99 protein-coding genes and 1 pseudogene are annotated in these 112,396 nt (G+C 29.4%); 42 read left to right on the forward strand and 58 right to left on the reverse strand.

All coding sequences use genetic code 11. The features are described 5' to 3' along the window. Positions 1–40: 40 nt before the first annotated feature. Positions 41–667: a hypothetical protein gene (locus tag ON24_RS01210; protein ID WP_040681648.1), complete on the reverse strand. Its 627-nt coding sequence runs from the start codon at positions 665–667 to the stop codon at positions 41–43. A 362-nt stretch (positions 668–1,029) separates the two neighbouring features. Further along, positions 1,030–1,599, reverse strand: a complete 570-nt coding sequence (locus ON24_RS01215) for a DNA-3-methyladenine glycosylase I (protein ID WP_040681649.1) — start codon at positions 1,597–1,599, stop codon at positions 1,030–1,032. Positions 1,600–1,907: 308 nt separating this feature from the next. On the opposite strand from ON24_RS01215, the gene ON24_RS01220 reads away from it, so the two are divergent. Both ON24_RS01220 and fdhD read left to right on the forward strand, forming a co-directional pair. After that, positions 1,908–2,558, forward strand: a complete 651-nt coding sequence (locus tag ON24_RS01220; protein WP_016358748.1) for a queuosine precursor transporter — start codon at positions 1,908–1,910, stop codon at positions 2,556–2,558. A gap of 475 nt (positions 2,559–3,033) precedes the next feature. After that, entirely contained in the window at positions 3,034–3,864 is an 831-nt protein-coding gene (gene fdhD, locus ON24_RS01225; RefSeq protein WP_040681650.1) for a formate dehydrogenase accessory sulfurtransferase FdhD, read from the forward strand. A 242-nt stretch (positions 3,865–4,106) separates the two neighbouring features. On the opposite strand, the gene ON24_RS01230 is transcribed toward fdhD, so the two are convergent. The 3 genes from ON24_RS01230 to ON24_RS01240 all read right to left on the reverse strand — a co-directional run bounded on the left by ON24_RS01230 (position 4,107) and on the right by ON24_RS01240 (position 6,302). Continuing rightward, a complete protein-coding gene (locus ON24_RS01230; RefSeq protein WP_040681651.1) occupies positions 4,107–4,442 on the reverse strand; it encodes an AzlD domain-containing protein in 336 nt (111 codons plus the stop codon). Next, on the reverse strand, positions 4,442–5,179 hold the full coding sequence (locus ON24_RS01235; protein WP_040681652.1) for an AzlC family ABC transporter permease: 738 nt from the start codon (positions 5,177–5,179) through the stop codon (positions 4,442–4,444). Before ON24_RS01235 ends, ON24_RS01230 begins: the two co-directional genes overlap by 1 nt. Before the next feature lie 178 nt (positions 5,180–5,357). After that, positions 5,358–6,302 (reverse strand): calcium/sodium antiporter, encoded by a 945-nt coding sequence (locus ON24_RS01240; protein ID WP_040681653.1) that lies wholly within the window; start codon positions 6,300–6,302, stop codon positions 5,358–5,360. Positions 6,303–6,763: 461 nt separating this feature from the next. Here ON24_RS01240 and ON24_RS01245 point away from each other — a divergent pair, with 461 nt between their 5' ends. Both ON24_RS01245 and ON24_RS01250 read left to right on the forward strand, forming a co-directional pair. Beyond that, positions 6,764–8,110: an NCS2 family permease gene (locus ON24_RS01245; protein ID WP_040681654.1), complete on the forward strand. Its 1,347-nt coding sequence runs from the start codon at positions 6,764–6,766 to the stop codon at positions 8,108–8,110. A 464-nt stretch (positions 8,111–8,574) separates the two neighbouring features. Further along, positions 8,575–9,510: a 3-hydroxyacyl-CoA dehydrogenase gene (locus ON24_RS01250; protein WP_040681655.1), complete on the forward strand. Its 936-nt coding sequence runs from the start codon at positions 8,575–8,577 to the stop codon at positions 9,508–9,510. Between the two features lie 253 nt (positions 9,511–9,763). Here the strand turns inward: ON24_RS01250 and ON24_RS01255 are convergent, their stop codons facing one another. Continuing rightward, entirely contained in the window at positions 9,764–10,360 is a 597-nt protein-coding gene (locus ON24_RS01255) for a TetR/AcrR family transcriptional regulator (protein ID WP_040681656.1), read from the reverse strand. Positions 10,361–10,559: 199 nt separating this feature from the next. Beyond that, complete coding sequence (locus tag ON24_RS01260) at positions 10,560–11,039, reverse strand: pyridoxamine 5'-phosphate oxidase family protein (RefSeq protein WP_040681657.1); 480 nt, start codon at positions 11,037–11,039, stop codon at positions 10,560–10,562. Positions 11,040–11,274: 235 nt separating this feature from the next. Here ON24_RS01260 and ON24_RS01265 point away from each other — a divergent pair, with 235 nt between their 5' ends. Beyond that, positions 11,275–11,802, forward strand: coding sequence for a nitroreductase (locus ON24_RS01265; RefSeq protein ID WP_016358739.1), 528 nt, complete (start codon positions 11,275–11,277; stop codon positions 11,800–11,802). Positions 11,803–12,022: 220 nt separating this feature from the next. After that, positions 12,023–12,943, forward strand: a complete 921-nt coding sequence (locus ON24_RS01270) for a manganese-dependent inorganic pyrophosphatase (protein ID WP_040681658.1) — start codon at positions 12,023–12,025, stop codon at positions 12,941–12,943. A 321-nt stretch (positions 12,944–13,264) separates the two neighbouring features. On the opposite strand, the gene ON24_RS01275 is transcribed toward ON24_RS01270, so the two are convergent. The 5 genes from ON24_RS01275 to pheS all read right to left on the reverse strand — a co-directional run bounded on the left by ON24_RS01275 (position 13,265) and on the right by pheS (position 18,240). After that, positions 13,265–14,092 (reverse strand): amino acid ABC transporter substrate-binding protein, encoded by an 828-nt coding sequence (locus tag ON24_RS01275; RefSeq protein WP_016358737.1) that lies wholly within the window; start codon positions 14,090–14,092, stop codon positions 13,265–13,267. A gap of 71 nt (positions 14,093–14,163) precedes the next feature. Next, on the reverse strand, positions 14,164–14,847 hold the full coding sequence (locus ON24_RS01280) for an amino acid ABC transporter ATP-binding protein (protein WP_016358736.1): 684 nt from the start codon (positions 14,845–14,847) through the stop codon (positions 14,164–14,166). Between the two features lie 10 nt (positions 14,848–14,857). Beyond that, positions 14,858–15,505 carry an amino acid ABC transporter permease gene (locus ON24_RS01285; RefSeq protein WP_040681717.1) on the reverse strand — a complete coding sequence of 216 codons (648 nt, stop codon included), beginning with the start codon at positions 15,503–15,505 and terminating at the stop codon, positions 14,858–14,860. A 5-nt stretch (positions 15,506–15,510) separates the two neighbouring features. Then, positions 15,511–16,356: an amino acid ABC transporter substrate-binding protein gene (locus ON24_RS01290; protein ID WP_016358734.1), complete on the reverse strand. Its 846-nt coding sequence runs from the start codon at positions 16,354–16,356 to the stop codon at positions 15,511–15,513. Positions 16,357–16,677: 321 nt separating this feature from the next. Beyond that, positions 16,678–18,240 (reverse strand): phenylalanine--tRNA ligase subunit alpha, encoded by a 1,563-nt coding sequence (pheS, locus tag ON24_RS01295; protein ID WP_040681659.1) that lies wholly within the window; start codon positions 18,238–18,240, stop codon positions 16,678–16,680. A 261-nt stretch (positions 18,241–18,501) separates the two neighbouring features. Between pheS and xth the strand changes: the two genes are divergently transcribed. Next, positions 18,502–19,275, forward strand: coding sequence for an exodeoxyribonuclease III (gene xth / locus ON24_RS01300; RefSeq protein ID WP_016358732.1), 774 nt, complete (start codon positions 18,502–18,504; stop codon positions 19,273–19,275). A 407-nt stretch (positions 19,276–19,682) separates the two neighbouring features. Here the strand turns inward: xth and ON24_RS01305 are convergent, their stop codons facing one another. Further along, the gene (locus ON24_RS01305) at positions 19,683–20,360 is read right to left on the reverse strand and encodes a TIGR02253 family HAD-type hydrolase (RefSeq protein WP_040681660.1); all 678 of its coding nucleotides are present in this window, start codon (positions 20,358–20,360) and stop codon (positions 19,683–19,685) included. A gap of 237 nt (positions 20,361–20,597) precedes the next feature. On the opposite strand from ON24_RS01305, the gene ON24_RS01310 reads away from it, so the two are divergent. The 9 genes from ON24_RS01310 (at position 20,598) to ON24_RS01350 (ending at position 37,286) form a co-directional block, all read left to right on the forward strand. Beyond that, entirely contained in the window at positions 20,598–21,308 is a 711-nt protein-coding gene (locus ON24_RS01310; protein ID WP_040681661.1) for a DNA polymerase domain-containing protein, read from the forward strand. Between the two features lie 294 nt (positions 21,309–21,602). After that, complete coding sequence (locus ON24_RS01315; protein WP_040681662.1) at positions 21,603–21,980, forward strand: 30S ribosomal protein S8e; 378 nt, start codon at positions 21,603–21,605, stop codon at positions 21,978–21,980. A 985-nt stretch (positions 21,981–22,965) separates the two neighbouring features. Then, positions 22,966–24,201, forward strand: a complete 1,236-nt coding sequence (locus tag ON24_RS01320) for a hypothetical protein (protein ID WP_040681663.1) — start codon at positions 22,966–22,968, stop codon at positions 24,199–24,201. A 97-nt stretch (positions 24,202–24,298) separates the two neighbouring features. Next, positions 24,299–24,604 carry a hypothetical protein gene (locus ON24_RS01325; protein WP_040681664.1) on the forward strand — a complete coding sequence of 102 codons (306 nt, stop codon included), beginning with the start codon at positions 24,299–24,301 and terminating at the stop codon, positions 24,602–24,604. Positions 24,605–24,708: 104 nt separating this feature from the next. Further along, a complete protein-coding gene (locus ON24_RS01330; RefSeq protein ID WP_040681665.1) occupies positions 24,709–25,824 on the forward strand; it encodes a hypothetical protein in 1,116 nt (371 codons plus the stop codon). 322 nt (positions 25,825–26,146) lie between these two features. After that, positions 26,147–30,976: a cobaltochelatase subunit CobN gene (locus ON24_RS01335; protein WP_040681666.1), complete on the forward strand. Its 4,830-nt coding sequence runs from the start codon at positions 26,147–26,149 to the stop codon at positions 30,974–30,976. Positions 30,977–31,484: 508 nt separating this feature from the next. Continuing rightward, on the forward strand, positions 31,485–35,231 hold the full coding sequence (locus tag ON24_RS01340; RefSeq protein WP_040681667.1) for a right-handed parallel beta-helix repeat-containing protein: 3,747 nt from the start codon (positions 31,485–31,487) through the stop codon (positions 35,229–35,231). 587 nt (positions 35,232–35,818) lie between these two features. Beyond that, a complete protein-coding gene (gene hypE, locus ON24_RS01345; RefSeq protein WP_016358726.1) occupies positions 35,819–36,829 on the forward strand; it encodes a hydrogenase expression/formation protein HypE in 1,011 nt (336 codons plus the stop codon). Between the two features lie 34 nt (positions 36,830–36,863). Beyond that, entirely contained in the window at positions 36,864–37,286 is a 423-nt protein-coding gene (locus ON24_RS01350; protein ID WP_016358725.1) for an RDD family protein, read from the forward strand. 554 nt (positions 37,287–37,840) lie between these two features. Here the strand turns inward: ON24_RS01350 and ON24_RS01355 are convergent. Then, on the reverse strand, positions 37,841–38,110 hold the full coding sequence (locus ON24_RS01355; protein ID WP_040681668.1) for a hypothetical protein: 270 nt from the start codon (positions 38,108–38,110) through the stop codon (positions 37,841–37,843). Positions 38,111–38,233: 123 nt separating this feature from the next. Beyond that, positions 38,234–39,046, reverse strand: coding sequence for a thermonuclease family protein (locus ON24_RS08895; RefSeq protein ID WP_236254909.1), 813 nt, complete (start codon positions 39,044–39,046; stop codon positions 38,234–38,236). 228 nt (positions 39,047–39,274) lie between these two features. On the opposite strand from ON24_RS08895, the gene ON24_RS01365 reads away from it, so the two are divergent. Further along, positions 39,275–39,976: a CRISPR-associated protein Cas4 gene (locus tag ON24_RS01365; RefSeq protein WP_040681669.1), complete on the forward strand. Its 702-nt coding sequence runs from the start codon at positions 39,275–39,277 to the stop codon at positions 39,974–39,976. A gap of 38 nt (positions 39,977–40,014) precedes the next feature. Then, on the forward strand, positions 40,015–41,313 hold the full coding sequence (locus ON24_RS01370) for a DEAD/DEAH box helicase (RefSeq protein ID WP_050553510.1): 1,299 nt from the start codon (positions 40,015–40,017) through the stop codon (positions 41,311–41,313). A gap of 131 nt (positions 41,314–41,444) precedes the next feature. On the opposite strand, the gene ON24_RS01375 is transcribed toward ON24_RS01370, so the two are convergent. The 5 genes from ON24_RS01375 to ON24_RS01395 all read right to left on the reverse strand — a co-directional run bounded on the left by ON24_RS01375 (position 41,445) and on the right by ON24_RS01395 (position 46,770). After that, the gene (locus ON24_RS01375; protein ID WP_016358720.1) at positions 41,445–42,257 is read right to left on the reverse strand and encodes a DUF7839 domain-containing protein; all 813 of its coding nucleotides are present in this window, start codon (positions 42,255–42,257) and stop codon (positions 41,445–41,447) included. A 376-nt stretch (positions 42,258–42,633) separates the two neighbouring features. Then, positions 42,634–44,040, reverse strand: coding sequence for a single-stranded-DNA-specific exonuclease RecJ (recJ, locus tag ON24_RS01380; protein WP_040681720.1), 1,407 nt, complete (start codon positions 44,038–44,040; stop codon positions 42,634–42,636). Positions 44,041–44,078: 38 nt separating this feature from the next. Beyond that, positions 44,079–44,366: a signal recognition particle subunit SRP19/SEC65 family protein gene (locus tag ON24_RS01385; RefSeq protein WP_040681670.1), complete on the reverse strand. Its 288-nt coding sequence runs from the start codon at positions 44,364–44,366 to the stop codon at positions 44,079–44,081. A 375-nt stretch (positions 44,367–44,741) separates the two neighbouring features. Then, positions 44,742–45,959: a glycosyltransferase family 2 protein gene (locus ON24_RS01390; RefSeq protein WP_050553511.1), complete on the reverse strand. Its 1,218-nt coding sequence runs from the start codon at positions 45,957–45,959 to the stop codon at positions 44,742–44,744. A 25-nt stretch (positions 45,960–45,984) separates the two neighbouring features. Next, complete coding sequence (locus ON24_RS01395; RefSeq protein WP_040681671.1) at positions 45,985–46,770, reverse strand: uroporphyrinogen-III synthase; 786 nt, start codon at positions 46,768–46,770, stop codon at positions 45,985–45,987. Between the two features lie 347 nt (positions 46,771–47,117). On the opposite strand from ON24_RS01395, the gene ON24_RS01400 reads away from it, so the two are divergent. Continuing rightward, positions 47,118–48,416 (forward strand): TrpB-like pyridoxal phosphate-dependent enzyme, encoded by a 1,299-nt coding sequence (locus tag ON24_RS01400; RefSeq protein ID WP_040681672.1) that lies wholly within the window; start codon positions 47,118–47,120, stop codon positions 48,414–48,416. 751 nt (positions 48,417–49,167) lie between these two features. Here the strand turns inward: ON24_RS01400 and ON24_RS01405 are convergent. From ON24_RS01405 to ON24_RS01415, 3 genes are all read right to left on the reverse strand, one after another. After that, on the reverse strand, positions 49,168–50,958 hold the full coding sequence (locus tag ON24_RS01405; RefSeq protein ID WP_040681673.1) for a DUF2207 domain-containing protein: 1,791 nt from the start codon (positions 50,956–50,958) through the stop codon (positions 49,168–49,170). A gap of 78 nt (positions 50,959–51,036) precedes the next feature. Beyond that, positions 51,037–51,591: a LemA family protein gene (locus ON24_RS01410; RefSeq protein WP_040681674.1), complete on the reverse strand. Its 555-nt coding sequence runs from the start codon at positions 51,589–51,591 to the stop codon at positions 51,037–51,039. A 293-nt stretch (positions 51,592–51,884) separates the two neighbouring features. Then, positions 51,885–53,108 (reverse strand): aldo/keto reductase, encoded by a 1,224-nt coding sequence (locus ON24_RS01415; protein WP_040681675.1) that lies wholly within the window; start codon positions 53,106–53,108, stop codon positions 51,885–51,887. A gap of 275 nt (positions 53,109–53,383) precedes the next feature. Between ON24_RS01415 and ON24_RS01420 the strand changes: the two genes are divergently transcribed. Next, positions 53,384–54,862, forward strand: coding sequence for a B12-binding domain-containing radical SAM protein (locus ON24_RS01420; protein ID WP_040681676.1), 1,479 nt, complete (start codon positions 53,384–53,386; stop codon positions 54,860–54,862). A 370-nt stretch (positions 54,863–55,232) separates the two neighbouring features. Here the strand turns inward: ON24_RS01420 and ON24_RS09080 are convergent, their stop codons facing one another. From ON24_RS09080 to purC, 5 genes are all read right to left on the reverse strand, one after another. Further along, a complete protein-coding gene (locus ON24_RS09080; protein WP_081585219.1) occupies positions 55,233–55,604 on the reverse strand; it encodes a DUF2304 domain-containing protein in 372 nt (123 codons plus the stop codon). Then, positions 55,601–56,347 (reverse strand): uroporphyrinogen-III C-methyltransferase, encoded by a 747-nt coding sequence (gene cobA / locus ON24_RS01425; RefSeq protein WP_040681677.1) that lies wholly within the window; start codon positions 56,345–56,347, stop codon positions 55,601–55,603. Before cobA ends, ON24_RS09080 begins: the two co-directional genes overlap by 4 nt. 68 nt (positions 56,348–56,415) lie before the next feature. Beyond that, positions 56,416–57,069, reverse strand: coding sequence for a phosphoribosylformylglycinamidine synthase subunit PurQ (gene purQ / locus ON24_RS01430; RefSeq protein ID WP_040681678.1), 654 nt, complete (start codon positions 57,067–57,069; stop codon positions 56,416–56,418). Positions 57,070–57,083: 14 nt separating this feature from the next. Continuing rightward, the gene (purS, locus tag ON24_RS01435; RefSeq protein ID WP_016358708.1) at positions 57,084–57,356 is read right to left on the reverse strand and encodes a phosphoribosylformylglycinamidine synthase subunit PurS; all 273 of its coding nucleotides are present in this window, start codon (positions 57,354–57,356) and stop codon (positions 57,084–57,086) included. Positions 57,357–57,436: 80 nt separating this feature from the next. After that, complete coding sequence (gene purC, locus ON24_RS01440) at positions 57,437–58,174, reverse strand: phosphoribosylaminoimidazolesuccinocarboxamide synthase (RefSeq protein ID WP_076621395.1); 738 nt, start codon at positions 58,172–58,174, stop codon at positions 57,437–57,439. A 220-nt stretch (positions 58,175–58,394) separates the two neighbouring features. Here purC and ON24_RS01445 point away from each other — a divergent pair, with 220 nt between their 5' ends. From ON24_RS01445 to ON24_RS01455, 3 genes are all read left to right on the forward strand, one after another. After that, positions 58,395–58,595: a division/cell wall cluster transcriptional repressor MraZ gene (locus ON24_RS01445; protein ID WP_040681680.1), complete on the forward strand. Its 201-nt coding sequence runs from the start codon at positions 58,395–58,397 to the stop codon at positions 58,593–58,595. A gap of 639 nt (positions 58,596–59,234) precedes the next feature. Further along, entirely contained in the window at positions 59,235–61,016 is a 1,782-nt protein-coding gene (glmS, locus tag ON24_RS01450; RefSeq protein ID WP_040681681.1) for a glutamine--fructose-6-phosphate transaminase (isomerizing), read from the forward strand. A 522-nt stretch (positions 61,017–61,538) separates the two neighbouring features. Further along, the gene (locus ON24_RS01455) at positions 61,539–62,240 is read left to right on the forward strand and encodes a zinc ribbon domain-containing protein (RefSeq protein ID WP_040681682.1); all 702 of its coding nucleotides are present in this window, start codon (positions 61,539–61,541) and stop codon (positions 62,238–62,240) included. A 234-nt stretch (positions 62,241–62,474) separates the two neighbouring features. Here the strand turns inward: ON24_RS01455 and ON24_RS01460 are convergent, their stop codons facing one another. The 5 genes from ON24_RS01460 to ON24_RS01480 all read right to left on the reverse strand — a co-directional run bounded on the left by ON24_RS01460 (position 62,475) and on the right by ON24_RS01480 (position 67,094). Beyond that, complete coding sequence (locus ON24_RS01460; protein WP_040681683.1) at positions 62,475–62,846, reverse strand: hypothetical protein; 372 nt, start codon at positions 62,844–62,846, stop codon at positions 62,475–62,477. 244 nt (positions 62,847–63,090) lie between these two features. Beyond that, the gene (locus tag ON24_RS01465; RefSeq protein ID WP_040681684.1) at positions 63,091–64,053 is read right to left on the reverse strand and encodes a DUF1848 domain-containing protein; all 963 of its coding nucleotides are present in this window, start codon (positions 64,051–64,053) and stop codon (positions 63,091–63,093) included. Between the two features lie 141 nt (positions 64,054–64,194). Beyond that, complete coding sequence (locus ON24_RS01470; protein ID WP_040681685.1) at positions 64,195–65,043, reverse strand: methanogenesis marker 8 protein; 849 nt, start codon at positions 65,041–65,043, stop codon at positions 64,195–64,197. A 366-nt stretch (positions 65,044–65,409) separates the two neighbouring features. Further along, positions 65,410–65,865, reverse strand: a complete 456-nt coding sequence (locus ON24_RS01475) for a MarR family winged helix-turn-helix transcriptional regulator (protein WP_040681686.1) — start codon at positions 65,863–65,865, stop codon at positions 65,410–65,412. 80 nt (positions 65,866–65,945) lie between these two features. Further along, complete coding sequence (locus tag ON24_RS01480) at positions 65,946–67,094, reverse strand: MFS transporter (protein ID WP_040681687.1); 1,149 nt, start codon at positions 67,092–67,094, stop codon at positions 65,946–65,948. 462 nt (positions 67,095–67,556) lie between these two features. Here ON24_RS01480 and ON24_RS01485 point away from each other — a divergent pair, with 462 nt between their 5' ends. Together ON24_RS01485 and ON24_RS01490 are read left to right on the forward strand one after the other, a co-directional pair. Next, positions 67,557–68,390 carry an aldo/keto reductase gene (locus tag ON24_RS01485; RefSeq protein ID WP_040681688.1) on the forward strand — a complete coding sequence of 278 codons (834 nt, stop codon included), beginning with the start codon at positions 67,557–67,559 and terminating at the stop codon, positions 68,388–68,390. A gap of 590 nt (positions 68,391–68,980) precedes the next feature. Then, positions 68,981–69,496, forward strand: a complete 516-nt coding sequence (locus ON24_RS01490; RefSeq protein WP_050553520.1) for a nitroreductase family protein — start codon at positions 68,981–68,983, stop codon at positions 69,494–69,496. A gap of 309 nt (positions 69,497–69,805) precedes the next feature. Here the strand turns inward: ON24_RS01490 and serS are convergent, their stop codons facing one another. From serS to ON24_RS01505, 3 genes are all read right to left on the reverse strand, one after another. Then, on the reverse strand, positions 69,806–71,083 hold the full coding sequence (gene serS, locus ON24_RS01495) for a serine--tRNA ligase (RefSeq protein WP_040681690.1): 1,278 nt from the start codon (positions 71,081–71,083) through the stop codon (positions 69,806–69,808). Between the two features lie 307 nt (positions 71,084–71,390). Continuing rightward, positions 71,391–72,413, reverse strand: a complete 1,023-nt coding sequence (gene mcrC / locus ON24_RS01500; RefSeq protein WP_040681691.1) for a 5-methylcytosine-specific restriction endonuclease system specificity protein McrC — start codon at positions 72,411–72,413, stop codon at positions 71,391–71,393. A gap of 20 nt (positions 72,414–72,433) precedes the next feature. Next, the gene (locus ON24_RS01505) at positions 72,434–74,599 is read right to left on the reverse strand and encodes an AAA family ATPase (protein WP_040681692.1); all 2,166 of its coding nucleotides are present in this window, start codon (positions 74,597–74,599) and stop codon (positions 72,434–72,436) included. A gap of 529 nt (positions 74,600–75,128) precedes the next feature. Between ON24_RS01505 and ON24_RS01510 the strand changes: the two genes are divergently transcribed. The 4 genes from ON24_RS01510 to ON24_RS01525 all read left to right on the forward strand — a co-directional run bounded on the left by ON24_RS01510 (position 75,129) and on the right by ON24_RS01525 (position 79,951). Continuing rightward, positions 75,129–78,092, forward strand: a complete 2,964-nt coding sequence (locus tag ON24_RS01510) for an FmdE family protein (protein ID WP_081585220.1) — start codon at positions 75,129–75,131, stop codon at positions 78,090–78,092. 129 nt (positions 78,093–78,221) lie between these two features. Next, on the forward strand, positions 78,222–78,665 hold the full coding sequence (locus tag ON24_RS08900; RefSeq protein ID WP_152411870.1) for a hypothetical protein: 444 nt from the start codon (positions 78,222–78,224) through the stop codon (positions 78,663–78,665). Between the two features lie 146 nt (positions 78,666–78,811). After that, entirely contained in the window at positions 78,812–79,297 is a 486-nt protein-coding gene (locus ON24_RS09085) for an energy-coupling factor ABC transporter permease (RefSeq protein ID WP_236254912.1), read from the forward strand. 204 nt (positions 79,298–79,501) lie between these two features. After that, a complete protein-coding gene (locus ON24_RS01525; protein WP_236254910.1) occupies positions 79,502–79,951 on the forward strand; it encodes a hypothetical protein in 450 nt (149 codons plus the stop codon). Between the two features lie 359 nt (positions 79,952–80,310). Here ON24_RS01525 and ON24_RS01530 read toward each other — a convergent pair whose 3' ends face one another. The 4 genes from ON24_RS01530 to ON24_RS08915 all read right to left on the reverse strand — a co-directional run bounded on the left by ON24_RS01530 (position 80,311) and on the right by ON24_RS08915 (position 85,036). After that, on the reverse strand, positions 80,311–82,113 hold the full coding sequence (locus ON24_RS01530; RefSeq protein WP_040681694.1) for a YhgE/Pip domain-containing protein: 1,803 nt from the start codon (positions 82,111–82,113) through the stop codon (positions 80,311–80,313). Positions 82,114–82,234: 121 nt separating this feature from the next. Further along, entirely contained in the window at positions 82,235–82,813 is a 579-nt protein-coding gene (locus tag ON24_RS01535) for a TetR/AcrR family transcriptional regulator (protein WP_050553516.1), read from the reverse strand. 413 nt (positions 82,814–83,226) lie between these two features. Beyond that, a complete protein-coding gene (locus ON24_RS01540) occupies positions 83,227–83,487 on the reverse strand; it encodes a hypothetical protein (protein WP_040681696.1) in 261 nt (86 codons plus the stop codon). Positions 83,488–84,187: 700 nt separating this feature from the next. Beyond that, positions 84,188–85,036 (reverse strand): zinc-ribbon domain-containing protein, encoded by an 849-nt coding sequence (locus ON24_RS08915; RefSeq protein WP_050553517.1) that lies wholly within the window; start codon positions 85,034–85,036, stop codon positions 84,188–84,190. A gap of 423 nt (positions 85,037–85,459) precedes the next feature. Here ON24_RS08915 and ON24_RS01550 point away from each other — a divergent pair, with 423 nt between their 5' ends. The 7 genes from ON24_RS01550 to ON24_RS01580 all read left to right on the forward strand — a co-directional run bounded on the left by ON24_RS01550 (position 85,460) and on the right by ON24_RS01580 (position 91,854). Further along, on the forward strand, positions 85,460–86,149 hold the full coding sequence (locus tag ON24_RS01550; protein ID WP_040681697.1) for a zinc ribbon domain-containing protein: 690 nt from the start codon (positions 85,460–85,462) through the stop codon (positions 86,147–86,149). Positions 86,150–86,711: 562 nt separating this feature from the next. Further along, positions 86,712–87,434, forward strand: coding sequence for a right-handed parallel beta-helix repeat-containing protein (locus tag ON24_RS01555; protein ID WP_152411871.1), 723 nt, complete (start codon positions 86,712–86,714; stop codon positions 87,432–87,434). Between the two features lie 152 nt (positions 87,435–87,586). Next, a complete protein-coding gene (locus ON24_RS09405; RefSeq protein WP_201415759.1) occupies positions 87,587–87,874 on the forward strand; it encodes a hypothetical protein in 288 nt (95 codons plus the stop codon). Next, positions 87,838–89,166 carry a hypothetical protein gene (locus ON24_RS01565; protein WP_394295806.1) on the forward strand — a complete coding sequence of 443 codons (1,329 nt, stop codon included), beginning with the start codon at positions 87,838–87,840 and terminating at the stop codon, positions 89,164–89,166. Before ON24_RS09405 ends, ON24_RS01565 begins: the two co-directional genes overlap by 37 nt. Before the next feature lie 438 nt (positions 89,167–89,604). Continuing rightward, positions 89,605–89,961, forward strand: coding sequence for a hypothetical protein (locus ON24_RS01570; protein WP_152411873.1), 357 nt, complete (start codon positions 89,605–89,607; stop codon positions 89,959–89,961). A 473-nt stretch (positions 89,962–90,434) separates the two neighbouring features. Continuing rightward, positions 90,435–90,992, forward strand: a complete 558-nt coding sequence (locus ON24_RS01575; protein WP_040681702.1) for a flavodoxin family protein — start codon at positions 90,435–90,437, stop codon at positions 90,990–90,992. A gap of 343 nt (positions 90,993–91,335) precedes the next feature. Beyond that, on the forward strand, positions 91,336–91,854 hold the full coding sequence (locus tag ON24_RS01580) for a nitroreductase family protein (protein ID WP_040681703.1): 519 nt from the start codon (positions 91,336–91,338) through the stop codon (positions 91,852–91,854). Between the two features lie 268 nt (positions 91,855–92,122). Here the strand turns inward: ON24_RS01580 and ON24_RS01585 are convergent, their stop codons facing one another. Continuing rightward, complete coding sequence (locus tag ON24_RS01585; RefSeq protein ID WP_016358677.1) at positions 92,123–92,656, reverse strand: LOG family protein; 534 nt, start codon at positions 92,654–92,656, stop codon at positions 92,123–92,125. A 684-nt stretch (positions 92,657–93,340) separates the two neighbouring features. Here ON24_RS01585 and ON24_RS01590 point away from each other — a divergent pair. Continuing rightward, on the forward strand, positions 93,341–94,714 hold the full coding sequence (locus ON24_RS01590) for an MATE family efflux transporter (RefSeq protein ID WP_016358676.1): 1,374 nt from the start codon (positions 93,341–93,343) through the stop codon (positions 94,712–94,714). A gap of 332 nt (positions 94,715–95,046) precedes the next feature. Here ON24_RS01590 and ON24_RS01595 read toward each other — a convergent pair whose 3' ends face one another. From ON24_RS01595 to ON24_RS01650, 12 genes are all read right to left on the reverse strand, one after another. Then, positions 95,047–95,859 carry a DUF368 domain-containing protein gene (locus tag ON24_RS01595; RefSeq protein ID WP_048201039.1) on the reverse strand — a complete coding sequence of 271 codons (813 nt, stop codon included), beginning with the start codon at positions 95,857–95,859 and terminating at the stop codon, positions 95,047–95,049. Between the two features lie 523 nt (positions 95,860–96,382). Continuing rightward, positions 96,383–96,943: a manganese efflux pump MntP gene (locus ON24_RS01600; protein ID WP_016358674.1), complete on the reverse strand. Its 561-nt coding sequence runs from the start codon at positions 96,941–96,943 to the stop codon at positions 96,383–96,385. A gap of 210 nt (positions 96,944–97,153) precedes the next feature. Continuing rightward, entirely contained in the window at positions 97,154–98,314 is a 1,161-nt protein-coding gene (locus ON24_RS01605; RefSeq protein WP_081585222.1) for an acyltransferase family protein, read from the reverse strand. Positions 98,315–98,520: 206 nt separating this feature from the next. After that, a complete protein-coding gene (locus ON24_RS09480; protein WP_016358672.1) occupies positions 98,521–99,093 on the reverse strand; it encodes a sugar O-acetyltransferase in 573 nt (190 codons plus the stop codon). 180 nt (positions 99,094–99,273) lie between these two features. Then, positions 99,274–100,284: a glycosyltransferase family 2 protein gene (locus ON24_RS01615; RefSeq protein WP_040681705.1), complete on the reverse strand. Its 1,011-nt coding sequence runs from the start codon at positions 100,282–100,284 to the stop codon at positions 99,274–99,276. 30 nt (positions 100,285–100,314) lie between these two features. Next, positions 100,315–101,112 (reverse strand): DUF4422 domain-containing protein, encoded by a 798-nt coding sequence (locus tag ON24_RS01620; RefSeq protein WP_016358670.1) that lies wholly within the window; start codon positions 101,110–101,112, stop codon positions 100,315–100,317. 80 nt (positions 101,113–101,192) lie between these two features. Continuing rightward, positions 101,193–102,230 (reverse strand): glycosyltransferase family 2 protein, encoded by a 1,038-nt coding sequence (locus ON24_RS01625; RefSeq protein ID WP_016358669.1) that lies wholly within the window; start codon positions 102,228–102,230, stop codon positions 101,193–101,195. A gap of 137 nt (positions 102,231–102,367) precedes the next feature. Further along, positions 102,368–103,807 (reverse strand): flippase, encoded by a 1,440-nt coding sequence (locus tag ON24_RS01630; RefSeq protein ID WP_016358668.1) that lies wholly within the window; start codon positions 103,805–103,807, stop codon positions 102,368–102,370. 277 nt (positions 103,808–104,084) lie between these two features. Then, positions 104,085–105,089, reverse strand: coding sequence for a CRISPR-associated endonuclease Cas1 (cas1, locus tag ON24_RS01635; RefSeq protein WP_016358667.1), 1,005 nt, complete (start codon positions 105,087–105,089; stop codon positions 104,085–104,087). Positions 105,090–105,102: 13 nt separating this feature from the next. Further along, positions 105,103–105,378: a CRISPR-associated endonuclease Cas2 gene (cas2, locus tag ON24_RS01640; RefSeq protein ID WP_016358666.1), complete on the reverse strand. Its 276-nt coding sequence runs from the start codon at positions 105,376–105,378 to the stop codon at positions 105,103–105,105. A gap of 591 nt (positions 105,379–105,969) precedes the next feature. Then, positions 105,970–106,182 (reverse strand): hypothetical protein, encoded by a 213-nt coding sequence (locus tag ON24_RS01645; RefSeq protein ID WP_040681706.1) that lies wholly within the window; start codon positions 106,180–106,182, stop codon positions 105,970–105,972. Continuing rightward, positions 106,179–106,616 carry a hypothetical protein gene (locus ON24_RS01650; protein WP_152411875.1) on the reverse strand — a complete coding sequence of 146 codons (438 nt, stop codon included), beginning with the start codon at positions 106,614–106,616 and terminating at the stop codon, positions 106,179–106,181. The genes ON24_RS01645 and ON24_RS01650 overlap by 4 nt, the downstream gene beginning before the upstream one ends. Before the next feature lie 360 nt (positions 106,617–106,976). Between ON24_RS01650 and ON24_RS01660 the strand changes: the two genes are divergently transcribed. Then, on the forward strand, positions 106,977–107,327 hold the full coding sequence (locus ON24_RS01660) for a hypothetical protein (RefSeq protein ID WP_040681709.1): 351 nt from the start codon (positions 106,977–106,979) through the stop codon (positions 107,325–107,327). A gap of 217 nt (positions 107,328–107,544) precedes the next feature. Here ON24_RS01660 and ON24_RS09310 read toward each other — a convergent pair whose 3' ends face one another. The 5 genes and pseudogenes from ON24_RS09310 to ON24_RS01685 all read right to left on the reverse strand — a co-directional run. After that, positions 107,545–107,715 (reverse strand): hypothetical protein, encoded by a 171-nt coding sequence (locus tag ON24_RS09310; RefSeq protein WP_160162412.1) that lies wholly within the window; start codon positions 107,713–107,715, stop codon positions 107,545–107,547. 80 nt (positions 107,716–107,795) lie between these two features. Continuing rightward, a complete protein-coding gene (locus ON24_RS01670; RefSeq protein ID WP_040681711.1) occupies positions 107,796–108,041 on the reverse strand; it encodes a hypothetical protein in 246 nt (81 codons plus the stop codon). 253 nt (positions 108,042–108,294) lie between these two features. Beyond that, the gene (locus ON24_RS09315; RefSeq protein WP_160162413.1) at positions 108,295–108,465 is read right to left on the reverse strand and encodes a hypothetical protein; all 171 of its coding nucleotides are present in this window, start codon (positions 108,463–108,465) and stop codon (positions 108,295–108,297) included. A gap of 227 nt (positions 108,466–108,692) precedes the next feature. After that, positions 108,693–108,986 (reverse strand): hypothetical protein, encoded by a 294-nt coding sequence (locus ON24_RS01680; protein WP_016358659.1) that lies wholly within the window; start codon positions 108,984–108,986, stop codon positions 108,693–108,695. A 282-nt stretch (positions 108,987–109,268) separates the two neighbouring features. Then, a pseudogene (locus ON24_RS01685) lies at positions 109,269–109,481 on the reverse strand (sulfide-dependent adenosine diphosphate thiazole synthase); the annotation flags it as partial. Between the two features lie 235 nt (positions 109,482–109,716). On the opposite strand from ON24_RS01685, the gene ON24_RS09320 reads away from it, so the two are divergent. The 4 genes from ON24_RS09320 to ON24_RS01700 form a co-directional block, all read left to right on the forward strand. Beyond that, on the forward strand, positions 109,717–109,878 hold the full coding sequence (locus tag ON24_RS09320; protein WP_160162414.1) for a hypothetical protein: 162 nt from the start codon (positions 109,717–109,719) through the stop codon (positions 109,876–109,878). After that, positions 109,842–110,354 carry a hypothetical protein gene (locus tag ON24_RS01690; RefSeq protein ID WP_152411876.1) on the forward strand — a complete coding sequence of 171 codons (513 nt, stop codon included), beginning with the start codon at positions 109,842–109,844 and terminating at the stop codon, positions 110,352–110,354. Before ON24_RS09320 ends, ON24_RS01690 begins: the two co-directional genes overlap by 37 nt. A 440-nt stretch (positions 110,355–110,794) precedes the next feature. Continuing rightward, positions 110,795–111,796 carry an HK97 family phage prohead protease gene (locus ON24_RS01695; protein WP_040681714.1) on the forward strand — a complete coding sequence of 334 codons (1,002 nt, stop codon included), beginning with the start codon at positions 110,795–110,797 and terminating at the stop codon, positions 111,794–111,796. Between the two features lie 63 nt (positions 111,797–111,859). After that, on the forward strand, positions 111,860–112,396 hold a 537-nt coding region (locus tag ON24_RS01700), incomplete at its 3' end, for a phage major capsid protein (RefSeq protein ID WP_040681715.1).

Here is a 112,396-nt window from a genome sequence, read left to right on the forward strand (position 1 = left end):
TATTTTTTAATTAAGATGGTTTAAACAAATAGAAAAAGGATTAAAAATAGTCATTAAAATAATAATTATCGTCATTATAATAATTATCATTGTAATAATCATTTTCTTCCCTATAGTAATCATCTTCTAATTGTTTAAAATCTTCATATGAAAAATTATCCAGATAGTATTGTTCATACTCATTATAATCCTTTCCTTCATAGACAATATAATTGGTTAGAACCTCATTTAATTGGTCATGAAAAGATTTATTGCTTAGTGTGGATTCCGGACTATTTTTTATCATTTCCTTTACATTTGAACTTATATTAGTTCCATTAAATGTTAGGCAATATATGGAATGTCTGGATGTAAAGTAAATGGCAGTCATATTATCTTTAGAATTGGATTTGACGTATAGTATCACTGTACTGTGATCTGCTAGTGTTTTGTTTTCCATTTTAATGAGATTACCGGAACATATATCTGATGCATAATTTATTTCTAGAAGACTATCATTCATCTTACGTAGTGAAAAATCACTTACATTTGTTCTATAATAGATGTCATTATTATATGGCTGTGCATTGTCAAACTCCGGAGCTATTTTAAAATCCACATCTCCAACTCTTTGGGTTTTCCAATTGGAGCTATCTACAGCTTGAATAGTATTTAAACTAATTGACAATATTGTTAAAATTAACAGTATTGTAATAATTTTCTTTTTTATATTAATTCCCCCTTAATTAGTTAATCATTTATCATTTTAAATCCTTGGATTTTAACTTTCTTGGTTGGTTCTTCTAATTTTTATAATTTTGAATTTGGCTTTATTGGTTTCTGGATTTTAAACCTTTTATATGGTTTTTTTTGAATTTGGCTTTATTGGTTTCTGGATTTTAAACCTTTTATATGGTTTTTTTTGAATTTGGCTTTATTGGTTTCTGGATTTTAAACCTTTTATATGGTTTTTTTTAGAATCTAACTTTATTAATTCTATTTTTCTCTAATCTTCATAATCTTAAGGAATTCGTTTTTATTATTGGTAAATTAAGATCCCTCATATTTAAAGCAGTCTTTATCATGAGCGTTAATTACTCCAATAGCTTGTAGGTAGGATTGGATTGTTGTTGGCCCTATAAATTTCATGCCCCTTTTTTTCATATCCTTTGATAATGTTTTGGATAATTCTGATTCTGTACTTTCACTATCATAAATAACTTCATTTGGAATAAATTCCCTCAAATAGTTATGGAAGCTTCCAAATTCTTCTTGAATATTTTTAAATATTCTCGCATTATTTATGGTTGCCTCGATTTTTCTTCTATTTCTTATAATGCCTTTGTTATTTAATAGACTTTCAACTTTTTCACTATCATAGTTAATAATGGCATCTATATCAAAATCATCAAATGCCTTTCTAAAATTTTCCCTTTTATTAAGTATAGTTTCCCATGAAAGTCCGGATTGAAATGCCTCGAGTATTAACATCTCAAATAGATAGTCCTCATCAAGGTTTAACACTCCCCATTCCTCATCATGGTATTGGATATATAGTTCATTCTTGTTGTTGCACCAGAAACATCTATTTTTACCGTCTTTAAATTCTCTATTGTCCATTCACTCACCTCTTTTCATTATTATTTTATTTTCTTATTTTAATAATACTTAATCTTTAAGTCAAACTATTGTCTTTTACCTATTGATTGACGTTTTTACAATATGGATGAACGAATATTTTTAAGTAAAAGCATTATTTTTAAATGTACTTGATATTTTTACAATATAATTGAACAAATATTTATAAGGGTCTTTTATTAAAATATTATTGTAATTTAATTTTACTTTAAAAATTATTAAATTTATTTTGATGTTTTTTCTAATAAAATTTTAATTTTATTGGACTATTTAATATAGGATAAGATATTATGGATACAAATTTTGATTATACTGAAAAAAGGTTAATCATTACTGCATTCTTCTGTGTATCTTTTATTATATCAAATTTAATTACAGTTAAAATTATAGATGTTGGATTTTTAGGTATGCAAGTGCCGGCTGGTGTTTTAATCTATCCTTTGGTTTATGTTTTAACCAATGTAATTACTGATGTTTATGGTGAAAAGGCAGCTCATAGAACTTTAATACTTGGTTTATGTACTGATATATTATTTGTTTTCATGACTACTTTATTATTATTCTTACCTTCACCTTCTTACTACACAGGGGGACCTGCTTTACAATTCGTATTTACTCAGACTCCAAGAATTCTTGTGGCTTCATATATTAGTTATCTTCTTGGTAATTTAGTAAATGCAAGATTAACTGCAATTGTAAATAATGGTGATAATGCTAATTCCTATTCTACTGTTAAGAATTTAGGGGCTATTATTACTGGTGAATTAGTTGATAATATAGTATTTATTGGATTAGCTTTCATATTTACTGTACCAATTATGGATGTCATTATTATGATATTTACTCATTGGATTTTAAGTATTATATGGAATATTATTGCTGAACCATTTACCAAAAGAACAGTTGAATGGGCTCAAAAAGGAGCTCCAGAACAAGCTTAGTTTAAATTTAGAAATCTTTTAACAATATATTTCTAACTTTAATTTTTTTTATTTTTTTATATTTTTTCTATTATTGATTATTTAAAAATCGTTTTTTTTAGTTTTTAGCTATTTTTTTGATTTATCTTTTTTTAAAAGCTCACTTTTAAATTCAAAGAGTCGTCATTAGTTTTAATTAGTTTTGTATATAAAAAGGTTCATAAACCTCTTTGATCCCTTTAGTTTCAAGCAGTTTTGTATATAAACAATTTTATATATTTAAGAGTTTAATACTTATTAATAACAAGTATAAATTCATTTAATATCTTTATTAGATGGATATGCTCTTAAAAAGGATTTATTAAGATGAATATCACCTTAAATGGATTGAACATTATTGGGATTATTAAAATTGATTAATTACTTTTTTCAATTAGTATTTTTATATAAATCTTTAAATATAACCATTGTTAATAAATATTTATAGGTAGATAATATGGATTTTATTAAAGAAATTCCAGCAATTAAGTGGAAGGACGGTAATTTTCAGAAGGTAAAGGAGCATACTGTCGGTGATGAAAACATATATTTTTTCATTGACAATTTAATGCCAAGGAAATTTTCAACATATCCAACACATTTAGACGATTTTGCGGTTGGCTACTGTTTGGGGGAAGGTCTGATTAAAACGGCCGATGATATTGAAAGTATTGATATTGAAGACAATAGGGTTATTATTAAAACAAAATTCAATCATATTCCTGAAGAGGATTTTGAAACCGACAGTATATTACAGGAACGTAAGGGTGATGGTCAACATGTGTGTGCATGTAGGCTTTTGGAATATCAGGGGGTAATGTCTGACAGTGCAGGTGGATGGAGATCTGAACTTAAGAACATTCAGGTTAATGATTCAGATTTAACAATAGATGCAAGTCAGATCATTAAGGATATGGAAAGATTGACTGACAAGGCAGAGGTCTGGCAGGCAACCGGAAGCGTTCATGTTGCACAGTTGGTTTATAAAGGGGAATATATTACCCGTGAGGATGTAAGTAGACATGTGGCAGTTGATAAGGTTATTGGGGCTGCAGCAAAAAAAGGCTATGATCTAAGTCAATGCTATGTGGGATATAGTGGAAGAATGCCTGCTGACATGCTTATAAAAGTGGTTAGGGTAGGAATACCTATTTTAATATCTAATGCTGCACCAGCAGGTTCCGGTTATGAGATTGCAGATAAAGCCAATATTACCATGGTTGGATTTGTACGTGGTAATAGGTTTAATCTATATACCGCTCCAGAACGAGTTAATTTAAATCAATAATTAGAATATCTCTTGTTTTTTATTATTTTTTTATTTTAAAAGTTAGGATTGATAAATATTCAAGCTATTTCCTGTTTTTTCTTATTTTTTTTATTTAAACGTTGAAAAACATTTTTTATATTTTTATTAAATCTATAGGATAGGTTGAAATTTTTTTATGTTTTCTAAAATAAGTAAAGAAGATTCTTATATCTTTTCATTAAATAAATAGGTAGAAAAACTAGATTTTTTATTAGTTTTTCTTATAATACCACACTTATTAACCCGAAATAGGGGATTATTGAATATAAGATGATTAGTGCTATTACTGTAATAATCACAATTGCACCAATTGAAACCCTCTTCCAAGCCAATCCTCCTGCAACTAACGCCCCTACAAGACCTACATACCATATGTTAGGATCAACGGTTATTACACCTGGACATATTAATGCTGCTAATGCAGTATATGGAATTAGATTTAAGAATTTTTCAAATTTAGGACCAAAATTTAATCTATCCACTGCTATTGCAGGTATTAATCTAGGGATAAATGTTACAAGTGCACATAATAAAATTAAAACATATATATTAATCATTATTGTGCCTCCAGTTCTATTTCATTTTGAATGTCTTCATCAGTTTTTGGTTTAATATTTACCTCATCGTCATCTACAATATACATTCCAATAAAAGCTCCTAAAAGTGTAGCAACTATTAATGACCAATGGGATATGACAAATGATAGTAAGTAATTTAGGATTCCGGTTATGATTACTGTGATGGCTATATTTTTACTTCTTTTAATGTTTGGTATAAGAATTGCAACGAATAGCGCATATAATGATATGTTAAAACTGTTTGCAACAATTATTGGAAGGGCATTTAATACTAAAACACCTATTGCCGCTCCTAAAACCCATGCACAAAATGGTATAACGCTAACACCTAAATAGACCCATATTGAACTTTTCTCCATCAATGAAAATATGGCAAAGGATTCATCTACCACAAAATGTGCAGACAGGACATTCAGTTTTGGAGTGTTTTCTGTTAACTTATTATAAACTACCGTGTTCATTATAAAATATCTGAAATTAACTACAAAACTAGTCAAAACAATATTTAATAATGTTGCACCTTGTGCAAACATAGAAACAGCCATTATTTGACCTGCTCCTGCAAATACTAGAAATGACATGGATACAGTTTGAAATGGGTTAAATCCTGCTTTCATTGCTAAAGCAGCATATCCGATTCCCATAGGGATATAACCATAAACAATTGGAAAACCTTTTTTTGCACCATATATAAACTTCTCTTTTCTAGTTTCTATTTAAAACCCTCCATTCTTTGATAAAATTGTTTATTTTTAAATTAATCTTTAAAAAATAGTAACGATTTACTAAAAAAAGCCCTTTAATTTAGTAAGGTTATAATTATAATATATTTATTTTGCTTTATAAGTTTATAGTATTTCTGATCTTTTAAAAAAAGTAAAAAAGGTATTGGATTTAATTTCTAATTATGATGAAGGTCATGTAGATTAAGAATAGTATTATTAGGACTATACCTTCCTTTCTATCTATTTCCTCTTCACTTCTTGCAAATATCGCACCTAATATTGTGATTATTGTCATGATTAAAATGTCCGTTAACATCTTTGGTTCAATAGGCATTGGAACAATTACACTACTAATACCTAAAATGAATAAAATGTTAAATATACATGATCCAAGTACATTTCCTATTACTATGCCATGGTCTCCTTTTTTAAGTGCGGTAATTGAGGTTACAAGCTCCGGTAATGATGTACCGATTGCTACGATTGTAAGTCCTATAAGCGCTTGACTTAATCCAAATAATGAGGCAATATAACTTGAACTATCCACAACAAGGTCGGATCCTATTATAACTGCTGCAAGACCTAAAACAATGTATAGGATACATTGTGGTATGGATATTTTTGCTTCAACAATATTGTCTCCATTATTTTCCTTATTTTCATTTGCTTGCTTTACCATACGGTAAATGTATATTGCAATTAAAATCAGGAATATGGCACCAATTATTCTGCTAATTTCTCCGAACAGATATGCAACTAGAAGAAGTCCAATACTTGAAATAATCAGGAATGGAAAATCTCTTTTAATTAATACTTTATCTACTTTTAAATTAGCAATTAGCGCACTAATACCGATTACACCCAGGATATTAAAGATATTACTTCCCACAACATTCCCAAGTGAAATAGCATTACTTCCTGCAAGTGATGCTGTAATGGATACTGCAGCCTCAGGGGCACTTGTACCGATTGCCACTATTGTTAATCCTACAACTATTGTGGAAACTTTATAATGGTATGCGACATTACTTGCTCCATCTACAAAAACATCTGCACCTTTAATTAAAAGTACAAATCCAATAATAAGTAAAATGAGTTCTATAATTAAGTCCATATTTTTTCCTTTGTAATTTTTAAATCTGAAAATCTGTTTTAATCATTTAGATTAATAGGATATTGTTTTTTGTATAAGATATATTTATTTATATTGACTTTATTTATGGAAATATAATTTTAATTATAATTATTTAATTATTATTTAAATTTTTTAAAAAACCTTTGGTTTTTTTCTATTTAAATCAATATTTCAATTGTTTTATATTACTTTGTATATTTTTATCTTTTTAAAAGGATATTGGAGTTTTATATTTAAACATTCATTTTTTATTATTTTTTAGTCTAATATTAAACATTTTTAAGAAAATTTATAATCTTTTAATGTTATATATACTCTTATAGGGCTTAAAGATTTTAATTGAATAAGGAGTTTTAATATTATTATATAAAATAATACTATTTTTATATATTTTATTTTCCATGATTATTGGGTTTTTAAGCTTTATTTTAGGTGTTTATATGGAAAATGATTATTTTAAAATGAAATTAAGAAATACGGACATTAAAACTGAATTTTTAGCCGGGCTTACAACATTTCTAGCTATGTCTTATATTTTAGGTGTAAATCCCACTATGTTGTCTGAAGGTGGTATGCCGGCTACAGCTATTTTCTTTTCCTCTGCCCTTGCAGCAGGTATTGCTTGTATAGTAATGGGATTAATATCTAATTATCCGATTGGTCTTGCTCCTGGTATGGGTTTGAATGCTTTGTTAACTTATACTGTTATAATTAGTATGGGTTATTCATGGCAGGCAGGTTTAGCTGCTATATTTATAGCTTCTATACTTTTCTTTTTGATTACTATTTCAGGTTTAAGGGAATCTATTTTACATGCTATACCAAATGACTTGAAGTTAGCTATTGGTGCGGGAATAGGATTTTTTATAGCTGTTGTAGGTTTAAAGAATTCAGGAATTGTGGTTGCAAATCAAGCAAACATTATTGCTTTAGGTAATTTAACTGGTGCTGTTCCTCTTTTAGCGTTAATCGGTATAGCTATTACTTTAATTTTATATGTTAGAAAAGTTCCAGCAGCTGTATTCATAGGTTTAATTATAACATCAATTATTGGTGTGATCTTTACATTCTTAGGTTTTGGAGCAAATACTCCTACTTTAATGCCTGCAGTTCCTCATCAAGTGGTTTCTGTTGATTTTGATTATTCCTTGGTAGGAGGATTCCTTTCAGGTTTTGGTGAATTGTTCTCCTCACAGGTAATTAATATAATAATGGTGATATTCTCATTTTTATTAGTTAACTTCTTTGACGCTACAGGAACATTAGTTGGTTTAGGTAATCAGGCAGGTTTTTCAAAAGATGAAAATGGTGAACTTGAAGGAATTGATAAAGCATTTATTGGAGATTCCGTTGGGGGATTAATAGGTACTGTTTTAGGATCAAGTCCTGTTACCGCTTATGTGGAAAGTGCAACTGGTATAGGTTTAGGTGGTAGAACCGGTTTAACTGCAATATTTACTGGAATTTTCTTTTTAATTGCAATGTTCTTTGCACCTGCAATCCTATCATTATTTACCTCACCAGTTACCACATCCTGTTTGGTTGTAGTTGGAATATTGATGATGGCTCAACTTAAGGATATTGACTGGAGTAATTTGGTTACAATCTCATCCACATTTGCAACTATTTTAATGATGGTTTTAACCTCATCAATTACCTTAGGTATTGCATTTGGATTTGTAACTTATGCTGTTACTAGTATTGCTTCAGGTAAAGCTAAAGAGCTACATTGGTCTGTCTGGATATTGGCAATTATATTTGTTTTCTATCTATTCTTTGGACTTTGATCTTTAAACACTTTTTAAATAGGGATTTTAAATCTCTATTTCTTTCTTATTTTCCACTTCTAGAGTTAAGTATTTTATTTGAAATATAACTTAATTGGAGTTCATTTTTTTAAATTTAAGAATCTTTAAAAAATTAGACCATGTTTAAAATGTCTTTTTTTATAAAAAATATATGCTTTTTTTTCTGACTTTTTGTATTGTTTTTTATTTAAACAGTTTTATTTTATTTTAATTTAAAATATATGATTGTATATTTTTTATAATAGTTTAGTTATTTATGTATATTTTTTAATTATTTCTAATTATTTTGTATTATTTAATCTTCTTTTTATAAAAATCATATAAAAAATTATAAATATGGGATAAGTTTATATTATTAATTAATTTTAATATGTTCAGTGTTGAAAATTGATTTATATTAAGATTTCAAACACTTTACAACATTTTAAAAGGAGGTTAAAAAGATGGCATTTAAAAATGTTACTGTAGCAGGTAGCGGAGTTTTAGGAAGCCAAATTGCATATCAAACTGCTTTTAAGGGTTTTAATGTTACAATTTGGTTAAGAAGTGAAGGTTCTATTGAAAGAGCAAAACCTAAACTTGAAAGATTGAAGAATATTTATCTTGAAACATTGGAAGCTATGAAAACTAATCCCGATGCTTATTGCAGAGGTTTTACAGATAAAGAGGAATTAACAGATGAGGAAATTGATCAATTAAAGGAAAATGCTATTTCTGCATATGAGGGATTAACCTTGACAACTAGTCATGAAGAGGCTGTTAAAGATGCAGATTTAATCATTGAAGCTATAGCGGAAGATCCGGAGCAAAAAATTGATTTGTATCAAAATTTCGCTAAATATGTTCCTGAAAAAACTGTTATTGTTACTAACTCTTCAACTTTACTTCCAAGTCAATTTGCGGATTATACTGGTAGGCCTAATAAATACTTAGCATTGCACTTTGCTAATGAAATATGGAAGAATAATACTGCAGAGATTATGGCTCAACCAAAAACCGAGCAGAAATACTTTGATCAGGTAGTGGAATTTGCTAAAGAAATTGGTATGGTACCACTTAAGGTATTAAAGGAACAACCAGGTTATATTCTTAACTCATTACTTGTACCATTCTTATCTGCTGCCGAGGCATTATGGGCAAAAGGAGTGTCTGATCCTGAAACAATTGATTTAACTTGGAAACTTGCAACCGGTGCACCATCAGGACCATTCCAAATTTTAGATGTGGTGGGATTAGTTACTGCATATAATATTGTAATTATGAATCCTGAGGCTAAAGATCCTGAAACTGTTCCAGGCAAAATAGCTGCTAATCTAAAAGAAAAGATTGATGCAGGTAAAACCGGTGTTAATGCTGGTGAAGGATTCTACAAATATTAAATTTCTTTTTTAAGGTAATTCTATTTACCTTTTTTTAAATTTTTAAAATTTAAGTTAATTTATGAAATTATCTGATGGTATTTTTTTTTTTATTTGGATTGTTTTATAATGTGTTTGATGGTATTTTTATTTTAATTTTATTTTTTTTTAGCTATTTCTTTTAATTTTTAAAATTTAAGTTAATTTATTAAAGTATTTGATGGTATTTTTTTTATTTGGATTGTTTTATAATGTGTTTGATGGTATTTTTATTTTAATTACTATTCTTTTCATTTTTTTCTTTCAAATTTTCTTTAATTATCCTTACAAGAAATGGCTTTGAAACTAGAAGGGTGTTTTTAACATCATCTAAAGAATATCTGTCATTATTTTTAAACCAGTATCTAGCTAAGTTTTCATATCCTCCAATTATAAACTCTATTGTAAAGTCAATAGATATGTCAGAGCCATTATCAGTATATTCATTGTGGATCTTTTCTTTTATGTCCTCTTTTATCATATTACAGATAATTTTAAGACTTACAATTTCCTTATCATTTTTTGCAAGGGCAGAGTATACATCCTCATATTCCCTCAAATAGTTTAAACTTATATTTTTTAATTGATCGGCATAATCCGGAAAGTTATCCGCTTCAATTTCCATTACTTCGGTGGTAATTTCACCGGATATTTTTTTAATTCCGAATTGTAATAACTCATTTTTATCATTAAAGTGGTAATAAAAGGTACTTCTAGGTATATTGGCATTTTTACAAATATCTATAACTTTAATCTTTTCATAAGGCTTTTCAATAAGAAGTTCTGCCAAACTTTTAAACAGTTTTTCGTTTACTTTATCATTTAATATCATTTTAATCATCATTGATTTAATACACAAATGTATAATTTTTTTTATAAAATACTGTTATATCGTTTAATTAAAAATTTTTTTGTATTTTATTAGTATATATTTTTAATAATATTAAAATTTTTTGAATTGGTTTTTTTAAAACTTATACATTTTCATATATTAATGATTTTTTATTGTGTTTTTGTAAAATTTTTATAAATTAGTTTTTTAGAATATTTTTATCATTTGTTTTACAAGTTATATTTTCAAGTTTTATTTTACCAACATTAGTTGCATTTATGTATTGTTCGCTTTCGTTAAGTTTACCTAGATTGCAATGGTCTAACAATAGTTGAAGTGCCTTGACCTTGGTATCAAAATCTTCAATAATTTCAACTTTTCCCTGTGCCATGACTGACTGGTAGATTGTAGTGGGATCATTATTACCTAATTGATATTCTATGAAGTTATCTAATTCAACAAAAACTTTATCGTTTTTCCTCATTAAATCATTTTTATAACCTTTTTTTGCACCATGGAAGTAAATAATAATGTCTTCACCGTCAAGTTCATATCCAAAAGAAAGGGGAACAATATAGGGGTATTCTTTATCATTAATACCTAATCTTACAGTTGTTGCTCTGCCAATAATTTCAATAATTGTCTTCAGGTCTTTAACTTCTCTATTTTTTCTTCTCATATTATCACTAATATCATGATTTTCATTAATTGGTTATATTTATATTAATATTTTTCTATTTTGTTTTAGATACTTGTTTTCATATTTCTATTAATTTTTCCATATTTAAGGGAGTTTTTTTTACATTAAATTTATTTATTCTAAACTAATTATAATTAAATAGATAATTAACTATATTTTTCAAAAGTCTTTAAAAGATTGATTATTGTTAATGATATATTTAACAGGTGACTTTATGAGTGATTTAATTGATGAAATAATGAATCGTCGTAGTATTCGTAAATTTAAATCTGATATGGTTCCAAAAGAAGATATTGATAAGATTATTAAAGCAGGTTTATATGCACCTAGTGGTAGGGGCCTACAGTCTCCAATAATAATTGCCGTTACAAATAAGGAATTTAGGGATAAATTGGCTACAGTTAATCGTAAAATCGGAGGATTTCCTGAGGATTTAGATCCATTCTATAATGGTCCTGTTGTATTAATTGTCCTTGCTGATAAATCTACACATACTCATGTTTATGACGGTAGTGTGGTAATGGAAAATCTACTTCTTGCAGCTTCCGGTTTAGGTTATGGTAGCATCTGGATTCATAGGGCAAAAGAAGAATTTGAAATGGATGAATATAAGAAAGTATTAAAAGATTTAGGTATAGACGGTGATTATGAAGGTATTGGTCACTGTGTTATAGGTTATATTGATGAGGATATTCCCGAGGCAGCACCAAGAAAAGATAATAGGGTATATTATATTGATTAATTCCATTTCTTTTTACTTTATTTTTATTTTTGTTTTTATATTCATCTGTTTTTATAACTATTATTTTTTAATTCTAATAAAAAATTAAAAATCATTATTCGTCTTGTAATCATTTATACTAAAACTTAATAATTAGTATCTAAATAAATATAAGACATAATAATATAATTTTTATTTATTATACGAATTTTATTTTTAAAAAATTTAATGTTATGATATTATGGCAGAAACTTATATTTTTGGACATAAAAATCCGGATACTGATTCAATTACTTCAAGTTTAGTAATGGCTAATTTAGAACATGAACTAGGTAATGAAGATGCAGTATCTTGTAGATTAGGAAACTTAAACAAGGAAACTCAATATGTTTTAGATTATTTTAATATAGATGCACCTAAATTAATCGACTCTATTGAAGACGGTTCAGATGTAATTTTGGTAGATCATAACAGTCCCTCTGAGTCTGTTGAAAATTTAGAAAATCTTAATATTTTAAAGGTAGTGGATCATCATAAAATCTCTTTAGAAACTTCTTATCCTTTATTCTATAGAGCGGAACCTGTAGGTTGTAGTGAAACTATTTTATACAAGTTGTATAATGAAAATAATGTTGAAATTTCAAAAGAAATCGCTTCTTTAATGTTATCTGCAATTATTTCTGATACTTTACTTCTAAAATCTCCTACAACTACAGATGATGATATTAAAGCAGTTGAGGAACTTGCAAAAATTGCAGATGTTGACTATGAATCATATGGTTTAGACATGTTAAAAGCAGGTACTGACTTATCCGACTTTTCAATTGATGAAATCTTAAGTTTAGATGCTAAACAGGTAGATTTAAAAAATGTTAAATCTATTATAAACCAGGTTAATACTGCAAGTATTCCTGATGTTTTAGAAATGAAGGATGAATTAGAGGCAGGAATTAATAAGATTATTGAAGATGAAAACTTGGATATTTTCATTCTTTTAATTACTGATATTATTAACAGTAATTCACAGGTAATAGTACTTGGTAAAGATGCAGATCTTGTAGAAAAAGCTTATGGTGTGGAATTAAAGGATAACACCGCTTTACTTAAAGGTGTAGTGTCCCGTAAAAAACAAGTTATACCTATCTTAACTGAAAATGCATAATTTCAGTTTATTTTTAATTTTTACTCTTGTTTTATTTTTTTTAAAGCTTAAACTCACTTATTTTCTATAGATCTGATTAAAAATAGTAATTTCTATGATTTTTTGTTTTTTGATAAATTTTAAACATCTTTTTTTTTATAAATGGTAAAAAATGGTATTCTTTATAGTTTATTATATTTATGTGTCATTTTAGAATTGGTTAAAAGCAGTAGTTTCTATTTAAAGATTTTAAGAAATAGTGATTCAAATTCATATTCTAAATTTTAAAAACAGTATTTTGTTTTAAAGGAAATGAGTATTTAGAGATAATAATTTATATCTCTAATATGACATGTTTGTGTAGTTGATAAGACAATCTGGCACACCGTATTTTGTGTATTTTTTAGAAAGTCTTTCTACAGTACCGTCATTGTACATCTCATCTAATGTTTTTTGTACTTGATCTCTTAACTCGGTATTTCCTTTTTCAAATCCAACTCCATATTGTTCAGATGAAATATTTCCATCTAATATTCTGAAATTGGAGTTGTTACTTTGGGCTATTTGATATTCCGCTGATTGATAATCAACAGCATATGCATCACAACCACCTGATTCCAAATCCATAAATCCTGTATTAATATCCTCGACCTGGACCAATTTTTTAAATGTTTGTGTTAGGGATTTTTGATCACCTTGTAAAGCTTTCAGTGCTGATGAGTCTTTAAGTACATCAACTGTTTTACCATTTAAGTCATCATAATCTTGGATATCGGAATCTTTTCTTACAACAATAACTTGTTTTGCATTTACATATGGTTTGGACCAGGTATATTGGTTTTCACGACCATTTATAGTAAATCCATTCCAGATACAATCAACAGCTCCTGAGTTAAGTTCTGTATCTTTTGTATCCCAATCTATTACTTGTAATTTCAATGTCCAATTATTTCTTTTACAAACTTCCTGAGCTAGGTCTATGTCGAATCCAACATAAGCTCCATTATCGTCTTTGTAACTGTAAGGTGGAGTTTGTGCATCAAATCCTAAAACCAATGTCTTCTGGTTTGATGATCCTACACCTTCTGAACCATATTCAAAATGAATAAATAATAGTCCAGCTATTATTATTAGCATTATACTCAGGGAGATTAGTATTTTTTTATTCATTCTTCTCCTCCCTAAATCATTTTTCTAATCTTAAAAAAATAATTTTTTAATAGAATAATTTTGGAGATTGTTCAGTCCTCAAATTTACCGAGGAAGTTGATTATTCTTGGATTGTCTGAATTGAATACCTCATCAGGTGTTCCTTCAATGATTATATCTCCATCTTCCAAAAATATTATTCTATCTGCAACCTTTCGTGCAAAACTCATTTCATGAGTAACTATTACCATTGTCATGTGCTCATTAGCAAGTTCCCTAATTGATTTGAGAACTTCTCCAGTAAGTTCTGGATCTAATGCAGAGGTTGGTTCATCAAAGAAGAGTATATCTGGATGCATTGCTAATGCCCTTACGATAGACACTCTTTGTTTTTGTCCACCGGAAAGTTCATTTGGATAGGAATTCTCCTTTCCTTCAAGACCATATTTTTTAAGTAATTGAAGTGCTTCTTCTTTCACCTCATTTTTATTTCTTTTTTGAACTTTTATAGGGGCATTGGTAATGTTTTTGAGAACATTATGGTGGGGGAATAGGTTAAATTCCTGAAATACTAATCCCATCTGTCCATCAAATTTAATTTCACCACCGTCTGGTGTTTCAAGATTGGTTGCACATCTAAGCAATGTGGATTTTCCAGATCCTGATGGTCCGATAATTACAAGTACCTCTCCCTTTTCAACATTTACGGAAACATCTTTAAGTACTTCTTTTCCATCATATATCTTTTTAATATTTTTCATCTCGAGTAAACTCATGGTATTCCTCCTAGTAATAGTCTAGTTCTTCTTCTACTCCTTCCATGAATATTGCAACTAAATAGTTGAATATATAATAGAAAATTCCCGCTACTATTAATGCGGTTATAGATGCCTGTGCTGCAGATATTTGTTTTGCAACGGTAAACATCTCTGGAATTGCTATTACGAAGGATAATGAAGTATCTTTTACAAGGGTAATTACATCATTTGTAATTGCAGGAAGTACGTTTTTGATTACTTGTGGGAATATAATTATAAAGAATGTTTGTAATCTTGAATATCCTAATACCTGTGCCGCTTCATATTGCCCTTTTGGAATAGACTCTATTCCTCCTCTATAAATCTCTGCAAAGTATGCTGCATAATTTATTGAAAATCCTATTATTACTGCAATCCATCTATAGGTGTCAGATAGTTGCGCTCCAAAAACATAGTATGGTGCAAAGAATATAATAATCAATTGAAGCATTAAAGGTGTTCCTCTCATAATTGATATATATGCTTTCATTAACCAACTTATTGGTCTGAAGCTACTCATCCTTCCCCAACATACTAATAATCCTAAAGGAAGTGAGAATAACAATGTTAATACAAAGATTTCAATAGATGTTAACATACCATCGCAGATTTGAATTATCATACTGTCTATCATCATTTCTTTCAAATCTCCTCATCTTTGGTATAATTTCTAAGTGATTCTGGAACACCATAATTACTGTATTTTTTAGCAATTCTCTGGACTGTTCCATCTTCATACATTTCGTCTAGAGTTTTCTGTACTTTATCTCTTAGCTCCGTATTGCCTTTTTTAAATCCAATACCATAATGTTCTGTAGAAATATTTTCTTCAAGTATTTTAAATGTAGTTGAATCATTACCTGTTGTTATTTGGTATTTGGCTACACCATAATCTACAGCAACCGCATCACAGGCTCCAGATTCTAAGTCCATAAATGCAGTATTATAATCGGCAACTTGTGTTAACTTTTTAAAGCTTTGTGCTAATGATTTCTGATCACCTTGAAGTGCTGCTAAAGCAGATGAATCTTTCTGTGTTTCAACTGTTTTACCACTTAAATCAGAAAGACTATTTATATCAGAATCATTTTTAACAACAATTACCTGTCTATTGTCAATATATGCTTTAGACCATGTGTATTGATCTTCTCTACCTTCCATGGTAAAACCATTCCAAATACAATCAATACTTCCAGAATTGAGTTCGGTGTCTTTAGAATCCCAATCAATGGCTTGTTTTTTCAAAGTCCAATTATTTCTATTACAAACCTCTTGAGCTAAGTCTAAATCAAATCCTATATAGTTTCCTTGATCATCTTTAAATCCATAGGGTGGAAATTCCGCATCAAATCCTACAACAAGGGTATTGTCATCGTTGTCATTGGCAGAAGTTTCACCTCCTAAATTGGCATATGAAAAATGAACAATTAATAAGCCTATTACTATAATAATCATAATGCTTAAGGAAACTAAAATTTTTTTATTCATTTTCTCTCCTCAATGTTATCTATACATAAAATTATCATTAAATAAAAATCATGTATGGATATTATAACTTTTGTTTCTTAAAATATTTAATTTTATTTAATTCTATTTTAAAAAATAGTGTTTTCAGTAGAAAATATTCAAATTGAATTTTAAATAAAAGTTGCAAACTATTTGGAAAATGAATATTTAATAAAATTAGTTAAACTATTCAATATTTTGTATAATTTCATAATAAAAAATAGTAAAAAAAGAGTAAATGTTTAATTAAACATTTTTTTTATATATTAAATTTTGTTTTTTAATAATCTAGGGATTAAATGATTAATAATCAAATTTTAATTCTACTCCATTATCCAATGGAATATCCCTTAACCATTTAATGTCACTTTTATACAACATTCTAATATCTGAAATGTCATATCTAATCATAGCAAGTCTTTCGATACCTATACCAAATGCCAATGCGGGAACCTTAATGCCTAATGGTTCAAGTACTTCTGGACGGAACATTCCAGCTCCCCCTAGTTCAATCCAGTCATGTCTTTCTTCCAGGTAGATTTCACATTCACAGGACATATAGGTATAAGGGAAGTATGCAGGTCTAAATCTTACTTCAAATCCTAATTTCTTATAGAATTCTTTTAATATTCCAAGTAAGTGTTGGAAGCTAATTCCCTCAGCAGCTACAAGTCCTTCCACTTGGTGGAATTCAGGTAAGTGTTTATAATTAATGGTTTCCCTTCTAAATACCCTACCGACTGAGAACATTTTCAAAGGTGGTTCATGACTTGCTAGGTATTTGGTTGAGATACCTGTTGTATGTGTTCTAAGAACAGATTGTTTTGCAACATCAACATCCCAATCATAACCCCAACCTGTACTTTTGGTGTTTCCACCATCCTCGTGGGTTTTTGCCACATTTTTAACAATCTTCTCATCAGGAAGCTTACATTCTGACGGATTTTTCACATAGAATGTATCCTGCATCTCACGTGCTGCATGATCCTGTGGTTGGAAAAGGGAATCAAAGTTCCAGAATGCGGAGTCAAGTGTGGTTCCGTTTGATTCTGTAAATCCCATGTCTAGGAAAATCTCCCTGATTTCCTCAATAATCTTTCTTAAGGGATGTGCCTTTCCTGGAAATGTTTTAGGTGTTTCAGCATTAATGTCATATGGTCTGTAATGTAGGTTTTTCCAGGTTCCATTCTTTAAATCCTCATGGGTAAGTTGGGTGGCCTCTTCTTTTCTGTTTCCAATTTCAAATCCATGTTTAATAATATTTTTACCTATTTGATTTAATTTGAAACTATGGGAGGTGATTTTTTTATTTTTAATGAGGTTTTTTCTTTTATTAATGGTGTTTAAACCTTTAAGTTCATCTTCGGTTAATTCACTTTTAAGGATTCCCTGACTTGAGAATAGCTTTTTAAGAATCTTTTCATCTTCACCATAATTATCAACAGCTTCCTCACCTTTATCAGTGATTTTCAAAGTACCCTTATCTATTTTGGCCCATCCTTTTCTATTTAACCAACCGAGAGCAATAACACTTTCCTTTTTGTCTAAGCCACATTTTTTAGCTAGGTCTTTCATAGGTATTTCTTTCTCATAAGCTAAGACATTCAATACTCTACGTTCAGGTAATCCTTTTTCTGCAAATTCCTTACCTGCTTTTGATAACTTGACCTTCTCTTCTGTGTTTTTATTTACAGTAATAATATCTTTTGCAGCAAGGGAACCTGCAGCACTCATTACAGACTTTATGTTTATATTATCTTTCTTTGCAACTTCTTCAGGAGGAATGTTCTCATTCTCTTCTAAATCTTTTAATAAAAGTTTTTCATAAAAAGGTAATTCTTCGATGATTTTTGAAATATCAGTCATTTTCACACCTAAATCTTTTTCAAAGTAATCATAATCGGGAAACTATTTTTCCTAAGTTCCTAATTATTTAATAAAATTAACTTTTAGTAATTGTAATTTTAAATTATTTTTTTATATTACTAAATATAATATTATAATATATATTTAAGATAATTTATAAAATTATTTAATTTTTTAGAATTATTCTAGTTTATTTTAAAGTTATTTTTTTTTTAAAATTTATAGATTTTAAGTTAATAAATTATGGTATTGGTGTTTATTATGGATGAATTAAATTTAATTTCATGGAATGTAAACGGTATTAGGGCAATTCATAGAAAAGGTTTTATAGATTGGCTTCAAAAGGAAGACGCGGATATTGTATCTATTCAGGAGATCAAAGCTCAAATCGACCAACTTCCAAGAAAATTGATTAATGTTCCAGGTTATAAATCCTATTTTAATTCAGCTTTGAGAAAGGGTTATAGTGGAGTTGCAACTTATTCAAAAGAAGGGCCTAATCAGGTTATTAATGGAATGGGTATTGAGAGATTCGATGTTGAGGGAAGACTTTTAAGACTTGATTATGATGATTTTACACTATTGAATATCTATTATCCTAATGGCGGTTCCGGTGAGGAACGATTACAATATAAGATGGATTTTTATGATGCTTTTCTAGATTATACCAATGGTCTAGTGGATGAAGGTTATAATCTGGTTATTTGTGGAGATTTGAATACGGCCCATAAGCCTATTGATCTTGCAAGACCTAAAGAGAATGAGGAGACCTCCGGATTTTTACCTATTGAAAGGGAATGGGTTAGTAAATTCTTGGATAATGGTTATGCTGATACTTTTAGAATGTTCAATCAGGACCCTGATAATTATACCTGGTGGAGTTATAGGACTAGGGCAAGGGATAGAAATGTGGGATGGAGACTTGACTATTTCTTTGTAAACGACGAGTTTAAGTCTCATGTAAAGGATTCTTATATATTATCTGATGTTATGGGCTCAGATCACTGTCCAATTGGACTTAAAATTAAGGTTTAACTATAATTATTGTTAAAAGGTTTTATCTTTTTAATCTAATCATGTTTTTTTCTTCATATTTAAAAATAGGATTGTTGTTCTTTTCACTAAATTGTATTTATTGAGGTTAAATGAACCGGTTAAATTCCATTTTTTTTAATATGTTTATATTTTTTGATTCGTGTTTAAAAACAAGTTGTCAATGTTCTTTTTTTAATATAAATTATGTTCATCTTTATTTAAACTTAACAATGAGATAAATGGCTTCTGTTTTTTCTATGTTCTTAAAAACAGGATTATTGATGTTTATTTTTTTTAATGTAACTATGTACATTTATTGAAATTAAAAATAAATAAAAAGGGATGAATTTTTTTTAATGTAACTATGTCCATTTATTGGAATTAAAAATAAATAAAAAGAATTGATTTTATAATACTGTGTCTACATCAGAGATATTGTTTAGAACAATCACGTCAAGTTTTTCATTTTCAATCCTTTGTTCTTGTTCATAGGTTAATTCTGAGTTTACAAGTATTCCACTCATTCCTGCGTTTAATGCTCCTTCAATATCTGTCTCATATTTATTTCCAACCATAACGCTTTTATCTGGACTACAATGAATTCTTTTAAGCGCCTCTATAAATATCTGTGGATGTGGCTTTTCATAACCGACCTCTTCTGAGGTTATTACAATATCAAAGAATGGATGTAAGTTTAATCTGATGAGTTTCTCCCATTGTTTAATGGTTATCCCATTGCTGATAGCGCCTATTTTATAACCTTTTTGTTTAAGGTAAATTAATATGGCAATAGTTCTTGGAAATGGTTGGAGTAATGAGAACTTAACGTTATGGTAGGTTGTCATACCAAGTGCTATAAGATAGGGATCCTCTGCACCGATTACCCTTTTTGTAAGTACGTTAAAATGTTTACCATAGTTTGAGCCTTTTTCGGCGATGATCTCTTTAAAAATATCATATGCCTCTTCTTCATCAATAGGAAGTCCATTCTCGACAATATTGTTTATTGCAGCATGTCTTGCAGTTTCTGCAAATGAAGAAGTATCAAGTAATGTGTCATCAATATCAAAAAAATACTGCTTTATCTGAACAATTTTCTTCCATATTCTCGCCTATAATTTTTTTTTTAATGAATATAATAATATAATTTAATAACAATATATTATTAATATTATATTTGAAAATTCTTTATTAATATTTATATTTGTTTTAGATAGGTTTTGTCTAATAATTAATTTTTCGGATAAATTATATGATGAAAAATTATAAATTTTTTAAATTTAAAATAATTAAATATATATGAATTTTTTTAGGTGCTATAATTGTTAAAGGAAAGATCTGAGGAAAGGCCTGAAGAGAGTCCGGAACAAATAAAACTTGAGAAGACTATTAAAGAAGCGGCTCAGGAGTTTTTAAAAGAATATAATGCAAGTTTACCTGAGGTAATGGAACTTGAATATGAGGGATTCTACAGAAGGGGCTTCTTTGTAACTAAAAAAAGATATGCGGTAATAGAGGAAGGAAATATTATTGCAAAAGGTTTGGAACTTGTAAGAAGAGACTGGGCACCAATTGCTAAAAATGCACAGGAAGATGTGTTGATGGCAATATTAAATGAGGGTAATGTTGACAAGGCTGCAGAAGTTATTAAAAAAGCACTGGAGAAACTCCATTCAAGGGAAGTCAATCGTGATGACTTGGTTATACATACCCAGATTACAAAAAGTTTGGATAAATATAAACAAATAGCTCCTCATGTTGTTGCGGCACATATTATGGAAGAGCACGGACTTAAAGTTAAAAGGGGAGACATATTAAGATATGTTATAGTTAAAGGAAAAGGTTCTATAAGTTCTAGGGCTGTTCCTTATGATTATGTCGATGAAAATACTGAATTTGATATAACTTATTATGTCAAACATCAGTTAGTTCCTGCGGTATCACGTATCATGAGTTCCTTCGGATATAGTGAAAGTGAATTAGAACATTTGGACAGTCCGGATAAACAGCAAACATTGGATTCATTCTTCTAATAAATCACACTTAACCAATGCCAACATTATTTTTTAAAGATTTTATTTTCTTATAATCTTTATTTTTATCCTAAAAAATGCTCTTTTTAAATACATTTATATATTAGAAAAATTTAATATATTATTATCATTATTCTTAGATGACTCTTTTTGCTCTATTATTCTTTAATCTAATAAGAATATAAATAAGTCTTTTCTTGCTAACTTATTTATTTGAGGGTTGTTTAAGTCTTGCGATTTTAAAATTATTTTATTATTTGAAAAATTAACTATCAATTTTATTTAGGTGAAATAATGGCAATTAGTCAAGGAAAATCAATCAGAAGTCCATCTGGTGGAAGATTAAGATCCAACCGTGGAAAAAGGAAATCAGAATTAGGAAGAGCTTCTGCAGAAACTAAATTAGCTGGTAAAAGGTTAAGAAAAATCAGAACTCGTGGTGGAAACGAAAAGCTTAGATTAGATGGTGGAAACAAAATCAATGTTGTAGATCCAAAAAATAATAAGGCTGAAGTTCTTGATATTTTAGATGTTGTAGAAAATAATGCTAACCCTAACTATGTAAGAAGGAACATTATTACTAAAGGTGCAGTTGTAGAAACTGCTAAAGGTAAAGCTAAAGTTACCTCAAGACCAGGTCAAACTGGTGTTATTTCTGGTGTTTTATTATAAGCACTTTCTATTATTTTTTTCTTTTTTTATTCCTATAATTATTTAGATTTATTGTAGTTTTCTTCTGTATAATTTCTCTTTCTATCTAAATACTTCATATTTATCTACCAATTCAATACCGATTAGATGATAGTGGAATTTCAATATGGAATATAAACTATAATTGAATCTAAAAATCTATTTTTTGAATTTTAAAATTTTCATTTAATCTTATTGAACAATTTCCTAATGTATTATTTGCCGAAATCCAATTTTTACATTGGGAGAACATTTAAAAGATAGATGTAATACCAGATCTCTTTTTTGAAAAATCTTATAATTTTTCCTATTCCTGTTTAATGATCATTATTGGAATCGATTTTTTAGAAGGTTATGAATCTTAAAAACTCAACTAACTTTATAGAATATCAATCTTTTTTAAGTTTTAATAAAAATTATAAAGAATGTATAAATTTTTATGTACCATTTTTTATTTAATATTGATTTTGTACAGTTTAAACCTTTTATTTTATCTGTTTATTCATTGTTTTTCATTATTTTCTTTTTTAAAAAATCATTGTTTTTTCTATTTATTTGAAAATGAATTATTGTTATGTAATAATATGTATTTTCGATAAATTATCTTATTTTTAATTTATATGAGTTTATATTCATTTTTTTAATTTTTAATTGTTATATATTTTATTGTTTGTCAAAAATTTAAGTCTATATAATTTAAATACTATAAATTAGATATTAATTAATGCATATTTTTTCAATATGTAAATCATTGCATTTCATTATTTTATTAAAGAATAATGTTCAATGCAATGATTAGGTTTTTAAATATTGACTCTATGGAAATTAGGCTGATTTTCATTGACTTTATATTTTTAATTGTTATTCATTTCCATAAAAAGAATTATTAAATATTGTTCATCTGATTAAATTAATTCTAATTTCCATTGGGTAAATATTTAATTTCTATTAAATATGGAGGTTAAAAATGAATAATAAAGGTGCTTTGTTAATATTGGGTATTTTACTTCTATTTTTAATTGCAATTCCTTCTGCTTTTGCTAGTTCGGATTTTAATTCTTCAACTACAGATGATGATCCAGGGTCTAACTATAATAATGCAGTTGTAGAATACTCTGGTAACCTCGAGTCTAATTATAATAATACAATTGTTCAAGACACTATAAATGCAGGTTCAGACTTTAGTTCATTAAATGAGGCTATTTCATCTGCAAGCAATGGTACTGTTATTAATTTAACTGGAAATATTACCGAAAGTGACGGAGAGGCTTCTACCTTTTCAAGTGGAATTACAATTAATGGTAAGAACATAACCATTGAAGGTAATGGATTTACAATCAGTGCAAGTAATAAAAATATGATATTCACCGTGAACTCCGGTTCTGTATTGACATTAAATAATGTAATTATGGCTAATGGTTATAGTAGTGGATATTGTGCCGGTATTTCTAATGTGGGAACCTTAATTGTTAATAATTCAACATTTATTAATAACACAGCATATGGTTCCGCCGCAATTGATAGTACTGGTGTAATACTAATTAACAATTCTAATTTTATAAACAACACCACCTCTTCTGGTAAAGACTGTGGTGCGATTTCAAATGTTGATAATAATGCTTATGCTACAATTACCAATACTAATTTTATAGGTAATTCCGCTTCAAGAAATGGTGGAGCTATTAAAAATCAGAATAATAATCGTTTATATATTGAAAATTGTACTTTCATAGGTAATCATGCTTCTGGAAATAGTAAAGGTAGTTATGGTGGTGCAATCTACAGTTGGGATAATGCAAATATTGTTATTGTAAATTCCCTTTTCATGAATAACTATGCAGGTAGTAATGTTGTCTCTGGTGCTAAGGGTGGAGCTATTTATATTAGTGCAGGTAATGCTGGTGGTGTATCCACTGCTAATATTACAAGATCCAAATTCATTAACAATCAAGTTAATGGAACTTCAAGTTCCCTTCAAGGTAATGGATTCTTCCTGGAAAGAAGCAATTCCACTATTAATTATAATATAATAATAAACAATAATACAAATAATATTGTTTACGCCTCTAGTGAGAAAGGAAATATTGATTATAATTACTGGGGAGATAAGGATAATTTTACAGCAATTTCCAATGAAATTGTAAAGGATTGGGCTAAATTAACCTTAAGTCCTAATAAAAATATTGTATTAGTTAATGAATAACCGAATTTGTGCCAAAACTTGTTTTCACTGACGGTGAGAACATAAGCTATGTTGAAGACAGTCTTTTTAATATTGATTTTGATCTATCCACCAAAATATGGGAGCAGTAAATCAAAGTAATGTAGGTCTTAATTCTCCATTTTCATATACAGGATCTAGTATTGGGGAGGATATTATTACATTATCCTATTTAAATGGTTCTCTATTAGATTATCCAATTAACATTAGGAGCAATATGAGTTTTGATGTAATACTAAATAATATTAGTTATGGGGAAGATGAACACATTAATGCAAGTCTTCCGTCTAATGCTACCGGTCAAATTACTTTTATATTAAATAATTTGTCAAATACTGTAAATGTTGTTTTGACGGAAGTGCAAATACAACATTCTCCGGTTTAGATGCAGGTAATTATACCCTTGTTACTTTATATTCCGGTGACAGTCAATATGCTCCATTAAATTATACATCAGGATTTGAGGTTTTACCGATTAATCCTAGTGTAGTGATTTCCGTTGATGATATTGTTTATGGTGAAGGCCTTACAATTGATGTTGACTTAAGTAACAACATTGGTGGTGATGTTATTGCAGGAGTTAATGGTAGAAACTACACTATCAATATTGTTGACGGTAAAGGATCTTTAAATGTATCCGATATTCTCGATCCTGGAAGATATGACGTAAATGTATATTATGTTGGTAACAATAACTATAACTCTGTAGATAATTCAACTAGATTTGTTGTAAAATATATCTCAAATATTCTCATTGATACTGCTGAAAATGGTACTGTATACATTAAATTGACTTATGATGATGGCAAGACAATATCTAACGAGAACATTATCTATTCTATAAATGGATCTAATAGTGTTATCACCACCACCGATGACAATGGAACAGTTTTCATCCATGATTTAATTGGTAAATCCACAATATATGTTAGCTATTATGGTAATGAGAATTGTAGCGCTGCTGAAAATAGTACAAATCTTTTAATTATTCCTCCTAAGGGGAAGTTAAATACCACATTTGACTCAGGCAACTTCAAACAATATGCTGTTGATTATAGTGCTGGAGAAAAGGGTAATTACTTTAATTTCACTTTAAAAGATTCCAATGGTAATGCTTTAGCAAATAAAACTGTTTATATTAATATTGCTGGTAAAACCTATAATAGAACCACCGATTCAAATGGGTTTGCAAGAATTCAAATAAACCTTGCAAGGGCAAGTGTTTATACCGTTTCAATTTATTTTGCAGGTGACAATGATTATAACGGTGTATTTACTACAAGTAAATTGACTATTAATAAGAAACCAGCTACCTTGACTATTGCTGGTACTAATTCCCTTAAGGTTAATGCTTATAGAACCTTGACATTTACCTTGAAAGGAGTCAAAACCACTAATAGTAAAAAATATGTTAATGCCGCTGGTAAGACATTAAAAGTCACTGTCAATGGTAAAACTTACACATTAAAAACAGATAAAAATGGTAAGGCAACTTTAAAAGTAAAATTCACTAAAACTGGAACCTATGCCATTAAAACTGTATTTAAGGGTGACATCACATTTGCTGCAAAAACTACTACTGCTAAAATTACAGTAAAAAGATAAAATTTAGTTGTTTTAAAGAGAATAGTTACTGGGTAACTATTTTCCCTTTTTTTCTTTTAAAATTTTAAATTTATTATTGTCTTAAAATTTTTAGAATATTTTATTCAAATCGCTATTTTTCTTGGTTTCTTAGTCATTTTAAAAATTTTTTATTTAAAAAAATTATTTTTGTAAAAGATTTTTGATAAATTTTAAATATATCTTAAATTATATAATATTTTAGTCAACATTATTTTAGAAAATCTAAAATAATTTTGATGTTACAATAATTAGGAGGGGAGATTATAAAAAAGCTAAGAAGCTAATATTACTTTCTATTATAATGATTACAATTTTAGTAATATTTACTTCTAGTATAAGTGCTAGTGATTCTTTAAATGATACGACAGTATTAGACTCAAGTAACAATAATCAAAACATGACTTTATTGGATTCAAGTGTTGTAAATAACTCGAATATTTCAAAGGATATCAAAACTTCTGTAAATAATAGATCAGTTGTTAAAGGTTCGAATACTAATCCGGCTTTAAATATTACAATCAAAGATTCATATAATTCTAAAACAAAAAATTATACTGAAGAAGGAGTTGTTGTTTCTGGTGCAGTAGTAAATATCTATGATTCTAATAATAAATTGGTATTTACAGGTAAATCTAATAATAATGGTAATGTTATAGTGGATCAGTTAAATGGTTATGGCCAGTATAAAATGACTATCGCTTATTCAACCTATCTTACTGAGGTTAAATACTTTAACTATACTGTTAAATCAAGACATCAAAAAATGAGCTATAGATTCGTTCCTGATATGGCATTTATTGTTTATTATGCTGGAAATGTTAATAAGATAAATTATTTAATGAATATCAGTAGAAGGGTTTATTATATTAATAACTACAACCCATTTGAAACTGATAAATTATGGATGCTATCTTATGCTAACTTCATTTTATTGGATATGTATTCCGATGATACAGTTTCAAAATATTTAAGTTATATAAAGAATTCTCCGGCTAATAAAAATAGAATGATTTCATATACCTTCGGTGTATTCTCAGCATCAACGAATTTAGGACTTAATTTTGTAGGTACAAAATCTTCTAATAATACAATAAATACTTTGGAGAATACTTATATTGGATCTTATATGCAGGCTAATGATATATCCGATAGTGTTGTATTGGAAAATAATATGCATGGTGTATTTAATTATATAAGATTCTTGCTTGGAGAAACTAAGGTTAATCCTACCTTAAATACAAGTACTACTCCTATGCTTACTTCAACATGGGGTATTTATCATCCAGGTTATGGAAGATTTGACGCCTCACCTAGCCAGTCATTAATTAATAAATGGATTTTAGCTGATCAGGGTTATAATAAAGATGGCCAGGGAAGTTTAAATTGGATGACTGTGGAATATATTTCATGGCAAAAATCAAATGTAAACTCATCTAGTTTATTTGATAAATTTGAAAAATGGTATTCTTCCAATAAATCTAATATTAAAAGTCCATATATTGTTGTTGTAAGTTATTATTCTGGCGGGAATCTTGTGGATGCTTTGATTAAGGAATATGAGTCTCAGGGACGTGCGGCTTTCAATTTATATCAAAGTGAAACTTCACCTTCAATGGCCTCATTATTAACGTTATTTGCAAAAACTACATCAAGAAGTATTTCAGCTGTTAATTCATTGTATTCATGGTCCTTAGATTATGCCAATACAACTGGCGGTGCGGTAGGTAGTTTAAAAGAATTGAATGTGGAAATTATTAAAGCTTTATCACAGGTTAGTCTCTCTAGTTATAAAAGCGGACATGGTCCTCAAATTGAGTGGACTTATTCAGTAACAGTCCCTTCTTTTGAAGGAGTATTTGGAACTGTTGAGGTTTCATATACAAACTCTGCAGGTGTTGAAGTTCCTATTGAGGCAGGTGTAAAAAAACTTGTTCAAATGACAAATGGATGGGCTAAACTTAAAGAATTAAATAATTCTGATAAAAAGGTAGCGATTGTTCTATACAATTATCCTCCTGGTAAAAGTGATATTGCGGCATCCTATTTAGATATATTTAACAGTACACATGTTTTACTTAAACTACTTGCAGATAATGGTTATAATATTGGAATGAGCAAGAATCAAATTCCAGATGTTGATGAATTGACTAAATTGATTGAAGAGGCATGTAACAAAGGTACATGGGCTCAAGGTTATTTAAATGATTATGTGGATAAATATTGGGATACCTTAATGGCCAATGGTCAATTGATTAATTATTCCCAGTATAAAAAATATTTAAATAGTTTGAATTCAACTTTAAAAAATCAATTAGTTAAAAAATGGGGATCTGATATCGGTAAGATAATGGTGTATAATGGTACTAAACATAAGGGTAAATACATAGTTATTCCTGGAATTATGTTCGGTAACATCTTTGTTACTTTCCAGCCAAGTAGAGGTTGGGAAGAAGAGGATATTGCAAATTATCATAGTGCAACTTTACCTCCTCACCAACAATATATATCATTCTACAAATGGTTGTCAGGTAATTTCAAAGCAAATGCCATTATAAACATGGGTACCCATGGAACTTTAGAGTTCCTACCTGGTAGAGACATTGGTCTACAAGCAGATGATTGGAGTTTTGAACTTACTGAAATACCTACTATCTATCCATATATTGTTTCAAACCCTGGAGAGGCAATGATTGCTAAAAATAGATTGGGGGCATTGATGATTTCACACATGACTCCTGCAACTGTTATCTCAGATTTATATGGTAATTATACATTGTTAAATGATTATATTACCTTATATCAACAGGCTGTAAGGGTTGGAAGTAATTCAACTGCTCAAGAATATAAAAAGATGATTCTTAAACTTGCAAATTCATCACAGATTAAATTTGATTTACCAAAGGATAACTCTGATAAAACTTTCCAGTCTTGGTTATTATCAATTGATTCTAAATTAGATGATCTTCAAAACGATTTAATCACAATGGGATTACATAGTTTAGGTAAAGTTTTAACTGGTGATGAATTAATTCAAGAAATAATAACAATCGTATCCTCAAGAACAGATATTTACACTGAGGTTCTACATTATTTATATCCTGAATTAAAGAATCTAGATTATTATTCTGATGTTAAAGGAAATTCAAAATATAAAACTGAAGTAAATGCTACTAAAACCTGGTTATATAATACCATAGCAATAATGGTAAATGGAAGTATAAACTTTAATGCTTTAATGTCCTTTTATGGAATCAATAGTTCATCAGTATTGTATGAGGATTTACTTCTTGCAAATTCAACATTGGTTGCTTTAAGAAATAACGAAGAGTTGCAGGCAATTATTAATGCTTTATCTGGCGGATATGTAAGGCCTGGTTTATGTGGAGATCCTGCATATGCCGATGTTTTACCTACTGGTACCGCAATGTATACTGGTGATAGAACTAAGATGCCAACTAAAGCTGCCTGGGCTGCTGCAAAAACAATTGACAATAAATTGATTGTCAATTATTATCTTAAACATAAGAAATTCCCGGAACTTGTTGGAATTATTATGTGGGGTACTGAAATATTACGTACTGACGGTATTCAAATTGCACAATTCATGTATTTCCTGGGAGTTCAACCTGTCTGGTCTAGATCAGGAGCTGTTACTGGTGTTGAATTAATGAATCTATCTGACTTAAAAATTAAACTACCAAATGGTACTGTATTAAACAGGCCCCGTATTGATGTTTATACTAGTATGGTAACCAGTTATGTGAATTGGATTAGCTTACTTATTAACAGTGTTAAAGTCGCTGCATTAGATTGTCCAAATGAGACATTTAAGCAGAACTATGTTAAGAAACATTATAATGAAACAGGTAGTCTTGACAGATTATTCGGTCTTCCGGGAAGTGTCCTTGAAGGTACTGGATTAAGTGATTATATTCCAGCTACTTCCAATTGGTATGATAAGAGCATTAATCTTACAAGCACTTTAACCAATATTTATTTAAACAGGGTATCTTACTCTTGGGGTATAGACTCCGATGGAAATATTGTTGTTAAAAAAGCTACTAATGCATATGTTAATTTATTAAAAAACACTGATTTAGTAACTCAAAACCTTGATAGTACCTGGAGATTAACTGATTCAGATGATTACTATGACTGGTTAGGTGGATTATATGGTACATCTAAAAAATTAGGTGGTAATCCTGATTCCGCTGTTGTGGATATTAGGAATACAAATAATCCTACATCACGTACTATTGCCGAGCAAATTGATTTGGAAGTTAGGACTACCATTGCAAACCCAAAATATGTTCAAGCGTTAATGAATTCTGGAGCAGCAGGTGCAAATACATTGGCTGCTAAGGTTCAGGATGTTTATGCAATGACAGTTGCAACTTCAACAGGTAGAGGTAAATCTGATATAAGCAGTAATACCTGGTCTGTAATTGCACAGGCTATGGCGGATTCAGAGTCACTTGCAAAAACTAACAGTCAAAAATTTGGTATGATGGCTGCCAGTGCATGGGCAATGTATGCATACTTTACAGGTTACTGGACACCTACAAGTGCTCAGGATAAGGCAAACTTGCAAAAATTAGTAAACAACTATGTAAATAATGTTGTATCAACTGACGCATTTGCTTGTTGTGACCATACTGATCCGTTTTCATTTAACAAGGATGTTATTAGTATGTATACTGGAAGTCAGGCTAACATGAAGAAATTCAACCAATTATTTAAACAAATGAGTGGTACTAATCAGAATGTTTATGATCAGAATGCTAATCAGCAAGCAGCAAATGGTACCTCATCTAATACTCCAAACAGTGGTTCAAGTTCTTCATCAGGATCTTCAAGTTCAGGATCCTCAAGTGTGGGTGATCAGGCAAGTTCCTCAACAAGTACGGGACCAGCATCAGCTGCGTCTTCTGCAGGTTCTTCCTCCTCATCAGGACAAGCGGAATCCAGTTCCTCTGGAAGTAATGCGAAAGCATATGAAGTAAATAAAGCTACTCAACCTTCCGGTGGTTCTGAGGCATCTTTACCAATATATGTAATGGTTATAATTATAGCAATATTAGTTATATTCGGATTCGGTTTCTTTAAACGAAACAAAGATGATGATTTTTAATTGAGTAAATCAATTATTATCATCATAAATTTTTTATTTTTTTTTTTATTAAAACTTATTTTAACTTTTTTTAAGACATCCTTTTTTTATTTAAATGATTGGCTTTTTTTTAAGATGTTTAATGCTTATTTCATGTTTTCAATTAATTTTTATGGGCATTACTAATTTTTTTTAGATATTTAATATTGGGCTTTTTTTTAAATTAATTCTTTCACATTTTATAAATTGATTTAAGCTATCTTATAAATCACTTTTAGTTATTCGGACATTTGACAAATCCTATTTTTAAACAGTTTTCATCATTAAACTTATACCTAAAATATTTAGGTCATGTTTTTTTATTGTTTCTATTTTTTTTTTTTTTTTTTTAAATGTGGAATTTTTTATATTCAAGAATTTTTTAACAAAACTTAATTATAATTAAATACATATTATTTTCGTATAAAGATTATTTTAAAAATATTCAAATAATGTTTATATTTTATTAAAAAATTCACGAGGTGAAAATTTGAGAAGTTACAAGCTTATGATATTTCTGGTTTTAATTATCGGAATCTTATCAATTGGTGCTGTAAGTGCAAGTGATTTGAATAATGCTTACACTTCGGATAACGGTTCTCAATTATTGGACAATTCAAATACTGTTGATATTAATTCATCTAATAATGTTGGAGCGGATTCCCAAGTTTTAAGTTCTACTGAAAATTATAGGAATTCTACAGTATCCCCATCAAATAATACTCCGATTAAAACTTCAAATACTATACAAGTAAGTTCAAGTAATTATGATACTTACTTTAATGATAGTGGTTTTGTTAAATCCGGAATATCCTCTGGAGATACTGTTGATTTAACAGGAACTTTCAATAATAAAAATTTCATATTCGATATTCCTGTTACTGTTACTTCAAGCTCCAATGCAAAATTAAATAATTGTACTGTTAAAATCACTAAAGGTGGTGACGGAAGTACAATAAGTAATCTACAATTTGAAAATTACCTTTCACATGGAATTGGAGTCTTTGTATCTAATGTTAGTGATGTGGTTATAAACAATATCAATTTTTATGGTGACGGAAATGGGGCATATGGTATTTTTTTAAACAATACCAATAACTCTAAAGTTATATCAAATAGGGTAACTACCAAGTCAGCTTCTTCTGATCAAAAATGGACTCGTCCAGCTATTGTTTTATCAAATTCTTTCTATAATATAATTGATAAAAACTATGTGGAAGTGGAAGATAGTAATGGTATTTATTTATCCAAATATAATGGTGGTGTATCTGATTACAACAATATTACAAACAATGTTGTAAATTATACATATGCCTCTGTTACTAGCTGGTCCTATGGTATAAATCTAATGGGTTCTTATAATATTGCAGAAAATAATACTGTAATAGGAGCTTACAGGGGTATAGTTACCCAAACCGGTGCTGGAAATCAGATTATAAACAATACTTTAATAAATCTAAATGGTGTTGATTATAGTACTGGTTCTATAACTGGCGGTGATTGTGCAATTGAATTAACTCCTAATTCCATAGCTATTGGGAATAAGATAATCAATTCCTCTGTTGCCAATGGTATTCATATATCTGGTGATAATGTAAATGTAATTAACAATACAATTGATTGTACCTTGGACAATAGTGTCGGTGTTAGTGTCGAAGGAAGCAATGCCAGTGTTGTAGGTAATCTGATCACTGCAAGAAGTAATGGTATATTTGTTGTTGGACCAATTTCAAATATCCTAATAAATAACAATACTGTTAACACCGATAGTATCGGCATACTTGTTAAAAAACAGTCAAGGGTTAAATATCCTGTAAATGTTGTTATATCAAACAATACCATTAATACAAGTGGAGATGTTGCAATTAATGCACAGGAAGCTGGAGGATTATCCAATGTAACCGACGACAATATTGTCAACGGTAAGACTGTGGTTTATCCTGGAATGGAACCTTCAACTGGGTATGATGACAATACCTATAAGTATAATGGTACTGTTATACACATCACTCCTGATAACGTAGACAGTTACTTTGATAAAAATGGAATAATGAACACTTCAATTGAAGATGGTGATGTTCTTATTTTTGAGGGTAACTTTAATGGTAAATACTTTGAGATTTCATCATCTGTAAAAGTGTTAGGTGAAAATGCTACCTTCGGTAATTCTAGTTTTAGAGTTAAAAGTGATTATGTTACATTAATCGGTTTAAACATTTTAAATAATGATTTAAACAAGATCAATCAATGGCCTGTACATGTTCTAGAGGCAGATTATGTATTCATATATAATTGTACCCTTAACATTACCGATAACAAAACCGCATATGGTATATATCTTCAGGATACTAAAAATGATAGACTTGAGGGTAATATTATTGAAGCTAGCGGTACTCTTTTAACCTATGGTATAGTTGGATATGAAGTATATAATACTGCAATTAAAGGTTCTGAGGATAATACAAACTATATCATGGTTTATGGTACTGGTGAAGTTCATGGATATGAGTCAGGATTATGTATTGACGGAGCACACTTATTTAATGAGATCTATAGGACATACGGTATTTTATTATTACACTCATCAAATAACACCATTGCAAATAACCTTGTAAATGTCACATCAAAACTTAATCAGGAATCTAATGGTACTAATTCAATAGTTGGTATTGACCTATACTTTGATTGTTTTAATAATACGGTTTCTAATAATGAAATTTATTTGGAAGGTAAAGATCCATATATGTATGGTACTGGTGTTTTAGCTGCTGAAACTGGTTCCGGTACAACCGGTGCTAGTGGAAATAACTTTACATTAAATACTATTAATATAAATGGTCCATACTTTACAACTGGAATTATTATTGGGTATAAATCAAACAATACCTATGTTGGTCAGAACAGGATAAATCTTAATTCAGGTATGTATACTTATGGAGTAACCCTTGAAGAATCAAATAATTCTACTTTGGAATCAAATACCATTGATGGTAATGGTAAACGTAATTATTTAGTAGAGTTATACTCTTCAAATGGCAATACTATAGCAACTAATACCATTGAAGGTAATGGGGATTATACCTATGGGATAGCTGCTTACTCAGGTAATAATAATGTTATTTCAGGTAATGTAATCAATGCTTATGGTATTCCAAACAGTCCTGTTAATAGTACTGGGGATCATGGTGATTCTATTCCTTTAGGAATTGCTGGTATCTACTTCATTGTAAATTCCGAAAATAACTTCATTGAAAACAATACAATTGCAACTAATGGAACATATGCCGTAAATATGTCTAGTGTTAACAACTATGTAGTATCCAATAATCTTACAGCTTTATCCAGACATGGAAACAATGCAGTTAACTATAAAAATGACAATGTCTTTGATAATGGATACTTGACCTATAATATGGACATAGTATCTGGAACCACAATTAAACAAGGAGATAAATTGATTGTATCTCTTAAAGATTCCGACGGTTTTGCTTTAGAGGGTAAAGAGATTTTATTTGTTATTTCTGGTAAAACTTATTCACGTACTACAAATGAAAATGGTACTGCTTCAATAACAATAAATCTTAATCCAAAGACTTATCCTATAACTGTTTCATTTACCGGAGACTCAGTTTCAAGTATGATAAGTAAGGATGTATCTTTAGTTGTAAAATCAAAATCTAAAACTGCTACTGTTATAACTCCTACTGTATCTAATACAGTTAAAAAAGGAAGTGCCTACAGCTTTAAACTTACAGATAAAAATGGAAACCTACTTAAAAATCAAAAAGTTAAAATTACCATTGCAGGTAAATCCTATACTAGAACAACCAATAGTAATGGTATGGCGTCAATCAATATTAACCTTAGACAAGGCAAATATGTAACATCTATAATCTATGCAGGTAATTCTAATTACAATTCTGTAACCAAGAAATTTAATCTAGTTGTAAGAACGAGTAGTGTAAATACTAAGATATATGTTAAATCCAGTACTGTTAAAAAAGGAACTGATTTTGTAGTAACTCTTAAAGATCAATATGGCTCTTTATTAGTTGGTCAAAAGGTTTATATTAAAATATGCGGTAAAACCTATACTAAAGTAACTGGTAGCAATGGTGTTGCTAAAATTAGAATAAACCTTAATCCTAAAAAATATACTATTTATACCTCATATAAAGGTAGCGGTATATTTAAGAAAGCAAGTACTGTAAGAACTAATTTACTTGTAAAAAGATAAATGGATTTTTTGAAGTATTTTCTAAATACTTCTTTCTTTTTATTTTTTAAGTTTTCAGTGTTTTAATTAATTTTCTTATTTTTCTGTTTTTTTTAAGTTCTATCTTTTAGGTTTTTATTGTTTTCTTATTTTTCTGGTTTTTTAAACTCTTTTTTGTGTTAATCTTTTATTTGTTTCTTCTTAGTTTTTTTAAACCCTTTTTTTATAGTTAGTTATTGTTTATATCTTTTTAAAGCTATTTTTACTAATTTATGTATTGGAATATACAATTCATTAAAATAGTATGTTTTTTATTAATTGTCATTTTATAGGAGAATATCCTTAAAATGTATAATAAATTTCATTTTTTCAAGAAACTTTAAAAACTATTTCTATATAATTCTATTTCAATAATTATTTAAATTGTAAATTTAAAATATAAATGTATATTATGAAAAAATATTTAAATTAAAAATTAATATTTCTTAAAGAAATTACACTTTTATGATTATTTTTTAAAGTTTAAATCTTTAAAATAATTGTTATTAAGGTTTATATTTAAATTTAAATAGTTTATAACCTATCTATAAAAAAAGAAGGAGATTATAATGAAGATTGGAATGAACCATGGTGCTGGTGGAGCAGTTATGGAAAAACTTATTAAGGATACTATCTTAGAAAATATATCTAAAACATCAGTTAATGGTGGTGTAGGTTTAGATGCATTAGACGATGGTGCTACCATACCTGTAGGTGACTATGAGATAGTTGTTACTACTGATGGCCATACCGTAAATCCATTATTCTTCCCAGGTGGGGACATTGGTAGAATTGCTGCTGCCGGTACTATTAATGATGTATCAATGATGGGTGCAAAACCTTTATGTATTACAAACGCTATGATTGTTGCAGAGGGATTTGATATTGATGACATGGATAGAATAATGAAATCTATGGATTCAACTTGTAAGGAAGCAGATGTTGCAGTAGTTGCTGGAGATACTAAGGTTATGGAATCTAGTAAATTAGATGGAATTGTAATTGTAACCACTGGTGTGGGTATTGCAAAGAAAGGGGAAATTATTAAGGATTCTACCTTAGAACCTGGCGATAAGATCATTGTAACTGGTAGTATTGGTGATCATGGTATGAGTCTCATGTCCTTTAGGGAAGGATTCGGATTTGAAACTGATTTAAAATCTGACTGTGCACCTATGTGGGGTATTGTTGAAAAGGCCCTTAAAGTTGGTGGAGTCACTGCAATGAAAGATCCTACCCGTGGTGGTTTTGCAAATGCCATTAATGAAATGGCGGATAAATCCGGTGTAGGTGTAATACTACAAAATGATGCTATTCCAATTAAAAGGGAAGTTCATGCTGTATCTGAAATGTTGGGAATCGACCCATTTGAAGTTGCAAATGAGGGAAAAGTTGTAATGGGTGTAAAAGCAGATAAAGCAGATGAGGTTCTTGAAGCTATTAAAACCGATAAATATGGTAAAGATGCTGCAATCGTTGGTGAGGTTGTAGAAGGTGAAAAGGTTATTATAGAAACAGGTGTTGGTGGACAAAGAATTCTTGAAACACCTATTGCAGATCCAGTACCTAGGGTATGTTAAAGCATTAAAATTTAATTAATTTTGGAGGTCTATTATGGTGTCAATGATGGTTAAAAGAACAGTTGCATATATCTTGGACTTTTTAGTAGTCTCTGCATTTATGTGGCCTATTTCATATCTTTTGTATCTGTTTGTTAATCCTGTAATGAGATATCAGATTTTCCATTATTTTATAGTTGTAGCTCCAATTTTAATAATTATCTATTTTACTTTCTTTGAAAAGTTAAGGGGCACAACCGTTGGAAAAATGTTGATGTTTATTGAGGTTGAGGATGAGAAGGGCGGTCCAATTACCTACAGGCAGGCCATTATTAGATCTGTTTCAAAATTATGGTGGTTCCCAATTGTATTTGACTATCTAATTGGTCTTCTATATGGAACTAAAGATGAACGTCTTTTAGGTCAACTATCTCATACAAAGGTTGTAGAAGAGGATAAATCAAAATTCAACTCTTGATTTTTCTTTCATTTATTTTTTTAATATTTTTCAATTCTGTTTTTTCTAATTTACTATAAAATCTATTGTTTCCAATTCTATTTTTTATAAAACTTTTAGATTCTTTAATTCTATTTTTTTTAATCTATTGTTTCCAATTCTATTTTTTATAAAACTTTTAGATTCTTTAATTCTATTTTTTTTAATTAACTATAAATTCTAATTAATTTTCAATTTTATTTTATCCTTTATAATTTTTAAAAAACTTTATTGTTTTAAATTATTTAAATGAGTTTTAGATTTAAAATTTTTAATAGTTTTTAAATTTTATATTAAATCTTTTAATAAACTTTTAATTTAAACAAATCAAATTTTTAATTATATATTTTATTATGGTATGGTCATGATGTAACTATGAAAAAACATGGATATTTTAATTTTTAATATGGAAATTAATTTAGAATAAGAATATCTGGTTTTTTTAATTTTTAAAACGATAAAAAGAGTTGGATTTGTGTAAAAATCTTGAATTTTATTTATAAAAAAGTAGTTAACATTAGGCAATTATCAAAAAATTAGTTTAATGTATAGGAAATGTTATTGATAAGGTTAATAGGTAAATTTCCAGTTAATCCATATCCTTCATAATTTATCTTGCTTATAATGGTTTTTGCATCAACTGTACTTTGACTGGAGTTGTTAACATCACTAACATTATTACTTACATAATATGTATTGTGATCTATTTCAGACTCCTCTTTTAAAGTAGTATTGTAACTACTGATACATATTATAATCGCCCCAATTACTAATATGATTAGTATAATATCTGTAGTTTTTTTCATACTCACTATTATTTCAATTCAATTATTTATTTTTTGTTAATACTGTAATTGTTTATTATTAAGTTTGGTTGAATTTTTGAAGATGTCGATTTTAGATTGGAATGTTTTATTATATGCTGTGGTTTAAACTACACCTAAACCCTTCTTGAATTCGGATGGAGGTATATACATTACCTCTGCAAATCCGTTTTTAAGAAGTATTTGATTTAGATTTTCACCATTTTCATCGTATACTATTGCAAGGGTATAATTATCAGCATCTTTGTTTTTTGCATCGTCTACATCAAGATAAACAGTTTTATTTAAACATCTCTCTGTAATAAGGTTTTTAGATTCATCATATCCGTCCTCTCCTTCCTTGGGTGTTTTTAGTCCAACAAACCTAACCCTTTCCCTAATGCCGTCATCAGTCTCGATTTCAATAGTGCTTCCATCAATTACCCTGGTACAAAATCCTGTAACTTCATAATTTGATGAGTCATTCTCAGTTAAATTGCTTTCGTTATTAATAGGTGTGTTTATATTTTCCTGGTTTTGTGTATCGTTGTTTGTCTTTTGATTATTGTAGGGGTCGGTATTTTTTTCATGGTTTTGATTGTTGTTTGTAGATTGCTTATTGGTACTTGCAATACTCTTATTTTCCTGATTTTCGCTGTTTTTACTTAAACTTTCTTTAATATTGTCTAGGCTATTATTTGTCTGGTTCTGGTTTCCAGTTAAATTTGCACTATTATTGTTTGTTGGTGTCTGATTTGAATCTAGGCTACTGTTGTTATTGGGATTGTCCTCAACAATAATGGGACCATTATCACTGTTCATTTTGCTGCCATTATCATCCATATCATGATTACTGTTAATTTGACTGTATGCCACTCCACACATTACACCAGTCATTATAACTAGAGCAATTATTATATAATAAACAATTTTTTCCATACTTTATTGTTTTATATAGAAGATATTTATTTTTATTGAATCTTTTTATAAAAACTGGATATTTTTTCTTGAAATCCTATTTGAAAATTAATTTTTTTATAATGGGGTATTATGATTTTTATAATAGAAGTGAGCTTAATATTTTTATAATCTAATATATAAATAAAATAATAATTAGTTTAATTTAATTTAATTTAATTTTATCAATTTGATTTTTGGGGAATAAATATGGAAAATAAAGATATTGATAATTATTCTAGCTATGATTATGAAAACCATCCGAATATTAAAGGAGTTCAGGTAATTAACGGTGTTAATAATTTCCCAATTAGCTGGTTAAACATTCAAGGTTACTGTGAATATGAATTGTACCTACAATATTTTAAGGGGGTTGTAGCACCTCCAACTATGGCCATGAGAACGGGCACTAAAGTTCATAATCAATTAGAACAGGAATTTAAAAAAACAGCAAAACCTGCAAGCTTTAAAGAAACAATGGAAACATCAAAAACAATTGAAACTAAAACCCGTGAAATGTTTATTATAGAGCCGGAATATGGTATACGCGGTTTTATAGATGAGGTTCAAATGACCCCTAATGAGTTTATTATTATAGATGATAAACCTGGAACTAGGGCTTATCCATCACAGATAAACCAGGTCAGGGCATATTGCTTGGCATTTAAATCCCTTGTTGAAAGGGAGGATGAAAACAATACCCGTAAGATCATAGGTGCTTTAAGACAAAGAGGTACTGACAATGTTTTCTACGCTGAGGAATTTGACGAGGATGTTGAAAAGGAGATTATATATTTAATCAATAGAATGCAGGGTTTGTTTGATGGCACGAAACCCTTTATTCCAACAAAAAACCCGAATAAATGTAAGAGTTGTAGATTTAATGATGTATGTGAATATAATCAATCATGATTTTTAATCTATTTTTTTTAATTGAGAGTTGTATATAAATGGGAAATATTAGTTTTAATGATTTTAAAATATCAAATGAGATTAAAAAAGCCGTGGAGGAAATGGGTTTTGAAGAGCCGACTCCCATCCAAAAATTGGCTATTCCTCCGGCATTAAATGGTAAGGACGTTATTGGTCAAGCACAAACAGGTAGTGGAAAAACGGTGGCCTATGCAATTCCTGCTTTAAACAAGATTTGGATTCCTGATAAGTCACCACAGGTTCTTGTTTTAACTCCCACACGTGAATTGGCTATCCAGGTTGCAGGGGAATTTGCCAAGTTATCAGAATTTATGGATAAAATCAGGATTTTACCTGTTTATGGAGGTCAGCCTATTGGAAGACAGACCAGGGTATTGAAGAAAGGAGTCCATATTGTAATTGGTACATGTGGACGTGTACTTGATCATTTGAGAAAAGGAACATTGGATATTTCATCTATTGAAACCCTTGTCTTGGATGAGGCTGATGAAATGTTGGATATGGGGTTCATTGAGGATATCGAAGACATAATCGCTCAGACGCCTAAACAAAGACAAACTTTACTTTTCTCAGCAACAATGCCAAATGAAATAAAAATAATTGCACAGAAATATCAGAACAATCCTAAATTTTTAAAGGTTAAGGAAACCAGGTTAACCGTTCCCAAAATTGAGCAATATTATTTTGAGACTCCAAGAAACAAGAAAATATCTGTTCTATGTAATCTTCTGGATATGTATGATATTAATCTAGCATTAGTTTTCTGCAATACAATAAAACAGGTGGATTTCTTACAGAAAAAACTTAAAAGTAGGGGATATTCCGTTGGAGCTATCCATGGAAAAATGAAACAGGATAAAAGAAACAGAGTAATGAATAAGTTTCGTAAAGGTAAAATAGATATTCTCATTGCAACTGATGTGGCTGCAAGAGGTATTGATGTAGAGAATGTGGATGTTGTTTTTAACTATGACGTACCTAATAGTGATGAGTTTTATGTTCATAGGATTGGTAGAACAGGAAGGGCTGGAAAGGTAGGTTATGCTTTTACCTTTGTATCCGGAAGGGATGTCAAATATCTAAGAAGTATTCAGGAATACACCCATACTAAGATAAAACAGAGAAAGGCTCCTACATTTGAGGATGTGGAGAACAGACGGTACAATATAATATTGTCTGATGTTAAAAAGGTTATTGATAATGATAACTTGGATAGTGATATAAAGTTGATTGAGAATTTGATCTTAGATGACTATAATTCCGTTGAAATTGCAGCTGCCTTGTTAAGGCTTTTAAAAAAAGAGAAAGATAATTAAAAAATTATAAATTTAAGTATTTTCTATTCTAATGACATTTTGTTTTATTGATCGGTTTTTATTTATATTAAACATTGATTGGGGCTTTCTATCTATTAATAATAGGTTTTATTCTTTATAAAAGATATTGATTAGAGTTTTCCATTAATTACATTGTAATTAACATCCTCTTTTTCAACTTCTTTAATGAAGCTTTTAGTCATGTTTCCTACAGATAAGGCCATGACATTAAGTCCCTTTCTAGCGGCTGAGGCAGTTGATGCAGCTACTGCAAATTCAATATCGATAGGTAAATTTAGTTTATTTGTTATGGCATGTGCGACGGTACCAATCACAGCTACCTTATCTATTTGATTGTTTTCTCCCCATTCTTTAAATCCGTTTTTATAGATACTTTCTATTAAATCCAAATCGGTTACCGCAGATCCTCCTTCTTTGATAGTAGGTATGGTGATAATTAGGACCTTACCAATCTTTAAATCAATCAATCCGGTAAGTTCACCTAAAGCTACATCTTCACCAGTTTTAGCAGGGGAAATCGCTATTGCATTAGCTGATTGCTCCTTATGGCTTGCATAAAGTAGACCCTTTTCCATAAATATTCCTACTTTATCTCCTTTTTCAATATCTTCCTTTGCAATTGCAGGCCATACTGATTGATAGTGGTCCATAATCTCTAAAACACTATCTGAGTATTTACGTAATGTGATTGCATCCCTTTTAACTTTTTTAATACCTTCCTGGGTAATCTTATATGGTGAACGTCCTTCTTTAGAAGTAATATAACCTTCATCGATTAATGATTTGATATTTTCAGAAACTGCTTGTACTGTTATTCCTAAACGGTCAGCTAAGTCTTTTTGCTTAAGATGAGGTTCTTGCTTTGAAATTTCACTCAATATTTGAAATTTTGTCATGGAACCTCTTTTTTTGAATACTTCCATAATTATCCCTCATTATTTAATAATTATTAAACATTACTTGATATAACTTTTAAAGTAATCCTTATTTAAATTTTTTCTAAACTTCTTTTGCCAATCAATCAATAATATTTGACATGTCTGGTTTTTTTTATAATTGTGGACAGTTTAACAATTCTTGTAATGAAGTTTAGGTATTATGGTCAATTCTATTGTGGATAAACCTTATTTAATCATATGAAAACTTATTTTTGTGTAAATCTTAATAAAATTGATATTTTTTTAGATGAAATAAGTTTTAATAATTTTTTTATATTTAAAAATAGTTTTAGGTTAATTTATTTTTTTTAGTAAAATAAGTTTAAATGAATATTTGAAGGGATTTTAAGGTAAATTGTAGTTATAATTTACCTTCTAGTTTTTCATCAAAGGTTTTTAAAAATTCCTCTTTACACTCTTTTGGAATGTATGCACCACATGCCACAGCATGTCCTCCACCGTTACCACCTAAATCCTGTGCAACCTCACGGATAATGTTTCCAAAATGAACTCCATCATATGCCAGTAGCCTTGAACATCTAAGTGAGATTTTTAAATCATCGTTGTCTTCACTTACCTGTGTAAATCCTATAATCGGTTTTCTCCAATTTCCGTAAGACAATACCATTCCGGTTATGGTTCCAACTACCTCACTTCTAATTCCACTACCGTCAAAGTATTGAATGTTATTCATCTCAACAATGGCATGTGACTCTTGGACTTCCTGAATCTTTAAGGCCAAGTATCTTCTATGGTTTCTTGAGATATATTCAAGTTCATCTAATGCATCTGACCTATTGCCTTTCAATATTTTAAGTGCGACCATTTCCTCCTTATTTCTTGCACATGCATTCATTGCGGTTGAAAATTCTGACGCATCACGTAGAAATGTATGGTCCTCTTCCTGTAGGAATTCATAACTATCTGCAGCTACAAGTTTCGGAATATATTCAACATATTTTCCAGAAACTTCCCTGGATAACATTTTAACAAGTGCGGAGAACAATCTGCTTTTTTCCGGTTTTGTAAGGTCACTTAAGGTTGTATAATGATCATCTGTTGTTTTAGGTATATTTAATTCATTTAACAATGCAATACATTCTGTCTTACTGTTTGTGATTGGCAAGGTCACGTCTGAGAAATAGGACAACGCTACAAATAATGGTCTTGTTTCCCGACCATAAATAGATAAGTCACCTATCTTTTTTACATATCCTCCCTTTATCGCATCATTTAATATGAGCTTATTAAGGCCTTCCATTTTACCGGTATGGGTATTTTGCATATCTCCTACAGCGGATAGAACTCCAATCCAACTTAAATCATCATATCCGAATTCTTTAGCAAGATAATAACATAATCCCCCACCACAAATATAATATGAACCATTAATTCCAAAATGCATCGGATTTATCTCAAGGAATTTAAAGTCTTTTGTATCCCTGTAGTTTAAATCCCTAAGTGGAGGGTGATGGTCCAATATTATGATTTCGGAGTCTTCAGTTGCATATTTTTCAACAGGTTGTCCGGAACCTAGATCTGAGAAAATGGTAAGTTTATGGGTTAATGGTAAATCTTCTAGTTTATCAAGAGAAACAAACTCTATCTCATAATCTTTACCTAGTCTATCCATAATTATTGAAAGAATTGCTCCTGAAGATATTCCATCACAATCATTATGGCTGTAAATTTTAATATCTTCATTATTAAGAATAATCTCTTTAGCTTCCTTGTATAATTGTTTCATTTGGGTAGGTAACTCTTCAATTGTTTCTTCCAATTCTATACTCATTTTTTAACCTTAATCTAATATTTTCGTATTTCATTATTTATTTTACTTGCTACAGCCCTTAAAAGTTCATTTTTTTTCATATCTGTTTTTACAGTTACCCTTCCGGAATGTTCATACCATGAACCGGGATAACTTTTATATTTTTCAATTGCTGGCTGTAGGTGTAGTTTATAACAAGCTTTTCTGATTTCTTTAAGTGAAGGATCATCCACAGACTCATCTTTAGCTATTTTACGACCTTCGGAAATTGTTCTATTAGAATCTATATATACTGGCCATATTACAGTGAATTCATTTTTCATAGTATAGCTCCTAATTATTTAAATATGATTAAATTAACTAACAATAATATATAATTTAATTTAAAACAGGTTTTTAAGATTAGTTAAAGTTTTAACCTTAATCTTAAAAGTTTTTAACTAACTACATTAATAAATTTAATTATCAAATCATCTTTCCATCTTTCAATGTCTTCTTAGATTTGATATGGTCTTAATTTTCAATTAAGTTTTGGATATTTTATTAAATTTAATTATTATAGTTTTTATAATGATTATCTTCTTATCCTTAGACTAGCTATTTTAATCCAAGACATATTTCTTATTTGAGATAATCTATTTTAATTTCATAATTAATAAGATATTTCTTTTTTATAAATATTAAAGTTTTATAATTTATTAATTTTCATAATCAATTTCATATCGTTTATATCTTTCTGATTTTCTTTTATTTCCACGCTTATTATATCTTCTCTTTTTTTGAATGGATCTGTTAATCATTTTTATAATAATGGAACATAAAAGGTTTCCTTTCCATTTACAATTATAATGGCTTCTAAATATTTCAAACTCTCTTAGAAGTTTAATCTTTTGGCTGTTGTCTAAATCTGCTCTTTTATATAAACTGATCCAATTAAGTAAAAATGGGTTTAGAATTATTTCTGTATTCTCGAATCCATGTTTATTACATAAGTTTGAACATTTGGCGTAACCTAATAGGGAATCATAGACCAATCTATAACTTATATCTTTTGTAATGGATTTGTCATCATCAGAATCTCTCATATAATAATTATAGATAAATGTATTGTTTAAAAATATTATACCATCGGCTTTAAAATAGGCCTCCATTATGAAATTCAAATCCTCTGCAGAAATCACCTCCGGAAACCTAATATTGTTTGATAAAATTAAATCTGCATCATATATTTTGGTCCAGAATGATGGAAGTGATTTAAGTATGTCAATATTGTCCTCTAATCTTTTAATGTAAATCTCATCAAATACTCCGTCTTCTGTTTCCGGATTCTTAATGGTTCTTCCATAGAATATCCTTCCAAAGATATTCCTCCAAAGACTTCCCATAATCCCTGTAAGTGTGATATTATCCAGAATATCATCATTATATTCACTAAGACTGTCCTTGAATGCTGAGTGGGATTTTTGGACAAGTTCCAGATTAGGGCTTATATAGTTGTCTGCACGGTTTTCTTTTGTCATTAAATTGACATCGGTATAGATACGTTTATATCTTCCATATACAATCTGGGCATTACTGTGGGTGATTTTATTATAAAGTATTCTACATGCATCCCTCTCAAAACTATCATCTGAATCTAAAAACATAATATAAGGTGCTTTGACATGTTTGAGTCCTATGTTCTTTGGTCCATAGGCTCCACCAATATTGCGTTTAAGGTATATGGCCTCAAAACTTTCATATCTTTGACAGTATTCGTCAATTATAATTCTACTGTTGTCGGTAGATTTATCATCGACGATTATAACCTGCAGATTTTTAACACCTATTGTCTGATTTATAATGGAGTCCAGTGCATTTTCCAGTGTTTTATCCCCATTGTAAACAGGTACAATTATACTAATCTTGTATGACATAATCTATCTCATTTATTTTCCTAAATCAATTTTCTTTGTTGTTAAACTTGTCGAATAATAAGTCAATCATATCCTTTACAGTATACCTTTCAGGATAGATATATTTAACATTGAATTCGTCTAAGGCCTGTGCGGTAATAGGTCCAATGGATACTGTGATTATGTTCTCAGATAATGATTTGGATAGTTGGTCCTTGATATTGTCTTCTGCAACTTTAAATAAATTTCTAACAGTTAAAGGACTTGTAAATGTAATCGCATCAATCTCCTTATTTAATATTTTATTGATTAACCCTTTTATTTTACTTTTATCATGGGGTATGGTGGATCTATAACTTTCAGCAAGAATCACATTGGCTCCACGATTTTTAAGCTCTTCGGGAAGTACTTTCCTTGCGGAATAGGTTCTTGGAATGCCAATTTTTAGTCCTTTAATGTCTATATCATTAAAGCTTTCAAGTAATCCCTCGGCGGTATAATCCTTAGGTATAAGGTCTACTCTGAGACCATATTTTTCCGCAACCTCAGCCGTTTTATGGCCGATAACTGCTGTTTTACAATTGTCATTTAATTTTTCATTAAAATCCGGGTAATATTTATATATTGAATCCAGTGATGAGACTGATGTAAATATTAACCAATCCAAATCATCGATCTCTTCCATAAATTTTTTAAGTGATGGTGAATTTAGAAGTTCTAACTCTAATGTAGGTACTATTAGAGCCTCTCCACCATATGACTCTACTAATTTTTTAGCCTCTTTTGATCTGCTTATAGGACGTGTTAAAGCTACTATTTTCTTATTGCTCATAAAATTCCTCATCTGATTTAATCTTAATTATTAAAATATAATCATAATTCTTTTGTATTGATCTTGAATATTATTTTTATATTAAGGTATAACTCTAGTCTTTTATACTAAACTAATTCTGTATTTCATTAAATTTATTTTTTATTAATTACTTAATCATGGACTTTTTTAATACCTATTATGGATTTCAAGGTTTATTTTATTTTTAAAGAGTTTAATGTACAAAAATGTACAGTAAAGATTTAAATATAACATCATTTAAAATATTTAATGTACTAAAAAATACATTATAGTACTTTTTTTAAAAAAATTAAATTTAAGATTATAAAGTATTAGAAGGAGATACCATGGATTATAAAATCGATTTACCTAGTGATGAAGTAGCAAAAAATTGGTATAATATTAATGCAGATTTGCCTGTGGAATTACCTTCACCTAAAAATAGTGAAGGTAAAGATCAAATCGGCACATTACCTGATATATTTGTAGGTGAGTGTCTTAATCAAGAATTCTCTAAAGAAAGATATATTAAGATACCAAAAGAGGTACGTGAATTATATCAAAGATTAGGAAGACCTACACCATTAACTAGAGCAGTAGGTCTTGAGAGAAAATTGAATACTCCTGCAAAAATCTATTATAAAAGGGAAGATACCTCTCCAACGGGAAGTCACAAATTAAATAGTGCAATTGCACAGGCATATTTTGCAAAAAAGGAGGGCATTGAAAAATTAACTACTGAAACTGGTGCAGGTCAATGGGGAACAGCATTATCTCTTGCAGCTTCATTAATGGGTCTGGAGGCTAATGTTTATATGGTGAGAGTTTCCTATGATCAGAAACCCTTTAGAAAAACTATTATGAGAATGTACGATGGAAATGTATTTGCATCACCAAGTAGTAGAACAGAAGTAGGAAGAAAAATCTTAGATGAAATGCCAGATACTCCGGGGTCTTTAGGAATAGCTATTTCAGAAGCAGTTGAAGAGGCATTGGCTGATGACAAAACTAAATATACCTTGGGCAGTGTATTAAATCATGTAGTATTACATCAAACCGTAATTGGTCAAGAAATTGAAAAACAATTGGAAATCGCTGAGGAAGAACCAGACGTTATGATTGGATGTGTTGGTGGAGGAAGTAACTTTGGTGGAGCTATGTTTCCATTTTTAAGAGAAAAAATTAAGGGAAATACTGATTGTGAATTTTTAGCGGTGGAACCTTCTGCATGTCCTACTTTAACAGAAGGTAGATATGATTATGATTTTGGAGATAATGTTGGTTTTACTCCACTTCTAAAGATGTATACATTAGGGCATGATTTTATTGCACCTGCAGTACATGCTGGTGGACTTAGATATCATGGAATGAACTCTCAGGTCTCATTACTTACACATGAAGGTTATATTACTCCTGTAACTGCTCATCAAACAGATGTTTTTGCTGCAGGAAAATTATTTGCTAAATGTGAAGGTGTAATTCCAGCACCTGAAACTGATCATGCGGTTAAAGTAGCAATTGATGAGGCTAAAAAATGTAAAAAAACTGGTGAGGAGAGGACGATTGTAGTTAATTTCTCCGGTCATGGTTTAATGGATTTCAAAGGTTACGAATCCTATTTGGATGGTACAATGAAAAATAGTTAGTTTATTTATAATTATTTCTTACTTTTTATTTTTTTTTTTATTAAATAAGATATTTATAAGTTCTATTTTAATATTTAAGCATTTTTTATAATTATCTTTGCTATTTTATTATAGGTTTAATCATTTTTTCAATTTTTGAATTGTTTTTGGATTTTTTAGGATATTTGAATAAATCCTTTTTATAAGTTTTTTTTAAATCGGGTTTTGGATTTTTTAAGATATTTTAAATACAAGTTTTTTTTCAATTTTCTAATTGTCCTTTTTAACTTTTTTAATTTATTTTTTATAAAAGAATAATTTTATTTTTTAATTTTTATTATTTTTAGAAATAATATTTTTAAATCATGAAATTAATTTACTCTATATTTTTTTTAATTTAAATGGTTTCATTGAGAATATGGTAATATTAGTTTAAAAACAGTTTTTAAATAGATTTTAAATTGTTGTGGTTTTTTTATTTTTTAATGATTAGCATCTGCTTATATAAAATAATTCATTGTTAAAAACAGATTTTAAATTATTTTTAAGGTTTATAGTTTTTTTATCGATTTTTTAATGGTTAGATTGTGGTTGTATGAAAGAATTCATTGTTAAAAATAGTTTTTTAAGGTTTATGGCTTTCATTTACTTAGGATGGATTAGGTCTTTAGAATCATTATAGAAGTAGTCTTCATTTATTGTTTTAAAAATAGGCATGTTTTATTTGAAAACATGTTAAAATAAAGATATGGAGATTAAAGAAGTTTGGAAGCTAGAAAGCTCCTCCACCTCCACCACCAGATCCCCCTCCAATATCCCCAATATCGTAGGTATTAATGGTGTTTATTCCGGTTGTTATTGCAGATTCTAATGCATTCATTCCACCAAAGTAACTAAACATGAATACATCATTGTTGTAATAATAGCTGTCTGTGATGTTATTGTATGCAATGCTGTTCATTGCTTTTTCAACAGTTTTAGCAACTCCAAGTGCAGTTGCATATATTAAATATTTGTTCCATATTTCAATGGACTCTGGAGGATATTCTTTTATTAATGAGTAGTCATTAAGATATTTCTTAAAGTTTAACCATTTCATTTCAAATTCCTTTCCTTCATTACTCCATCTTCCACCAAATGTTGAGGGTAATAGTAGTCCAATAATACCTGATGCTATTAATGCGATTGAACCTACAAATCCTATAGACTCTAGTTCCACATTTGTTCCAAACAAGAAGTATCCTAATATGATACCGGTTACTAAGATGATTAGGGATAAAATCATTATATAGACTGATCCGGTATCATCAAAGTATTCCCTTTTTATGCTTTCAGGTATATTTCTAGAGATAAAACTGGTTTTCCAGGCTCTGTATACGTTATTGAATCTTTCTGCATTTTCCTCGTTTTTCAAATCATTTTCCATCATTTTAAAGTCGATTACACCATTATACATAAAACCTTTAAGGATGTTTATCGCATGTTTCTGGTAGAATTCTAAATTGGATTGGTCTTTGTCCGTAACTTCTAATCTAATATTGTTACTTTTATTTTCTGTTATATTGTCCCTATTTACAATTTTTAGATAACCGTCATTTATTAGTTCCATTATGCAGGCTTTAAATCCATTGTCATTTAAATCTCCCACATTTTTAAATCTGTCTGGTATCATTGCATTGATAAATGTTGGACTGTCATCTGTAGGAGGTTCCCTTTCATAGATTCCATTATACTCTATTTTAGGTTCCCTACCATATTTTAGGTATATTCCTACAACAGATACAATGTATATGAATTCTAGGATTATGGTAGAAACGCATCCCATATTTGCGATATCGTATTTTGTATTATACTCGGACTGTATCTTTTTAATCTCATCAAGACCATTCTTATTGATTATGTTTCCGTCTGTAGGGTTTGGATTAAATTCACTTCTTGGAATTGCTGCTCTAAGTTCAATGTATTCATCACTTTCCCTATAGTCTGTATGTAATTGTAAGGTGTTTTGGGTCCATTTGCTTGTTCCATCAAAGTTTTTCGGATTGATCCAGTATTCAACTCCATTTCTTGAGGGAACGTTTAGGCATGCTGTAAAATTACTAATGCCCTGGTCCCATTCACCTCCCCAGACCTTATATTGGACTTCGCCAACATCATTATATATTTTAACGGTGTTTTTCATTGTGTAGTTATAGGTCACATTCACCTCACAGTCTGAGATTGCCTGTGTTTTTGCGGGATCCTTATATAGGTTGACGGTAAACTCTTTATAGTTATCTTCATTAGATACAGAAACACTGTTATAGGCTCCATCTGTCGTGACGCTATAATTTGTTAGACCTTCTCCATCTTTAACGGGTATTTCACGATTAACTCCATGAAATGTTCCTTTAAAATCATAGGTATATGTTTCTAAAACCTGCAGGTTACCGTTAGAGTCTACAGTCAGATTAACGATTCCCCGTGTAATGTCGTAGGATCTATCATCATCTGCTGTGATGGTAGGAATCAAAGCTAAAGCAATAGTTAAAATAATCAGTATTCCAACTATCTTCTTATCCATAATATCTCACCTTTTGGATTAAAATCAGTAATTATTCTCTTTTAAAAATAGTAAAAAAAATAAAAATAAGAGTTTTGTTTAGAATTCAACTTTTGGTACCTGTTCTGAGCCGGGTGCTCCTTTAAAGAAATCCGCTTCTTTAAAGTTGAATATATTCGCAAATATGTTACTTGGGAATGTTTCACATTTATTGTTATACATTAATACAGTATCATTATAGAACTGTCTTGCATATGCGATCTTGTCCTCCGTATCTTTAAGTTGGTTCTGTAAATTAATGAAATTCTCATTGGCCTTTAAATCAGGATAGTTTTCTGATACGGCAAATAAAGTTCTTAATGTATCGGTTAACATATTGTTTGCTTCTGCAACCTCTTCCACTCCTTGAGCATGTAAAAGACCAGATCTTGCAGCGGTCACCTTTTCAAATACTTCCTTTTCATGACTTGCATAACCTTTTACAGTTTCTACAAGGTTTGGAATTAAGTCAGCACGCCTGTTAAGTTGGACCTCGATTTGCGCCCAGCTATTTTTCACTTTGTTTCTTGCATTAACAAGACCATTGTAGATTAGAATTATTCCAATAATCAGGATTACAACTATAACAAGAATAATAATCATAAGAATATCCATAATATTATCCTCCATACTATTATTTATTTTTAAGTATTTCATAATTTATTTAATTTTTGTTTAACTTTTTTAAAAATCACAATGCTTAATTGTTAAAAGCAGATCCTCCAATAATCAATATATTAAATATATAATATTGTCTGCATAAATAAAACTTAGTTGTTAAAAACAGGTTTTTCAGTATTCAATATTTAAAATGTATAATATTGTTTGTATAAATAAGGCTTAATTGTTTAAAACAGGTTTTCAGTATTTAAAATATAATATTATAAAAAATAATAAAATAACTTAGGTTAAAGTTTATTTCTCATATCAAAGATTCTATTGGCTACTGGCAGTACAACATATTTGCCGATACCGTTTATAATGTTAAATCCAGGATATTCAAACTCGGATTTGACCTTTTTAAGTTCCTCCGGAATGTTAAGATGTTGGGTACATAACCTTACACATTTATTACATTGACTACATTTTCCAGCATTCTGGGAATTGCCGTCAAGCGCACCGCCTAACTGTGTGAGATATTGTGTTCTTGCTTTAAGATCTTTTTTATTGAATAGGAATTTTTCATTATATAGATCGAAACATTTGGGGATGTTTACTCCTTCTGGACAAGGCATGCAGTAACCACAGGTTGCACAGTTGATTTTAAGGGATTTCTTCATCATGTTTCTTGCATGCTTAATTGTTTTAAGCTCCTCATCACTTAACGAATTAGGTTTCACTTCCTTTGCAATCCTTATGTTTTCCCTTAACTGTTCTATATCTGTCATTCCGGATAGAACGCATGTAATCTCCGGATGGTTTAATACCCAGGATAAAGCCCATTCCGCATTGGTTTTTTTAGGGTTGACTTTTCTGAATTCCTCTTCAACTTTCTCCGGCATATCTCCTGCAAGGATCCCTCCTTTTAAAGGTTCCATTACAAATATTCCCATCTTTTTAGAGTGTGCATATTCAATGCAATCCATATCCATCTGAATGCCAGCATCATAATAGTTGAATTGTATTAGACACATGTCCCAATCATACATATCAACTACTTTCTTAAAGTCCTTGATCTCTCCATGGTATGAAAAGCCTGCGTTTCTTATTTTACCTTCCTTTTTTGCTTTATCCAAGAATTCAAATACCTCGATATCTGAGAGTCTTTCCATAATTTTTAGGTTAACATTATGAAGGAAGTAATAGTCAATGTAATCCATACCTAAAGTTTTTAATTGTTTGTTGAGGTAAGGTTCCATTTCCTCCCTTCTTTTAATATTGAATGCAGGTATCTTTGTGGATATTTTCACTTTTTCCCTGTAACCGTCTTTTAGGGCATCTGCAATGAGCTTTTCATTGTTTCCATTGGAGTAAACATATGCGGTATCAATAAAATTTATACCATTGTTGATTCCAATTCTTAATAATCGTCTAGATTCCCCATATTCCCTTCCGTTTAATGAAAGTCTCATAGCTCCAAACCCAAGAGGTGAAATACTATCTCCATTCTTCTCAATCACTCTATTTTCCATATTATCATTTTTTGATTTTAATTATTAATCATTATTATCTTTTTTATTTTTTGTATAAATACTTTCTAATTATCTGATATTTTTTTATATAATCCTATAGGATTTCCAATAGATGTTCTTAGAATATATTGATTTTTATGATTTTTCTATTGACTTTTTAAACATTAAGTATCCTCTTTATAAAACTTAAATATTATAAGATAAATACCATTTATTGTTATATTTTTAGGAAGTAAGGTAGAGATCATATTTATTTTTAATAGGTGTAGAAAATCATGAAAGTATTATTTTTGAATTTACCATATGAATTCAATATTAGTAGGGCAAGTCGTTGGCCAGAGAAGACAAAATCAGGTACTTTATATTATCCCTATTGGCTTGCTTACTGTGTTGGAGTATGTGAGGATTATGGAATTGACGTTAAATTAGTTGATTGTATTACGAAAAACTTTACATTAGAGGATACCTTAAATGAAATATCCTCATACAATCCAGATTATATTATGTGTGAGACAACTACACCTACATGTAGCTATGATTATAACACCCTAAACAGGATTAAAGACAGTTTTCCCAATATTAAAATTATCTGTGGTGGAACACATCCTACAATTCTGCCGGAGGATGTTCTAAACAAATGCTACGGGGTAGATATTGTCGTTCGTCAGGAATACGATTTTACCGTACCTGAGATTGTAAAGGCAGGTGGGGATTCAATTGTAGACTACGGTCAACTTAAAGATATTGAGGGAATCTCCTATAGGGATGAGGACGGTAAGATTGTCCATAACATTGACAGACCTTTAGTTGATTTGGATAAGCTTCCTTGGGTATCTAAGGTCTATCAGGAATTCCTGGATTGTAACGATTATGCATATGCATTTGCACAGAAACCTATGATACAGATTGTATCAAGTAGAGGCTGCCCAAATAAATGTAACTTCTGTTCCTATCCATCAACAATGGGTGGAAGATTGTATCGTTTAAGATCCGTTAAAGATCTGGTGGATGAAATCGAGTATATCCTAACTGACATGCCTGAAATCAAGGAAATATTTATTGAGGATGATACTTTCACAGTAAACAAGAAACGTGTAATGGAAGTATGTGATGAGATTATAGAAAGGGGTCTTAAACCAATATGGTCTTGCAATACAAGGGTGGATCTTGACTATGAAACGATGGCCAAAATGAAGGGGGCAGGCTGTAGGTTACTTGTATGCGGTTATGAATCAGGTAACCAGGAAGTGCTTGATAAGACTAAAAAAGGAATTACTCTTGAACAGTCACGTAACTTTGCCAGATATGCTCGTGATTTGGATATTAAAGTATTCGGATGCTTTATGATTGGTCTTACAGGGGATAATCTTGAAACCATTAATCAAACCTATGAATTTGCAAAGGAGGTTTATCCTGACATGTGTTTCTTCCAGCAGGCGGTGCCTTTCCCAGGTACGGAATTCTATAATTGGGCACGGGACAATGATTATCTCATAACCGAGGACTATTCCCATTGGTTGAATGATGAGGGCTATCTTAATTGTTTGGTTGACTATCCCTATGCAAGTCATGAGGAGATTGAAAAAATTAGGGATAACCTGATGAGCAAATATTATTTCTCATTTACATATATTGTTAAAACATTTCTTGCAAATCTCACATGGGAAGAATTTAAACGTAATGTACGTGGTGGAACTCAATATATATCATTTAGAATTAAGAAATTCTTCCATAAATCAAGTGAGGAACAATAATTCCTCATTATTAGCTATTTTTTTTAAATTAAATTTATTTTAAGTATTATCTTTTCTTTTATGTATAAAATTGAAAAGTTTATTTTTTTAAATTAGGAAAACTATAAACCTTTCATATAAAGATATGTTGTTTAAAATAATAGAAATTGGATTTTTTTTAAGTTATTAAGGTAAAAAGTTTATCTTTAAAAATAGGAAATGTTGGAAATTATTTTTTTAATATAAATATTTTTTTTACTAAATTAAATTATGAATTTTATGTAAAAAACATTATTGGAAAAATAGAAGTTTTTAACTATAGAAATTACTTTTAAAATAAGAAAAATAGAAGTTTTTTAAATTGAAAAACTTTAAAACTTTTAAATGCTGTTTATTCTTTCTTATTGTTCTTATCAATAATACTGTTTAATTTATAGATATTGTCATTCAGCTCCTCTACTTTTTGAGCTGTTTTGAAACTAAAGTATAGAAGTATAGCTAAAGCGGCTGAGAATATCAAATCAAGACCACGTCTAAAACCTATGTAATTACTCATGAATGTTGTAAAATCACCTAAAAATGATACAACAATCATTAGAATAAAGAATATGTCCCACAACACTATTAGTCCCAAGTGGATTTCATGATTTTTATATTTTCTATGGGCATAGTATATTGCAATAATTCCAATTATTATTGCTGCAGGCTGGTACAGATGAAAAGGTAGGTTTAGTCCAAAAATAATATCCCTCTTATTATTTATTCTTTAGCTTTTAGGTAATCTAAATCCTTAAACACATCAATGACATTTCCAATTATTAAAATCGCAGGTGTATTTATATTTTTGTCTGCAATATTGTCAAGTGTTCCAAATATTACCCTTTCATTGGGAAGTGTTCCGCTTTCTATGACACATGTAGGTGTTTTACCGTCACGATATTTCATGATTTCCTGTGTATTTTCTTTAATGTTTCCGATTCCCATTAGGATGATTAAGGTATCTGCTGTAAAATCCCATTTGACCTGTTTGTCTGGTTTTGTTGGGTCTTCATGACCAGTAACAACTGTAAATGACGTTGCAACTGCCCTGTGTGTTATTGGTAATCCAAGTGATGTAGGTGCACCTACTGCTGAGGTAACCCCTGGAATAACTTCAAAATCAATTCCAGCTTTTGCAAGTTCGAGGATTTCCTCTCCCCCACGTCCGAACACAAAAGGATCTCCACCTTTAAGACGTACCACAACGGGGTCCTTACCTTCCTTGTTATTGGATCTGTCCTGAGCCTCCTTAACGATAAGCTCGTTGATCTCATCCTGTTTTTTATAGTGGGAACCTGCTTTTTTACCTACATATATTTTCTTAGCAGTATCCGGAGCATAATTTAATATTTCATCATTTGATAAATAGTCATATAAAACTACATCAGCTTTTTTAAGTATTTTTACAGCTTTTACGGTTATTAAATCTGCATCTCCAGGTCCTGCACCTACTAAATACACTACCATTTTATCACATTTTTTTCTTTAAATAGTTGGAATTTTATTTTTTTTATTGTCCTTTATCTTTTTAAGGATCAGCTATTGTCAATCATACCTTTAAATACTTTAAGTCCGTCGTCTGAACCTAAAATTTTCTCGCATGCCCTTTCAGGGTGAGGCATCATTGCACAGACAAGTCCAGATTCATCACATACGCCTGTGATTTTTTCAATGGATCCGTTTGGATTTTCATCATTAAACTGGAACAATATTTGGTCCTGATCATGTAAAAGCTCAACATCCTCTGTATAGAATCTTCCTTCTGCATGGGCTATTGGTATTTGAACCACCTCATCCTTCTTGTAGTATGATGTAAACGGACTGCGTGTGGTCTTGACCTTAAGCTCTATTGACTGACAATTAAATTTGGGATATTCGTTTGTGATGAAAACCCCTGGAACAAGTCCTATTTCTCCTAGGATTTGGGCACCATTACATATTCCAAGTACTGGTTTTTCCTCTTTAACCAATGCTTTTACTCCGTCAATTACAGGTGTGATTGAAGCTATTGCTCCTGCACGTAAGTAATCTCCATATGAAAATCCCCCTGGAATGACAATACCGTCATAGTCAGTTAGATCCTCATCCTTCCACCAAACGTAATCGGCCTCTGCACCAGCAAGTTCCAATGCATGATGAACATCCCTATCACAGTTTGTTCCTGGAAATCTTATTACTCCTATTCTCATGTTATCCCCCGTATCTATTCTTTAAGTCCGCAGTCTACACTTTCCGGGAAAACAAGGATTTTGTAATTATGAATTACAGGGTTACAGAGTAATCTTTGACACATATCGTCCACTTCGGATTTTACCTCCTCAGTGTTTTCCCCTTCCATCTGGAAAGTAATGATGCTTTTGGTTTTGGTGTCTGATACATTATAACCAAGTAGGGAAAGTGAGTTTTCAATAGTTTTTGCCTCGGGATTCAACATTCCTTCTTTAAGATATATTGTTACTTCTATATCATATTTCATTTAAATCACTCATAATATATTTTTATTGGGATAATCTAGAATTACAAATTTTATATTAAATAGTTTAACTAACAACAAGTCTATAAATTCCATTTAGCTTTGTCATCATCAGTAATTAATCTATTGAAGACCTCTTCATAAGCGCTCATGACTTTATCGTCTTGGCCTTTTCTGAATAATTCTTTATCTAACATGTCCATAGTATCTGCGTCCCATAATCTACAACTATCTGGACTAATCTCATCACCAAGAACGATTTTACCTTCGGAATCTTTACCAAATTCAATTTTAAAGTCAACTAAGATAATGCCAACTTTTTTAAACATGTCCTTCATTATGTCATTGATTTTAAGTGCAGTTTCCTTAATGAAATCAAGTTCCTCTTGAGTTGCAAGACCAAGTGCTTTGGAAATGGAATCATTTATGGCAGGATCATGGAATTCGTCACTTTTATAATCGGTTTGTACAATAGGTGGGTTTAGTGGAGTCTTATCCTCAAAAGGAAATGTCCTGACTAAACTTCCAGTTGCTATATTACGTACAATGACTTCAAGAGGAATCATGTCAAGTTTTTTAACAACTAAGGTCTTAGGTTTTTGAAGCTCTATTAATTGGGTATCAATGCCATTGTCGGCAAGCACTTCAAAGATTTTAGCGGTAATTATTGAATTGTAATAACCCTTTTTATCCATGGTCTCTTTTCTTGCACCGTCACCAGCAGTCATATCGTCACGGAATTCAACAATAACTTTATCAGCTTCATTAGTTTCATAAACGCTTTTAGCCTTTCCTTCATACATTAGTTCAGTCTTTTCAATCATTTTAATCCTCTAATAATTTGAAAATATTTAAAGAAAATTATTAATTTTAAATAAATATACAATATTCTTATTTATGATTTTATTATTAATTATATATTTTGTTATTGACCATCAATAATCTTTTATGAAAACTAATTTCTACATTAAATAAAATTAGATTAATTTTTATATGAGATAAAATTAGATTATAATATGACTAGAAATTATAGGTGGTAACATGAAAACCAAGATTGAAAATGGATTTAGGTTAACAATTCCTTTAAAATATAGGGAAGAATTAGGTATTAAACAAGACAATTTTGTTATATGGAATGTTAAAGATGGTAAACTAGAATTAGAGTTTATTGATGATGATACTATAGATATGCACAGTATAATTAGAAATCAACCTTGGGATGCATCTAAAGAAGAAAATTAATAATTTCAAATTAATTTTAAACATTTTTTCATTGTTTTATATATTATTTTTTTGTTAATCTCATTTTATTAATTAAATATGGAAATTATCTAATTTTAGTAAATATGATTTTTAAATTAACATTTTAAAGGTTTTAGATACTTTTAACATAAGGGTCTTTAAACTTTTAGTGTTGTTAAAGATTCAACGATAAAAGACTATTTTTTTTTTAATCTCAACTTAAAAGCAATATTTAATTAAAGTATAAGTTTAAAACAATTCGCCTATATAAAATACGGGTATTTTTAATAAAATCTTTTTTATTTTCAGATATACTTAATATTTAAATAGTATTACAACTTAATTATTACAAAATAAGAAATTTTTTTAAAAAGATTAGGTTTAAATTTTAATATATAAATTATAAACAACAAATATAACAGTAAGTACATTTGGAATCTTAAAAGATAAAAATCAATCTTATAGATAACTGTGGAATTAAATTAAATTTAAATTAAATGAATGTATATGGATTGATTTTTTTAAGAGTTTCTTAGATAAAATGGAAATTTTTAAATTTAGATTTATTAATAGGATTTATTTACAATATAAATTCATGATGGAAACTTTATGATTATTTATTTAATGGAGTTATAGATTATGTGTGGTATAGTAGGTTGTGTTTTAAGAGATAAAAAAGCAGCACCAATTTTACTAGATTGTATATCTAAACTTGAATACAGGGGATATGATTCAGTAGGTATTGCTACAGAAGACAATAAAATTTATGTTAAAAAGGATAAGGGTAAAATTATTGATGTTAACACTAATCTTGATTTAGGAGATATGGAAGGTCAATGTGGTATTGCACATGTACGTTGGGCAACCCATGGAGATCCAAACCGTGTAAATGCTCATCCACATACTGATGAGGACGGTACAATAGCAGTTGTACATAATGGAATCATTGAGAATTATGCTGAGCTTAAGGAAGAGTTAATCAAGGAAGGCCATACTTTCAAATCAGATACCGATACTGAGGTAATTCCTCATCTGCTTAGAAAATTCATGGATGAAGGTTCAAACCTTGAAGAAGCCATGGTAAAAACTATTGATAAAATGGTTGGGGCTTATGCTATTGCGGCTATTTCAATTGATGAACCAAATAAGGTAGTTGCAACCAGAAAGGACAGTCCATTAATTGTAGGTGTAGGTAAAAACGAATTCTTTGTTGCAAGTGATTCCCCAGCTATTTTAAAATATACCAATAATATCATTTATCCTGTAGAAGGGGAAATTGTTACCTTAACGATGGATGGAGTAACAGTTAAGGATACCGAGGGGAACATTTTAGATAAGGAAATCGAGACTATTAACTGGACTCCTGAAATGGCTGAAAAAGAGGGTTATGATTACTTCATGATTAAGGAAATCAATGAGGAGAGTTCAGCCGTTAAAAATACCTTGACAGAAAAGGACAATATTAAGACCATTGTAGATGAGATCAAGGATGATATAAATAGAATTGTGTTTGTTGCCTGTGGAACATCCTACCATGCCTCCCTTACCGGTAAATACTTAATCGAAACCCTTGCGAATATACCGACTGATGTGATTCTTGCATCAGAGTTTAAGTATTCTGCAAACACTTTAAATGAGAACACTCTGGTTGTATTTATTTCACAGTCAGGTGAAACTGCAGATACATTAAAGGCTTTGGATATTGCCAATAAAACAAGTAAAACATTGGCCATTGTAAATGTTGCAGGTTCATCTGCTACACGTAGAGCTCAATATGTGATTCAAACACAGGCAGGTCCTGAGATAGGTGTGGCCGCTACTAAAACTTATATATCCCAGTTAATCTCAATATATTTATTTGCAGGACTTTTGGCAGAAAACGATGAACTTCTAGAAAAACTGGAAATGGTTCCAAAATATATTGATGAGGTACTGGAGGATGCGGAGTCTTTAGAAGAAATGTCCAAGAAATACAAATATGCTGATGATTTCTTCTATATTGGAAGGGGATTTGCTTATCCAACAGCTCTTGAAGGTGCACTTAAACTTAAAGAGATTACCTATATCCATGGTGAAGGTTATGCTGCAGGTGAACTTAAACATGGGCCTCTGGCATTAATTGATGAGGGTATTCCTGTAGTTGTAATTTTACCGCCTGGTGATAACTACAGAAAAACCATGAGCAATCTTGAAGAGGTCAAATCAAGAGGTGCAGATGTTATAGCTATTGGTGCCAAAGGTGATGACTCACTTTCAAACAAGGCAGACGATGTTTTCCTAATTGATAGCGATGTTGAGGATATCATAGCCCCACTTGTATATGTAATTCCACTTCAACTAATCTCATATTACATAGCATTGGAAAGGGGCTCAGATCCTGATAAACCTAAGAACCTAGCTAAATGTGTGACTGTGGAATAGACATGTTTTTTTTTAGCTAAACGTGTAGTTGTAAAATCAATATTTTTCTTTAATACATTTTTAATGTATTAATCTTTACTATCTTTTTTTATCAATATTCTATTCTATGAATATCTGGCTTTTTTTAATTATAACCTTTATAAAATTTTTATTGGTTAATTTGATCTTTATCTGATTAAAATAGGTTGAATAATAAATAAATATATTTCTTAATCCTTTAGAATTATTAAATTAATTATCTATTCTATTTTATTCTGTTTTGATTGAATTTAAATAATTTTTTCAATTTTTATAAAATTTCAACTATTTTATTTTCTATTTCAGTAAATTATTTATAAGATTTTCAACTAATTTAATATATGTTTTTTAAATAATCTTGAAAAAATGTATTTCTATATTGAAAATGTTAATTGTATAATTATTTTTAAATTCAATGACTTTTTGTATAACTGTCATTCAATGGTTTGAAAAATTTATAATATAATTTCAATTAAATAGTTTAATATTTTGTTGGAGGTTAATATGGGGGAAAGATTTAAATACTGTGTTAATTGTGGTGAAAAGAATCCAGTAAATTCTAAATATTGTAAAAGATGCGGATACCAATTTAACATGGAAGAATTTAATAGAAATAGCAGTGATTCATCATTAAAAGACAATTACTCTAATCAACTCTTTGATAAACACTTTAACAAAGATTACTCTGACGAGGTCTATCCGGAAAACACTAATGAAAAACACAAAAAACATTTGATTGCAGGGCTGCTTGTGGTATTGATCTTAATCGTATCAGTTACTACAGTTGTAGTGATGGCGGGAAGTCCGGAAGATGTTCCATATCTATTTAAAGCTGATGAAATCCAGGTCAATTCAGTAACACAGACGGATTATCAAAGTTTTGTTGCAGATACCTATACCGGGTCTGCTAAAGTTTATAACGTGGAGTTTATTACCAAAGAAGATTTGGCCGATACAACTATAGAGGTTTATGGTTATGATTCCAATAATCAGTTATTGGATAATGTAGGTAATTTCTTTGGTACCAATGAATCAAATGTGATTTTATCTAATGATACGCCTGCAAATACAATAACGAATGCCAATGTTGTCTTTTCTAAAAAGGGTTATGATGATTTCCAACTTAAATATCTAAAAATATTCGTCTATAAAAACAGCAATGGAAATAAAGAATTAGTGGATAAATTTACATATAAAGTTAGTTAATTATTTCAATAATTATTTAACTTTCTTTTTTTTTAATCTTAATTTTTACATGTGAAGTTAGCTAGTTATTTCAATAATTATTTAACTTTCTTTTTTTTTAATCTTAATTTTTACATGTGAAGTTAGTTGATTATTTAACTTTATTTTTTTAATCTTAATATTTTAAAAATAGATATTTAATATTTGTTTAAATATTAAATAAAGTTTATATCATATTCGCCCTCTTTTTTGATATTATTTATTTTTACTATTGTTTTGATTATTGTTATTGCTTTCCTTTACAGTCTTATAGGTATATCCGCCATTTCCATCGGCTATCTTATATCTGATTTCACCATTACCTAAATCTTTAATCTCAAGTACAGTACCTGCATCAGGATTTGTAGTGTTGTTTGAAATATTGGCATTATTGTTAGTGTTTTTTTCAACTACCTTTAAAGTAGGTGCTTGACTTACAGGAGTGTTGTTTGTTATGTTAACACTTTGATTGGAACTAGGATCTGGTAAGGAGCTATTATTGTCTAAAATTAATGTTGCACCAAGTGCAGCAAGACTTAAACATAGTATTATAATTAAAATAGTAATAAAGTAGTCTATCTTTTCCATTACTCACACCATAAATTTTTAATATATCTTGAATACTTATTTTTTAATTCAAATATTTAAAATTATTTCTTTTTAACTTTTTATTTATTATATTCTTCTTTTAATATATTAATAAACCTAAAATCAATATTAAATGCTAATAATCATTAAAAATAACCCTTAAATTTAATGTTTTAAGATTTCAATAGGAAAAATATTGTTCTATCTATAGTTTTACCAGATTGTCTTGTTTACTTTTCAATTGTTAAAAAAATTTATCTAAGGTTGTTTCGTTTTTATCTGGTTTTCTGTATGGTTTTTTAAGAAAGCTTTTCTGATTGGCTTTTGTAACTATATCATTTTCCCTTATATTTCCAATTAGTATGGGGGAGTTTGGATCATGGTATTTTATATTCTCAAAGGCTTTTTTGGGATTTGTATTTGCATAGCAATATTTACATCCATTTAAACAGGTGTCATATTGTCCGATATCCCTTGTATCAATACAATGGCAGTGCAATCTGTCTCCCTTATGTTTGATGTCCTTAAATTTTATGTTGTTTGCATTTCCAAAAAGGTCCAGATTTCTGCAGGCTTCGTTTATAATATTGTATCTACTATAGTCCACATCACTTGCACAGCTTTGTATTTTCATATTGTATCTGTCTGCGATTTTTCCAAGATTTCTGGCAATGTCCTCTTTGTCCTTTATTGTAAATGGAATGATTTCTGGCATGTTCCTTTCTAGTTTTTTATATAAATCTACAAAACTAAAGATACATCTGTCTATATAGTGGTTTACCTTTTCTGTAATATATTCAAAGCACTGTTTATGGTATTGAAGATTATAATATGAGGTATATAATACTGGATCATATCTCCAAGCCACCTTATCCCTACCAACGATATTTGATAACTCCATTAGGGTATCTATACTCTCGTCGATAGACGGAACATTTGGCTCAACATCCTCTTTATATCCTGTTATCGTGTAAAAAAAGTAGGTGTTATAATGGTCGGTAATCCTGTGGATATCTGGAATAAGTGGCTTATAGTTCTTTGATACAAATGTGATGCAATCTATAAGGTTTTCCTTAAGTTCAATTCTAGAAACCTTCTCAGGAAACATCGGATTTCTGACATAAACATATCCCTCCTCAAATCTTTTTAAAAGCCATTTGGAATAATATTGGGGAATATCTGTTCTGGAGCTAACATCAAGTATCATTTTATCATTTTTTGATTATCTATAATGGATTAATTTATATCTAAAAATTTCATAAAAAATAAAAAGTGTTTAAGATTAAAGATAGATTAAATATTTAAACTAAGAGTAGGTTTGTTAAATCTATTAAAAATAGATTAAAATTTAAACTAATGGATCAGGTTTATTGGATCTATCTAAAGGGTAGTCTTTTACTGTTAAAGGTTTACCAATACTTTTTAATCTGTTATCTAAAAATTCCCTTCCCTTTTCCGTTGCTGCAAACAATGGCACTTTCTTACCGGAATAATATGGTTTAACCTTATCTGCATAGTCTAGTATTTCGGATGATGCACAGCCAGTTATAACATCCGCATTTTCAAACAGTTCAACCACTTCCTCTTTGCTTGCACCGGTTGTATGGGCTACAAAAATGTAGATATTAACGTCATCAGGTATTTCAAGTTCCCTTATCTCTTTAACCATAGGTGAGGGTATTATGGTAACTGCAATATTTTTATAACCTTTCTTGATTGCTTTTTTAACACCTTTCAACTGGTTTAATTCCGCAGTTTCAGGATTTAAAACATTTTCCCTACCAAGTTTTTCAGCTACCTCAGGTAACGGGGTTGTGGATACAAGTCCGGACACCCTTCCGCCAACGCCTTGAACTGTATCGGGGTCAGTCATTAAAACAGTACCTACCCCTTCACATGCACCTACTACACAGTCGATTGTACCAATTTCAAGGTTTGTCTCAAGCGTTTCACTTATTCCGAAGGTCATTATATCCTCCATTTTAATAATTCTCTTGGAGGTACACATGCCAAACTCTTTGATTCTCCGGTTTATATTCATTTCAATATAATCCTTGGTGATTTCATCAACATTGTCAATATCATTATAGATTGGACAATAGTTGATTCTAGGTTCTCCAATTGATGTTATCTTACCATCTTCAATTACAACCTCTGCTTTACCTAATGTAGATATTACATGTTTATCTTTTACCATTTGCTCACCTATTTTTTCTAATATTTTACTATATAACTAGTTTATTAAATATTTTATGAAAATTCTAAAATCAGTATTATTGTAAAAATAGTTTAGAAAGGGAGTTTAGTTTTTTTTTTAGATTGATTTAAGGTTATTATTATAAGAATGGTTTAAAATAGAATTTGGTTTCTTTTTAGACTGATATAGTCTATTATAATTATAAAAATAGTTTAAAATTATGATATAGTTTTTTAGTCTAATATATTTTCATTAAAGTTTAAAATGGTTTAAACATTAAAGTTGGTTTTTTGTTTTAATATAAAATTATTAAAATTATAAAAATGATGATTTAAAAAAGTAGTTTTATTGTTTAATAATGGTTTATTAGATTTTGTCAGCTTCCACAACCACATCGAACAATAACTTTTTTAATATCATCACCTCTGTATCTGATAAGGAGCTTGTTACCATATCCTCCCATTGATCTACTTTCTTGATGATTTCATCTGTTTTTTTCATACCCTCATCAGTTAGTTTAACGATCTTTTCCCTGTGGTTATCCGGATTCTCTTCTCTTGTAATCCAACCACATTCTTCAAAGTTTTTAAGTAATCTTGCAGTATAACCCTTGCTGACATTAAACAGTTTTGTTAAATCCTTCTGGGTGGTATTGTTTGAAAATCTTATTCTAAGTAGAAAGGGAAGATATGAGAGGGGAATCTCATCTTCACTGTTATTCCTATTCATAAATTCTTTATAACTTCCAACTAATTCCTCTACATAATGGTAGATTCTGATGTTTCTAGAATTCTCTTCTTTAAATTGGCTTGGTAACATCATATTATCCCTTTTCCTGATTTTGAAATATTATATAAAAAATTTAATTTAATCTATATTATATTTTTTTTAATAAATATTTTCTAATCAATGTTGTATTTTTGAGTTCTTGTAAATAATAGTATTAAATCGAAGACTAGGACTAAAATCGCAAACAGCATTACATAACGGACTCCAATACCTGCTACAACAAATCCTGCTATTGTTGTTCCTATTGTGACTCCAACATTTCCCATACTTAAGAATATTCCATTTGCAAATTCAGGTGCCTGTGGTGCAGCTGAAACCATCAGATATTGTGAAATATCATTGATTATTCCTGCAAATAATCCCCAGAAGACCATGAATATCACTGTCGGAATTGTTTGACTGCTTACTGTAAACATTCCAAATAATATGATTGAAACCACTATTGGTGATGCTAAGATTATTTTCCTACTATCCCTATCAAGTAATTTAGCTCCTAACCAATTACCTATGATTGATGCAACACCATATAGGAGTAATACAATACTTAGATTAGTTCCTACAATATGGGTTAATGCATTTAAGAATTCTGAGATGTATGAGTATCCTGTATACATTCCTGCATTTAAAAATATTACACCTAATACTGATATTAAAAATACCCCTGTTTTGGCAGCGGATATTTGGGATAGATAGGAATCCTCCTTTCCAGGTATTTTAGGGAAGAATAGTATTGTAAGTATTAATACTATAAAGTTGATTGTTGTAAACCATAACATCGCATACTGATAACCGAAATGACTTGCTAAAAATGTGGTAATCGGAACACCAATAATCATTCCGGCACTTACTCCCATTATAACCTTACTTACAGCATCCTGGGCTTTATCAGGTTCCACTATTTCTGCAGCTACTGTCATACTTAAACTACAGTATATCGGGTGAAACATTGCAGGTATTATACGGCAGATCAATGCTATATTAAAATCCTTTACAAATGCACCTATTGCTGTAAACACTGTAAACACTGTAAGAACCAATATGAATGTTTTCTTCCTTTCGTATTTACTGAAGATTACAGGCATGAATATCGCAAATATAGCTATTGTTAAAGCAAACATACTTACAAATAAACCTGCCTGTGTTATACTCACATTAAAATATTCCGCAATCTGTGGAAGTATTCCAACCACTCCCATTTCGGTACTTAATATTCCAAAAGTACCTAGAACCATGATATATATAATCAAATTATTTCTATCCATATTTCTGACCCTTTCTAATAATGATTAATTAATATAAAACTTATAAAAAAATTATTAATAATTTACATAAATAACTGTTTACAAAGTAAACTTATTTATTATTTTTCATTTTATACTATTTAAAGGTAATGGAAATTCTAAAATTTATTATTGGATTCTATTAAAAAGATGATTATCTATATTATATAATTATAATTATGGTTTAATTTTATTATCTAATTAATATTATAGTGTTTTAGATCATTTGGCTAGAATATATTTAATATAAGAATTCTAAAATATTTTCCTTGGATTTTATTATAATATTAATTAATATTTATATGGGAAAATTTTGGAATGATAGAGTTGTATTTTTTACTAAGATAACTGTTTACATAGTAAACTTTATATACTACTATTTTCATATAAGAAAGTAGAAAAACGAAAATGTTTTTAATTTTTAAAAAAATTCGGGATGATAAAATGGAATATGTAAAATTATCAAATGATGTAGAAGTACCACAGTTAGGATTTGGAGTCTTTCAGGTAGCTCCTGATGTAACTAAAGATATAGTGGCAAAAGCAATTGAAGTAGGATACAGACACTTCGATACCGCACAGGCATACTATAATGAGGAGGCTGTAGGTCAGGCAATCAAGGAATCTGGAATTCCAAGAGAGGAATTTTTCATAACCACCAAAATCTGGAATACTGATCACGGTTATGAGGAAGCTAAAAAAGCATGTGAGGAATCACTTAGAAAATTACAAACCGATTACATTGATCTATACCTTATCCACCAAAACATTGGTGACGTGTTTGCAACATGGAGAGCATTTGAGGAATTGTACAAAGAGGGTAAGGTAAAAGCTATTGGAGTAAGTAATTTCGCAAAAGATAGATTTGTAAATCTTGCATTACATAGTGAGATTACACCTATGGTAAACCAAATCGAAGTAAACCCCTTCTATCAACAGGAAGGTGTTGAAGATTTCTTTGATAAATACGGTACTAAAGTTGAGGCTTGGGGTCCACTTGCAGAGGGAAGAGACGGAATTTTCCAGGATGAAACCTTGAAGACTATTGGAGATCAATATGGTAAGTCCGTTGCACAGGTTATCCTAAGATGGTTGATTCAAAGAGGAATCATTGTTTTCCCTAAATCCTCTGCAGAGGGAAGAATGAAGGAGAATATTGATCTATTTGATTTTGAATTATCCGATGAGGATATGGAAAAAATCAAAACATTGGATAAAAATGAACCTATTGCAGATATTACCAGTCCTCAGTTTGTTGAAATGATTTCAAACTATTAGTTTTAAAGGACCATTATATAGATACATTAAAATTATTAATTTTTTATTTTTTATAATTGAAATTTTTCTAAATTAGAATAAGTCATGATTATCTTATAATAAGATAATAATTTCCAACCCTTGTATTAGATTACTTGAATTGTATTCATCTAATTTAATACAAGATAATATATTATTTAATTCTATTTTTAGTTGATTTTTTTTATCTATTTGTTAATATTTAATTTATATTCTAATTTTAAATCTGGTTTAATTTTTAATATTCTAACTTTAATCTAGAATATTATTTATTCGATAAATTTAATTAAAAAAAGTTCTATTGATTTTTCCAATTCAAACTTTGAATCTAATTCTTATTTTAACTGGTTTTTTTTGATTTTTTAATTTTTAACTAATTTTAACTAATTTTAATTTGTTTATTATAATTTATTCAATTTTTATTTAAATCCCAGCTATTTTATTAATTTTTAGTTTAATTAATCTTTATTTTATCAATGAAACATAATTCTCTAAAATGTTATAAAAACCAGTTTTCAATATATTTATATATTTGAATATATAAATCAAATATTAAATTAATAATGGTGATTATATTGGATTTTGAAGAAGTTATAAAAACAAGACGTAGTGTACGTGTATACGAAGATAAGGAAGTTGAAGATGAGAAGATTGAAAAGATCATACGTGCAGGAATGCAGGCTCCTGGAAGTAGATTAAATGCGGAACCATGGGAATTTGTCGTAATTAAAGATAAGGATACATTAGAAAAAATCGGGGAAATTAAACCTAGGGTAAAAAACGCACCTGTTGCAATTGTGGTTCTTGCAAACATTGAAAGGGCTTTTTATAAAACTGTATGGCAACAAGACTGTGGTGCCGCTGCAGAGAATATGTTACTTGAAGCGGTAAATCTTGGATTAGGTGCCCTTTGGAATGGAGTTGCTACCTTCGAGGATATCGAGGCATCTATTGCTGAAATTGTAGGTGTGGATAATGAAAACGTCAAACCTTACTGTATTATCACTGTCGGATATCCTGGAAAAGGTCAAGAAAACAAGTTCATGGATAAATTTGATGAATCCAGAATCCACTATGAGAAATATTAATTTTATTTAATTTCATTCTTTTTTTTAAGGTTTTTAATTGTAGTTAGATTTTTAAATTAAAAATTAGATCTTATTTTATTTTCTAAATTACTGGGGTTTTGTAAAAAAGTAGATCTTAACTCAACTAGTAAACAGCTTTTAAAAAGTAGATTTTAACTCAATTGGTAGGATAATAGTTTTAAATTTATTAATATGATAACAGCTTTTAAAAAGTAGAGTTCAATAAATTATTAGAAAAATAGTTTTTGAATAAAGAATAGATTCTAATTTAAATAAGAATCTTAAAAAAAAGAAAAGATAAAGCTAAAATTAGTTTTTAGCTTCCATCACTGTTTTTCCACCCATATAAGGTACTAATACCTCAGGGACTTTAACGTTACCATTTTCGTCCTGGTAGTTTTCCAATATACAGCACATTGTTCTTTCAGTTGCAATGGCAGTACTGTTTAATGTATGTAATACTTGTGCATCACCGGAACCTGCCCTACCAACACGTGTTTTTGTTTTTCTTGCCTGATAATCCTTACAATTGGTACAGGATACAAGTTCCCTGTAGGTTTCAGATCCAGGGAACCATGCTTCAAGATCATATTTAATGGATGCATTGTCGTTTAATGCAGAGGATACAATTGCCACAATATGATATGGAAGTTTTAAATCCTTATAAATCTCTTCAGTTGTTTCAAGCAACTCTTTGTGTATTCTTTTAGAATCCTCAGGACTACAATAGATGTATTGTTCGATTTTTTCGAATTGATGTACTCTAAAGATACCGAGTGTATCCTTTCCATGTGATCCTGCTTCTTTTCTAAAACAGGTTGATAAAGCACAGTATTTTATAGGTAAGTCATCTGGTGAGATGATCTCATTTCTGTGTAATGCCGCAAGTGTTTGCTCTGCAGTAGCAATTAAATATAGATCTTCATTTTCTAGTTTGTATAATGTCTCTTCAAATTCACCTAATTCGGAAGTTTCCGCTGCAACTTCACTTTTTACAAAGAAAGGTGTTTGGAGTGGAATATAACCTTTGGATTCTAATTTATCTAAAGCAAATTGAATCAATGCTAGGTTAAGATGTAGGATATCTCTTTTTAGGTAGTAAAATCTCGCACCTGATACCTCTGCTGCGGTTTCTAAATCTGCACCGTCAATTTTGTTTATTAAATCCACATGATTTAATGGTTTAAAGTCAAATTCTGGGATATCCCCGACGGTCCTTATAATCTCGTTATCATCCTCGGTATCGGAAATAGGTACATCCTCATCAATAATGTTTCCCACTTTGTATCTGTAATCCTCACGTAGCTGTTTGTATTCCTCATTCTTAGCTGTGATCTCTTTAATTTCAGCTGCGACAGCTTTTGATTCTGCAATCACCTCATCGATAGTTCCGTCCTTTTTTGCTTGTTTGAAGGATTTGGATAATTTATTCTTTTTTTGACGTAATTCATTTAATTTGGTTTCGCCCTCTCTCCATAAATTATCATACTTTATTACGTTTTCTACATTATCAGTGTCTCTAAATCTTTTCTTTTCAGATTCAATAATTAAATCCGGATTTTCTCTAAACAATTTAATATCTAACAATATAATTTCTCCTAAATATGTGTTTATAATTTAATTACTTATGATAAGCTTTAAAATAAAATTTTGTAATATATTATAATATAATTATTATATCTTTTTTATTTATTAATTATTTTCTTTACTTTGAATCATCATTTCTAAAAAAGGTTTTTTCGGGTTATATATTTTAAAAAATATAGGCACTGGGTTTAAAATCCTTTTAATTTAAAAACCTAGAATTTATTTTTAACTATGATGACTGTTTCTTAACCAATTTTAATCTAAATCACTCCTCAACAATAACATCCAATCTTTTTTGACCGTTTATTCAGAAATACTCTTCAACAATGGAATTCAGTTGTTTTTTAATCATATCAAAGTCTTGATTAAGGTCTAAAGTTTTAGCACTAATCCTGTTTCCGCTCATACTATATGTGTAATCGGGCTGTTTTTCCTCATCTGTTTTAGCATATAACAAAATTCCGGAAACTTCATGTTTCTGATTTGACAGTTCAGCCTCTTTATTCTTTACATAAGTAAAGATTTGATATAGATTTCCGGAATGAACCGTTTTTATATTATAGTGTTCCTGCATGGAATGTGTGTAATACTTGGCATCTATGATTACCGTTTTATAATCCTTTGTTAAGGTAATGTCTGTCTGCATAATTGGTAAATTGGTGTCTATCTCATCATCTAATTGCCATTTGATCTGGGAAGATTCCGCTTTTATATTTCCATATTCCCTTTTATAATATTCGAGTATGAATTTTTCATATAATCTCGGCATATTGCTTTCATAGAAATCGATAAGTTTTGTTTTACCTTCTGAGTGATTTTGAAGTAATCCTTTACTTGTAAGATAGCAGATTTCTATAATCATTCTATAGGTTTGATTATTCTTATTATATTGGATATTCCAATTAACGGTGTTTAAGTCGATTAGATTCACATCTTTAAAATACAGGTACAATCTTTTAAGCTTCTTTCTCCTGTTTTTTGAGAGTTTAGCCCTTTTTAAAAGTAATTGCATCGTTGATTTTATAATCTGGTTTTTATATGAATCAACCGTAAAATTATCATAGGAACATACGACCCTCTTATTTCTTAAGCTAGCGATTGATTGGGTAAGTTCTATCTTACCCTTTATGGTAGGCAGTTCATCGGTATTTTCAATATAATCCTTTTCAAGTCCCCTTTTTATCTGTCTGCTTATACTGATAATAAGAATTTCCGCAAATAATTCGTTTATGTTATCAAATTCTTCCGTACCTAATCTTTCATATGATTTTTCACTTAATACCTGGAACGCATAGCTTAACATATAATAGATGTTTTTAATCGGAATCATTTAATCACATCTTCAATAGATTATACAAGTGCATTTTTTAATCTGTTACTCCATGTTTCTACCTTGTTTACCTCATCGAACCAATATTCTTTAAGCAGTGGGATTATCTCAAAGTTAATTATGAAGTCCAGTTTCTTATCTATCGTTTTCTCATCTAAGTTGCAGAAATAACTATGTCCAATTTGGAAACCCTCTCCAAGAACCTCATCATTTTTAATCTCATCATTTAACTCTTTAACGAGGTTGATAACATTATCAAACTTGGGATTATTCAAGGACTCCCGGTATCTAATGAAGTTTTCAGAGTCGAATGCCGGTTTTAGTGTGTAAAATGCAAATCTTCTTCTAAGCGCATAGTCAATCATTGCAAGACTTCTATCGGCGGTATTCATTAAACCAATAATATACAGATTTTTAGGGATACTGAATAGTTCTCCATTGTATAATAAACGTACTTTGTTTCCACGTTTGTCCTTTTCAATAAGCATGAAAAGCTCACCGAAGATTTTACTGAGATTTCCTCTGTTTATTTCATCAATAATGAAGAAGTAGTCGTTATCCTCATCCTCCTCTGCCTTTTTACAGAAGTTGTAGAAAACCCCATTTTCAAGGTTAAAACCGTTCTGTGTAGGTCTGTATCCCATGATGAAATCCTCGTAGGAATAGCTTTGGTGGAATTGTATGAGCTCTACCCTTTCCTTATCCTTAACACCGATAATGGAATATGCTAATCTCTTGGATGTAAATGTTTTTCCGACTCCCGGTGCACCTTCAATGATTACATTCATCTTATATCTGATAAGATTGACTAAGTTATCATACATCTCCTCATTTATAAATGATTCCTCAAGAAATTCCTCTTTAGTATATATTGGAAGTTTCTCATTGGAGGGTTTCTCTGGTTCAATATCATCCTCAAATAAACCTTTTATATTATTTAGCATATCCTCATAATCTGTTATTCGTGTTAATGTTTTGGTAGGTAGATAGAAGTTAGTTTTTGTGTTTATCTCCTCTTTCCATTCAATTTCAATAAAGTTTGGAAAATTTTCATCAATACTTTTATCAAAAAAATATTTTCCTTTAACGATTCCATATGCAATTATTTCATGTGATCCCCTTTTTGCAAATACAACATCTCCAACTTTAATCTTGTTTGAAAATTCCCATAAAGCAAGGGCATCATTGAAAAATTTCCGTTTACTATTATTTATTTCTTGTAGTTTTGATTCTATTGCTTTTTTTGAGGTATATTCTTTTAAGTTTCCTACAGCTTCCCATCCTATACCCATTAGGTTTTTGTCACGGAATTTTTTCCATGCAAATGCGCCTTGACCTGGAGAGTATAACCAATAATTTCCATCATTATTTATATTTGAATCTCCTATTCCATCTCCAATTTTCTTTCTTTCTTTACGTTCCTTTTCTAATTCATCATCTTTTACAGACTCAATATATGAAATGTAAATAAGTTCGGGGAAATTTTTAAATTCATAATTATTATTTTTAATTATTTCTTTAAAATCATTGCAAATTTTTAGATATTCTTCTCCTTTTGGTGGTGTATCTGATTTGTCAGAGGGTTTAATTCTATTAATAGCCTCATCACCTACAAAATTAGGATTGGTTAAATACCATCTAGTACGTGAATTAAGACTAATATATTCATAAGGTCTAATCCAGAATAAACCCATTGTAATGTTCCATTTAATATTCACTTGATTTAAAACAGTATTGTAGATTTTTACAAATTCATTTTTTAATTGCGGACTTTTATTCTCAGAATATTTTAGTGCGATTTCAAATAAATCCCACAAATTATCGATATCGTTATCTCCTCTACTTCCTTTAAAATAGTAAAATGTACTGTTTACAGGATTTAATTCAGGAACACCTTTAAAATCAGTAGGTAAATCAGCTTTCAATGAAAATGATTCTTTAATTTCCTTTAAAATTTTAATCTTATTCTCGGTTTTTATGTTTTTATTAAAAAGTCCAAAAATAGTGAATGGTCCGATATCTGTAATATCATTGTTTGTTTCAAGTAGAGGTAACTTTAAGTCAATATTATCAAATATTGTAATGATCTTGTTAACTAATCCTGTTCTATTATTTTTATATTCAAGTAATCTATCTGCAAACTCCATATAGAAGTTTATCCATGTGAATTTTTTTTCTTCTTCCATATTAAACCCATTTTAATTTTTATTAGTTGCTTTAATTTATTTTTCTAATTTAAAAAATATTTTTTGATTTTAAATTTAACTTTAAATAAATTATTGGAGTAAATTTTAAACTTTTTATAGAACCATGGATTTTCTTAAATTGTATTAAATATTAAGTAATATTTTTTTAATCTAAATTTATATTTATTAAAAAATTTTTAGATTTTTTATAAAATTTTAATATTATATGCAATAAATTAAAATTTTTTTATTGTTTCTTATATTATAGATTAACTGTTTTATTTAAAAAATTATAACTATTGTTTATTTATTTAAAAACTAATTATAACTGTTATATTTACAATTACTCAATATTTATTACTTTTTAGGCTATTTTAAGCTTATTTGTAATAAATAGTTTTATATATTAAAATAAAAGTATATAACACTGTAATAATTTAATAAAAATATCGAATAAAGTATTACTAAATATTCTTTTTGATATATGATGTTATTACATTTTTTTTAAAAAAAGCGAAATGTTGGTTTGATGAATAATAAAAAATTTTTAATTATATCTTTATTATTAGTTTTTCTAACAATTGGTGGTATATCAGCAACAGATAACCTTAGTGATGTTCAATCCGTTGATAATCATTTAGGTGTTGCTAATGCTGGAGTTGATAACGGTTCAAATATTTTAGCAGATACTAATGAAGATTCTTCTAAATCAATTAATGTAACCGTTAATTACCAATATAAAAGTGATAATGGTAATATAACTCCTTCAATCAATGTAAGTGAAAATGATAATAAAAAGGTAAATATTATTTCTAAAAACTATTCTAAGAATTCAAATTCATATATGGTTAAAATAAATGGCGCTGAAGTTTTAAAGAATTTAAATGTCTCAGTTTCAGCTCCAGGTTATATTAGTCAATGGAAATTAGTAACCCTTGATGAGGCCAATAATTTGGCTAATGTGGTATTTGATTTGAAAGCTACCAAAAGTTATCAATTAGGAAGAGATGTTACTTATCAAGCAGATAAATTGCTTAACTTTAAGAACGCTGATAAAGTATTGGCTATTACAACTGCCGGTGTTCCAAAATTAGATGGTAAAACTAGTGAAAATGCAATAGATGGAATACTCAATTATGCTAAAAACTATATCTCTTATGGTAGAGGAAATATCTTAATGTTACGTCAAACAGCAACTGATCCAATTGATTTCTGTTTTGTTGTTAAAAAAGGTAAAACTTTAAAAGCAGCAATTTTCTTAAATGGAAGTACTAAATGTTCATATTTGGGTAATATCTCTGAATATATGAATAGGACCCAATGGAATAAATTAGTTAAAACAGTTGGTGGAGAAAATGCATTCTCATTTGCAAGTTTAGCAAATGGTTGGTATGGTGGAGTTACTTTTGATGTTCTACAAGAAGCAGCTTTCCATGGACATATCTGTGAAGGTACTTTAGGCGGTTATACTATAACTAAAGCATTACTTCAATATTATCCTCCAATTCAAGAAACTGGAGTAGGTAATCAGTCTCCAGGAGACATCACTTCTTATAAAATATTGGGTGTTCCTGGTGATTCTGCAAACGATGCCGTTCTATTCTTCTTAGATGCAACTTCTGGAAAACGTTCCTATATTGGTTTTAACACCACTTCTACTGGTGCAAAATCAAACATGATTGCTTTTATCAGATGGAATGATAAAACCAACAATGGAACTATCGTTGTAATGGAATATGATTCTAAAAAGAATAAAGCATTATTTGAGAAGGAAACTGGTATAAAAGGTAATGGTAGTTTAGAACAGTTAAAATATAATACTTGGTGGATTAATAGGATTTATAAAAATCCCGCAAGTTTGGTAAATGTATTAGTTGAAAAAGATAATCTAAGACCAGAACAATATTACTACTTAATCGGTACTGCTGACAATGTCACATTACCAAATGGTACCGTAATTGAGGCATGTAATTCCCATGGTTTAGATTATAACTATATTAAAGGTTTAAACTTACCTAATGCTACACGTGCAAATAATGTAGGTACCAAAGCTTATTTAACATATTCTGATTTTAAAAATATTGGTAAAGAAGCAGCTACTAAAGCTAAATCCATATTTGAAAAATCATTAAATGTAACAATCTATAAAGACATGCCTAACTTCTTAGTCTTAACCTCTGCAGGTTATGTTCTATTAAATGAACAGTCAACTGAAGGTTGTTGGGATGGTCTTTTTGATGTGTTAGGATCTAGATTATCTAGAACTACATTATTACCAGTACATAAAGCTACTTGGACTCCATTATGGTTTAATTTTGTTTTAAAACAAAATGATGGCTCTCTTATGAGTCTTTACATGAGATATAATCCTGATGGATCCTGGTATATTGGCGAATATAATGGTAGTCAAGTAAATAACATTAATATGAGTACTTTAAATAATTCCTCATTATCTGCCGCAATAAGCAAAAATGCATATCCTGATGGTAACTATTTCAGTATTCAAAGTTTAACGAATGCTTGGTCTGGAGAACCTTATTTTGATCAGGTCATGTCATTCTTATTCCATAATCATGCATGTCCGGGTGTTCAACCAGGTTTCTTCATTACCGATTATATCCAAAAGAATTTCAATAAAACTTCCACTCAGTCTTATACATATATTGCTAATGAACAGTATTGTAAGGATGACAGTTTAGAATACATATTAGATGTATCCCCTGGTCTTGGAAACTATCTTGTACAGAAATTAACTACCGACGAGTATAAAGGTGTAGACGATCTTGATGAGGAAGGTATATTAATTATCTGGGATTCAAAAAATAATATTGGTCAAGCAGTGTCTCTTAACTTTAAATGGCCTACTTATGACTTAAGTAATTATGCAACTTCAGAGGCTAAAAGAGCTGCTCAAATTCAAGCTTTCATTGATTTATACAAAGGTCAGGAAAATTCTATCGTAAAGACCAATCCTATCGTAAGCCATAGTGACTCAAGATGGATTACTCGAGATCAGTATAACATGTTAACTTCTGGTGGTAATGGAAGTAGTCTTGCTTATTTAAGGAATTTACCGGATTTAAGCAGGAACCAAGTATTGGCTATAGCAAATGCTAATAGGAATAACAATTCTGGAAACATGAATAATAATTCCGCTAATGCTAATCATAATTCCAATGCAAATTCTAGAGTAAATGATGGCAGTGCATCCAATGGCGGTTCATCAAATACCGGCTCAGGAGTCGATACTTCTTCTGCATCATCCTCTGGTGATAGTTTCAGTGTAGGTCTGGAACCAGTTAGTGCTGCAAGTACTGGAAGTGATTCCAATTCAAAAGCTAGTCCTAAAGCTTATGAAATAAATAAAACCGGTGCTGCTATATCCAACAACGATCCAAACTATCCATTCTACTTAGCAGTAGTATTGGTCATGTTATTAGCTGTATTTGCTGGTGTAATATACTCTAAATCAAGAAATAATAATGAGGAATAAATGTTTTTGAGATTAATATCCTTATTAATCTCATTTTTTTTTTATGAGGTGTTTATTATTATTACTAATTTGAAAAGGTTTCTTATTTTTTTATCAGTTTTTTGTTTAATTAGTTCTTTGAGTCTAGGTATGGTTTTTGCTCATCCTGGACATGGTCAAGAATATCCTGAGGAGGTTACAACACAGGATGTACAACAAAGTAGTTCTGGATCATCACATTCTAGTCAATCTAGTCAATCCAGTGGTTTTTCCTATTCAAGTGGTTCCGGTTCTTCTTCCAGTGGATCAGGTAGTTCATCAGGTGGCCATTCAGACTCTTCAGGTAGTAGTTCTCAAAATCAAGTATCCTCAGATACAGATGATAATGGAAATAGCGCCTCCTCTAATGATAATTCTAAAAAGTTGAATAAAACTAATAATACTAATGAAAGCAATGATTCTACTGTAAATTCAACAGATAAGAATCAGGATTCTAATTTATTCAATTTATCAAACATTGTAGTTTTGATAATAACCTTTGTAGCGGTATTTTTAATTGTAGTTTTATTATTTAAATACGGTATTTTTAAGTAGGGATAATAAATGCATTTGGCTGACGGTTTAATTCCATTTTCTCAAGCTATTATATATTGGGTAATAGCCTTAATTTTTATTTTTTATTTGATTATATTTTATTTAAACGTAATAAAGTGAAAGAAAAGAAAATAGTTTTTATTGGAGTGTTAACAGCGGTTACTACAGTAGCTTCGGCTGTAACGGTTCCCACACCTTTCGGGATTTCAATACATTTCTTCATGTTTCCTTTGGATAGTCTATTATTGGGTCCGGTTAGTGCGTCAATTATTTCCCTCATCGCTTTGTTGTTCCAATCTTTTTTAGGTATCGGTGGATTTACGACATTGGGGGTTAATTTTTTAATAATGGGTTTGACAATAAGTTTTGTTACTTATTACTCTTATAGAATCTTTGGCCTACTAAATGACAAATTTGGAATATTTGCAAGTACATTTATAAGCATAATATGTGCAACAATCTTTCAGGTTTTCGTTTTAATACTTTCTGGATCCACTAACATTGAAATGTTGGTATCTACATTAGTGCCATTCTACTTGTTAGTTGCTATAATTGAAGGTATTTTAAATGTATTTATTTTATGTCTGATCGGAAAACTTATGCCGAATATCTTGGATTTTGAAAAGATTTAATAGAAAATATTAGAGTTTGGTAGTTTTAATTAAGGACTTATAATAAATATTTTGGAATTTGGAAGGATTTAATAGAGAATTTATTTCAAATATTTTTGGATTCTGAAAAGATTTGATCTTTTCATATAAATTATAAAAAATTGTATATGTGATAAAATGGAGTTTAAGAAGGTATTTTTAGTTAGTTTAATTTTTTTGATATGTTTGTGTGGATTAAGTTCCATCAGTGCTCATGGAGTGGATGTAACTGATGATACAATGATTATTGCAAATGAATCAAATTGTATTCTTGCAAAGGAAATTGTTGATGAGATGAATGTAAATGTTACAGTTTATAAGTTTACATCCTCTGGTGAGGCAGAGCATATTATGGAGCATATGTTAAATAATTCAAATAAAAGGGTTATTGTTTTATCATATCAAGATACTGCTCATGATTTTTTAAATAAACATGGTGATTTGTCTAATAGGTTAATTATTGTAGATGATGTTAATAATCAAACTATTCATTCTTCTATTAATCAATTATTGTCTGTTAAAACTCAGCCTGAAACCGTCAATTATATTTTGCCATTAATTGGAGGTCTAATTATTGGTTTAATTATTGGTTTAGGTTTAGGTGTTTTAATAATGAAAAGAAAGTATGAAATTTAATTGTTTAGCTTAATTAATTAGATTATTCTTTTTGATTGTTGTTTATTGGCTATTAAACATTATTGATTTTTAATTAACCTTTTAATTTTTTATTTTTTCTTATCTCTAATTATCAAAATTTTAAACTTAGTTTGATTATTGCCTATTTTTCAATTAGTTTTTTCTGATTTCATATAAATCCAGTTTGTACATATGAAATAATAATTAAAATATAGAAATATCCATTATAATTCTTTTTTGTAAAAATTTTCATAGCTCTTGCTGATTCTATAATCTTAAAAAAAGTAAATAAAAAAAGTATCTTAAATTAAGGATTTAATTTAAGATTATGTTAAATTTTAGTAGATAAAGAAATTCTTTTATCCGAATAGATTTGTCTCATTAAGTTTACTATCAAACCAATGTGCACCTTTGTCTGCAAATTGTTTTACTATGGCTGAAATGATTACGGTACCAATACCTAAACCTATCATATAGATTAATGCAGGGGTATAGGAGGTCCATAGTAATCCCAGTGCTGACTCACGTAGAAGTGTAATTGAATGTGTCATTGGTAAATATGGGTATAATGTTCTAAAGAATTGACTCATAATTTCAATTGGATAAATTCCACCAGTTCCTGAGATTTGCAATACTAAAAGAATTACACTTAATGCTTTACCTACTTGTCCTAATGCTGAGATTAAGGAATAACAAATAAGCATAAATACCGCAGATATCAGGTATGCTGATAGTATAAATATTGGAACATTACTTACCTCAATTCCAAGCATGAAACAGCCTATTAATGTAACGGTTGCCTGAAGAAGTGACATGATGATAAATATTAATAATTTACCAAAGTACATTTCTATTGGAGTGTATTTGGTTCCGGTTGCTTGTCCTGGTTTAAGCATTACAGCGGTAATTACAGCACCTACCCACATGGATAACACTATGTAGAATGGTGCAACCTCTGAACCATAATCTTCAACAGGATATAATTCCTTTTTATCTAGTTTAACAGGGGAATAGAAGTAATCTCCTATTTGATCTTCATCAACGCCAGTTACATCGGATAATGAACTTGATGCAGATGAAAGTGAACCTGCTGCAGTAAACAATGCACCTGATGCAGAGTTTGCAAGTAATTCGGAACCTGCAGCTAAACTAAGAGCTCCATTTGCTAGGGATACAGAACCTCCTGCAACTTGGGAAGCACCGTTTGCTAATTCAACTGAACTACCTGCCAATTTGGAGGATCCTTGAGCTAGATTATTGGAGGCACCTGCTAATTCGGAACTGGAGTTTGCAAGTTTTACAGAACCGTCGACAACTCCTTTTACCTGATCAGGTAAGCCTGTTGTATTTACACCAGATAATTGACGAGATCCCTCTTGGACCTTACTTGCACCTGATGATACCTGGCTTGCTCCGCTTTGTACCTGTCCTGCTCCTGAAGATACCTTTCCGGCTCCGCTTTGTACTTGGCTTGCTCCGCTTTGTACCTGTCCTACACCAGATGAGACCTGTCCCGCTCCAGAGGATACCTGGCTTGCACCTGAGGATAGTTGTCCCGCTCCGGAGGATAGTTGTCCTGCTCCTGAAGAGAGGCTGGACTGTAGGTCTCCTAATTTACCATATGCTGCAACATTAATAAACTCTACAATTTCTCTATTAACATCATTATACACGGCCTTTGCACCGGAATCACATAGCTTACTTGCTACCGGGTTAGATTTTCTGTTTATGACATATTGTAGTTGTGCAGATTTTGGATTGTCTGTTGTAATTGAAGCAATGGACTTACTGAAGTTATGGGGTATAACTATACCTGCATAGTAGGTTCCATTATGAACTCCCCGTCGAAGATCACTTTCACTTACAAAAACCCAATGGAAATCATTGTTCTTTCTTAAATCTTTAACAATGTCATCACCCACGTTTAGGCTTTCACCATTGTATGTGGCACCATCATCAACATTTGCAATTGCAAAGTCAATATCTTTGGTGTTTTCATATGGGTTCCAACATGCCTCAATGTTTAGAACTGCATATAATGAAGGTAAAATAATTATTGCAATTAATGTTATTACCACAACGGGATTTTTAAAAGCCTCATGAGCATCTTTAGAAGTAATTTCCTTTACATTATGAAGATGTTTCATTATATTTTTTGACATCTTTCACCTCATTTTTAATAAATATAATTATCTATAATTTAATAATTAGAATCTTATATTAAAAATTCATTTAAATAATTAGAAATAGTCTTCTAATTCCATTTAATATTTTAAATATATATTATTTAATTAAAATTCCATTATTTAAAACATCAAGGAAGTCGTCAATATATTTATTTACATCATATTGAGGAGTCTTGGCAAAAAATTTCCATAAAACAATAGTTTCAAAGAAAACGCTATAGATACTAATTGCAAGAATATCCGGATTCACATCCCTGATATTTTTTTTGGATATTTGCATTTTAAAAAAGCTTTTAAGTTTGTTAATGATTGTATCGGCTATTTTTAAAATTATACTTTCCTCAAATGGTATTCCATCGATTTCCTCCAGTGCAACTTTAATTATTTTAAAGTCGTCATTTGGAAGGTTTATAATTTTAAGATAGGATTCTCTCAAATAGTCGTTTACTGAAATTGAATCATCAAACTCAAAAATTTTATTGATTTGTTTTATAAATTCTTCTACGAATACTTTCTTAGAAACTTCGATAAGATTATCTTTAGATTTAAATTTTCTAAAAAGAGTAACTTCACTTACTCCTGCTTCCTCAGCTATTTTTTTAGTGGTTGTTTTGGATATTCCATTTTCCTCTAAAACATGAAAAGAGGCATTGATAATCCTTTCCTCAGTACTCATATTTTTAACTTCCATAATGTAAGTAAGTACCTACTTACATATAAACTTATCTTAAGATTTATTAAGATTTTTAAAAATAATTTAATATTTTATAATAAAATTTAAAATATCCATGGATATTTGGACAAAATTAGTTTTTTGTTTCTTTTATAGTTTAAGTTAAATCGAGTTTCAATAATATTTCAAGAATAGTTTGATTTTAGAAAACTCGGATTTTATGTTATTGTTTTAGAATTGGTATCAATCTTAAAACTGGGATTTTTATTTTAATCTTTTAAAAAATCATGAAAATAAATTAAAATCTGTCAAAAATTAGATTGCTATAAATTATCCCTATGTTTATTTCAATTTTGGAAAAATTAAAATAAAAATAATTTATAATGTTATTTGGTTTTGTTGGATTTTAAATACTGTTAGAGCTTTTTTTTAGGTATGATTTTAATAAATGAATGGTTGTTCATAATCATTTCTACTTGAGTAAAGTTATCGATATCTTCATTGTTGTTTAATTCATACTGGTTTTTTATTTCTTCGTTGATAATGTCCCTTTTATTACTGGTTTCATTGGATTTCTTTCTAGTTTTTTGGTTGGGTATAGTTTCATTACCACAATTAAAAAGATATTCATCAGATTCTTCTAATGGTAAATCACTGACGGCATCAGAATTAATCATAATAATTCTCCTATTTTTTAAAATCTAAATTGTAGGTTAAAATATATCATCTTCCATATATAAATAACTTTTGATTTGATTTTTCTATTTTTATTTAGTGTTTGCTTCTTTTCTTGAAAAATGACTTGTTTTAAACTAGAAATATTCTTTTTATTTTTATACCTTATTTGATTTTGTTTAAAAATATGATTTTTTACATGATATTTCTATAAAAAAATGAGATATGTTCAACTTTAACGGATTGTTTTAAGTCTGTTCTGAACAGAATTATTGTGATTATGAATAAAAATCTTATAACTGTGTATTCTACTTAAATTTCCTTCTTTTGATTTTTTAAAAATTTTATAATAATGTTCTATAAAATGAATTTTGTATAATTTTTTTTTTAAAATATTAAAATCTTAATAATTTATTATAAAAAAATTAAGTTTTGTAAAAGATAATTCAAAATAAAATTTAATCGAAAATTCATTAGTATAGCCTATCCATTTGTTGAATGTTTAATTAAATTAAGTAAACAATAGATATAATAATTAGTGGAAATAGTTGAAATTTGAAGAATAATTAAAATAAAAAAATTTAGGGGAATTAGTTCGAATTGAAGAATAGTTAAAATCAAATAAAGTTAGTGGAATTAGTTCGAATTGAAGAATAGTTAAAATTAAAAAAAGTTAGGATAAATGTAGATAAAGATTCTCATTTATCCATATGTATGACATACTTTACAGTAACCATCGCCATCTGTATCATGAGTACCTTGTGCAATACATTGGCTTCTACTTATGCCGTCAGTACCTGATCTGTCATAGTTAGTATAATGATGGCAGTTTGTACAATATCCGTCGTGGTTTGTATCATGTTTTCCTGATGCAATACATTCGGCCTCGGTCATTGCATGTGCAGAACCTGAGGAACTTGAAACTGATGAACTGTCACTACTACTGTCATCGGAACTGGATTTTTTAGTAGTGTTTTTTGATAATATTATTGAATCAAGATATTCCTGGGTATTGTGGTCCTTGTTGGCACCTGTAATTTGTACCCAATAATATTTGTCATTAATATATAACTCTTTGGCAACTGCACCATTTGCACTTATATTGCCTTCAAGTAAAGATGGATCTGCTCCTGCAGCATCAACTGTAATAACGGTTAAAGTAAATGAATCCCCGTTACCGTTGACTTGATAGGCTAAGTCAGTAGCTTGGCTGTCTCCAATATTGGTGGAAGAATTACCTATTAGTTTATAGTCATATCCGGTCATGTTTAGTTTTAAATCAGATATTTGTAGGATCTTATCCTCTTTATGGACTAATGATGAAATCGGATTATCGCCGTCATTATATACGGCATACACAACACCTAATATTATTAGGCAGATGAGCACTGCTGCAAGTCCAACGATGATTATATTCTTTGTGTTATCCTTAGACTCTTTATTGTTTGCGGTATTTGGTGTAAACTCTGAGTTTAATTTATTACCACATTTGGAACAAAAGGTTGCATCATCGGATAGTTTTTGACCACATTTAGGACAATACTTACTCACTTTTTCACCTCCCTAAACAGTTACTTAATTAAATTTTATATAAAAAGATATATAAAGCTTTAAGATAATTTTTTAGTTTATAATCTTGTTTAGTTTTCATGCTTTATACTCTCATGATATCTTAGTTTTTTCTGAATAATGGAACATATAAATGATTATCAATTAAATCTCCATCATGATTAAAATAAAACTTTTTTAAGTTTATTGAATTTATTCTGTCTTTGTTTAAGTTCCACATGATCTTAAATTGTTATTAATCCAGGAAGCCCTGTTTATCTGGAAAAATATAAAGCATTAAATTCAGTTTATTGCATAAATTTTACAAAAATATAAAATATTATAAAAGCTATATAATATTATTAATATTATTTTAGGAATCAATTGATATTAAAAATCATAATCCTAAAACTAAGGAGGTGAATCATGGTTAGATATTGTCCAAATTGCGGTGCAAAAAACAAAGATAATTCTAAATATTGTGTCAAATGTGGAAAATTGATCAGTATGGACATCCATGATATAAATAAGAATAGCATCCCTTCCAATAAAAATAGAAAAGAGAATTTCAATGAAGAGAAACAGGATGAAAATGGTCTGAATAAAAACATTTTGATTATAGCTATTGTGATTATATTATGCACCGGAATCATTGCAGGGGCGGTTATCTTTTCAAGCAACAATTCCTCAAATCAGCAAAACGATACAAATCCAGATCAGAATCAGCAGAATACAGATACCAATGTAAATAACCCCTCATCAGGTAGTGGCAGTAGCAGTGCAACTGCTGTAAGCAATCTTAAAATCATAAGCGGTAGTGTATCTACTGGCAGCAGCGATTCGGATAAGTCCTATTGTCATGTCTATGTCGGATCCGACCATGCAGGGGACTCTGTAAGAATCAGCGCCCTATTTAGTCGTGACGGCAACAATCTTAATGAAGGTAGGATTGTAAGTACCAATGTTGATTCAGCTGGTTATGTTGATGTTAATAGTGCTGACGGATTTAAATATTATCCTGATCAGGTTATACTGACCTTATATGACGGTGACGGTAATAGGCAAGATCAAAAAACAGTATATCTAAGTGCTACAAGCGGTACCCAGACATTCTAGAATTAAATTATTTGATGAACTGTAAATTCTTTAATCTATTCCATTTTCTTTTTTTAAGGTTTTGGTTCCTTTTAAGCTGTTCCATTTTCTTTTTTTAGGTCTTGTTTTAGCTTTTCTGATTTATCCTACTTTCATCTTTTTAAGTTTTGGCTTTTTTCAGTCTATTCTATCATCTTTTTTTAGGTCTTGTTTTGGCTTTTTTTTAAATGCCTTATTTCCACCTTCAATGGAATAATCTATAAAACCTATTTTTTAACTTTTCTTCTATATGGAATCTCTATTTTCATATTTGAAATTTATGTGTACCTAAAAACAATAGTAAACCGTCCATACATCAAAAAACTGTATATTTTTTTTACATAAGCTTTATATTTTATTTAAGTATTTTTAAAAAATCCAAAAAAATAACAAAGTTTATATTTTAGGTATGCCTAAATTTTAATTGGTTTCATATTGATTTCAAAAAAAGGCCTATATCTGATCGGATTAGGCCATGATTAATTTAATATAAAACTATCTGATTCTTATTTTAATTAGAATAAGGATTGTAAATACAAATCAAATGGAGGTGAATTATATTAAGCAGGTAAAAGCTTTATTGATTCTAATTATATTGTTTTTAAGTATAGGCACAATATCTGCTAGCGAGAATATTAGCGATGTAGATAATGATGCTATGGACGATTCACAAATAATTAATGAAGTTATCTCCAACTCATCTAATTATGTTGTTGGTGATGACGGCAATACTAAATCATTTAAAGATTTACAGGATTTTATAGATTCTAACACTAACGGAACAATTGATATTGACAGCGATTATAAATTTGATTCTAATATTGACTCAAAAGGCGGAATAAAAATTACTAAAGATCTAACTATCAATGGTAACAATCATGTGATTGATGCCGATGGTAAATCTTTTATATTTAACATCACTAACTCAGCAGTTACAATAAGCGATTTGACCTTTAAAAATGCCAATGCTAAAAACTCCAATATGGGCGGTGCAATTGATTCTACAGGTGACGAATTAATTGTAAATAACTGTAATTTCACGAACAATACAGGAACCCAGCATGGCGGGGCTATTAATTCAAGGTCAACAACCACTATTATTAACAACTCCAACTTAATTCAAGCAGACTTAGAAATTCCGATTATATCTATGGAGCTGCGGTATACTCATCACATGATGTTAAAGTATACAATTCCAATTTCACTGATAATTATATGGTTAGATACGATTCCTATGCAACCGGTGGTAGTGCAATATATTCACTGAAAAATGTTGAGGTTTACGGATCTAACTTTGAGAATAACAGCGGAACGCGATTCGTTGTAATGGGTAGAAATGTTAACGCAAGTGATTGCACTTTCTCAAACAACAGTAATTATGATCCATATGGAGCTGGAGTTTTAGGTGCCGGAATAAATATGAACGTTGATAATTGTACTTTTATATGTAATACCGCAGGCAAATATGGTGCCGCTGTATATGGAACTGATGTTGTTGTAAACAATTCTAAATTTATAAATAATACAGGTAATAAAAATTATCTAGGTTCAGGAATATACTCAAATGGAAATTTGAATGTTTCAAATTCCTTATTTAAGGTAACACTGCAAATTTCCGTGGAGGTGCAATACTGGTTGATGGAATTGGAAACATTGACAATTGTACATTCATTAATAATACTGCATATAAATCTGGTGGAGCAATAAGTGGAACTACAATTAACGTTAATAACAGCAATTTTAAAGGAAACTACGCATCAAAATATGGTGCCTCTATATTTGCGGTAAATGCCACTATAAACAACTCAAACTTTACAAACAACCATGACGGAAACAACTCTTCAATATTTGCTATAACTAACTACACCATAAACAACTCCAATGATGACAACAGGGAAACATCCCTTAACTTAACCAAAATAGTCTATGGTACTTACAGGGGTTTAATTAACTTTAGTAATGGATATTATGGATATTGTATTGAACCATATGCTACCGAAGGCGGCGACGGTTATGCAATAGATGATCTAAGTTCACTTACAGATTTAAACGGTAATGATGTTTCCGAGTATTTGAAGATCTTCATATGGTATTATTATAATAATACTAACGTGTCCTCTGATTTATTGGGTTATGATATGCAATTATATCTTGCAGAATTCACAACTGGAAATTTCAATAGGTTAGCTAAGTATTATCCGTCACTTAATAAAACAGTTGAATTGTATGAAAGTGGTTTTAGAGTTCCTACCCATAATGCTGTTAGAAAATTAGACAATGGTTCCTATATGATATTTAACTTTAAAACATTCTTAACCACAACGGTTCATCAAACTTGTATAATGTTTAATGTAAGTTATTTGGATGAATTGGATACCCATATGGAAGTTGAAAAGATTACTGTAAAACCTTTAGTCAATTTAACCAGTAAAGCCCCATTTATTATCCGCGTTACAAATGATTGTAATTATACTTTGGATAATGTGTTTGTTGTTGAAGATAAGTGGGATGATGGTTTGGTTTATGATTCATGGAACAATGATGCGAACTGGACTCATAGCTTAAATGACGGTAAACATACCTGGTATTACATTAATTATTTGGCACCAGGAGAGTCTGCAGAATTTACTGCATACTTTAACACTACTAAAACAGGTAATTTTACAAATTATGTTATTGCCGGATCTAATCAAACCCAGAATGTTACAGCTGAGAATTCCACCGAGGTTATAATTGGTAATACTACTAATAATACAAACAATAATACTAATGTAACTCCTAATAATAATACTAACAATACCGATAGTAACACAACTGATAACACAACCAATGATACAGGTAAGAACGTTAAAACAAGCAATGATCCAAATATCTCTGTACTTAAAAATGGTAAGGCAGGTATATTTGCAGTTAGAACCATGCCTAAAACTGGAAATCCTTTATTGATTTTGTTAATCTGTATCTTGTCTTTAGGATTAATTCCATTTAAGAAAAATTAAACTTTAAACTTTATATTTTTATTTTTTTTTGCATAGTGTATCTTTTTTTAAGATTATTTGTATTAACTTATTTAATGGTCATCTTTATCATTCTTAAACTTCAGTTTTTATTTGTTTTTTTTAAATAAATCGTTTACCTCTGTTGTTTCCATTTTTTCCTAGTTCTTAATTAACTTAAAATTTTTAGGTATACCTAAAAATTTATATACTATTAGTTATAATTATGTTTATACAGATTTGGGAGAAGTTACCTCTTTGAAATTTTAAGTGAATTGAAATTCAATGATTGGCTAATTTTTTAAAAAGCTGTATTGAACTAATGTTGAGGTTAAAAAAATTGTAGTATATAAATAGACTAAAATGAGTGTTTATGTCCTTTTATATGGGTTACAGGCTTTAAATTATTTAATGTTATGACTGTTTATTATGATCTATAAAATGGACATTTGGTGGCTTGCGGAGTGTATTATGATTCAATATGAAATAAACAATATAAATGATTTAGAAAATGTCTCTGAAATTTCAGAAGAAATAATCACAGGAATAGTTGAATGCATGGATTCTGGTGAAACCTATAGTTTTAAGGCATCACGAAAAAGTAAAAACAGTGATTTCGGAATATGCTGGAATATTTCACAGGTTCCAGAATATTTAATAATTACATTGGAATCAATCATTGAATGTCTTTCTTTTGAGGAAAGGTTGCCATTAAAGTATGCTAAAGGACGGGTAATTACTTGTAACTTTTCTCCAGATTGTCTTGTTTCTGTGGTAAATCATTATGTAAATATATGAGGTGTACCCTTGAGTTTTTATATGGATTTATATGATTAATTTTTAAAAATCAGGCTTATCTTTTTATAATTTTTTTTATTTTGCCAGTTATATTGGTCTAATCTATCGGATTTTTTTAATGTTCTAATTTATCCGATTCATTGTTTTGTTCCTGTTTTGGCTTTTAATTAGTTTTTTTATTATTTTAATTTATTAGGGGATTTATTGATTATTGCTATGTTTCGGCTTTCTTAATCAGTTTTTTTTATTTGTCCTATTTATCTTATTTTCTTATGCCTATTATTGGTTGGATTTTCCTTGCTTTAGAAAGTTAACTATCTAAGTTTTATCTAATCTATTAACTTTTACTAATTTCATCTAATATCCTGCTCTTTATAAGGAATCTTTATATTATCTTAAAATATAATAATATATGATATATTGATTAATTTAAATATACCAATATTTTTTTTATAAATTTAGAGTGTGATATTATGAAGATTTTAGGTATTAACGCTAGTCCAAGAAATGATGGTAACGTTTTAATCGCTTTAGAAACTGCTTTAAAAGAGGCAGCTGATGGCGGTGCTGAGACCAAAATAGTAAGCACCAACAAATTAAACATTCGTCCTTGCCAGGGGGATAACTATTGTAAGGAACATGACGCACAATGCGCATTACAGGATGATATGCAGGCTATTTATGATGACATTAAGGAAGCTGATTCCATCGTAATTGGAACCCCAATCTATTTCAGTGACTTTACTGCACAGGCTAAAATCATTATGGATAGGATGTATGCATTCTTTATGAGTGAAAAATACCAGAAGGAATTCGGAAATAAAACCGTATCATTCATTACCAGTAATGGTGTTGCTCCTGCTGAATCATTCAAGCCATCATTAGATCTACAAATGGGCAACTTCGTCATGTTAGGTTTTAACCAGGGTGAAATCCTATCATTATCTGACAACAATGTTCCTGGGGCTATTAAGGAAAAAGATGATCAGTTAGCTCAAGTTAAAGAATTCGGTAAAAACCTATTAAACTAAATTTTTTCAATTCTTTTATTTTTTATTTAAAAATTCTTTTTTTTAAATAAATAGCCTTATTTTTTGACTTTTTTAAATCCTAATAATATTTTTTATTATTTATCTATTTTATCTATTCTATTTTTTTTAATCTTTATTTGATTTATAAATAGGTTTTAACTTTTTAATTTTATATTGGAGATTACATCGTCTTTGTTTTCAGATTTTCTGATTTTTTTTCTTTTAATTAATTTTCAAAAATCCCTATTTTATCTATAAAAGGATTGTAATTTCATTAAATGTAGAAAAATCTATAAATGTGTGAAATGTATATTTAATTATTAACTGAGGTAAGGTCGATAAAATGTCATTGATCGATGTGATGAAAAACAGACGTAGTATTAGAAAATATACCGATGAGGATATTCCGGAGGAGAAACTGGAAAAGATCATACAGGCAGGTCTTCTTGCACCTACAAGCCGTAATAGAAAACCATGCAATTTTATGGTGGTTAAGGATAGGGAAACATTAAATAAGTTATCCAAATCTAAAAGAACAGGTTCAAAAATGCTTAAAGGTGCAAATACCGCAATAGTGGTATATGCGGATTCTGATAAGGCGGATACCTGGATTGAGGATTCCTCTATTGCATTAAGCTATATGAATCTCATGGCTGAGGAGCAGGCTATCGGATCCTGTTGGGTTCAAATACATCTAAGAAAAACAGGAATCAATAAAAATTCCGAGGATTACGTAAGGGAATTATTTGATCTTGACGGGAAATACAGAATAGTTGGAATTCTATCATTAGGTGTGCCAGATAAGAAGCCTGATGGACATGATTTGTCCGATTTGGACTATGATAAAGTAGAATATGTCTAAATAAAGATATTTTAACCTTAAATTCTTTTTATCTCTATTTTTGAAATTTTCGAACCTTAAACTTTAAGATTCTTTTTTCATTTTTGCTATATTTGATTTTTTTATTAAGATGTTATAATTTTTTTATTTAGATTGCATTTTTGATTATAAATAATGTATTGATCGGTATTCTTTAAAATTGAAATTTTAAAAGTAGCATTTTGATTTAAAATATTATTTGATTGATTAATCTAAATATAAAAAATAGGATTGGAATTGATTTAATTAATCAATCCTCTAAATATTTAAATACCTCATCAATACTGTTGGCTACATGGAACATGTCATATATATTGTCAACTAAAACTTTCTCATTAAATAGGAAATCCATCATTGAAAGCAGGTGGTTGTAGAATCCGTGGCTATTGAAGATGACTATCTTCTTGTCATGTCTTTCAAGTCTTCTTAATGTAAGTATCTCAAAGAATTCATCAAGTGTGCCTATGCCACCAGGTGCAACGATGAATGCGTCTGAATGTTTTAAAAATAATGTTTTCCTATCATCCATGGTCTTTGTATGTATAAACCTGCTGCAATCCTTACATAATCCCTCATAGTCGGTCATCCATTCCGGGGCAATTCCCAGAACCTTTCCACCATTGTCGATAACACCCCTTGAGGTGGCACCCATTATTCCGGTGTCTCCTCCACCATAGACCAGTTGATGGTTTCTTTTAGCTATTTCCTTTCCTAATTCATATGCCTCTTTCTTGTATTTCTCGGCAATGTTCTTACTTCCAGCACCATAAAGACAGATTTTCATAAACATCATCGGTTTTATTAATTAATTGTCTAGTTTCTATATCGATTCTACTAGTTCAAATCTTAATAATAATTATATTATTTTATATATAAATCGATTTGGTTTATTTTTCTAATCCAAAAGTTCTGGGTTTAAATCTAATAATTCAATTAAACTAGAAAACCAGCCGGCTAAAATCTGAATAATATCAATAATAAACCTTAAAATACTGTATATCATATGGTTTAATGTTGAAATTGGATATGACGGTTGGACTTTTTAAAGGCATCAGTTCTTAAGGGTATTAGGCTGATTCTGTGATTATGCATTGTTTCCATTATCTGTGGAAAGCTTATAGAATTTAAGTATTTCAGCTGTTTTTAATAAATTTATTTTAATTAAAAAGAATATAAAGATATTATGCATATGTTTAAAATTTAGGTAGTGTTTTATTTTATTAGATTTTAATAATTACTTTAGATTCCTTTATAATCTTATATGGAATGGTTTTTAATTTATTTTATAAAAATTAAGGCTTCTTGAATTTTCAATATTCCTTTAAATTCTTTTATAATCAGATAAAGAATAATTTCAATATTGGGTAGGGAATAGTTTTAATCTATCAGTTTTTATAGAAGTTTGAGGATTATTAAAGGGTTGACTATTTTTAAAATTTATGTGGAATAAAATTATTAGGGCTATACTATGGTAGGTACATTGGATAATACAAAAGGAGTGGATATTCTACTGGGGGATCCCAAGAAAGCTTTATGGAACACTTCCATTCCTTTAATCATTTCACTTTTCATCTCCAGTTTATACAATCTAATAGATGCTATATGGGTATCTGGTTTAGGTGCAAATCAGCTTGCGGCTGTAGGATTCATAATGCCCATATTCACGGCCCTTTTAGGTATTGGAAATGGTTTGGCTGCAGGTTCTTCCTCAGCATTGTCAAAGTATATCGGTGAGGACGATAAACATAGGGCAGATAACGGATCCATACATACAATACTAATCACTTTAATTATTTCAATAATCACGACAGTAATCCTTTTAGTATTTTTAAAGCCTATTTTGATCTTTATAGGTGCTGGAAACACGATTAGTTACAGTCTGGACTATGGATATATAATCGTTTTAGGTTCTGTCTTTATCATATTGTCCAATTCATTATATGGTGTCTTAAGGGGTGAGGGAGACTCAAACAGGACTATGTATGCAATGCTGTTCTCCTCAATTCTAAATATCATTCTGGATCCGATATTCATCTATGGTTTGAATCTTGGAATTAGGGGTGCGGCGGTTGCCACCGTAATCTCACTGGTGTTTGTAAACTTGATATTGATGTACTGGTTTTATATTAAGAAGGACACCTATCTCAAACCTTTCATCGGTAACTTTAAATTTGATTTGGATATTACAAGGGATATCCTAAAGGTAGGACTTCCTGCAAGTCTCGAACTGATAAATAATGCGGTATTTGCAGCCTTATTCTCAATGCTTCTTGCATATATCGGAACAACCGATGCGGTTGCGGTATATTCAACAGGCTGGAGGGTGGTTACCGTTGCAACCACACCGATACTTGCCATTGCAACGGCGCTCGTATCCGTTGTAGGTGTTAATTATGGTAGAAAAAACTATGAGAACATTAGGATAGCCCACAGATACTCCGTAAAGATGGGTATTCTATTTGGTCTGATTGCGGCCGTTGTTGTATATATATTTGCGCCTCAGATTGTGGCTATATTTACCTATGGAGGTACAAGTCAACGACTAAACGGAAGCCTAATCGCATTTCTGTTATGCATCGTTTTCTTTTTCCCGACTATGGGTTACGGTGCCACATCAACCTATGTGTTTCAGGGTGTAGGTAAGGGCATTACCGCAATGTTTCAAACAATCTTAAGGGAAACCATTTTCACATTGGCTTTTGCGGTATTCTTATCAATCTATTTAGACTGGGGAGTATATGGCGCATGGCTTGGAATAGTTCTAGGTGAATTGGTGGTAAATACCATCACCATGGTATGGGCCGATTTATATATCAAGGGATTAATCAGAAATAGCTCTTAAATTTCAGCTATTTTAATTGCTTAATATTAATTTTCAACTTAAACAAGATTGATTAACACTAATTAAAATATGAAAATAATCAAAGAACAGTTATCAGATAAAAAAATCATTCCAGAATAATCAATGATGTGTTGAATTGCTTGAAAAAAAGGAATTGGACTAAAATAATTAATATTTAAAATTTAATAATACTATTTCCTTAAAAAAGAGAATTAAACTAAAAGACAGTTAATATTTAAAAATTAATATTGTTTTTTGCTTAAAAAAAAGGGAATTGGACTAGAAGACAGTTGGTATTTAAAAATTAATAATGAATTAATTATAAGAAGGGTTTAATCTTCAATATAATTAAATTTTTTCTCCATAACTATTATTAAAACAAAACCTATGATTGCAAGGACTACACATGGAATCCATGAACCACTGATGCTGGTTGTGATCTTATCTACTGGTAGTCTCAATGTTCCAATCATAATACCAATCAAGAATGCCATTGTAATTGATTCATGATTTTCAAGTAGATAGTTTAAGACTTTTGAAAATCCTAAAATACCAATCACCGCACCGACAATAAATACAATCATTTCCGTAATTTTTAGATTGCTTAAACAGTTTAGCATATACTGGTATTGTCCGAGAAGCAACAATAAAAATGATCCTGATATACCTGGTAGAATCATTGCACATATAGCTATTATTCCTGAGAAGAATATTACAATTAGACTATGGTTTGCAGCTATTGGATTTAAACCAACAAAGATATATGATAACACTATTCCAATTACGGTTGTAACTATCAGCTTGAAGTTTAATCCGTCCAGTTTGGTATATAGGATATATGCGGATGCTAAAATTAATCCTAAAAAGAATGCAAATATGTTTGCGGTCTGTGCAACAAGCAGGTAACTGATTAGTTTTGCAAGTGATAGGAATGCAACAGCTATACCTAGAAGCAATGGTATGAACAGTTCAAAGTCTATCTCATATAACAGTCTTTCTTTAAAGCCTGAGAAATCTCCTTTTAAAAGAGGTTTCATAAAAGTAAAATTAATACTACTTATCGCATGTACCAGACGTTCGTAGATACCGGTAATCAATGCAATGGTACCTCCAGATACCCCTGGAATAATATCTGCAGAACCCATAAATAATCCTTTAAGAAAAATTATTACGGATTCCCTTATATCAAAACTCATAAATTCACTCCTGAAATTAAAATTATATTCATATCTTTATTTACAACTATATTAACTTTTATAACCTTGATTTTGATAAAATTTGTATAATCATAAAATGTCAAAAATATTTTACATCTTAAGATTTGGTATATCCTAATATATAAAGCTTTCTTAAATTGTGAAAAATAGTTCCCATAAAATAAGCAAAATCTGATTAAAATATATTTTCCAAATCATGTCAAAAATATTTTACATTTTAAGGTTTTGTGTATTTTGATATATAAAGCTTTCCTGGATTGTGAAAGATGGTCTTTATAAAATAAGTAAAATCTGATTAAAGCATGTTCCTGAAGATCTAATCATTCATGTGCATATTTTACTTGATATTGATTTAAACAGGTTAAAAATTGAAAAAAAATAGTATATAATCAGTAATATGTGATTAAAAAATAATAAATTGATGTTATTTTTTTTAATTTGTTATTAGGTGTTATAGGAATCCAAGACCCTCAAGTAGTATTCTACATCCAAGAAGAATTAGAATCACACCACCAAGGATTTCGAACTTGTCACCAAAGTAGTCCCCAATCTTCTTACCTAAATAAATACCGATGATTGTAAATATAAATGCAACAAGACCGATTATGATTACAGGTATTAGAATGTCTATCTTTAAAACCGCATAGGTTACACCTACTGCAAATGCATCAATACTTGTTGCAACGGCAAGAAGGATTAGTTCAGCAAAGGAGAAGGTGTCCTCGTCATCATCCAAATCATCAGAGAAGCTTTCACGGATCATGTTTGCTCCAATCAGAACAAGCAGTATGAATGCAATCCATGGGGCTACCTCTGATACGATTAGCTGAAGCTGTACACCTAAGGTCCATCCAAGTATTGGCATCAACGATTGGAAACCGCCAAAGAATACTCCAAACCATAATATCTGTTTTAAGGTTATATTTTTAAGTGTAAAGCCCTTTGTAAGTGAAACGCTAAATGCGTCCATGGCAAGTGCGACTGCAATAAGTAAGGTTGAAACTATATCCATATTATCGAAAACCAGATTAACTAAAAATCAGTATTTTATCTATTAAAAACTAAGTAATTAAACTTTGTAAATGGTGGTTTATATAATTAGTTTAAATGTGGTTTATAATATTTAAATTGGGCTTAACATTATGTCGGCTAATCTTTAAAATTTGATTTAAAAGGGGTATATCCGGAATAATTTTAAAGTTTTATCTTCAAATGTCCGGATTTAATCATAACCGATATAATAACCAGGTATGCCTATCTTTCTTAAAACCGTGATTATGCCCCAGCTACTTACAAAGGTTAGAAATGCAAGTATGAATGTCCAATAATATGCGTTGAAGTAATTAACATCCACAAGCAGGAATATTATAAGTAGCATCGTTTGATGGGTTAGATAGATGCCATAGCAGGACCTGCTTATTGACTTAATGCCAACACTGATTAGTGGTTTTTTAAACAATAGCGCGAATCTTTTGAATATTCCCTCGGTACTATCAAAATTGATATACTTCCAGAATAGGAATACGCCTGCAGCCTGCAGTATAATGACCAGACTCACATCCATATAGGAACGTGTGTAAAAGTTGTAGTGGTGTAGGAACAGTGTCCTCTGGAAGCCCTGGTGGAAGACATCAAAGTATACGATAAATGTGGTTGTGGCCAGAAACAATATCAAACCTATCCATATCATTTTATTTGGGCCGCTTTTAAATTCCTTATGGTCCAGGTAATATCCTAGAAACAGGTATATTATGGGACCTATGAAGAAGGTCAGGTTGAAATATGTCGGTGTGTTAAAGATTTCCAGGGCCTGGTAGATAACCACCGCAAGAAATGACAACACCAGAAAATATTCTGCGCCACCTATCTTCGTTTCCTTGATATATGAATTGAGGATAGGCAGTGACAGATATATCCCTATTAACATCCATGCATACCAATGCTGAAGTAGGAAGGTCTTGAAAAGTGCGGTAAGACCAAACATGCTAAGACCTAGATCTCCATGATAATAGGTGTAGACTATGGCTATGACCGTATTCCATAGTAGAAACGGCAGTATGATGTGCATAAACCTGCCTTTTAAAAACTTGGGGATGTCGTCGTAATAGTCCCTCTCGAGCATCAATGTTCCAAGAAGCATCAAGAATATCGGCACACCAAAGGCCATGGTTGAAAACAGGACATATTCCTCATAGGTGAAGACTCCCTTATTGCTGAGTAATGTTGACGTGTTTATCAAAACAAGGCTCATTATACTTAAGGCCCGTAGCTCATCAATAAAAGCTATTCTTCTAGTTGGAATCCTTCTTGATATGTTTGAAAACGGGTCGGATGGAATGTATTCTATAGGTGTCTTTAAAAATGACATTTTACCACTGAACATTTTGTTAATCTGATTAAATATGGTTATACTTTAATTTTTATAATATTTAATTTAATGAGTATGTGGTTCTATAGAATCAGCTATTTTTTTTAAAATTATGTTCTGGTGTTGATTTAAGACTTTAACTGTTTTTTCATAAATCGTTAAAAAAGAGGTGGTTTTTTTGTGTTTTCAAACATCATAAAAAAATTAGGTTTAAAAGGGTTTTACTCCTCTAAATCATTTTCAATTTCTTTTATAACCCTTGCAGGCACTCCCACTGCAAGTGAATTGTCGGGAATGTCCTTTGTAACTACGGCTCCTGCACCTATTACGACATTATCCCCTATTGTAACCCCTGGTAGGATTGTGACATTTCCACCAATCCATACATCATTTCCTATTGTTACGGGATCGGTTACGCCTAGATGTTCCCTTCTTCCTTTTGGTGATATGGGGTGGCCGACACTTGTGATTAGGGTATTCGGTCCTATCATTACATTGTCTCCAATGGTTACCTTATTGCAGTCGAGAATCACAAGATTATAGTTTCCTGTGAAGTTGTTTCCAATTGTGATGTTCTTACCGTTATCACATTGGAATGGTCTCATGATCTCCACCTTGTCGCCGATACTTCCCAACATCTTTTTCAATTGTTTCTGCTGTGCCTCGGTATCCTCTGCAGGTATTCTATTATATATGTCTGTCTGTTTCATGGCGTTTTCTTTAATATTGGCTATTTCCACATCATCATAACAGTATTCAAGTCCAGCTTTAAGCTTTTCAAGTTCACTCATCATTTTAATCGGCCTTGTATTTTTTCATATAATGAATTTAAATATGTTTTATTTTTATTTAATGTTATTGGTGCTTTTTTTTATTAAAAATTATTTTAATCATTGTTTTTCAATATAAAAATTAATTTTAAATGAATTATATTGTTTAAATTAATAATATTAAATATTATAAAAGTAGAATAATTATGAAATAACATTATATAATTTTAAAACAAGTTTTAAACAATTATCATTTAAAGAAATGAATTTAATTAGTATATTTATGATAATATTATTGATTAATGAGATGTGATTTAATCTAGTGAAAACATTAAATTTTTTATAATGTGGTTTAAAATCATTAAACATTTTTAATTTGTTTTTTGTATTGGAAGGAGTCATTATTAACCATTTACTAAATCCTACTAACATTTCAGCTTCGAAACTATCAAATTTTTTGTTTTCTTTATCTAATAAATTAAAAATATTTTTCAAACCTCTATAAAATTTGTTTAAATTTGATTCTTTAAAATCTTGTGAGGTGGATTTATTATTTTCATCTAATCTTATATTATAAACATAACCATAAAAATCATTTAAGAAGACAATTGAATGAGCATTAATATAAACATTTAAATTAAAATAAACATCTTCATATAATGTACCAATGGGAACAATAATATTGTTTTTTAATAAAAATTTCCTTTTATATATTTTGTTCCATATAAGCATAGATGTAACTGTTAATAAAGAAGTATCTTCTTCAATTGAATTTAATTCGATTATTTCATCTTTTTTATCTAAAATAGAATGGAATTTTCTAAATTCTCCGTTGATATAATCATAATTTCTGCATGAAATAACATCTGCATTGTATTTTGTGATGGTGTTATACATTGTTTTACAAAAATCAGGGCAATAATAATCGTCATTGTCTAAAAACATTATATATTCAGAACTAGCATTTTGAATTCCAATGTTTCTAGGTTTAGAAGGGGATCCACTATTTTCCTTAAGAAATATTGGGACAATATTTTCATATTTATTTGATAATTCTTTTAATATTTCTTTAGTTCCGTCATTTGAATTATCATCTACTAGAATTAATTCAATATTATTAAATCCAAAGTCTTGATTAATTACAGAATCAATAGCAGTCATTAAATAATTTTTTGCATTGTAAGTAGGAATAATTATAGAAATTTTATAAGTCAAATCAATATCTCCCTAAAAAATAGTTAATCATTATCTTTTTTTACTTTTATGTAGAAGTCCAACATAGATATTTTTATATACAAACCTGGTAATCCAACGTTTAGCTATCCACATATGAAAATTCAGCCTTCTTCCAATTACCTTTAGCTCACATTCCTTAACTTTTAAATCCTGCATATCCATCCATACGTCAAACAATCTTTCGGTTAGAAATCCGTAGATTCTCTGTTGATAGGAGTCGTAACCCTTTAAATCTACCCTTTTTTCAAGTTCGAATAAAAGAGGGAAAATCCACTGGCAGTAACCTACAATCACATATTTTGGAGCGATAAACATATTATAGTAGTAAAGTGAGTTTCCTTCCATAACCTTGTCAAAGCTATTTAAATACTCTGGAGTTGTCTCCTCAATGATCTCCCTACACAAATCAAGATCCTGTGCATAGTTCCAATGTGCATAGTCCTCGTAAACGTTATCGAATAGGGATGTGGTTCTTTTAGGTAGGATTATATCATAGTCCTTAAAGATTTCCTCCAAATCGTTTTTATCTAATATTTTACCATATTTTCTTTTTGCAAAGTAACGTCTGTAATGAACTAAACCAATAATATCCGCATCGGAGTTCTTCCACATCCAATAAAGACCGGTCAATTCACAGTATGCCGGATTCTTACTGGAGATATTGTCTCCGGAGTCATCACTTAAAAATCCCATATTGTCTTGACCGTTTCGACCTACAAATAGGGGTTTGTAGATCTCATCCTCCTTGATATTTACAATGTCGTCTGGACTATGGGTGATTACATATACTTCTGTTTTTTTAGTCATTATACTGCCTTTAATTATTCTTTGATTATTTTTGGGTAATTGTTATAAATAAAGTTTTAAATACAAAAGAAAATTATAAATTAACCTTTGTTGAATTTATTTATTCTTGTTCTATAAATCTTTAATAAGATTTTTGATTGACTTAATGAATTGATTGTTTTACAATAATATCTAACTAGACTATATCTTTTTTTCATAACCAACTCATTTAAAATCCTTGTCCATTTCATTGTAGGTCTTATTTTAATAGGTAAATATTTTTCTGCAACGTATGCATTGTCTATTTCTTTTTTATAGTCCTTTTTGTTTAAATCTGTGGTTATTGTAAGATTAAATAATATATAATAATATAAAGTGTTGATAATTGTATCATAGAGTTTACTATCAATCTGTTTTTCAATAAGTAAATCTGATAATTTTATTAAACCTTTCGGATATTTTTCAATGTTTCGATAGGGTATGCTTTTAGTAAGGGAATCATCGTGGATATAATAATTATATCCGTAGTAATCCTTTAAAATCAGAATTTTTGAATTGGAGTTTACTAAAAATTCAATATTAAAAAGCCCATCATCAGGGAAGTATGTTTTATATAATTTTAAATTTTTATTTTTGACAATTTTCGTTTTATAGATTTTATCCCAAACCATTGACTGTGTGTATGCCCTTGGATATTCCTCAGGTATAAACGGATAGTCTGGAAAGTATGATTCGTCATTGTAAGTAATATCTTTATCTTCCGTTATTATTTTAAAATTGCACTGAACATAATCCACACAATTTGATTGGATAGAATTGTATAATACTTCGCAGATATCCTTTTCATATGCATCATCGCTATCTAAAAACATTATATATGGTGAGGTCGCATTTTCAATAGTTAATCCTCTAACATATCCTGGACCGCTATTTTTTTCTAAAAAAATTGGTTTGATGTTATTATATTTTCTTGCATAATCTTTGATTAATTCCTGTGTATTATCTGTTGATTTATCATCGCAAATCAATAATTCAATATTTTCAAATCCAAATGTTTGATTTATGACAGAGTCTATGCATCGTTTGATTGATTTTTCTGCATTATAGGTTGGAATAATAACAGATACTTTATATGTCAAATTAACTCCACTCCTTTTAATAAAATATTTTTTTTAGCTATGCTATGAATGTATATCCGTATTTTTCACAGATTTTCATAAAATGCAATTCTTTACTTTCTGGACAATATAATTCATTGGAATTAAATAAACTTCCATTAATAATCTTGTTTTTTATTTAAAATAATTTTAATTATATTTTTATCCTTATCATCCAATGTTCTCTCGGCAAAGATCATGACAATATAAATTATGGCTCCCAGAACAATACCTGCAAACATATTGACTTTAAGGTAATCCAATACCATGTACATTACAATTGTAGCTATTAACAGTTTGACGATATCTTTAACGACTATCCATCCAGGGGCATACTCTGTTTTCAGGGTTACCCTAAACATCAATATTGAGATAATGATTTCACTGATTACCGTTGCAAATGCTGCACCTAAGTATGAGTAATGTGGTATGAGCAATAGATTTAGAACCACGTTAACAATTGCAGCCACACAATATATCTTGGTAACCAGCACCTCATTATTGGATGAGTTCATTGCAACGGTTGAAGCTCCATTCACAAATAAAAACGGTATCGTAAACATCAGAACCATCACAATCATACCTGAACCTGCATATTGGCTACCATAGATTAAGGTCATTAACGGTTCCGCATATAGTATGACACCTGCACATATCGGTAGGATTATTAGAAGCAGATATTTCATGGACCTTTCATAGGAGAACTTCAATAGGTCCGCTGAGTCCTCGAATAACTTGACCATCACAGGAAATATCACCTGCGGATACAATGCGTAGAATGTTGTAATCAATGATACTATTTTATAGGATGCGTTATACATACCTACAGCCGCGTTTGTCGCCAGATATTGCAGCATGGTCATGTCTATTGTAAAGTAGATGGAGTAGAATATTCCGGTTAGGCCAAAGGGCAATGCCGCTTTTAACAGTTCTTTGGAGAAACCATAATCGAAATTGTAATGTGGCCTGAAATTCAGATTGCCGATTTTTGAATAGATGTACAGGAACGCACAGAACATTGCAATCAGATATCCGAATGCCATTCCATACAATCCCAGATTGAGATATATCGTTAGAAACACGATGACGAGTAGGACCACCGCATTCAATGCTGAGGCTATGGACTGGTATTCCATTTTCTCATATGCCTGGAATATCCCGTAGAAGAATCCGTTCATACTTAGGAAAGCATATTGGCACAGCATTATAAAACTTACATTGACAACGGAATCGGATCTTCCGGTTAGAATTAGGAAAAGAACCGTACCCATAATTATCAGGACACTTAAAACCACTTTTAGAGGTACCGTTTTTTCAAAGTATCTCTCGGTGAGATTGTAGTCTTTGGAGATGGCCCTTACAATATATGTCTGGGTACCTGAGTCCATCAGAACTCCAACCACCGTTGAAAGGGAAATGGCGAATGATAGAATACCAAAGTCAGAGGTACCTAGATACCTTGCCATGAGTATGGTCCATACAAATGCACATAAATTGGTGATGGTCTGTGAGGCCATCATCCATGTTGAATTTTTAAATATCCTTCTTATACTAACCATACTCTCACATTAAAATTTAATCAAATAAATTATATTATTGTAAAGTATATTTCTAATATTATTAAATACTTTATATTTTAGTATGGTGTTTAATAAAATTGGAATTAACAGGTGACCTCAAAAAATACGGTATAAAAAAATAGTTGATTTAAGGATAATCCATTTAAAAAGCCATTTCCAAAGTATAAACTGGAATTAATCATTAATAAAAATAATGATTATTATTTAATAAAATATTATCTATAATAAGATTATATAATATTTTAAAATTTTAATCTTACCATCTTAAATAAAAACCATTGTACTTAGTACCATTTAATATATATTCAATTATCTGTTTTACTTGTAAATCGATGATTTCTAAATATGTTAAATTTTTATCCATATATTTTATTCTTGAATTTAATTTATCTAAGATTTTAGAAACAATTAATTTTCTTTTATCTAATTTAATAGTATTATTTCTATTATCAAGATCAGATGATCCAATTTGTTTTGTATTTAATAAAGAAAAAACTACTTTATCAACGATTTGTTGTCTAAATTCTTCAATAACATCAAATATTAAACTATTTCTTTTATCCCTATCAAAATGTAAAAAACCACAAAAAGAATCTAAACCATTTAAAACTAAAATTTTAGCAACTTCACTAGCAAGTATTGCATAAGCATAATTTAACATAGCATTTGTAATATCTGTAGGATGTCTATTAATTCTCTTTTTAAAGCCTAAATTAGAAGGCAATAATTTACTTATACTAGACCAATATTCTGTTGAAGCTTTACCTTCAATACCCATGATTTTTAACTTAGAATTTTCAACATTAATATTTGGACCAAAACGCATATTTTTTAATTGATTTAAATATTCATCAATTTTAATAATACTATCTTTAACATGATCTAAATTTTTATTTTTATTTAAAGTCCTAATACATGCTTTTTGATTTAATAATTTAGCAGATATAATTTCACGTGCTAAATACAAACCATTATAATCATCACTTAATTTATATTGTCTTTTCTTAATAAAAATATTAGTTTCATTAGGATATTCTAACAAATAATCAATATTGCCAAAATAATCAATAGAAATTACTGGAATATTATTTTTTGAAATTAATCTTAATGCATCAAATGTAATTAAACCTTTACCTACAATAGTAATATCATCAATCTTATTAATATTAACTTTATCAATTTCTATTTCTTTCTCCATAATCAACAATTGATTATCTCTTTTATGTATTGATTTATTATATCCTTCAATTATTATTTTCATATAAAATCTCCTTTTAATATATTTTATATAATTCTTCTTCAAAATTTATAAACCTACCAAATGAATCTAATTTACTATAACAATTCATACATATAGGAAAAACAAGTATACAATCTTCTAATTTTATATATTCCATAATTTTTGTTTTCATCTCAAAAAGATCATCTTTATTTAAATCCCCAAAATATAATGAACTATGAATCTTCTTAAAACCATAATGTTTAATTATTTTCAATAAATTTATTTTATTAGTTTTAAATTTAATATCAAAAGAAACACAATATTTCATAATATCCTCCTTAAATTAAATTTTTAAAAACATATATTAATAGAGTATATACAAAAAGTAAATAAATAAATTTATCTAAATCAATTAAACCAATAAATATTTGAAATAAAAGTATACAGAAATAGAACATAGAATATTTAATAAAATTAAGAGATATTAAGATAATAATATTTTTATATAAATGTGTAAAACTATCTAGATTATTATAAAAATATAGATATTATAAAAATATAAATATAAAATAAAGTAGAATATAAATTAAAATTAATACAGATTTCTATAAAAGTTTTTATATAAATATTTAAAAAAAAGTTAAAATAATAAAAAATAGAAGATAAATTTATTAAAAAATTAAAAATATTTTAATTTAAAATTTATAATTAAAATCGTGGAAACATAATATCTATAACACCGTTATAAATAGTTTCCACATAATTCCAAAAAAATAAGTAATAATATGAACTAAAATACATTAAACAAAGAAAATAAGTTACTATTCGTAAATCATATATTTAATGAAAAATTAAAAAACACATATAAAAGTGGAAAATTAGAAAACACAAAAAAAATAGATAAAAAAAGAGTTAATGATTAATCTTGGTCTTCATCATTTAACTTTTTCTTCTTCTTAAATATTTCTACTGCTTGTCTACTTAATCTACTGATCTCCTTTAAATCTTCTAAAAATTCTTCATCAGTAAGTTCCCCATTATCATATCTCCTAGTTAAATCAAAAATTGGTTTATCATTAAAAACACCTGGATCAGTAGTCAATATATTTTTCTTAATATGTTCCGGTATCATTTTCTTATCCTCCTAAACTCCATATATTCATTTAAAATTGAATCATTAAGATAATTATCCCATATTTGATTAGTTCTACCTATTTCTCCTTTATTGGCTCCAGCTAAAAATCCTATTCCAAAATCATCATTTAAAGCTTTGTCTATTTCTTCAGTGTATGTAAATTTTTCTTTAAATTCAACAATGAAAATGTCATTTGGGGTATACACATGCATTTCAACAACATTAAATTGACTATGTTCTGAAATAACTTGAAAATCTGCATAATTAAATGGTTGTAAACCCAAATGGTTATGTGATACTATCAGTTCATCATCACCATAGTTTTCATTTTTAAAAAGACCCACATTATCTATTTCATTATTTGTTTTTATTTCCCCAGCCTTACCTGTTGTTTTATTAAATATAAATCCATATTCATATTTCGCATTCATTATTTTTTTATCAAATTTTAACATTGATTTTCTTATGTTTTTAGGTATGTCCTTTGGAATGTTATCCTCAGTTAAAGGTATATGAGGATAGTCTAAATCATTAAATTTATCTAAACTTCTAAATGATTTTTCCTTGATATCTACTTTGTTTTTTATATTAAATAATTTTTTTGATTCTGATTTAACATTAGAAATATTAGATGAACGAACTTTATTTTTGATGTTTGAATTCGTAAATCATATATTTAATGAAAAATTAAAAAACTTAAAAGTGATACAGATACTGACGATACTAATAATGAAGATTCTACTGATGACAATTCTGACTCTGATTCCGATGATAGTGGAGATGACTAAGGTATGACTAATTCAAGCAATATTACAGTTACCGATTTTCGTCTTAAACAAGCTCTTTCACGTGCAACAGAACTTGCAACAGGTATTCAAAATAAAGATGTTGATAAAGCAGTTAAAGAACAAGCTAAACTTAAAATTGGGGTTTTAACTGAATATTATGCAGCTTTAAATCAATGCAAAGTGAAACTCTTAAATGAGAACAAAACCGTTGAATGCCGTGTAAATCACACAATTATTGGGAAAGAAGCAAACCTTTCTTACACCCCCGAGGGACAAAAATTATTATCTTCTGACGAGTCCCAGTATTACATTAAATTCGTAAATCATATATTTAATGAAAAATTAAAAAACTAAAAAGAAAAAAATAGCAAATAAAAAAAGGAAAAAAATATAAAAGAAATAATAAATTACAATAGAGGATTAATTAAAATTAAAAAATCTTCAAAAAAAAGTAAATAATCTTTAAAAAAATAGAATAATATTATTTTTTTATACTTCCACAATTTTTATATCTACTATGTTTTATACTTCAACATATAAAAGTGGAAAATTAGAAACTAAAAAAATAATATTAAACTGCACCTTCAGAGTAAGGAAGATTAAGATTACGGTGAGGATTTTTCTTTAATTCCTTGCTTATTAATTTACCTTCTTTATCGTAAGTAAATACAAAGCAAAACTCTGAAGATTTTTTATTTCCTTGATAAAAACCTTCAAATCGTTCGTTATTAGCATAACCCACATATTTTATAATTTTGTAACCATTTTTTAATTTAATTTTTTCTATTTTTGGATATTTTTTAAAATAAAAAATCATTTTTATCAACCATATAATAATCTTTCAATGACCTTTGACCTATTAGGATAATTCCTTTTAAATCCCTCTCTATCAGACCATAAATATAATTTTATAGAGTCTGCAAAATCTTCAAGATATAAATTATTATATTCTTTTTCAATTAAATATTTTTCATAACCGTCAAAAGCATAATCAGTTACAAATTTTAATTCATTATTACCGTCACTATACATTGCATTAATCCATTCAGGAGAATTAGATATGCCCATATACTTATTAGTATTCGTAAATCATATATTTAATGAAAAATTAAAAAACATAAAAAAAAGGAAAAAATATAAAAAAAATAATAAATTACAATAGAGGATTAATTAAAATTAAAAAAATCTTCGAAAAAAAGAAAATAATCTTTAAAAAAAAATAGAATAAATATTATTTTTCTATACTTCCACAATTTTTATATTTACTATGTTTTATACTTCAACATATAAAAGTGGAAAATTAGAAACTAAAAAAATAATATTAAACTGCACCTTCCGAGTGAGGAAGACCAATATTTTGATGAGGATTTTTCTTTAATTCCTTGCTTATTAATTTACCTTCTTTATCGTAAGTAAATACAAAGCAAAAATCTCCAGATTTTTTATTTGCTTGATAAAAACCTTCAAATCGTTCGTTATTAGCATAATCCACATATTTTATAATTTTGTAACCATTTTTTAATTTAATTTTTTCTATCTTTGGATATTCTTTAAAATAAAAAAAAGACATTTTTATCAACCATATAATAATCTTTCAATGACCTTTGACCGATTAGGAATTCGTAAATCATATATTTAATGAAAAATTAAAAAACTCAATCGAATCTTCCATATAATATATTAAATATTGTATACTACCCTAAACATGCTTTAAAATAATTACCATAAAGCATTAACTAAAAATGAAATAACCAGATAAAGAATAATTAATAAAAAACCAAGAAATACAGAAGCTATAATAACACTTATAACATTACCTATTGCAGTACCTATCTCTTGAGCAGAAGTTATTTTATCATCTTTCTTAGGTACATCATAACTCGGTTTTTCCTCTTCTATTTTTGCTCTTCTTTCTGCCTCATCACGATCATAATCATCAGTAACAATATCATAAATCATTACATCTTCAGCATCAAACCTTCCATCACCATTAAAATCAGGTCCACGTATCATTTTTATTCACCTACCCAAATAAAAAAAAATGTTTTACTTATATAATGATAGGTAAAAGAGATATAAAATATTATTTATTTTTTATAAAAATTGTTTTTTTATTGGTTTTGTATTTTAAAAAGTAGGGTTTGGGGATTTATTTTTTTATAAACATATTCATTAAATTAGAATAAATTTATTCTGAAAAGTTCAATAAAACCAATATTTAGACTAAAAATAGATTTAATAATATAGGAAGATAATAAATATATTATATAAAAATATAATATATTTTTTAAGAGATTATCTGTTTTCCAAGTCTTTTATTACCTTTTTAGCAACATCTTCACCAGACAATAACATTCCACCAAATATTGGCCCCATACGTTGGGAACCATGAACAGCATTAGCAGCCATACCAGTTACATATAATCCAGGATATACTTCAGTTACATTATCAAGGATTTTACCTTCAGCACGGTCTGCCCACATAGATTTTTCACCCATAATTTTACCTGTTTTTGTATTCGTAAATCATATATTTAATGAAAAATTAAAAAACCAAATATAACAGACAAAGATTATGCAAAAAAATTTATTATAAAATTAATGAATTATATTCTGATAATTTTTTAATATCTCAGAAGTATGGTTTGTCTTATCCTTATGAGTTTAATGATAGGTTATGGTATAAAATCAAAAATGATTCTTTGTTAAATGAGAATATTAAATTTAAAGAGGTGGACTTATAATGTCTGAAGAATTGTTTGAAACATTTGGAGAAGGCAATTTGCCTAAGTTAAGAGAAATTCTTTCTTCTTTATCTATAGAAGAACAGGATAAAATTTTGAATATGTCTTTTGAAGAGTTTATAAAATGGGAAAAAGAACATGGGTTAGGTTTAAAAGAGTGATAAATTTGCGTAATCTGGATGATGGGTTATTGTTGGAGTTGATGTTGCATGTGTATGATGAGGATGTTGATCGTAACCGGTTGGTTGATGAGAAAAATAGTCGGATGATTTTGTTAACTGGTGCAATGTTAACTTTGGAGGTTACTTTACTTTCTAGTCTTTGGGTTAATTGTATTTTGTTTAATGATGGTATTTCTTTTTTAGGTAAATTCTCTTCTTGTGGTTTATTGTTTGTTTCGTTATTGTTTTTATTTGTTTCTTTAATTTGTTTTATTTTTGCTTATGCTTTTTCTATGAATTTTGAGTCTGTTCCTGATTCTTCTTTTCTTGTTGATTCTCTTTTTTGTGAAGATTTTAATATGCATGATTTTCAAGGAGGACTACTTGCTACATTTGAAGATGTGATTAAAGGTAATGATAAGATTATTAATGATAAAATTGGGGCTTTGTTGAAATCCTCAAAATCTTTTGAATAAATTTTCTTAAAATTGATTTTCAAGCATTAATTATTGTTTAAATTTTTATAAAAAATAGGAATTCAACAAACCCAAAATTTGTAAAAGTAGGTGTGGTTTTAGATTATTAATTATTTCTATAATATTTTCATTGATTTTTTTTAATTATTTTAATAATACTTTTTTAATATGATTTTCTATTTTTCCACCTTTATATTTTGAAGAGTAAAAAAAAAATAAGATTCAATTTTTTTTAGATTAAAAATACTTGTTTTTCTATATGGAATATTATTCACACTCTAAATCTAAAATTCATTATTCTCATTTTTTTATTCTTCCATTATTTTTTTATTCTTTTTATATAATATTATTTTTTAAATCTTTTTAATTAAAAGAATTCTCTTTAAGAAGAAACTTATATATTAAATTAAACTTTTTTTAATAAAAGATAAAGGTGAATTATGTCAAATGGATTCATTGTGTATAGTCCACTAACAAGAAAATCTGTAGAGGACTTTACAACCAATACTGAAGAAAATGAAAGGATTCTACTTGAGGGAATAGCCTCAACTACAAATAAAGATTTGTATGGTGAAATTATTTCCCCCGATGCAATGAAAAAAATGGTTGAACAAGCACCTACACTAAATATTCATGGTGATCATAGATATGGTCTTGATCATGTGATAGGTGCAGTTAAAGATGTTTCTGAAAGTGAAGGAAAACTCCATATAAAATTTCTTGTAACCAAAAAATATTCACCACTTATTAAGGACATGTTAGATACTGGTATTCATCTTGGACTTAGTATTGGTGGATTTGTAAAAGATTATGATACCACCACAAAGACAATAAAAAATATTAATTTAAAAGAGATTAGCCTAACAGCATTACCCGCGAATTGGGATACTTTCGGAACTGTTAGAAGTAAAAATCTCGTAAAATCAAATTGTTTTACAGGGGCATGTCATAATATAATAAAAAATTTAAAGGCGAATAATATGTCTAAAGAAGAAGAAACCAATAATAATATTGATGTTAATGAAAATGAAACTGAAAATAATGAAAATACAAAATTCATTACACAAGAAGATGCTGAAAAATATTTCAATGAGTTAATGGCTGAAAAAGAACAATCAATCACTGAAACTGTTCTTAGTAATGTTGAATCAAAAATTAATAGTATGGTTAATACTGCTATAGCTGAAGCATTAGAACAAGGAAACAAAACTGAATCAGATACTGAATCTGATGATGAAATTGTAAAAAGTTTACTTACTGAATTTAATAAGAACATGGATTCTAAACTTCAGGAATTTAATAATAGATTTTTTAAAAATCTTCAAGATAATAGAAATCCCGAGAACCATGTAGATAAAGCTTTACAAAATGAATCAGTAGAAAAAAATGAAAATGAATATTCTACAAAAAGTATAGCTGAAAAAATAGTTAGTATGAATTAGAATATACTATTTTTATATAAAAAATAAATTTTTTTTAAAAAATATTAGGAGTAATTGATATTTATGTCTGAATTAACTATCCATGATATTGCAACTAAACTTGAATCACAGTCAAATGAATTAAAAGAATTAAGAAAAGCGATGACTGTTACTACTAATGCACCAACTTCAATGCAAATTGAATATACTAAAGAGATTAAAAGTAAAATCTTTGATCAAGCACCATATCTTCGATTTTTAGAGTCCAAAGGTTGTGTTCAAAGTGCAAGTACTTCTCAAGTTGGTTTTTATAAAGAAAATAATGGGTCTGTAGCACAATTTATCGCTGAGGATGATGATATTCCTGAAGCTACCTCAACTACTTATACAGAAGAAACTGCTAAAATGGCTACTCTTATTCAACCTATTGATATTTCTATGATGGCTGAAATGGGGAATACTGTAATTGATCTTATTCAAAGAGAGATTGATAAAGGATTTATTAATGTAAAAAATATGGCAGATAGTGCATTGTTACAAGGTGATGGTACAAATAATACTTTTAAAGGTTTTACTAGTCAAGTTACTGATAATAAAATAGATCTTAAAGGTGAAGGAATC

It is taken from the genome of Methanobrevibacter boviskoreani JH1, assembly GCF_000320505.1.
Lineage (GTDB): Archaea > Methanobacteriota > Methanobacteria > Methanobacteriales > Methanobacteriaceae > Methanarmilla > Methanarmilla boviskoreani.

What these genes read in the sequence shown, in the direction of transcription:
- ON24_RS01215 (WP_040681649.1), bottom strand. Translation starts at nt 1,599, where the DNA reads ATGGACAATAGAGAATTTAAAGACGGTAAAAATAGATGTTTCTGGTGC.
- ON24_RS01220 (WP_016358748.1), top strand. Translation starts at nt 1,908, where the DNA reads ATGGATACAAATTTTGATTATACTGAAAAAAGGTTAATCATTACTGCA.
- fdhD (WP_040681650.1), top strand. Translation starts at nt 3,034, where the DNA reads ATGGATTTTATTAAAGAAATTCCAGCAATTAAGTGGAAGGACGGTAAT.
- ON24_RS01230 (WP_040681651.1), bottom strand. Translation starts at nt 4,442, where the DNA reads ATGATTAATATATATGTTTTAATTTTATTATGTGCACTTGTAACATTT.
- ON24_RS01240 (WP_040681653.1), bottom strand. Translation starts at nt 6,302, where the DNA reads ATGGACTTAATTATAGAACTCATTTTACTTATTATTGGATTTGTACTT.
- ON24_RS01245 (WP_040681654.1), top strand. Translation starts at nt 6,764, where the DNA reads ATGGAAAATGATTATTTTAAAATGAAATTAAGAAATACGGACATTAAA.
- ON24_RS01250 (WP_040681655.1), top strand. Translation starts at nt 8,575, where the DNA reads ATGGCATTTAAAAATGTTACTGTAGCAGGTAGCGGAGTTTTAGGAAGC.
- ON24_RS01255 (WP_040681656.1), bottom strand. Translation starts at nt 10,360, where the DNA reads ATGATATTAAATGATAAAGTAAACGAAAAACTGTTTAAAAGTTTGGCA.
- ON24_RS01260 (WP_040681657.1), bottom strand. Translation starts at nt 11,039, where the DNA reads ATGAGAAGAAAAAATAGAGAAGTTAAAGACCTGAAGACAATTATTGAA.
- ON24_RS01265 (WP_016358739.1), top strand. Translation starts at nt 11,275, where the DNA reads ATGAGTGATTTAATTGATGAAATAATGAATCGTCGTAGTATTCGTAAA.
- ON24_RS01270 (WP_040681658.1), top strand. Translation starts at nt 12,023, where the DNA reads ATGGCAGAAACTTATATTTTTGGACATAAAAATCCGGATACTGATTCA.
- ON24_RS01275 (WP_016358737.1), bottom strand. Translation starts at nt 14,092, where the DNA reads ATGAATAAAAAAATACTAATCTCCCTGAGTATAATGCTAATAATAATA.
- ON24_RS01280 (WP_016358736.1), bottom strand. Translation starts at nt 14,847, where the DNA reads ATGAGTTTACTCGAGATGAAAAATATTAAAAAGATATATGATGGAAAA.
- ON24_RS01285 (WP_040681717.1), bottom strand. Translation starts at nt 15,505, where the DNA reads ATGATGATAGACAGTATGATAATTCAAATCTGCGATGGTATGTTAACA.
- ON24_RS01290 (WP_016358734.1), bottom strand. Translation starts at nt 16,356, where the DNA reads ATGAATAAAAAAATTTTAGTTTCCTTAAGCATTATGATTATTATAGTA.
- pheS (WP_040681659.1), bottom strand. Translation starts at nt 18,240, where the DNA reads ATGACTGATATTTCAAAAATCATCGAAGAATTACCTTTTTATGAAAAA.
- xth (WP_016358732.1), top strand. Translation starts at nt 18,502, where the DNA reads ATGGATGAATTAAATTTAATTTCATGGAATGTAAACGGTATTAGGGCA.
- ON24_RS01315 (WP_040681662.1), top strand. Translation starts at nt 21,603, where the DNA reads ATGGCAATTAGTCAAGGAAAATCAATCAGAAGTCCATCTGGTGGAAGA.
- ON24_RS01320 (WP_040681663.1), top strand. Translation starts at nt 22,966, where the DNA reads ATGAATAATAAAGGTGCTTTGTTAATATTGGGTATTTTACTTCTATTT.
- ON24_RS01325 (WP_040681664.1), top strand. Translation starts at nt 24,299, where the DNA reads ATGGGAGCAGTAAATCAAAGTAATGTAGGTCTTAATTCTCCATTTTCA.
- ON24_RS01335 (WP_040681666.1), top strand. Translation starts at nt 26,147, where the DNA reads ATGATTACAATTTTAGTAATATTTACTTCTAGTATAAGTGCTAGTGAT.
- hypE (WP_016358726.1), top strand. Translation starts at nt 35,819, where the DNA reads ATGAAGATTGGAATGAACCATGGTGCTGGTGGAGCAGTTATGGAAAAA.
- ON24_RS01350 (WP_016358725.1), top strand. Translation starts at nt 36,864, where the DNA reads ATGGTGTCAATGATGGTTAAAAGAACAGTTGCATATATCTTGGACTTT.
- ON24_RS01355 (WP_040681668.1), bottom strand. Translation starts at nt 38,110, where the DNA reads ATGAAAAAAACTACAGATATTATACTAATCATATTAGTAATTGGGGCG.
- ON24_RS08895 (WP_236254909.1), bottom strand. Translation starts at nt 39,046, where the DNA reads ATGGAAAAAATTGTTTATTATATAATAATTGCTCTAGTTATAATGACT.
- ON24_RS01365 (WP_040681669.1), top strand. Translation starts at nt 39,275, where the DNA reads ATGGAAAATAAAGATATTGATAATTATTCTAGCTATGATTATGAAAAC.
- ON24_RS01370 (WP_050553510.1), top strand. Translation starts at nt 40,015, where the DNA reads ATGGGAAATATTAGTTTTAATGATTTTAAAATATCAAATGAGATTAAA.
- ON24_RS01375 (WP_016358720.1), bottom strand. Translation starts at nt 42,257, where the DNA reads ATGGAAGTATTCAAAAAAAGAGGTTCCATGACAAAATTTCAAATATTG.
- ON24_RS01385 (WP_040681670.1), bottom strand. Translation starts at nt 44,366, where the DNA reads ATGAAAAATGAATTCACTGTAATATGGCCAGTATATATAGATTCTAAT.
- ON24_RS01390 (WP_050553511.1), bottom strand. Translation starts at nt 45,959, where the DNA reads ATGTCATACAAGATTAGTATAATTGTACCTGTTTACAATGGGGATAAA.
- ON24_RS01395 (WP_040681671.1), bottom strand. Translation starts at nt 46,770, where the DNA reads ATGAGCAATAAGAAAATAGTAGCTTTAACACGTCCTATAAGCAGATCA.
- ON24_RS01400 (WP_040681672.1), top strand. Translation starts at nt 47,118, where the DNA reads ATGGATTATAAAATCGATTTACCTAGTGATGAAGTAGCAAAAAATTGG.
- ON24_RS01405 (WP_040681673.1), bottom strand. Translation starts at nt 50,958, where the DNA reads ATGGATAAGAAGATAGTTGGAATACTGATTATTTTAACTATTGCTTTA.
- ON24_RS01410 (WP_040681674.1), bottom strand. Translation starts at nt 51,591, where the DNA reads ATGGATATTCTTATGATTATTATTCTTGTTATAGTTGTAATCCTGATT.
- ON24_RS01415 (WP_040681675.1), bottom strand. Translation starts at nt 53,108, where the DNA reads ATGGAAAATAGAGTGATTGAGAAGAATGGAGATAGTATTTCACCTCTT.
- ON24_RS01420 (WP_040681676.1), top strand. Translation starts at nt 53,384, where the DNA reads ATGAAAGTATTATTTTTGAATTTACCATATGAATTCAATATTAGTAGG.
- cobA (WP_040681677.1), bottom strand. Translation starts at nt 56,347, where the DNA reads ATGGTAGTGTATTTAGTAGGTGCAGGACCTGGAGATGCAGATTTAATA.
- purQ (WP_040681678.1), bottom strand. Translation starts at nt 57,069, where the DNA reads ATGAGAATAGGAGTAATAAGATTTCCAGGAACAAACTGTGATAGGGAT.
- purS (WP_016358708.1), bottom strand. Translation starts at nt 57,356, where the DNA reads ATGAAATATGATATAGAAGTAACAATATATCTTAAAGAAGGAATGTTG.
- ON24_RS01445 (WP_040681680.1), top strand. Translation starts at nt 58,395, where the DNA reads ATGAAAACCAAGATTGAAAATGGATTTAGGTTAACAATTCCTTTAAAA.
- glmS (WP_040681681.1), top strand. Translation starts at nt 59,235, where the DNA reads ATGTGTGGTATAGTAGGTTGTGTTTTAAGAGATAAAAAAGCAGCACCA.
- ON24_RS01455 (WP_040681682.1), top strand. Translation starts at nt 61,539, where the DNA reads ATGGGGGAAAGATTTAAATACTGTGTTAATTGTGGTGAAAAGAATCCA.
- ON24_RS01460 (WP_040681683.1), bottom strand. Translation starts at nt 62,846, where the DNA reads ATGGAAAAGATAGACTACTTTATTACTATTTTAATTATAATACTATGT.
- ON24_RS01465 (WP_040681684.1), bottom strand. Translation starts at nt 64,053, where the DNA reads ATGATACTTGATGTTAGCTCCAGAACAGATATTCCCCAATATTATTCC.
- ON24_RS01470 (WP_040681685.1), bottom strand. Translation starts at nt 65,043, where the DNA reads ATGGTAAAAGATAAACATGTAATATCTACATTAGGTAAAGCAGAGGTT.
- ON24_RS01475 (WP_040681686.1), bottom strand. Translation starts at nt 65,865, where the DNA reads ATGATGTTACCAAGCCAATTTAAAGAAGAGAATTCTAGAAACATCAGA.
- ON24_RS01480 (WP_040681687.1), bottom strand. Translation starts at nt 67,094, where the DNA reads ATGGATAGAAATAATTTGATTATATATATCATGGTTCTAGGTACTTTT.
- ON24_RS01485 (WP_040681688.1), top strand. Translation starts at nt 67,557, where the DNA reads ATGGAATATGTAAAATTATCAAATGATGTAGAAGTACCACAGTTAGGA.
- mcrC (WP_040681691.1), bottom strand. Translation starts at nt 72,413, where the DNA reads ATGATTCCGATTAAAAACATCTATTATATGTTAAGCTATGCGTTCCAG.
- ON24_RS01505 (WP_040681692.1), bottom strand. Translation starts at nt 74,599, where the DNA reads ATGGAAGAAGAAAAAAAATTCACATGGATAAACTTCTATATGGAGTTT.
- ON24_RS01510 (WP_081585220.1), top strand. Translation starts at nt 75,129, where the DNA reads ATGAATAATAAAAAATTTTTAATTATATCTTTATTATTAGTTTTTCTA.
- ON24_RS08900 (WP_152411870.1), top strand. Translation starts at nt 78,222, where the DNA reads ATGGTTTTTGCTCATCCTGGACATGGTCAAGAATATCCTGAGGAGGTT.
- ON24_RS01530 (WP_040681694.1), bottom strand. Translation starts at nt 82,113, where the DNA reads ATGTCAAAAAATATAATGAAACATCTTCATAATGTAAAGGAAATTACT.
- ON24_RS01535 (WP_050553516.1), bottom strand. Translation starts at nt 82,813, where the DNA reads ATGAGTACTGAGGAAAGGATTATCAATGCCTCTTTTCATGTTTTAGAG.
- ON24_RS01540 (WP_040681696.1), bottom strand. Translation starts at nt 83,487, where the DNA reads ATGATTAATTCTGATGCCGTCAGTGATTTACCATTAGAAGAATCTGAT.
- ON24_RS01550 (WP_040681697.1), top strand. Translation starts at nt 85,460, where the DNA reads ATGGTTAGATATTGTCCAAATTGCGGTGCAAAAAACAAAGATAATTCT.
- ON24_RS01555 (WP_152411871.1), top strand. Translation starts at nt 86,712, where the DNA reads ATGGAGGTGAATTATATTAAGCAGGTAAAAGCTTTATTGATTCTAATT.
- ON24_RS09405 (WP_201415759.1), top strand. Translation starts at nt 87,587, where the DNA reads ATGAACGTTGATAATTGTACTTTTATATGTAATACCGCAGGCAAATAT.
- ON24_RS01570 (WP_152411873.1), top strand. Translation starts at nt 89,605, where the DNA reads ATGGACATTTGGTGGCTTGCGGAGTGTATTATGATTCAATATGAAATA.
- ON24_RS01575 (WP_040681702.1), top strand. Translation starts at nt 90,435, where the DNA reads ATGAAGATTTTAGGTATTAACGCTAGTCCAAGAAATGATGGTAACGTT.
- ON24_RS01580 (WP_040681703.1), top strand. Translation starts at nt 91,336, where the DNA reads ATGTCATTGATCGATGTGATGAAAAACAGACGTAGTATTAGAAAATAT.
- ON24_RS01585 (WP_016358677.1), bottom strand. Translation starts at nt 92,656, where the DNA reads ATGAAAATCTGTCTTTATGGTGCTGGAAGTAAGAACATTGCCGAGAAA.
- ON24_RS01590 (WP_016358676.1), top strand. Translation starts at nt 93,341, where the DNA reads ATGGTAGGTACATTGGATAATACAAAAGGAGTGGATATTCTACTGGGG.
- ON24_RS01595 (WP_048201039.1), bottom strand. Translation starts at nt 95,859, where the DNA reads ATGGGTTCTGCAGATATTATTCCAGGGGTATCTGGAGGTACCATTGCA.
- ON24_RS01600 (WP_016358674.1), bottom strand. Translation starts at nt 96,943, where the DNA reads ATGGATATAGTTTCAACCTTACTTATTGCAGTCGCACTTGCCATGGAC.
- ON24_RS01605 (WP_081585222.1), bottom strand. Translation starts at nt 98,314, where the DNA reads ATGTTCAGTGGTAAAATGTCATTTTTAAAGACACCTATAGAATACATT.
- ON24_RS09480 (WP_016358672.1), bottom strand. Translation starts at nt 99,093, where the DNA reads ATGATGAGTGAACTTGAAAAGCTTAAAGCTGGACTTGAATACTGTTAT.
- ON24_RS01620 (WP_016358670.1), bottom strand. Translation starts at nt 101,112, where the DNA reads ATGACTAAAAAAACAGAAGTATATGTAATCACCCATAGTCCAGACGAC.
- ON24_RS01630 (WP_016358668.1), bottom strand. Translation starts at nt 103,807, where the DNA reads ATGGTTAGTATAAGAAGGATATTTAAAAATTCAACATGGATGATGGCC.
- cas1 (WP_016358667.1), bottom strand. Translation starts at nt 105,089, where the DNA reads ATGAAAATAATAATTGAAGGATATAATAAATCAATACATAAAAGAGAT.
- cas2 (WP_016358666.1), bottom strand. Translation starts at nt 105,378, where the DNA reads ATGAAATATTGTGTTTCTTTTGATATTAAATTTAAAACTAATAAAATA.
- ON24_RS01645 (WP_040681706.1), bottom strand. Translation starts at nt 106,182, where the DNA reads ATGATACCGGAACATATTAAGAAAAATATATTGACTACTGATCCAGGT.
- ON24_RS01650 (WP_152411875.1), bottom strand. Translation starts at nt 106,616, where the DNA reads ATGAATGCGAAATATGAATATGGATTTATATTTAATAAAACAACAGGT.
- ON24_RS01660 (WP_040681709.1), top strand. Translation starts at nt 106,977, where the DNA reads ATGACTAATTCAAGCAATATTACAGTTACCGATTTTCGTCTTAAACAA.
- ON24_RS01670 (WP_040681711.1), bottom strand. Translation starts at nt 108,041, where the DNA reads ATGGGCATATCTAATTCTCCTGAATGGATTAATGCAATGTATAGTGAC.
- ON24_RS01680 (WP_016358659.1), bottom strand. Translation starts at nt 108,986, where the DNA reads ATGATACGTGGACCTGATTTTAATGGTGATGGAAGGTTTGATGCTGAA.
- ON24_RS09320 (WP_160162414.1), top strand. Translation starts at nt 109,717, where the DNA reads ATGTCTGAAGAATTGTTTGAAACATTTGGAGAAGGCAATTTGCCTAAG.
- ON24_RS01690 (WP_152411876.1), top strand. Translation starts at nt 109,842, where the DNA reads ATGGGAAAAAGAACATGGGTTAGGTTTAAAAGAGTGATAAATTTGCGT.
- ON24_RS01695 (WP_040681714.1), top strand. Translation starts at nt 110,795, where the DNA reads ATGTCAAATGGATTCATTGTGTATAGTCCACTAACAAGAAAATCTGTA.